The sequence below is a fragment of the uncultured Sphingomonas sp. genome (assembly GCF_913777625.1).
Lineage (GTDB): Bacteria > Pseudomonadota > Alphaproteobacteria > Sphingomonadales > Sphingomonadaceae > Sphingomonas.
In genome coordinates, this window is record NZ_CAJYTI010000001.1 from 111,648 (window position 1) to 198,622 (window position 86,975).

General features: G+C 67.5%; 88 protein-coding genes and 2 tRNA genes (1 of these 90 only partly in view). 46 read left to right on the top strand and 44 right to left on the bottom strand.

What is annotated here, in order from left to right; genetic code table 11:
- From cobS to QZ814_RS00570, 5 genes are all read left to right on the top strand, one after another.
- Positions 1–200, top strand: the end of a protein-coding gene (gene cobS, locus QZ814_RS00550; protein ID WP_294329074.1) for a cobaltochelatase subunit CobS. Its footprint begins 805 nt before the window's first position; only the last 200 of its 1,005 coding nucleotides appear in the window; its start codon lies off the left edge, out of view; the stop codon is at positions 198–200.
- 18 nt (positions 201–218) lie between these two features.
- Positions 219–782: a GNAT family N-acetyltransferase gene (locus QZ814_RS00555; RefSeq protein WP_294329076.1), complete on the top strand. Its 564-nt coding sequence runs from the start codon at positions 219–221 to the stop codon at positions 780–782.
- A gap of 277 nt (positions 783–1,059) precedes the next feature.
- A complete protein-coding gene (locus QZ814_RS00560) occupies positions 1,060–2,556 on the top strand; it encodes a porin (RefSeq protein ID WP_294329165.1) in 1,497 nt (498 codons plus the stop codon).
- 192 nt (positions 2,557–2,748) lie between these two features.
- A complete protein-coding gene (locus QZ814_RS00565; RefSeq protein ID WP_294329077.1) occupies positions 2,749–3,528 on the top strand; it encodes an SDR family oxidoreductase in 780 nt (259 codons plus the stop codon).
- 68 nt (positions 3,529–3,596) lie between these two features.
- Entirely contained in the window at positions 3,597–4,451 is an 855-nt protein-coding gene (locus tag QZ814_RS00570) for a PhzF family phenazine biosynthesis protein (protein WP_294329079.1), read from the top strand.
- Here the strand turns inward: QZ814_RS00570 and QZ814_RS00575 are convergent.
- The 3 genes from QZ814_RS00575 to QZ814_RS00585 all read right to left on the bottom strand — a co-directional run bounded on the left by QZ814_RS00575 (position 4,435) and on the right by QZ814_RS00585 (position 7,689).
- Positions 4,435–5,652 (bottom strand): cation:dicarboxylase symporter family transporter, encoded by a 1,218-nt coding sequence (locus QZ814_RS00575; RefSeq protein ID WP_294329080.1) that lies wholly within the window; start codon positions 5,650–5,652, stop codon positions 4,435–4,437. The two genes, QZ814_RS00570 and QZ814_RS00575, sit on opposite strands and share 17 nt — an antisense overlap.
- A gap of 79 nt (positions 5,653–5,731) precedes the next feature.
- Positions 5,732–6,646: a hypothetical protein gene (locus QZ814_RS00580; RefSeq protein WP_294329081.1), complete on the bottom strand. Its 915-nt coding sequence runs from the start codon at positions 6,644–6,646 to the stop codon at positions 5,732–5,734.
- On the bottom strand, positions 6,643–7,689 hold the full coding sequence (locus QZ814_RS00585; protein ID WP_294329083.1) for a glycosyltransferase: 1,047 nt from the start codon (positions 7,687–7,689) through the stop codon (positions 6,643–6,645). The genes QZ814_RS00580 and QZ814_RS00585 overlap by 4 nt, the downstream gene beginning before the upstream one ends.
- Here QZ814_RS00585 and QZ814_RS00590 point away from each other — a divergent pair.
- Positions 7,639–7,992 carry a hypothetical protein gene (locus tag QZ814_RS00590; protein ID WP_294329171.1) on the top strand — a complete coding sequence of 118 codons (354 nt, stop codon included), beginning with the start codon at positions 7,639–7,641 and terminating at the stop codon, positions 7,990–7,992. The genes QZ814_RS00585 and QZ814_RS00590 overlap by 51 nt on opposite strands.
- Before the next feature lie 70 nt (positions 7,993–8,062).
- On the opposite strand, the gene QZ814_RS00595 is transcribed toward QZ814_RS00590, so the two are convergent.
- Together QZ814_RS00595 and cpdR are read right to left on the bottom strand one after the other, a co-directional pair.
- Positions 8,063–8,137: transfer RNA gene (locus QZ814_RS00595), tRNA-Val, on the bottom strand.
- Positions 8,138–8,193: 56 nt separating this feature from the next.
- Positions 8,194–8,568, bottom strand: a complete 375-nt coding sequence (gene cpdR / locus QZ814_RS00600; protein ID WP_294329084.1) for a cell cycle two-component system response regulator CpdR — start codon at positions 8,566–8,568, stop codon at positions 8,194–8,196.
- Positions 8,569–8,682: 114 nt separating this feature from the next.
- Here cpdR and QZ814_RS00605 point away from each other — a divergent pair, with 114 nt between their 5' ends.
- Positions 8,683–9,528 carry an N-formylglutamate amidohydrolase gene (locus QZ814_RS00605; protein ID WP_294329085.1) on the top strand — a complete coding sequence of 282 codons (846 nt, stop codon included), beginning with the start codon at positions 8,683–8,685 and terminating at the stop codon, positions 9,526–9,528.
- Between the two features lie 370 nt (positions 9,529–9,898).
- On the opposite strand, the gene QZ814_RS00610 is transcribed toward QZ814_RS00605, so the two are convergent.
- Both QZ814_RS00610 and QZ814_RS00615 read right to left on the bottom strand, forming a co-directional pair.
- Positions 9,899–10,672, bottom strand: coding sequence for a SapC family protein (locus QZ814_RS00610; RefSeq protein WP_294329086.1), 774 nt, complete (start codon positions 10,670–10,672; stop codon positions 9,899–9,901).
- 53 nt (positions 10,673–10,725) lie between these two features.
- Positions 10,726–12,174: an FAD-binding oxidoreductase gene (locus QZ814_RS00615; RefSeq protein ID WP_294329087.1), complete on the bottom strand. Its 1,449-nt coding sequence runs from the start codon at positions 12,172–12,174 to the stop codon at positions 10,726–10,728.
- 51 nt (positions 12,175–12,225) lie between these two features.
- On the opposite strand from QZ814_RS00615, the gene QZ814_RS00620 reads away from it, so the two are divergent.
- The 4 genes from QZ814_RS00620 (at position 12,226) to QZ814_RS00635 (ending at position 16,765) form a co-directional block, all read left to right on the top strand.
- Complete coding sequence (locus QZ814_RS00620; protein WP_294329088.1) at positions 12,226–12,705, top strand: hypothetical protein; 480 nt, start codon at positions 12,226–12,228, stop codon at positions 12,703–12,705.
- Positions 12,706–12,785: 80 nt separating this feature from the next.
- Complete coding sequence (locus QZ814_RS00625; RefSeq protein ID WP_294329089.1) at positions 12,786–14,243, top strand: DEAD/DEAH box helicase; 1,458 nt, start codon at positions 12,786–12,788, stop codon at positions 14,241–14,243.
- 293 nt (positions 14,244–14,536) lie between these two features.
- A complete protein-coding gene (locus QZ814_RS00630; RefSeq protein ID WP_294329090.1) occupies positions 14,537–15,925 on the top strand; it encodes a hypothetical protein in 1,389 nt (462 codons plus the stop codon).
- Positions 15,926–15,940: 15 nt separating this feature from the next.
- On the top strand, positions 15,941–16,765 hold the full coding sequence (locus QZ814_RS00635) for an N-acetylmuramidase domain-containing protein (protein WP_294329091.1): 825 nt from the start codon (positions 15,941–15,943) through the stop codon (positions 16,763–16,765).
- 20 nt (positions 16,766–16,785) lie between these two features.
- Here QZ814_RS00635 and QZ814_RS00640 read toward each other — a convergent pair whose 3' ends face one another.
- Entirely contained in the window at positions 16,786–17,640 is an 855-nt protein-coding gene (locus QZ814_RS00640; RefSeq protein ID WP_294329092.1) for a metallophosphoesterase, read from the bottom strand.
- 14 nt (positions 17,641–17,654) lie between these two features.
- Positions 17,655–20,255 carry a TonB-dependent receptor gene (locus QZ814_RS00645; protein WP_365897852.1) on the bottom strand — a complete coding sequence of 867 codons (2,601 nt, stop codon included), beginning with the start codon at positions 20,253–20,255 and terminating at the stop codon, positions 17,655–17,657.
- A 210-nt stretch (positions 20,256–20,465) separates the two neighbouring features.
- Between QZ814_RS00645 and QZ814_RS00650 the strand changes: the two genes are divergently transcribed.
- Positions 20,466–21,494 (top strand): alpha/beta hydrolase, encoded by a 1,029-nt coding sequence (locus tag QZ814_RS00650; RefSeq protein ID WP_294329093.1) that lies wholly within the window; start codon positions 20,466–20,468, stop codon positions 21,492–21,494.
- Between the two features lie 48 nt (positions 21,495–21,542).
- On the opposite strand, the gene QZ814_RS00655 is transcribed toward QZ814_RS00650, so the two are convergent.
- The 7 genes from QZ814_RS00655 to QZ814_RS00685 all read right to left on the bottom strand — a co-directional run bounded on the left by QZ814_RS00655 (position 21,543) and on the right by QZ814_RS00685 (position 28,204).
- Positions 21,543–21,878: a hypothetical protein gene (locus QZ814_RS00655; protein ID WP_294329094.1), complete on the bottom strand. Its 336-nt coding sequence runs from the start codon at positions 21,876–21,878 to the stop codon at positions 21,543–21,545.
- 53 nt (positions 21,879–21,931) lie between these two features.
- Complete coding sequence (locus tag QZ814_RS00660; protein ID WP_294329167.1) at positions 21,932–23,521, bottom strand: sulfotransferase; 1,590 nt, start codon at positions 23,519–23,521, stop codon at positions 21,932–21,934.
- Positions 23,522–23,788: 267 nt separating this feature from the next.
- The gene (locus tag QZ814_RS00665; protein ID WP_294329095.1) at positions 23,789–24,427 is read right to left on the bottom strand and encodes a glutathione S-transferase family protein; all 639 of its coding nucleotides are present in this window, start codon (positions 24,425–24,427) and stop codon (positions 23,789–23,791) included.
- Between the two features lie 78 nt (positions 24,428–24,505).
- Positions 24,506–25,369: a dienelactone hydrolase family protein gene (locus QZ814_RS00670; RefSeq protein ID WP_294329096.1), complete on the bottom strand. Its 864-nt coding sequence runs from the start codon at positions 25,367–25,369 to the stop codon at positions 24,506–24,508.
- A gap of 140 nt (positions 25,370–25,509) precedes the next feature.
- Positions 25,510–26,160 (bottom strand): DUF1013 domain-containing protein, encoded by a 651-nt coding sequence (locus tag QZ814_RS00675; protein WP_294329168.1) that lies wholly within the window; start codon positions 26,158–26,160, stop codon positions 25,510–25,512.
- Positions 26,161–26,279: 119 nt separating this feature from the next.
- Positions 26,280–27,302: a glycosyltransferase family 1 protein gene (locus tag QZ814_RS00680; RefSeq protein ID WP_294329097.1), complete on the bottom strand. Its 1,023-nt coding sequence runs from the start codon at positions 27,300–27,302 to the stop codon at positions 26,280–26,282.
- 23 nt (positions 27,303–27,325) lie between these two features.
- Positions 27,326–28,204 (bottom strand): UDP-2,3-diacylglucosamine diphosphatase, encoded by an 879-nt coding sequence (locus QZ814_RS00685; RefSeq protein WP_294329098.1) that lies wholly within the window; start codon positions 28,202–28,204, stop codon positions 27,326–27,328.
- Between the two features lie 191 nt (positions 28,205–28,395).
- Here QZ814_RS00685 and QZ814_RS00690 point away from each other — a divergent pair, with 191 nt between their 5' ends.
- Complete coding sequence (locus QZ814_RS00690; protein WP_294329099.1) at positions 28,396–28,821, top strand: hypothetical protein; 426 nt, start codon at positions 28,396–28,398, stop codon at positions 28,819–28,821.
- Positions 28,822–28,854: 33 nt separating this feature from the next.
- A complete protein-coding gene (locus tag QZ814_RS00695) occupies positions 28,855–29,280 on the top strand; it encodes a hypothetical protein (RefSeq protein WP_294329100.1) in 426 nt (141 codons plus the stop codon).
- Between the two features lie 7 nt (positions 29,281–29,287).
- On the opposite strand, the gene QZ814_RS00700 is transcribed toward QZ814_RS00695, so the two are convergent.
- Complete coding sequence (locus QZ814_RS00700) at positions 29,288–30,298, bottom strand: NAD(P)H-quinone oxidoreductase (RefSeq protein ID WP_294329101.1); 1,011 nt, start codon at positions 30,296–30,298, stop codon at positions 29,288–29,290.
- 79 nt (positions 30,299–30,377) lie between these two features.
- Here QZ814_RS00700 and QZ814_RS00705 point away from each other — a divergent pair, with 79 nt between their 5' ends.
- Together QZ814_RS00705 and clpA are read left to right on the top strand one after the other, a co-directional pair.
- The gene (locus QZ814_RS00705; protein WP_294329102.1) at positions 30,378–30,575 is read left to right on the top strand and encodes a DUF1192 domain-containing protein; all 198 of its coding nucleotides are present in this window, start codon (positions 30,378–30,380) and stop codon (positions 30,573–30,575) included.
- A gap of 138 nt (positions 30,576–30,713) precedes the next feature.
- Positions 30,714–33,035, top strand: a complete 2,322-nt coding sequence (clpA, locus tag QZ814_RS00710; RefSeq protein ID WP_294329103.1) for an ATP-dependent Clp protease ATP-binding subunit ClpA — start codon at positions 30,714–30,716, stop codon at positions 33,033–33,035.
- 79 nt (positions 33,036–33,114) lie between these two features.
- On the opposite strand, the gene QZ814_RS00715 is transcribed toward clpA, so the two are convergent.
- The 3 genes from QZ814_RS00715 to galE form a co-directional block, all read right to left on the bottom strand.
- A complete protein-coding gene (locus QZ814_RS00715) occupies positions 33,115–33,444 on the bottom strand; it encodes a UrcA family protein (RefSeq protein ID WP_294329104.1) in 330 nt (109 codons plus the stop codon).
- A 240-nt stretch (positions 33,445–33,684) separates the two neighbouring features.
- A complete protein-coding gene (locus QZ814_RS00720) occupies positions 33,685–33,954 on the bottom strand; it encodes a hypothetical protein (RefSeq protein WP_294329105.1) in 270 nt (89 codons plus the stop codon).
- A gap of 71 nt (positions 33,955–34,025) precedes the next feature.
- The gene (galE, locus tag QZ814_RS00725) at positions 34,026–35,024 is read right to left on the bottom strand and encodes a UDP-glucose 4-epimerase GalE (protein WP_294329106.1); all 999 of its coding nucleotides are present in this window, start codon (positions 35,022–35,024) and stop codon (positions 34,026–34,028) included.
- Positions 35,025–35,092: 68 nt separating this feature from the next.
- On the opposite strand from galE, the gene msrA reads away from it, so the two are divergent.
- Positions 35,093–35,638, top strand: coding sequence for a peptide-methionine (S)-S-oxide reductase MsrA (msrA, locus tag QZ814_RS00730; protein WP_294329107.1), 546 nt, complete (start codon positions 35,093–35,095; stop codon positions 35,636–35,638).
- Positions 35,639–36,152: 514 nt separating this feature from the next.
- Here msrA and QZ814_RS00735 read toward each other — a convergent pair.
- On the bottom strand, positions 36,153–37,085 hold the full coding sequence (locus QZ814_RS00735; RefSeq protein WP_294329108.1) for an L-threonylcarbamoyladenylate synthase: 933 nt from the start codon (positions 37,083–37,085) through the stop codon (positions 36,153–36,155).
- Between the two features lie 48 nt (positions 37,086–37,133).
- Here QZ814_RS00735 and QZ814_RS00740 point away from each other — a divergent pair, with 48 nt between their 5' ends.
- Entirely contained in the window at positions 37,134–38,828 is a 1,695-nt protein-coding gene (locus QZ814_RS00740) for an acyl-CoA dehydrogenase (RefSeq protein ID WP_294329110.1), read from the top strand.
- Between the two features lie 67 nt (positions 38,829–38,895).
- Positions 38,896–39,327: an endonuclease domain-containing protein gene (locus QZ814_RS00745; protein WP_294329111.1), complete on the top strand. Its 432-nt coding sequence runs from the start codon at positions 38,896–38,898 to the stop codon at positions 39,325–39,327.
- A gap of 78 nt (positions 39,328–39,405) precedes the next feature.
- Here QZ814_RS00745 and QZ814_RS00750 read toward each other — a convergent pair whose 3' ends face one another.
- The 3 genes from QZ814_RS00750 to QZ814_RS00760 form a co-directional block, all read right to left on the bottom strand.
- Positions 39,406–40,629: a threonine synthase gene (locus tag QZ814_RS00750; RefSeq protein WP_294329112.1), complete on the bottom strand. Its 1,224-nt coding sequence runs from the start codon at positions 40,627–40,629 to the stop codon at positions 39,406–39,408.
- A gap of 93 nt (positions 40,630–40,722) precedes the next feature.
- Complete coding sequence (gene adhP / locus QZ814_RS00755) at positions 40,723–41,748, bottom strand: alcohol dehydrogenase AdhP (protein ID WP_294329113.1); 1,026 nt, start codon at positions 41,746–41,748, stop codon at positions 40,723–40,725.
- A gap of 18 nt (positions 41,749–41,766) precedes the next feature.
- Positions 41,767–43,287 carry an aldehyde dehydrogenase family protein gene (locus tag QZ814_RS00760; RefSeq protein WP_294329114.1) on the bottom strand — a complete coding sequence of 507 codons (1,521 nt, stop codon included), beginning with the start codon at positions 43,285–43,287 and terminating at the stop codon, positions 41,767–41,769.
- Positions 43,288–43,571: 284 nt separating this feature from the next.
- Here QZ814_RS00760 and QZ814_RS00765 point away from each other — a divergent pair, with 284 nt between their 5' ends.
- Positions 43,572–45,236 carry a hypothetical protein gene (locus QZ814_RS00765; protein ID WP_294329115.1) on the top strand — a complete coding sequence of 555 codons (1,665 nt, stop codon included), beginning with the start codon at positions 43,572–43,574 and terminating at the stop codon, positions 45,234–45,236.
- 12 nt (positions 45,237–45,248) lie between these two features.
- Here QZ814_RS00765 and QZ814_RS00770 read toward each other — a convergent pair whose 3' ends face one another.
- Genes QZ814_RS00770 through QZ814_RS00785 form a run of 4 tightly spaced genes read right to left on the bottom strand, consistent with a single transcriptional unit; the run spans position 45,249 to position 47,298 of the window.
- On the bottom strand, positions 45,249–45,470 hold the full coding sequence (locus tag QZ814_RS00770; protein WP_294329116.1) for a hypothetical protein: 222 nt from the start codon (positions 45,468–45,470) through the stop codon (positions 45,249–45,251).
- On the bottom strand, positions 45,467–46,312 hold the full coding sequence (lepB, locus tag QZ814_RS00775) for a signal peptidase I (protein ID WP_294329117.1): 846 nt from the start codon (positions 46,310–46,312) through the stop codon (positions 45,467–45,469). The genes QZ814_RS00770 and lepB overlap by 4 nt, the downstream gene beginning before the upstream one ends.
- A 4-nt stretch (positions 46,313–46,316) precedes the next feature.
- Positions 46,317–46,679, bottom strand: a complete 363-nt coding sequence (locus QZ814_RS00780; protein WP_294329118.1) for a GntR family transcriptional regulator — start codon at positions 46,677–46,679, stop codon at positions 46,317–46,319.
- Between the two features lie 37 nt (positions 46,680–46,716).
- Positions 46,717–47,298 carry a nitroreductase gene (locus tag QZ814_RS00785; RefSeq protein ID WP_294329119.1) on the bottom strand — a complete coding sequence of 194 codons (582 nt, stop codon included), beginning with the start codon at positions 47,296–47,298 and terminating at the stop codon, positions 46,717–46,719.
- A gap of 128 nt (positions 47,299–47,426) precedes the next feature.
- Here QZ814_RS00785 and QZ814_RS00790 point away from each other — a divergent pair, with 128 nt between their 5' ends.
- Positions 47,427–49,220 (top strand): peptide MFS transporter, encoded by a 1,794-nt coding sequence (locus QZ814_RS00790; protein ID WP_294329120.1) that lies wholly within the window; start codon positions 47,427–47,429, stop codon positions 49,218–49,220.
- Between the two features lie 97 nt (positions 49,221–49,317).
- Here the strand turns inward: QZ814_RS00790 and QZ814_RS00795 are convergent, their stop codons facing one another.
- The 3 genes from QZ814_RS00795 to acs form a co-directional block, all read right to left on the bottom strand.
- Entirely contained in the window at positions 49,318–49,455 is a 138-nt protein-coding gene (locus tag QZ814_RS00795) for a hypothetical protein (protein ID WP_294329121.1), read from the bottom strand.
- Between the two features lie 191 nt (positions 49,456–49,646).
- Positions 49,647–51,677, bottom strand: coding sequence for a M13 family metallopeptidase (locus tag QZ814_RS00800; protein ID WP_294329122.1), 2,031 nt, complete (start codon positions 51,675–51,677; stop codon positions 49,647–49,649).
- Positions 51,678–51,815: 138 nt separating this feature from the next.
- Positions 51,816–53,753 (bottom strand): acetate--CoA ligase, encoded by a 1,938-nt coding sequence (gene acs, locus QZ814_RS00805; RefSeq protein WP_294329123.1) that lies wholly within the window; start codon positions 53,751–53,753, stop codon positions 51,816–51,818.
- A 135-nt stretch (positions 53,754–53,888) separates the two neighbouring features.
- Between acs and QZ814_RS00810 the strand changes: the two genes are divergently transcribed.
- The 4 genes from QZ814_RS00810 to QZ814_RS00825 all read left to right on the top strand — a co-directional run bounded on the left by QZ814_RS00810 (position 53,889) and on the right by QZ814_RS00825 (position 58,778).
- Positions 53,889–55,370 carry an efflux transporter outer membrane subunit gene (locus tag QZ814_RS00810; RefSeq protein ID WP_294329125.1) on the top strand — a complete coding sequence of 494 codons (1,482 nt, stop codon included), beginning with the start codon at positions 53,889–53,891 and terminating at the stop codon, positions 55,368–55,370.
- The gene (locus QZ814_RS00815) at positions 55,360–56,685 is read left to right on the top strand and encodes an efflux RND transporter periplasmic adaptor subunit (protein ID WP_294329126.1); all 1,326 of its coding nucleotides are present in this window, start codon (positions 55,360–55,362) and stop codon (positions 56,683–56,685) included. The genes QZ814_RS00810 and QZ814_RS00815 overlap by 11 nt, the downstream gene beginning before the upstream one ends.
- Positions 56,685–57,398 carry an ABC transporter ATP-binding protein gene (locus QZ814_RS00820; protein WP_294329128.1) on the top strand — a complete coding sequence of 238 codons (714 nt, stop codon included), beginning with the start codon at positions 56,685–56,687 and terminating at the stop codon, positions 57,396–57,398. The genes QZ814_RS00815 and QZ814_RS00820 overlap by 1 nt, the downstream gene beginning before the upstream one ends.
- A gap of 180 nt (positions 57,399–57,578) precedes the next feature.
- Positions 57,579–58,778: an ABC transporter permease gene (locus QZ814_RS00825; protein WP_294329129.1), complete on the top strand. Its 1,200-nt coding sequence runs from the start codon at positions 57,579–57,581 to the stop codon at positions 58,776–58,778.
- On the opposite strand, the gene QZ814_RS00830 is transcribed toward QZ814_RS00825, so the two are convergent.
- Together QZ814_RS00830 and QZ814_RS00835 are read right to left on the bottom strand one after the other, a co-directional pair.
- A complete protein-coding gene (locus QZ814_RS00830; RefSeq protein ID WP_294329130.1) occupies positions 58,747–59,361 on the bottom strand; it encodes a nucleotidyltransferase family protein in 615 nt (204 codons plus the stop codon). The genes QZ814_RS00825 and QZ814_RS00830 overlap by 32 nt on opposite strands.
- Positions 59,348–60,259 (bottom strand): XdhC family protein, encoded by a 912-nt coding sequence (locus tag QZ814_RS00835; RefSeq protein ID WP_294329131.1) that lies wholly within the window; start codon positions 60,257–60,259, stop codon positions 59,348–59,350. Before QZ814_RS00835 ends, QZ814_RS00830 begins: the two co-directional genes overlap by 14 nt.
- Before the next feature lie 123 nt (positions 60,260–60,382).
- Here QZ814_RS00835 and QZ814_RS00840 point away from each other — a divergent pair, with 123 nt between their 5' ends.
- From QZ814_RS00840 to QZ814_RS00850, 3 genes are all read left to right on the top strand, one after another.
- On the top strand, positions 60,383–61,384 hold the full coding sequence (locus tag QZ814_RS00840; protein WP_294329170.1) for a glycerophosphodiester phosphodiesterase: 1,002 nt from the start codon (positions 60,383–60,385) through the stop codon (positions 61,382–61,384).
- A 10-nt stretch (positions 61,385–61,394) separates the two neighbouring features.
- The gene (locus QZ814_RS00845) at positions 61,395–61,619 is read left to right on the top strand and encodes a hypothetical protein (RefSeq protein WP_294329132.1); all 225 of its coding nucleotides are present in this window, start codon (positions 61,395–61,397) and stop codon (positions 61,617–61,619) included.
- A gap of 110 nt (positions 61,620–61,729) precedes the next feature.
- Positions 61,730–62,731, top strand: a complete 1,002-nt coding sequence (locus tag QZ814_RS00850) for a cytochrome D1 domain-containing protein (protein ID WP_294329133.1) — start codon at positions 61,730–61,732, stop codon at positions 62,729–62,731.
- A 51-nt stretch (positions 62,732–62,782) separates the two neighbouring features.
- Here QZ814_RS00850 and QZ814_RS00855 read toward each other — a convergent pair whose 3' ends face one another.
- Together QZ814_RS00855 and ykgO are read right to left on the bottom strand one after the other, a co-directional pair.
- Positions 62,783–63,403: an HAD family phosphatase gene (locus tag QZ814_RS00855; protein ID WP_294329134.1), complete on the bottom strand. Its 621-nt coding sequence runs from the start codon at positions 63,401–63,403 to the stop codon at positions 62,783–62,785.
- Positions 63,404–63,411: 8 nt separating this feature from the next.
- Positions 63,412–63,537 (bottom strand): type B 50S ribosomal protein L36, encoded by a 126-nt coding sequence (ykgO, locus tag QZ814_RS00860; protein WP_010543750.1) that lies wholly within the window; start codon positions 63,535–63,537, stop codon positions 63,412–63,414.
- A gap of 207 nt (positions 63,538–63,744) precedes the next feature.
- Between ykgO and QZ814_RS00865 the strand changes: the two genes are divergently transcribed.
- The 4 genes from QZ814_RS00865 (at position 63,745) to QZ814_RS00880 (ending at position 66,960) form a co-directional block, all read left to right on the top strand.
- Positions 63,745–64,356: a DUF4136 domain-containing protein gene (locus QZ814_RS00865; protein WP_365897865.1), complete on the top strand. Its 612-nt coding sequence runs from the start codon at positions 63,745–63,747 to the stop codon at positions 64,354–64,356.
- A complete protein-coding gene (locus tag QZ814_RS00870) occupies positions 64,353–65,471 on the top strand; it encodes a M14-type cytosolic carboxypeptidase (protein WP_294329136.1) in 1,119 nt (372 codons plus the stop codon). Before QZ814_RS00865 ends, QZ814_RS00870 begins: the two co-directional genes overlap by 4 nt.
- Positions 65,468–65,926, top strand: a complete 459-nt coding sequence (locus tag QZ814_RS00875; protein WP_294329137.1) for a GNAT family N-acetyltransferase — start codon at positions 65,468–65,470, stop codon at positions 65,924–65,926. Before QZ814_RS00870 ends, QZ814_RS00875 begins: the two co-directional genes overlap by 4 nt.
- A gap of 824 nt (positions 65,927–66,750) precedes the next feature.
- Complete coding sequence (locus QZ814_RS00880; RefSeq protein ID WP_294329138.1) at positions 66,751–66,960, top strand: hypothetical protein; 210 nt, start codon at positions 66,751–66,753, stop codon at positions 66,958–66,960.
- Positions 66,961–67,255: 295 nt separating this feature from the next.
- Here the strand turns inward: QZ814_RS00880 and QZ814_RS00885 are convergent, their stop codons facing one another.
- The 9 genes from QZ814_RS00885 to QZ814_RS00925 form a co-directional block, all read right to left on the bottom strand.
- Positions 67,256–67,663, bottom strand: a complete 408-nt coding sequence (locus QZ814_RS00885) for a GFA family protein (RefSeq protein WP_294329139.1) — start codon at positions 67,661–67,663, stop codon at positions 67,256–67,258.
- The gene (locus QZ814_RS00890) at positions 67,660–68,445 is read right to left on the bottom strand and encodes a PhzF family phenazine biosynthesis protein (RefSeq protein WP_294329140.1); all 786 of its coding nucleotides are present in this window, start codon (positions 68,443–68,445) and stop codon (positions 67,660–67,662) included. The genes QZ814_RS00885 and QZ814_RS00890 overlap by 4 nt, the downstream gene beginning before the upstream one ends.
- A gap of 48 nt (positions 68,446–68,493) precedes the next feature.
- Entirely contained in the window at positions 68,494–68,712 is a 219-nt protein-coding gene (locus QZ814_RS00895) for a hypothetical protein (protein WP_294329141.1), read from the bottom strand.
- Between the two features lie 96 nt (positions 68,713–68,808).
- Positions 68,809–69,426, bottom strand: coding sequence for a response regulator transcription factor (locus QZ814_RS00900; RefSeq protein ID WP_294329142.1), 618 nt, complete (start codon positions 69,424–69,426; stop codon positions 68,809–68,811).
- A complete protein-coding gene (locus tag QZ814_RS00905) occupies positions 69,423–71,192 on the bottom strand; it encodes a PAS domain S-box protein (RefSeq protein WP_294329143.1) in 1,770 nt (589 codons plus the stop codon). The genes QZ814_RS00900 and QZ814_RS00905 overlap by 4 nt, the downstream gene beginning before the upstream one ends.
- On the bottom strand, positions 71,189–71,551 hold the full coding sequence (locus tag QZ814_RS00910) for a response regulator (RefSeq protein ID WP_294329144.1): 363 nt from the start codon (positions 71,549–71,551) through the stop codon (positions 71,189–71,191). The genes QZ814_RS00905 and QZ814_RS00910 overlap by 4 nt, the downstream gene beginning before the upstream one ends.
- 134 nt (positions 71,552–71,685) lie before the next feature.
- Positions 71,686–72,330: a sulfite oxidase-like oxidoreductase gene (locus QZ814_RS00915; RefSeq protein ID WP_294329145.1), complete on the bottom strand. Its 645-nt coding sequence runs from the start codon at positions 72,328–72,330 to the stop codon at positions 71,686–71,688.
- A 15-nt stretch (positions 72,331–72,345) separates the two neighbouring features.
- Positions 72,346–73,722, bottom strand: coding sequence for an FAD-containing oxidoreductase (locus QZ814_RS00920; protein ID WP_294329146.1), 1,377 nt, complete (start codon positions 73,720–73,722; stop codon positions 72,346–72,348).
- Positions 73,719–74,180, bottom strand: coding sequence for a DUF4126 domain-containing protein (locus QZ814_RS00925; RefSeq protein ID WP_294329147.1), 462 nt, complete (start codon positions 74,178–74,180; stop codon positions 73,719–73,721). The genes QZ814_RS00920 and QZ814_RS00925 overlap by 4 nt, the downstream gene beginning before the upstream one ends.
- 164 nt (positions 74,181–74,344) lie before the next feature.
- Between QZ814_RS00925 and QZ814_RS00930 the strand changes: the two genes are divergently transcribed.
- The 14 genes from QZ814_RS00930 to QZ814_RS00995 form a co-directional block, all read left to right on the top strand.
- Entirely contained in the window at positions 74,345–75,457 is a 1,113-nt protein-coding gene (locus QZ814_RS00930) for an S-(hydroxymethyl)glutathione dehydrogenase/class III alcohol dehydrogenase (protein ID WP_294329149.1), read from the top strand.
- A 14-nt stretch (positions 75,458–75,471) separates the two neighbouring features.
- Positions 75,472–75,855: a VOC family protein gene (locus QZ814_RS00935; protein WP_294329150.1), complete on the top strand. Its 384-nt coding sequence runs from the start codon at positions 75,472–75,474 to the stop codon at positions 75,853–75,855.
- Between the two features lie 29 nt (positions 75,856–75,884).
- Positions 75,885–76,751 (top strand): formyltetrahydrofolate deformylase, encoded by an 867-nt coding sequence (gene purU / locus QZ814_RS00940; protein ID WP_294329152.1) that lies wholly within the window; start codon positions 75,885–75,887, stop codon positions 76,749–76,751.
- Positions 76,748–77,590: an S-formylglutathione hydrolase gene (fghA, locus tag QZ814_RS00945; protein ID WP_294329153.1), complete on the top strand. Its 843-nt coding sequence runs from the start codon at positions 76,748–76,750 to the stop codon at positions 77,588–77,590. Before purU ends, fghA begins: the two co-directional genes overlap by 4 nt.
- 64 nt (positions 77,591–77,654) lie before the next feature.
- Positions 77,655–78,578, top strand: a complete 924-nt coding sequence (locus QZ814_RS00950) for a TraB/GumN family protein (RefSeq protein ID WP_294329154.1) — start codon at positions 77,655–77,657, stop codon at positions 78,576–78,578.
- Positions 78,579–78,647: 69 nt separating this feature from the next.
- On the top strand, positions 78,648–79,133 hold the full coding sequence (locus tag QZ814_RS00955; RefSeq protein WP_294329155.1) for a DUF1440 domain-containing protein: 486 nt from the start codon (positions 78,648–78,650) through the stop codon (positions 79,131–79,133).
- A gap of 274 nt (positions 79,134–79,407) precedes the next feature.
- A complete protein-coding gene (locus QZ814_RS00960; RefSeq protein ID WP_294329157.1) occupies positions 79,408–81,597 on the top strand; it encodes a sodium-translocating pyrophosphatase in 2,190 nt (729 codons plus the stop codon).
- A gap of 162 nt (positions 81,598–81,759) precedes the next feature.
- Positions 81,760–81,978, top strand: coding sequence for a translation initiation factor IF-1 (gene infA / locus QZ814_RS00965; RefSeq protein ID WP_003049127.1), 219 nt, complete (start codon positions 81,760–81,762; stop codon positions 81,976–81,978).
- 13 nt (positions 81,979–81,991) lie between these two features.
- On the top strand, positions 81,992–82,561 hold the full coding sequence (locus tag QZ814_RS00970; RefSeq protein WP_294329158.1) for a nucleoside triphosphate pyrophosphatase: 570 nt from the start codon (positions 81,992–81,994) through the stop codon (positions 82,559–82,561).
- On the top strand, positions 82,554–83,504 hold the full coding sequence (locus tag QZ814_RS00975; RefSeq protein ID WP_294329160.1) for a ribonuclease: 951 nt from the start codon (positions 82,554–82,556) through the stop codon (positions 83,502–83,504). The genes QZ814_RS00970 and QZ814_RS00975 overlap by 8 nt, the downstream gene beginning before the upstream one ends.
- 5 nt (positions 83,505–83,509) lie before the next feature.
- Positions 83,510–83,692, top strand: coding sequence for a DNA gyrase inhibitor YacG (gene yacG / locus QZ814_RS00980; RefSeq protein ID WP_084584347.1), 183 nt, complete (start codon positions 83,510–83,512; stop codon positions 83,690–83,692).
- Positions 83,693–83,723: 31 nt separating this feature from the next.
- Positions 83,724–83,799: transfer RNA gene (locus QZ814_RS00985), tRNA-Phe, on the top strand.
- Positions 83,800–83,961: 162 nt separating this feature from the next.
- Positions 83,962–85,173 carry an integrase arm-type DNA-binding domain-containing protein gene (locus QZ814_RS00990; RefSeq protein WP_294329161.1) on the top strand — a complete coding sequence of 404 codons (1,212 nt, stop codon included), beginning with the start codon at positions 83,962–83,964 and terminating at the stop codon, positions 85,171–85,173.
- A 384-nt stretch (positions 85,174–85,557) separates the two neighbouring features.
- A partial coding sequence (locus tag QZ814_RS00995) for an ATP-binding protein (protein ID WP_294329162.1) occupies positions 85,558–86,975 on the top strand: 1,418 nt, incomplete at its 3' end.

Here is an 86,975-nt window from a genome sequence, read left to right on the forward strand (position 1 = left end):
ACGGCGACATCTCGACGGTGATGAGCCCGCGTACCGTGATCACCTGGGCGCAGAACGCGCTGATCTTCGGCGATGTCGGCTTCGCGTTCCGCCTGTCGTTCCTCAACAAATGCGACGATGCCGAGCGGGCACAGGTGGCCGAATATTACCAGCGCGTGTTCGGCAAGGACCTGCCGGAGAGCGTGGTCGGCCGGGCGTAACTTCGACCGCGCGCGTCGATGTCGGCCCTCACCCACCGCCTTGCGCAACCGGATGACCTGGAGGCACTGCGCACGGTGATGGGCCGGGCGATCGCCGAGCTGCAGCACGGCTTCCTGACCCCGGAACAGGTCGCCGCCAGCCACCGGGTGATGGGGCTCGACACCCAGCTGATCGCCGACCAGACCTATTTCCTCGTCGAGGACGCCGGGGGCACCATCGCCGGCTGCGGCGGCTGGTCGTTCCGCGCGACGCTCTATGGCGGCGATGCGAGCATCGTCGCGCGGGAGCCCCAGCGACTGGACCCGGCGAAAGACGCCGCCAAGATCCGCGCGATGTACACCAACCCGGACTTCACCCGCCGCGGCATCGGCCGTCGCGTGCTGGGCCTGTGCGAGGACGCCGCGCGCGCCGCCGGCTATGCCCGCGCCGAGATGATGGCGACCATGGCCGGCGTGCCGCTCTACGAAGCGTGCGGCTATCGGCAGGTGGAATCCATCTTGTCCGCCCCGATTGACGGCGTGCAGGTGCCGCTGGTGCGGATGGAGAAGGCGCTCTGCTCGCGGGACCGCGCCTCCCGATAAACACCTAGGGCGCCTCAAACGCACGCGTAATCATTTCCGCCGTACCGCCGTTGGACGTTTCAGCTTTAAACCGCAAAATCCTGCCGGCAAATGAAATTCTGTACTTTATAGTCAAGCGCTCGGCGTCTTCTGAAGAAGATATGGTGGCCACGTAGCACCTAAGCAGAAATACGTAACAACAGAATCTCGTTTCATCACCGGATCATACGACAACTGCCGTTCTATATTGAGACGGATTGCCTTTGGCGACACCGAATCAACAAACGGGGTTCTCATGATGAAGATGACGTTCCTGGCAGGTGCGGCGCTATCGTCGCTGCTAGTCGCCACGCCGGCACTGGCGCAGACCACGCCGAGCGACCAGGCGGAGCTGGTGAAACTGCTCAAGGCGCAGGCCGAGGAAATCGCCGCGCTGCGCGCCCGGCTCGACAAGATCGAAGGTGCCCAGGCTTCCACCCCGGTCGCGCATGCGGCGGCGGCGCCTGTCGACCAGGCGCGGCAGGTCAAGCGCACCAATGTCGCCAATGACGAGACGGTCGCCGACTCCTTCGCGCCCCAGCTTGCCCCCACAGACCTCGTCGATCAGAGCGTCGCCCAGGTCCGCGCTGCGGCGAACGCCTCCAACGTCACCACCGAATGGCGCGGCGGCCTGCCGATCTTCCGCTCGGCGGACGGCAAGTTCCTGTTCAAGATGCGCGGCCGTATCATCAACCACGTGAGCTCGACCTTCGGTTCGAACTATGACGCGCGCAACATCACCACGACCGGCGCCCGAGCGCTGCGTATCGGTATCGAAGGCGCGGTCGGCCCGCACTTCTTCTACCAGTTCGAAAACGACTTCGCCGACAACACCTCGGACGTGGGCACGATGTTCGTCGGCTGGCGCAACGACATCGGCAAGCTTTCCTACGACGTCCGCTTCGGCAACATGTTCAACGATCGCAGCTTCGAAGGCTCGGGCGGTTCGGACGCGCCGCCGTTCCTCGAGCGCAACGTCGTCGCCACCTCGATCATTCCGCAGCGCGGTTTCTACGGTATCGCGTTGATGCCCCGCCTCTTCTGGAAGACGGGCCACGCCTCGGTCACGATCAGCGGCGACAGCGTCGATGCCAGCCAGGCGATGAACGATAACCGCACCGTGCTCGGTCGCGTCCACTGGAACCCGATCAAGACCGATCGCGCGATCCTCCATGTCGGCCTGTGGGGCTTCGACGAGGCCCTGTCCTCGCGCAGCCCCGGCACGCTGACCCGCAACACCGTGATCGGTGGTCGCTTCAACGGCAATCTGCGCGTCCAGACCGGCACGCTCACCGGCGGCACCGGCACCACCGGCTACGGCGCCGAACTGGGCGGCTATGTCGGATCGCTGTGGGTGATGGGCGAAGCCGGCCAGCGCGTCGCCCGCCTCAATGGCGGTCGCCCGGACTTCGAGAGCAAGGCGTGGAGCCTCTCGACCGGCTTCTTCGTCACCGGCGACCTGCCGCCGTACAATCCGCGCCTCGGCACCTTCGCCCAGCCGCGCGTGCTGCGGCCGGTGTTCGATGGCGGCCCGGGCGCAATCGAACTGCTCGCCCGCTACGAGAGCATCGACTATTCGGGCATCCCGAACGCGACCAAGGGCACCGCGGCGACCGTGGGCACCAACTGGTATCTCGACAGCATCATCCGCCTCCAGCTCAACCTGATCAGCTGGAAGACCAACAACCGCGCCGGTTCCTTTACCGGCAAGGACAGCGGCCAGACGGTCAGTGCCGGCTTCGGCGTAACCTTCTGATCCTGCGTGCCGTCGGCCGCCGCCCTTCTCCCGGGGCGGCGGCCGGTTCGGCTTTTGCTTGTGTCCACGGCCGCTTGCGCCTAGCCTGACGCAGGTTCCGGGAGTTCTCGACATGGTCCAGCGTCACCGCTGAAGCGGTACCCCACAGCCCGCGGCACCTGCCGCGCCCTGGACTCTGGCTGCGAGAACACCATGCAACGCCTGAACAACAAAATCTGCGTCGTCACCGGCGCAGCACGCGGCATCGGCCGCGCCATCGCCGCGCGCTTCCATGCGGAAGGCGGTACCGTGATCCTCACCGATATCGATATCTCCGCCGGCACCGAGGCGGCCGACGCGATCGGCTGCCGTTTCGAGCGGCTCGACGTGGCCGACGAAGCGGATTGGGCGCGGCTGGCCGCCCGCGCGCCAGTCGCTGATGTGGTGGTCAACAATGCGGGTATCACCGGCTTCGAGCAGGGCATCGTGGCCCACGATCCCGAACACGCCGCGCTCGAGGACTGGCGCGCCGTTCACCGCGTGAACCTGGACGGCACCTTTCTCGGCTGCCGCTATGCGATCGGAGCGATGAAGGCGGCGGGGTCGGGGTCGATCATCAACCTGTCGTCGCGCTCCGGCATGGTCGGCATTCCGGGCGCGGCCGCCTATGCCGCGTCGAAGGCGGCGATCCGCAACCATAGCAAGACGGTAGCGCTCTACTGTGCGCAGCAGGGCTGGAGGATCCGCTGCAACAGCATCCACCCGGCCGCGATCCTCACCCCGATGTGGGAGCCGATGCTGGGCACCGGTCCGGATCGGGAGGCGCGCATGGCCGCCTTCGTCGCCGACACGCCGCTCCGCCGCTTCGGGATGCCGGAAGAAGTGGCGGCGGTCGCGACCATGCTCGCGTTGGACGAAGCCACCTATATCACCGGCGCCGAGCTGCAGGTGGATGGCGGGCTGCTCGCCGGATCGGCGGCGGCCCCGGGCTGAGGCTTGCCAGTCCGGGTCCGATCGGCGATCCCTGCCCGCGCCGCATCCGCGGCAGGGGAGATGCAGCCATGACGACGCCTTTCTCGCTGGTCGACGTATTCCATGACGGCCCGTTCACCGGCAACCCGCTGGCGGTGGTGCATGGCGGCGGCGATCTCGACACCGCGACGATGCAGGCGATCACCCGCTGGTTCAACCTGAGCGAGACGGTGTTTCTGCTGCCGCCGAGCGTCCCCGGCGCCGATTACCACGCGCGCATCTTCACGCTCGATCGGGAGTTGCCCTTTGCCGGCCATCCGACGCTGGGCGCGGCGCATGCCTGGCTGGCAGCGGGCGGGCGCACGGCAGGGGACCGGATCGTCCAGCAATGCGGCGCCGGGCTGATATCGATCCGGCAGGACGAGAACCGCCTCGCCTTCGCCGCGCCGCCGTTGCTGCGCAGCGGCCCGGTCGATGCCGACACCCGTGCGACGCTGGCGCGCGCGCTGCGCATCGATCCCGCCGCGATCGTCGATGCCGCTTGGGCGGATAACGGCCCCGGCTGGATTGCGGTGCTGCTCGACTCGGCCGAGGCGGTGCTGGCGGTGGAGCCGGTGCGCCATTGGGACGGGCGGATCGAGATCGGCCTGATCGGCGCGCATCCCGCGGGCGCTCCGGTCGCCTGGGAGATCCGCACGCTGTTCACCGATGCGTTCGGCGGGATCATCGAGGATCCGGTGACCGGCAGCTTCAACGCCGCCGTGGCGCAGTGGCTGTACGAAAGCGGCCGCGTGACCGAGGGCTATGTCGCAGCCCAAGGGACTCGCCTGGACCGCCGCGGCCGTATCTTCGTGGACTATGATGCCGGCGGCCAGGCCTGGATCGGTGGCCGCAGCCTGACGATCGCCGAGGGCGGCCTGCCGGGCCTCAACGCGATCGCCTGACCAGCCGCGCGACCAGCGTCGTCGCGGTCAGCTGGCCGGTGACGCTGGCGGTGGTGATGAACATGTCGGGGATCGCTGCGGTGGCGATGTAGAGGGGGATGATCGCCAGCGGGGCGCCGAGGATCTGCAGGCCCGGCGCCGTGCAGGCATAGATGATCGCCGCACCAGGCAGTCCCGGGGTGGCGATGCCGGCGATGACGGCCGTCATTCCCGCCAGCAGCCATTGCACGGGCGAGGCATGGACCCCGGCGGCATGCGCGGCGACGAAGATCTCGATCAGGCTCACCCCCGCGGTGGCCAGGCGGAAGGTGGAGATGGCGAGCGGCATCGTCGTACCGGCCACCTCCTGCGGCAGCTTGAGGGCGTTGAGCGCGACGTCCATCGATACCGGCGCGGTCGCCATCGACGAGCAGGTGCCCGCGGCGGTTGCCTGCGCGGGCACGATCGCCCGGGCAAAGCGGCCGAGCGGCATCGCCCGGACTAGCAGGACGAGGCCGTAGCAGAGCAGGATCGCGCACAGCGAGAACAGGATCTCCGCCCCCACCTCGCGCGCGAGCACCCCGGCGACGCTCGCCCCCGCCGCCTTGCCCGCCCCCAGCGAGAGCACGAAGATGCCGATCGGTGCAGGCAGCAGGATCCAGTCGACGATGCGCGTCATCGCCCGTGCGAGTTCGTCGACGATCCCTGCGAAACCATCGCCCTGCGTACGGGCCAGCGCTGCGCCGAGCAGCACGGCGAACACCACCAGCGGCAGCATCTGCCCGCTCGCCGCCGCGGCGATCGGATTCTCCGGCAGGATGGCGAGGATCTGGTCGGCGGTGCCGGGCAGTTGCGGGATCGCGGGCGCGCTGCCCAAAAGGCCGGCTAGTGGATTGGGCCCCAGCGGGAACAGCCGCAATACGGTCTCGACCACAGCCCAGGCTAGCAGCACCGCCAGCACCAGCATCGGCAGGAACACCGCGAAGCTCACCGCCAGCACCCGGCCGCCCTGGCCGTGCCGCACCGCGTTGATCACCCCGCTCACCACCAGTGCGAACACCAGCGGCACCAAGGTCATGCTCAGCGCGCGGATCCAGAAGGCGCCGATCGGCGCCACCGCATCGATCCAGGGGTTCAGGAAGGCGCCGGCCGGCCAGCGCGCGGAGAAGCCGAGTGCCACGCCCGCCAGCAATGCGCCGAGCACCGCGATCGTCTTGCCCATCCCGGCCCCCGAAAACTGATCGTCCCAGCATGGCGGGGGCCATGCCGGGACGCCAGCGTCTTTTTTTGCGAGATTGACCTCAGGCGAGGCGCTGCTTGGGGCGAACCACCACGTCCGCCAGCGCCGAGGCGCCGCCGACGACGACATGGGTCGCCAGCGTCAGCGTCGCAACGAACAGCACCGCACCGGCGAGCCCTGCCGAGTCGCCCAGCAGTGTGACAATCAGCGGCGCGAGCAGTGCCTCCCGCGCGGGCACGAAGGGCAGGCGCGACAGCATCATCTTGAGCGTCGCGACGAGGATCAGCGCCGCCACCGGCACCGCGGGGAGCAGCAGCTTCCACAGCAATGCGGTCAGCGCCAGGTTGATCAGGATGCGCGCGATCTGGATACCCAGCGTCACCGCCAGCTGGCGCGGCGGCAGCGCGAACACCATCCGGCGGAAGAAGAAGATCGCCAGCGACGACAGCACGATCGTCGCGGTGGAGATCAGCAGCGTGTTGAACAACGCGCCCTTGGCAAGGCCGTGGACCAGCGGCGCGTGGCATACCAGCATCGCCAGCGTCACCAGATTCCCCGCCAGCGCCGAGGTGACCGCCACGTCGCGCAGCGTCTCGAACGGGCGGCCGTCGGGCCCCAGCGTCCGACGCGCCCAGACATAGAGCTGCGCATCGCCCGAATAGCCGAGCACCACTTCGTTCGCCGCCTGCTTGCGCAGCAGCGCCGGAAAGGCCTCCGCGCCGATGCCCCAGATACGGCGCAGGATCAGCCAATCCATGAACGGCGCCAGCGCATAGGTGGCGGCGAAGCACAGCCAGAACAGCGGGCTGGTCGGCGTCTGGGTGAGGACGGTGAAGTCCAGCCCGTCGAGCTGGTAGAACACCGCGACCAGAATCGCCGCCGAAAAGGCGAGGCCGATGATCGCCATCAGCCGCTCGCGCGTCGTCGTCGACAGCGAAGCATAGGCGGTGCGGACCGCCGTCACGGGAGAAGTCATGCGTGGGCCTCTTGCTCCAGCCGGACCGGCTGGCGGGTGGTGCGCGCTGCTGCCGCTTCGGCGAACAATGCGAGATAATCCTGTGCCGAGCGCTCGATGGTGAAGCGCCGCAGCGAGGTGAGCAGCGCCTCCCGATCGGGCGCAGCGGTGGGCGCGGTGCGGATCGCCGCCGCCAGCAGCGCCGCGTCCTGCGGCACGATCGCGCCGAACCGCCCCTGGCCGAGCAGGCTGCGCAGGCCCGCACCGCAATCGGTGGAAACCACCGCCAGCCCCGCGGCCAGCGCCTCGATCACCACCGCCGGCACGCCCTCGTAGCGCGACGACATCAGCAGCACGTCATAGTCGACGAGCTTGGCCGGAGCATCGGCGACATGGCCGGCGAAGGTGACCCGATCGGCGATGCCAAGCGACGCCGCCAGCGTCTCCAGCGCGGCGCGCTCGAGCCCGTCGCCGAAGATCGTCAGCGTCTCGCCAGGCTGTACCGCCTGGGCGAAGGCGCGCAGCATCAGCGCGAAATGCTTTTGGGCGACCATCCGGCCGATCGCGACGAAACGACGCGGGCCGGCCAGGCGAGGTGCACGCGCTGGCACCAGCTGGGTCGCGCCGATCGCCGGATCGTGCACCACATGCCCCCGCGCCGCCATCACCGGCGGCAATTCGGGCGTCATCGATTCGTCCATCACCACCCAGCCGCGCGCGCATCGCGCCTGGATTCGCAGCCAGGCGCGCCAGAAGAAGCGACCGACGGGGTTGAGATCGCGGCGGGCGAGATCGTTGCTGACCTTCACGATGATCGGCGGGCAACGGCGGCCGAGCAGCAGCCGCATCGCGAAGGCGACGATCGTGTACGTGGAGCCGGCAACGAACAGCACGTCCGGGCGCAGCCGGCGGATCACCGCGGGCAGCGTGAGGATCATCCACAAGGTTTCCCAACCAGCCTGGCTGCGGCGCGGCTGGCGCGGCATCACATAGTCGATGTCACCGAATTCGTCGTGCATCGCGCCTTCGGCACGACCAAGAAAGAGCGGCGCATCTACGCCCATGGCGCGCCAATGCCGCACCAGACGCAGTGCAACCCGCTCGACGCCACCCGGATGGAAGCTGTGGAGAAAGGTGAGAACGCGAAGGCGTCCGTTGCTGCTGTTTGGCGACAATCGCTCGTCCTCTGTCATCGTTGCGACATCGTATCGCCAGTATGTACGCTTTTCTTGCGGAGCGGTAGCAAATCGCATCCAGGATGCGACAGAACGATCCGTCGATTGGCATACTACTTCGCGACGGAAGTGCACATCGATGAGACGACACCGGCCGCCTGCACCCACACCGATCGGCTAAAAATTTTTTAACGCGGCGGCCGCGGGCCGGAACCAAAATGCAAAAAGCCCGCCGAGCGAAGGTCGCCGGCGGGCTCTTAGATGGTGGGCGCGGCAAGGATTGAACTTGCGACCCCTGCGATGTCAACACAGTGCTCTACCACTGAGCTACGCGCCCGAAACTCGGGAAGCGCGCCTCTAGCGGGGGTCCGCCCCCCGCGCAAGCGCTAATTTTCAATTCTGGCCGACATTTTCGGATTCGAACATGCGATCGACCTCGAGCACCAGGTCGCGCAGGTGGAACGGCTTGGAAAGCACGCGCGCCTGCGGGACCTGCTTGCCGGCGCGCAGCGTCACCGCGGCGAAGCCGGTGATGAACATCACCCGCATCTCCGGCGCGATCTCGGCGGCCCGTTGGGCCAGCTCGATCCCGTCCATTTCGGGCATGACGATGTCGGTGAGCAGCAGGTCGAATCGCTCGGCCTCGAGCAGCGGCAGGGCCGCGGTGCCGCGATCGACGGCGCTGACCGCATAGCCCGATCGCTCGAGCGCGCGGCTGAGGTATTCGCGCATCACGCGGTCGTCCTCGGCCAGCAGAATCCGGATCATCTTTACCCCACTCGATACCAACCGGGCCGTTCTTATGAGCCAAGCCCTTAAGATTTTCCAGCACGGCGACGCCGCCGCGTTGCCCGCAAGGGTAGCGAGGCCTAGTCTGCCCCCGTGACTCGCAGCCCCAGCTTCGACCGATACGGCCCCGTGCCGCCCGAAAGCCCGGTGGTGCTCTCGGCCCCGCATGGCGGGCGGGACTATCCCCCGGGCCTGATCGCGGCGCTGCGGGTCCCGGCCGATGCCCTGCGCGCGCTGGAAGATCGCCATGTCGATTCGATCGCGCGCCAGGCCCGCCGCGAGGAGACTCTCTTCGTCGCCACCCGCGCCCGTGCCTGGATCGACCTCAACCGGGCCGAGCATGATCGCGATCCCCAGATCGACGCGGGCGCCCAGCTGCTCGGCCGCCCGCTTTCCACCAAGGTGCGCAGCGGGCTGGGACTGGTGCCGCGCCGAGTCGGCACGCTCGGCCAGCTCTGGCGCGGGCGTTTCGCGACGGAGGACATTGCGGCGCGCATCCAGGAGGATCATCGCCCGTACCATCTGGCGCTCGGCGAGGCGCTGGCGGCGGCGCGGGCGCGGTTCGGCGTGGCGGTACTGCTCGATGTACATTCGATGCCGCCGCTCGGCGCACCCGAAACTGCGCCGCGGCTGGTGATCGGCGACCGGTTCGGCCGGTCCGCCGCCGCGCGCTTCGGCGCCCGGGTGGAGGCGGTGGCGCAGCGGCACGGAGTCGCGACGGCAGCGAACACGCCCTATGCCGGCGGCCACATTCTGGAGCGGCATGGCGACCCGCGCCGCGGCGTGCACGCCCTGCAGCTGGAATTCGATCGCGCCTTCTATCTGGATGGGGATCTCGACGAACCCGGGCCCGGCGCCCCCGCCGCCATCGCCCTGCTTCGCGCGATCATCGACGCACTGGCCGACGAGGCCCTGCCGAACGCGCAGGCGGCCGAGTGACCCGCCCATAAAAAACCACCTCGTGGGATACCCACGAGGTGGCCAAGGTTCAGGGAGGAGACACACCCGAAGGCGTGTCGCACGGCGTCGCGAAAGGGGGGACACGAGCCGTACATTAGAAATATAGAGCAGCGGCGACCGACTTCAAGGCAACTCGCCGCACATATTCTTCGATTGGGCGGCGGCGCGAATTTCAGCCTGCGGAAGTGCGGCTAGGGACCGGCGGCCCGGCGGCCCGTGCACCTCGAGCCCCGCCTGGAGGCAGGAGTCGGGATGAAGGGAATTCAGACCGGAAATTGCCGGAATAAGACAATGCCCCACCTCCTCTCCTGAGGGGGTGGGGCTTGACCGGTTCTTTACGACGCGAGGCTCAGCCGACCAGCTGGACGTCGGGCTGCCAGCCGTTGCGGATCTGGCGGGCGAACAGCTCGCGCATCTGCGCCAGTGAGAAGAGGTGGGCGTAGATCAGCGGCAGCATGCCGTTCTGGACGATCTTGCGCAGCTGGTCGCCGCGCATCTCGTTCAGCTTGTTCTCGTCGACCATCATGAAGCCGCGATAGATGAAGGGCTGCGCGGCGCCGTCCGGCTGGATCGAGACTTCGCCGTCGATCAGCAGGCCCAGTTCCTTCAGTTCGCGCATGAACTGGCTGGTGCGGGCACCGGCCGTCTCGAACTGCTCGTTGAACTGCAGGATGTTCTTGGTGACTTCGCTCGGCTCGGTGCCGTCGAACAGCGCCTCGCCTTCGTCAAACTTGCCGACGACGTCCGACGTCGGGTCGAAGCATAGCGACAGCTCGTCGCTGTCCGGGCGCAGGCGGGCGAGCAGGAACGGATAACGGCGGATATAGGCCGGCACGTAGAAGTTCGGGTCGATCAGCTTGCCCTCGGCGTCGAAGAAGGTGTTCACCCCTTCGTTCAGGCCCATCAGCGCCAGCGGCACGGGATCCTCGCCCACCGAGAACACGATCGGCATGAAACGCTGCACCAGCGGGAATTCCTCGACGGTGACCGGCACGGCATGCTGGTTGGCGAGGAACGCCGCGCGGTCGGTCGAACGCGTACGGAAATCGGCATGGACCTGGCTCGAAAGCGGTTCGAGCTGGTTGTAGAACAAGGGAAGCGACTGCTGCGGCGCGCTGGCCATGAGGATCTCCTGAGAACTTTATTCGTCGAAATGCGTTTCAACCGCTGCGCGGTCTATTTGCTGGCGGTTGCCGGCGCAAGCGCGACAAGCTTTCCCGGGTTCAGAATCAGCTTGGGATCAAGCGCGGTCTTGATTGCGCGCAACGCGGCCATGCGTGACGGCGGCGACAGGCGCGCGAGTTCGTCGCGCTTCATCTGGCCGATGCCGTGCTCCGCCGAGATCGAGCCACCCGCCGCCACCACCATGTCGTGCACCAGCCGGGTGATCTGCGGCCCCTCTTCGGCATACCAGCGATCGCGATCCGCCCCCTTGGGCGCGCGGACATGGAAATGGACATTGCCGTCGCCGAGATGGCCATAGGCGATCGCGTGCGTGCCGGGGAAGCGCGCCTCGGCCTCCGCCCCGCCCTCGACCATGAAGCGCGGCATGTCTTCCACCGGCACCGAGATGTCGTGCTGCACGGCCGGGCCCGCGGCGCGCTCGGCCTCCGAGATGGAATGTCGGATCCGCCAGAAGCTCTCGGCCTGCGTCTCGCTCGCGGCGATCACCGCGTCCTCGGCGAGCCCCGCCTCGAACGCACCTGCCAGCATCCGCTCCAGCACCGCTACCGGAGCCTCGGCGCCCGCGTCGCTGGTCACCGCCTCGATCAGCACGTGCCAGCGATGGCTGCCGGCCAGCGGTACGCGGGTGCCCGGCACATGCTCCACCACCAGCGCCACGGTATCGTCGGGCATGATCTCGAAACTCTCGATCGTGTCGGTGGCAGCCTGCAGGCGGCGCAGCAAGGTGAGCGCCTTGGCCGGGCTGTCCAGCCCGACCCAGGCGACCGCTCGCGCCGCCGCCGCCGACACCAGCCGCAGCGTCGCGGCGGTGACGATACCCAGCGTGCCCTCGGCGCCGATCAGCAACTGGTTGAGGTCATAGCCGCGATTGTCCTTCTTCAGCGCCGACAACCCGTCATGCACCGAACCGTCGGGGAGCACGGCCTCGACGCCGGCGACCAGCGCGCGCATCGTCCCGAAGCGCAGCACCTGCACGCCGCCGGCATTGGTGGAGACAAGACCGCCGATCGTCGCGCTGCCCCGCGCGCCGAGATCGAGCGGGAAGCGGCGCCCCGCCGCCTCAGCCGCGTCGCGAAAGGTGGCGAGGATCACTCCTGCCTCGGCCACGGCGAGGTTCGCCTCCGCATCCATTCTGCGGATCGTGTTCATCCGGCGCGTGGAGAGCAGTAGCGCGGATCCATCCGCCGGCGGCACGGCGCCGCCGACCATGCCCGTGTTCCCGCCCTGCGGCACCAGCGGCTGGCCGAGATCGTGCGCCAGCGCGACCAGGGCACTGACTTCCTCGGTCGACGCAGGCGACAGAATCGCGGGAGCGGTGCCGTGATAGCGCCGACGCCAGTCGGTCAGCCACGGCTCGATGTCCTGCGGATCGGTGGTAACGGCCTTGGGGCCGAAGCGTTCGGCGGCAAAGGCCGTGATGCGAAGCTGGGCGGGAGTCATGATGCTTGCGCGATAGCATGGCCTGCGGCAGTTCATCCACCGTTCAAGCCGATGTTTCTACGGTCCATTCCCACGATGCCGAATCTGCCGATCGCTGCCGCTGGCCTGATGCTGGTGCTTGCCGTTTCCGCGGCGAGCCCGGCCGTATCTGCCGATCCTGCGCCGGAAGCGACCTACCAGCAGCACCTGACCATCCATGTACCGCGGATGACCGTCAGCAGCACCACCGTCATCGTCCGCCGCGAGGCGCCGGTGGCGCTGGTCGAGCGCAAGGCCAAGAGCTGCGTGGACGTCGACCGCATCCAGGGTTTCACCGTGAACGCGGGCGACAGCGTGGACCTGATCCTCGAGGATGGATCGCTGCTCCGCGCCAAGCTCGGCTCGGAATGTCCGGCGCTCGGCTTCTATTCCGGCGCTTATCTCAAGCCGACCAAGGACAGCCGCTTCTGCGCCGGTCGCGACGCGCTGCATTCGCGATCGGGACGAATTTGTCCCGTTCAGGCCTTCAAGAACCTCGTTCGCGCACGCTGAAGCTTGACTTTTGCGGTCGAATCCGCAAGCGCGATGCCTTCTGTTGCGGCGTAGCGAACGCCCTATTTCCGGACACATGCATGAGCTTTGCCGATCTCGGCCTTTCTGACGACCTCCTCCGCGCGGTGACCGACGCCGGCTATACCGAGCCGACTCCGATCCAGCGCCAGGCGATCCCGTCGGTGCTGATGGGCAAGGACCTCATCGGTATCGCCCAGACCGGCACCGGCAAGACCGCGGCCTTCGTGCTACCGATGATCGACGTGCTCGGCGAAGGGCGCACCCGCGCGCTGATGCCGCGCTCGCTGATCCTCGAGCCGACGCGCGAACTGGCGGCGCAGGTCGCCGAGAATTTCGAGAAGTACGGCGTCAACCACAAGCTCTCGATGGCGCTGCTGATCGGCGGCGTGCAGATGGGCGATCAGGTCAAGGCGCTGGAAAAGGGCGTCGACGTGCTCATCGCCACGCCCGGCCGCCTGATGGACCTCTATGGCCGCGGCAAGATCCTGCTCACCGGCTGCAGCCTGCTCGTGATCGACGAGGCGGACCGGATGCTCGACATGGGGTTCATCCCCGATATCGAGGAAATCTGCACCAAGCTGCCCAAGGTCCGGCAGACGCTGCTCTTCTCGGCGACGATGCCGCCGCCGATCAAGAAGCTGGCGGACCGGTTCCTCACCGACCCGAAGACGATCGAGGTGGCGCGCCCCGCCACCGCGAACATCAACATCACCCAGCGCATCGTCCAGGTGCCCGCCACCGCGCACGTAAAGCGGGACGTGCTGCGCCGCCTGCTGCAGCAGGATGAGGTCTCCACCGCGATCATCTTCTGCAACCGCAAGACGACCGTCCGCGACCTGAACAAGAGCCTGAAGAAGCATGGCTTCCGCTCGGCCGAGATTCACGGCGACATGGACCAGTCGGCCCGCATCGCCGAGCTCGACCGGTTCAAGAACGGCGACGTCAACATCCTCGTCGCCTCGGACGTCGCGGCGCGCGGCATCGACGTGAAGGGCGTGAGCCATGTCTTCAACTTCGACGCGCCCTGGCACCCGGACGATTATGTCCACCGCATCGGCCGCACCGGTCGCGGGGGCGCGACGGGCACGGCCTATACGCTGGTGACGCCGGAGGATGCCGAGAACATCGCCGAGATCGAGAAGCTGACCGGCCACAAGATCGAACGCGTTCCGAGCCCGGTCGCCATCGACGGTGCCGAAGATGCGCCCCCGCCGAAGCGCAGCCGGGGCGGCAAGCGCGAGGCCAAGAAGGCCGAGCCGCGCCGCGAGGAAACCGCCGTCGAGACGCCGGCCAAGCCCAAGTCCCGTCGCGCGGCTGCTCCGGCCCGTGAGGAAGCGACGCCTGCCCCAGCCCCGCGCGAGGAGCAGCGCAGCCGTCCGGCGCGGGTCGAGCGCCCGGTTCGTGACGAGCGTCCCGCCCGCGACGACCGTCGTCGCCGTCGCGACCAGGACGATGGTCCGGACGAAGGCTGGAACGGCCCGATCCCGGACTTCCTGAACTACACGATCGACGCCTGAGGCAATCGCGACGGCCTGCCGTCGCGGTTTTCCCGATAGCTCCCCTCCTTCGGCGTTCCGTCGGGGGCGAACATCCGCGCGCACCGGAACGGCATCGGCGGTACCCCGCACCGGCAAGATCTAGGCTGAGTCCGCCGCACGTCGGGACAGTCATCTCGCGTACCGCTCCAATTCTGAAGCTCGATCACTTTCGATTCGACTCCGAAATGCCAATACCATAACTTTCACTTGTCGAAATCTTCGGCCGGTACCGCAGTCTGCAGTTTATCATTCGGGCAGCAGGGGGGTGCCGGATGTTGAATTCCCAGATTCTGGAAGTCGCCATCGGCGTCGTGTTCGTGTTCCTGATCGCCAGCCTTCTGGCGACGGCCGTTCGCGAAATGCTGGAAGGCTTGCTGAAAACCCGCGCTATTCATTTGGAGCGCGGGATTCGCCAGTTGCTCAACGATCCCGACGGTACCGGCGCAACCAAGGCGATCTTCGACCATCCACAGCTCTACGGCTTGTTCGACGGCGTCTATGACCCCGCCAAGCTGACCGCGTTTCGCAAGCGGATCTTCCTGGTCGGCGGTCGCCGCCAGACCCGGACGCTGAAGAATGGGGCGGTCCAGACCAGCGACGCGAAGCGGCTGCCACTCTTCTCCAAATTTCCGTCCTATATCCCGTCGCGCAACTTCGCGCTGGCGCTGCTCGATCTGATCGGGGCGGGCGGCGGGGACCAGCGCGCCAGCGGCGGCGCCTTGATGGAAACGCTGCGTGCCAATGCGATGGCACTGCGCCCGGGCAAGGTGCGCGACGCGGTGCTGGTGGCGCTGTCGGAAGCGGGCAACGACTTCGACCGCGCCCGCACCAGCCTTGAGGCGTGGTTCGATTCGGGCATGGACCGGGTGAGCGGCTGGTACAAGCGCGAGAGCCAGGTGCTGCTGCTCTTGATCGGGCTGGCGACCGCGGTGGTGTTCAACATCGATGCGGTGCACCTCACCCGCGAGCTCGCTTCCAGCAATTCGGTGCGTCAGCAACTGCTGCTGCAGGCGACCGACGTGCAGGACAAGCTGGCCCGGCACCATGCCCCGACCGGGGACGTGCGGCTGGACGACGACGCGCTGGTCACCGCCAAGACCGGGCTCGGCGACCTGATCGGCTGGCAGCATCCCGGTCGCTGGGATTTCTCGTCCAACGGCATTCTCAACGGCTTCTATATTCTGCTCGGCTGGCTGATCACGGGGATCGCGATCTCGCTCGGCGCGCCTTTCTGGTTCGACATGCTCAACAAGGTCATGGTGATCCGCGCCACGGTGAAGCCCTATGAGAAAAGCCCGACCGAAGGCTCCGACGACCGTCGCGCGGCCGAACCGCCCGCCGAGCGGCTGGAACCGGCGGCGCCCAGAGCGGCGGCGCTGCGCACGCCGGCGATCACGCCGGTCCAGCCCGAGGGACCGATCCTCAGCCACATTCGCCTTGCGGTCGACCTCTCGAACGGCCCCGCACCGTTGCTCACCATCGACGGTGCGCCGCAGCAGGTGCCGGCGGACGGGTTCGTCGAATGCGCGCTGGAAGTGGGCGTGCCGCATCGGCTGCTGCTGACCGGGGCGGACGCCGAGGGCGTCGCCCGCAGCTGGCAGCAGACGATCACGCTCGGCGACGAGGACGATGTGCTGCCGATCAGCGCCACGCTGCAATAGGGGGAGCGAGGGGGCATGGACGATATTTTCACGGGCCGCGGCGCGCCGCTGACCCAGGCGGGTTTCGACACGGTGCACGCGCGGCTCGGAGGCGACGCCGCCTCCTTGTGGTCGCTGCTCAGCGTGGAGACGCGCGGCTTCGGCTTCCTGCCGGATCGACGCCCGAAGATCCTGTTCGAGCGTCACATCTTCGCCGCGCGCACCGGCGGCCGCTTCTCCGCCGGTTACCCCGATCTGAGCAACCCCAAGGCGGGCGGCTATTCCGGCGGCGCGGCGGAATATCAGCGGCTCAAGCGAGCGATGCTGCTCGATCGCCGCGCGGCACTCGACAGCGCCTCCTGGGGGCTGGGCCAGGTGATGGGCTTCAACGCCGCCAAGATCGGCTATCCCAGCGTCGATGCGATGGTCAGCGCCTTCGCCGACGGCGAGGACGCCCAGTTGCAGGGCTGTGCCGGCTTCCTCACGGCGAATGCGGCGCTGCACGATGCCTACAAGGCGCAGAAATGGGCGCGGGTGGCGTTTTTCTACAACGGCAATCAATATGCGAAGAACAAATATGACGTGAAGCTCGAAGCCGCCCATGCGCGCTTTGTGGCGGCGGGCCTGCCGAGCGTCGGCATCCGCGCGGTGCAGGCCTATCTCGCCTATCTCGGCTTCGATCCTCTGGGCATCGACGGGGAGCCCGGCAGCAACACGCTGCGCGCGCTCGGCCGCTTCCGCACGAGCTACACGCTGGCTGCCCCCGCGCTGCCCTCCGCCGTCAATCTGGGTCAGCCGGACAATGTGGATGGGCATGTCGCCTGCCTGAAGGCAGCATTCGAGGCGCGCTTCCCGGACTGACAGGCAGGATCAGGCGCAGGTCAGCGCCGCGCCGGGCCGAGCGTGACCAGCCACCAGTCCGGCGGCGCGCCGAGCCGCAGCGGCATGGTGCCGCTGCCGACGCCCGCCGTCACCACGATAGTTCGCGCGGGATCGTGCACCACGCCGCAGCGCAGGCGCGGCGTGTAGAGCAGCCGCCAATGCTCGTGCGGCGAATGCAGCAGCAACGGCCCCCAGCCGGGCAACACCACCTGCCCGCAATGCGTGTGCCCGGCGAGCAGCAGCGGCAATGCAGAGGGCAGCTTGGCAGCGAGATCGGGCGCATGGGTCAGCACCACGGGGATGCCGCCCATCCGCCGCCACGCCACGAGCGTGGCCGTCACATCGTCATGGCCCGAATAGCTGTCGTCCACGCCGAGCAACGCGATCGGCCCGCGCTTGGTTGCGGCGTTGGTCAGCACGGTGATGCCAGCCTTTGCCAGGGCTGCCCGGATCGCAGCCGGCGCGGTCCAGTGGTCATGGTTGCCGAGCACCGCGATCGCGCCCATCGGCGCCCGCAGTCCGGCAAGCGGCGCCGTCAGCCCCGCAGCACGCGCAGCGGCACCGGTCGCGTCATGCCCCACCACCATGTCGCCGGCGAGCAGCACCAGATTGGGATGCGCCGCATGGACCTGCGCGACGATGCGCCGCAGCCGCGCATCGTCCATGCTCCCGCCGCCCAGATGGATGTCGGAGAGCAGCGCCAGCCGGATCGGCGCCGCGCCCGCCGGCCAGCCGCGCACCGCCACGTCGAGGCGGCGCACGACCGGATCGCGCCACGCCTCACGGTAGCCGTACGCCACCGTCAGGCCGACCAGCCCCAGCAGTGCCGCGACAGCCCAGGCCCAGCGGCGCATGCCCCCGCGCGCGGCTAGAACTTGGCCCCCGCGCGGATGCCGATCGTTCGCGGCGCGATCGGCACGATATAGCTGCGGCTGCACGACCCGCATTCCTGGAAGCGCGAAAGCTGGCCGCGCTCGTCGGCGAGGTTGGTGACGAAGAGCTCGAGGTTGAACCGCTGGAAGTCGGCACCCACCGAGAGGCCCACCGTGGTGAACGCCTCCAGCCGCCCGAGCAGCTGCGCCGGATTGACGATCGCGCCGGTGCCGGTCTGGTAGATCGCCGTGCGGATATCCGAGGCGGCCGAGCTCTGGTGCGAGACCGTCGCCTGGCCATAGCCCTTCGCCGCGCCCACCGGCACCGTATAGCGCGCGGTGCCGCTCAGCTTGACCTGCGGGGTGATCGGCAGCCGCGATCCGCTTGGGGCCGAGATCAGATTGCCGTTGCCGGTATCCTTGCAGCTGTAGGTCGGATCGTCGAACAGGCAGAGATTCTTGGTGGTCTTGGCATCGGTGTAGCTGCCCGCGGCGGTCAGCGAGAGGCCGCCGCGGGTGAACGACGCGTCCGCCTCGACCCCGCGGATCCGCGCGTTCGGGCCGTTGTGGATCTCGGTGAAGCTGTTCGCGCCGAGGAAGGAGAATTGGAACTTGTCCCAATCCTGCTGATAGACCGCCGCGTTCAGCTTCAGCGCGCCACCGAAGAGGGTCGTCTTCGCGCCGACTTCATAATTGGTCAGGAAGTCGGCCTGGTAGGGCTGCACGTCGACGCGCCGGTTGATCCCGCCCGGGCGGAAGCCGCGCGAGACGGTGCCGTAGAGCAGCACGCCCCTGGTCGGCTTCCAGCTGAGATTGAAGCGATAGGTGCCGCCCTGCCCCTGCGCGCGCACCGGCAGCAGCCCGGCGCCGACCGCATAGGTGGCGAGGTTGGTGCAGGGCCCGCCCGCCACCGCCGCCGGCAGCAGCGTCGCCGCCTTGCCCGCCGCGATCGCGTTGCGCAGTCGCAGCCCGTCGGTGGTGAAGCACTGCGCCACGCCGGTGCGCGAACTGCCCGCGCCGTTATAGGGCGTGTCGGTGAAGCCGTTCCCAGGATTCCGGCCGAAGCCGAAAAAGCCGATCAGGGTATTGTCGTAGATATAGGCGCGGCCGCCCGCCGTGGCGGTGAGCGTGCTGGTCAGGTCGTAGCTGACTTCGCCGAACGCGGCATAGTCGCGGTCGACGCGGTGCTGCTGGGTGAGCCACAGCGTGCCCGGATGACCGTTGACCGAGAGGTTGTCGGCAAGGCCGGTCACCCGGTAATCCTGGTGGATGTCGTTCGACTGGCGCTGGTAGAACAGCCCGGCGACGATGCGCAGCCGCTCGTTGGACGGCGAGGCGACGCGCAGTTCCTGGCTGGTCTTCTTGAAATGGTCGGTCGCGACGATGCGCTGGCGCGCGTCGATCGGATTGCCGGCATTGTCCTTGAAGTAGAAATAGCCGGCGATGCCGCCCACCGAGGAATAGAGCGAGTCATAGGCCTCGGCATAATCGGTATAGTCGCTCGACTGGGTATCGCGGCGATCGAGATAGGCGCCGGCATAGGTGAGGTCCCAGTTCCCCACCTTGCCCTCGATCGTCAGCGCCGCCTGGATGAAGCGATCGCGGCGATATTCGGGGAAGAAGTGCTGAACCTGCAGGTCGCCGACCTTGGGATCATAGCCATAGGCGCCGTGGCTGCGCGTTTCCTGGTAGATCGCGTTGGGCGTGACGGTCCAATTGTCGTCAAGATCGACCTTCAGCGCGGCGCGGCCGCCCCAGATATCGGTCTCGTTATAGTCGTTCTTCACGAGCGTGCGGTTGTTTACCACCACGCCGCCCTTGCTGGCGGTGCACGACGTCGCCGCCGTCTCCGGCAGGAAGCTGCGGCAGCCGAACACATTGTCGATATAGCCGGCATCGTGCTGGTAGAATCCGACCAGGCGCAGCGCCGCCATGTCGTTGATCGGCAGGTTCAGCATGCCTTCCAGCTTGCCGCCGATGCCGCCCTTCTCCACCGAATTCAGCTCGGCATCGGCGCGGCCATAGGTGCCCTTGTGATCGGGCTGGTTGGTGATGATGCGGATCGTGCCGGCCTCGGACGAGGCGCCGTACAGCGTGCCCTGGGGACCGGACAGGCTCTCGATGCGAGCGATGTCATAGACATGCACGTCGAGATTGCCGCCGATCGTGGTGACCGGCTGCTCGTCCAGATACACGCCGACCGAGGGCAGCGATCCCGAATGGTTGCCGTCGCCGCCGGACGCCACGCCGCGCATGTAGACGACGTTGGTACCCGGGGTGCCGCCCAGTGCCTGGAACGAGACCGAGGGCAGCTGCTGCACATAGTCCTTGAAGTCGCTGATGTTCAGCTCGTCCAGCTTCTGGGTGCCAAGCGCCTGGATGCTGATGGGGACGTTCTGCAGGCTCTCGCTGCGCTTCTGCGCGGTGACGACGATCTCGTTGGGATCACTGCTGACCGGCGGGGCGGGCTCGGCCTGCTGCTGGGCCAATGCCGGGGCGGCGGCGAGCACCGTGGAAGCCAGCAAAATCGAACGTACGACGCACCGGTTGAGCGGCATGAACACCCCCTTGTTGTTGCGCCGCAGCGTCTTGCGCAACAGGTTTGCCGTCAAGCACCGGGCACGGCAGAGTACGGAAATGCGCAAGGATTGTTCAACCGCTGTGGCAATTCAGCAACGAAGCCGCGATCGGCGGCAAGGTTTGAGACGAAGAGTATCGAACCTGCGCAACAATCTCTTCCCCGCGCACGCGGACCGCGCCACGACAAGATCGTGCCGCACGGCTTGGCGGGAAAGGGAGGATCGACGATGCGACGGTGGGCAAGAAGGACGGGCACGCTGCTTGTCTCCATCCTGTCGGCAGCTGCGCCCGCCACGGCGCAGGTGGATCGCACCCCCTCGCCCGACCCGCAGCATCTCATCGACATCGGCCCATGGCAGCCCGACGGTGGCCTGCGGCAGATCCCGCTCTGGCCTGCGGGCACGGCGATCGCCCGGCCGGAGCTGGATGGCCCCGAGACCAGCGTGAAGGGCACTCGGCTGGTCGGTGGGCGGATCTGGCGGGCGATCCGCAATGTCTCGGTGCCGACCATGACGGTCTATCCTCCCAGGGGCGCCAACACCGGTGCCGCGATGCTGGTGCTCCCCGGCGGCGGCTATGAAGTGGTCGCGATCGACCTGGAAGGCAGCGAAATCTGCGACTGGGTGACGGCCCGCGGCATGACCTGCATCCTGCTCAAATATCGGGTACCCCAGCGCTGGCACCCGACCCGAAGCCGCGAACGCGCGCCCAAAGTGCAGCTGCCGCTGCAGGATGCCCAGCGCGCCATGGTGCTCGTTCGCCAGCAGGCCGCGACGCTGGGTATCGACCCCCACCGGATCGGCGTGATCGGCTTTTCCGCCGGCGGTCACCTGGCCGCCGCGATCAGCAATGCGGAAACGCGCAGCTACCCGGCCGTCGATGCCGCCGATGCCCTGCCCAGCCGGCCCGACTTCGCGGTGCTGCTCTATCCGGGCCATCTGCATGATTCGACCGGCGGCAGGACCAGCACCCGGCTCGCGCCTTGGCTGAAGGTGAGCCCCAAGGCGCCGCCGACCTTCCTGCTCCACAGCGTGGGCGACCCGACCGACAGCGTCTACCAGTCCTTCACCTATGCCATGGCGCTGGAACAGGCCAAGGTGCCGCTGGAGATGCACCTCTATGACGCCGGCGGCCATGCCTTCGGTCTGCGTCCCTCAGCGGCGGCGATTACCAGCAGCTGGCCCGGTCTGGTCGAGACCTGGCTGCACAGAATCAGGATGCTGGGAGCCGCGGCACCGCCGGATAGCGGGCGTTAGCGCGTCGACCTCTCCCCGGCCGCAGCGCAGGCGCGGCCAGGCAAGGCCTCACCGGAAACGCACGATGCCGGCCAGCCAAGACGCGGCTGCTGCCGGCACGGCCAGGACGCACAGGAAGAGGACGCCTACCGCGAGCAGGGGCCCGATTTCGCTGTTCACCAGCATCACCGGCAGTTGGGAGGCCGTGATGGCCACCCCCGCCATCCAACCACGCTTTCGGACCAGGAGACCGGCGCCCGCTGCCAGCGCGATCGAAAGCGGGTACCATGCATGCCAATAGGCGGGTGCGTCCCAAGGCTCGTTCACGGCGGCCAGGCGGCACACCACGGCCCAGTAGAGGCTGCCCGCACAAAGCAGCGCAAGGACCGTCGGAAGCAGCGCCATCCCTCTGGTCGGCCCCTGCCTTCGCGTGCCGGCCGGGTGCCTGGCGCCGCGCATCAGGATCCCGGAAACACCGGCACTGCCGGATAGGCGGTAAGCACCTCGCCCAACGCCGCCTTGAGCGGATCGAGCCAGGGTTCGAACGGCTTCCAGCCCTCCACGCCCTCGCGGAAGATCGGGCGGCGGACCTGTTCGGAGCTGGCGGTGCGCACCGCACGCTCGGTCTTGTAGAAGGCGAGGCAGGCGGGTTCAAAGTCCAGGCCGCAGGCGGCAAGCAGCGCGCGGACCTCCACCTCGGTATCGTCGACCATCGCTTCGTAGAAGACGCGGTGCACGCGGCCGGGGGCGACCGCATCGACATGCGCCATCAGCCGCACATAATCGGCATAATAGCGCCCCATGTCGTCCAGCGCATAGCTGAAGCCCTGGCCGCGGGCGAAATGCTGCTTGAAGTTGGAGAAGCAGCAGCCGAGCGGATGGCGGCGCGCATCGACGATCCTGGCGTTGGGCAGCGCCAGCAGGATGAGCGGCACATGCGCCCAGTTGTTGGGCAGCTTATCGATGAAGAAGGGGCGATCGGTGCGGCGCTGGATTCGGGTGCGGCGCAAATAGGTCTCACCCAGCGCGCGAAGCTGGTCGCCGGTCAGGTCGGCGAGGCCAGCCGGATAGCCGGCGATCTCGCGGGCGAGCACCGGCAGGTCGGCAAGCTCGGCGGTGCCTTCCACCTGGCCGTGGCTCGACAGGATCTGCTCGACCAGGGTCGATCCGGCGCGCGGCATGCCGAGGATGAAGATCGGGTCCGGCGCGGTGCAGCCCTGCCCCGCCCGGGCTGCCAACAGGTCCGGAGTCAGATGGGCTATATGCGCATCCACCAGCCGGGTCGTATCCTCGGCGGCATAGCGCAGCGACCGGCGGCGCAGGGCGTTGCCCGCGGCATAATGGGCGAAGGCTGGGGCGGCCTCGCCGCGGTCCTCCAGCGCCTTGCCGAGCGCGAAGTCGAGATGGAAGCGATCTTCCTCGGCAAGATCGGCGCCGGCGAGCGCGGCCTTCATCGCGGCGAGATCGGCGTCGTCGAAGCGGACGGTCTTGAGGTTCGCGAGGCTCCACCACGCCTCGCCCAATGCCGGCATCAGCGCGATCGACTGGCGGTAGGCGGCGACCGCGTCCGCCTGCCGGCCGACCGTCTTGAGCATATGGCCGTAGCTCATCCACACCCGCGGCTGGTTGGGCGCCTGTACGAGCACGTGCTCGTACAGCCCGATCGCGGCATCGAAGTCGCCGAGCCGCGCATTCGCGGCGGCCTGGAGATTGGTGTGGGTGGGGTTGTCCGGCTCGTCGGCGAGCACCTGGTCGAGCTCGGCGAGTGCCTCGACCGGACGATTCAGTCGATACAGCACGAGCGCGAGATTGGCGCGGGCGGGCGTAAATTGGGGCGCCAGTTCCACCGCGCGGCGCAGCAGCGACTCCGCGTCACGGTACCGGCCAATCCTGCCGGCGAGTTCGGCGAACATCCGGATCGCGGCGACGTCGAACGGGTCGTCCTTCAGGTGCGCACGCAGCAGCGGCTCGGCGACGTGCAACTGGTTGTCGTGCAGTGCCAGCGCCGCATCGATCAACCGGGGCGGATAGCGCCCTGCGGTCGCCATCCAGCTTTGCGGCGGGGCAAATTCGCGCGCCGGGATCGGCTCGCCCCCTGCGATTGCCCCGCTCATGCCGAACGGCTTCCGCATTTCCAATCCGTCCTTCCCGCGAAGGCGGGAATCCATTGGCGCTCGTGCCCCGGTTCTTTCCCCCAGCGCACCGACGAATGAATTCCCGCCTTCGCGGCAAGGACGGTGAAACTGGAAATTGCCTCGGCCTTTGTCATCACGTTCCCGCTCACCGCACAACCATCGGCGAGCGGGCCGTGGCGATCAAGCCGGTTCGGCCGCCTTTTGCAGCGCTTCCGCATCCACGTCGTCGAGCGCCCAGGCGCGCTTGTACGCCGCGCGGTCCTGCACCCGCTCGACATAGGCCAGGAAGGAGTCGCGGCCGGGCAGCATGCCGAAGCGGGTCAGCCAGCCGATCTGCGAACCGAGATAGACATCGGCAGCGGTGAAGCGTTCGCCGGTCGCGTAAGGCCGCGACGAGAGCAATCCGTCCAGCACCTCGACGACAAGGTCATAGGTGCCGTAGCCGAACATCCGGCTCTTGTCCTCGGCCGAAACGAAGGCGGCGGCCTTGTTGGTCGCGGCCTGCTCGACCGGCCCCGCCGCATAGAACAGCCAGCGATAATAATCGGCACGTTCCTCCGGGAGCGGCGCCAAACCGGCGTCCGGGAAGCTCTCGGCGAGATAGGCGCAGATCGCGGCGCATTCGGTGACGACCTTGCCGCCATGGACGATCGCCGGAACCTTCCCCATCGGGTTGATCGCGCGATAGGCCTCGCCCTTCATCGTCGAGGCATAGTCCAGCATCTCGACGCGGTAGGTCGCCCCCACTTCCTCGAGCATCCAGCGCACGATCCGGCCGCGCGACTGCGGGTTGGTATAGAGAATCAGCTGGTCCGTCATGGCCCCGTACCCCTGTTGCTCCCGACTCGATCCGTCGGGAACAAGAGGGGAACACGAAAGCGTCGTGCGGTCAACCGATCACAGGCTGGCGAAGGTCGCGAGCAGGCGATCCCAAGCGCGATCGGCCTGGGCGGCGTTGTAGACGCGGCTGTCCGGTGGGCACCAGCCGTGCATCGTGCCGGCATAGACTTCGATCTCGGCCGGCACCTTGGCGGCGGCGAAGGCGGTACGCAGCGCCTCCTTGTCGCCGGGGGCGCGCGCGTCGTCATTCTCGGCGATGGCGAACAGGTAGCGGCCCTGCAGCTGCGAGGCGAGCTTGTGCGGGCTGTCGGCATCGGCGGTCACCAGCGGCGCGCCGTGGAAGCTGCCACCGGCGCGGACCCTGCCCGGAAGCGCCGCGGCGGTGCGCACGACGAACGGCCCGCCCATGCAATAGCCGGTGCTGCCCATGCCGCGCTTGGCATCCACCTCCGGCTGGGCATCGAGGAAGGCGGCGAAGGTCTTGGCGTCGGCGGTGATCGCAGCCGGGGTCAGCGGCTCGCGCCACGGCATGATCATCGCGCGCACCTCGGGCTGGTCGAACGACTGGCCGGGCTTGAGGAACGGCGCCTTGGTCGAGCGGTAGAACTGGTTGACCGTCAGCACCGCATGGCCGGACTGGGCAAGCCGATCGGCCATCTGCCGGAAGGCTGGGCGCAGGCCCATAATGTCCGGCCATACCAGCACCGCCGGATGCTTGCCGCTGGTGGGCGCCACGAAATAGGCGTCGGCGGTGCCGTCCGCGGTCTTGATGGTGACGTCGCGGCCCTTGACGGCGGCGGCGTTGGCCGGGCTCGGCAGCATCACCATCATGCCGGTCGCAGCGGCGGCGGCGGTGAAGCCGCGGCGGGTGATTCCGCCCAGCACGCGGTCGTTGTCGGCTGCGGTATGCTCGTCACACATGGCGATCCTCCTCCTCGGGGTCCCCGCCCCGCCGCCGGTCTAGCCCAGCGCAACGCCGCCGCAAAGCTGCCCCGAGAAACAGAACGGGCCCCGGCGCAAGATGCGCCGAGGCCCGCTCCCATACGCCCGGGAAGGCGATCTCAGTGCTTGAACAGGCTCTCCGCCGTGTGCTCGATCGGGGCGCTCTCGGCCTCCTGCACATGGCTCGCCGCATAGCGTTCGGCGCGGAGCTGCTCGATCAGCGCCTCGCGGTCGCCCTCGAGGCGGGTGTCGGTCGGCGCCTCGATGCCGGCGGCCTTGGCCGCCTTGGCCACCAGCGCGTCCAGCTCGCGCTGCGAGCAGAGGCCGAGCGTCACCGGATCCTTCGGCACGATGTTGCCGATGTTCCAGTGGGTGCGGTCGCGGATCGCGGCGATGGTGGTGCGGGTGGTGCCGATCAGCTTGCCGATCGCGCCGTCCGAAACCTCGGGATGGTGGCGCAGGATCCAGGCGATGCCGTCCGGCTTGTCCTGGCGCTTCGAGACCGGCGTGTAGCGCGGGCCCTTGGTGCGGCGAACCTGCTCGGGGCCCTTCTGCATCTTGAGAACGTAGTTGGGGTCCTTCTGACCCTTTTCGATCTCGTCCATCGTCAGTTCGTGCGCGCGCACCGGATCGCGGCCGGTGAGCTTGGTCGCGGCGGTATCGTCAGCGATCGCCTGCACTTCGAGGATGTGGAGACCGCAGAACTCGGCAATCTGCTCGAACGACAGCGACGTGTTGTCGACCAGCCAGGAAGCGGTCGCGTGCGGCATCAGCGGCTGGGCCACGGTGGATCTCCGGAACTTGAAACAATAAGGGCCGCCCATCACGGGCGGCCACACATGGTCTTGATGTAGGGGAGCTTGCCCGCTTCGGCAAGCGTTTCCGCGATTCAGGCGGCGGCCTTCTCGCAGTCGATCGGCACCAGGGCGCTCAGGAACTGACGCGCGCTCGCCTCCCAGGTGAAGCTGCGGCCATAGGCGGCGCAGGCAGCGCGATCCAGCATGCGCGCCTTGTCGATCGCCACGCCCAGATCCTCGTCCATCACGCCGGTCTCGGGCGTCAGCACGTCGACCGGGCCGGTGACCGGATAGGCGGCGACCGGCGTGCCGCAGGCCAGCGCCTCGATCATCACCAGGCCGAAGGTATCGGTGCGGCTGGGGAAGACGAACACGTCCGCCGCGGCGTAAGCGGCGGCGAGGTCCGCGCCGAACTGCGCCCCGAGGAAGACCGCCGCCGGGTACTTCGCCTCCAGCATCGCCCGCGCGGGGCCGTCGCCCACCACCACCTTGGTGCCGGGGCGATCGACGCGGAGGAACGCCTCGAGATTCTTCTCGACCGCGACGCGACCCACATACAGCATCTTCGGCCCGGCCAATTCCGCCATGCGCGGATGGGGCGCTAGGTCCGGATGGAAGTTGCTCAGATCGACACCCCGCCCCCAGTGGCGGACCTGGGGCAGGCCGTGATCGACCAGCGACTGGCGGATCGAGGCGGTGGAGGCGAGAATCGTCGCGCTCGGCGTATGAAACCAGCGGATGTAGCGCCAGATCCATTCGGCCGGCACGCCCGAGCGTGCCGAGACATAATCCGGGAACTGGGTGTGATAGGCGGTGGTGAACGGCCGCTTCTGGCGCAGGCACCAGCGCCGCGCCGCGACGCAGAGCGGCCCCTCGGTCGCCAGATGGATCGCGTTGGGGGCGAAATCCTCCAGCATCGCGCCCACCGCCGCCACGCTGGTGATCGCGAGGCGGATTTCCGGATAGGTCGGGCAGGGCAGCGAGTAGAAGCGGTCCGGCGAGACGACCATCACCTGGTGGCCCTGGCTCTCCAGCACCCGCCGCACCGATTGGAGCGTGCGGACGACGCCGTTGACCTGGGGCTCCCAGGCATCGGTCACGATGGCGATACGCACGGTCTCGGTCCCCCCCGCCGCCGTCACGCCGCCGCCAGTCTGACCTCGGACTCCGGCTGCGACTCGCGCGCTGCCATCTCGTCGGCCCAGTGGAGAATTTCCATGGTGCCGTCGTACTGCTCCACCAGCGCGGTGCAACCCTCTACCCAATCGCCGTCGTTATAATAGGCGACACCGTCGATCGGGCGGATCTCGGCCTTGTGGATGTGCCCGGCGATCACGCCGTCGACGCCGCGGGCACCGGCTTCGCGCGCCACGATCTCTTCGAACTTGGAGATGAAGGACACCGCGTTCTTCACCTTCTGCTTGGCGTATTTGGAGAGCGACCAATAGGGCAGACCCATCCAGCGGCGCACCATGTTCAGCCAGCGGTTGAGCGTCATCATCATCTCGTACGCAGCGTCGCCCAGATGGGCGAGCCAGCGGTGCGACATGGTGATCGCGTCGAACTCGTCGCCGTGGAGCACCAGCAGGCGGCGGCCGTCGGCGGTGGTGTGAATCGCCTGGCGCTTGATCTTCACGCCGCCGAAATCCAGCCCGGTGAACTGGCGGAACATCTCGTCATGATTGCCGGGAATATAGACGATCTCGGTGCCGCGCTTCGCCCGCTTCAGTACGCGCCAGACGATGTCGTTGTGCGTCGCCGGCCAGTACAAGCGCTTCTTCATCGCCCAGCCGTCGATGATGTCGCCCACCAGGTACATGATGTCGCTGTCGACATGGTCGAGAAAATCGATCAGCATTTCCGCGTTGCAGCCGCGCGTGCCGAGATGCACGTCGGAAATCCAGATCGCGCGATACTTGCGCCGCGTGCCGATCGGCCGTTCCGGAATGGTGGGCGTCGCCGCATGAAAGTCCGCGAGCCCCGCGACATCGAACGAAAGCTTGGTGATCGTGGCCATGCCCGAGTTCCCGTGCAGCTATGCTGGTGCAGAGACTCGCCTATGGCGCGACATTGTTACAAATCGAATCGTTACGATTTCATGGGATTGTCATACAGGCGCCGCCGATCGGCCGCGAGAGAAGGAAGTAGCGCCCACGCCGCCCCAGGTCCGCGCCTGCCTCTACAATGCGGGGACGGGATGGACAAACCATGCAACGCCTTCGTGACATCGCAAGCGACATCTTGCGGACCATCGAGCACATCGCGCGCGAATGCGAGGCGCCCATCGACTTGCTGCTGATCGCCGATCTCCGGAAGAAAGTGGCGCTCGCGCACAGCCTGTTCTTCGCGCAGCAGGAGCAGCTGGTGCTCCAACCGCTACGGCAAAGCGGCGACCCGGCCCTTGCGGAGATCGCGCGATGCTCCGTCGAGCGCGATCTGGAGGGCCGCCGGATGGGCCTCGCACATTACCAGCGATGGCCCCTTGCCCGCGTTGCCGAAGACCCCGCCGGCTACCGTCGCGAGGTGCTGACCATGCTGCGCTGGATCGAAGCCCGCATCCTCTATGCCGAGCAGACGGCCTACCCGGCGCTGGCGCGACTTATTTCGTCCTCAAAACAAGCCGCAGGTCGCTGAACTCCGCCTAGAATGGCAGCAGGAAGGACCCTGATGCCAAACACGTCGCTCGTTAAAGCTACCCAAGACGTTCTTGCCGCGATCCACGCGCTCGCCGCCCTGGCCAAGACGAATACCGCCGCCGCCACGCTGGCCGCCGCCCGCAACCACGCCGATGAGGCACTACGCGCGCTGCACCTTGCCAAGGAAATCCTGCTGCTCGCCCCGCTGCGCGAGAGTGACGACCCCGTCCACCACGCCCTGGCGCGCCGCACCGTGCAGCAGGACCTCGAATGGCGCGAGCACCTGATCGCCCACCACGCCGCCTGGCCTATCAGGGCTCTCCGCGCCGATCCGCAGGGCTATCGGATCGCGGCGCAGCAGCTGTTCCGCATGGCGGAGCGCCGCATCGCCCATCAGGACCAGTTGCTGGAACCCATGGTGCGCGAGGCGATGACCGCGCACCGCCGCGCTGCCTGACCGCCCGTCAGGCGGGCTGGCCGGCAATCGTCAGCACGATCTTGCCGACATGCTCGCCTGCTTCCATCCGCCGGTGCGCCTCGGGCGCCTGGGCAAACGGATAGGTGCGATCGATCACCGGCTTGAGTTTGCCCTCGGCGACCAGCGGCCAGACGTGACGGCGGAGCTCGTCGGCAAGCAGCGACTTGAACTCCACCGAGCGCGGCCGAAGCGTCGAGCCGGTCAGCGTGAGGCGCCGGCGCATCACGTCCCACACCGGGATCCTCGCGGTCGCGCCGCCCTGCACGGCGATCGAGACGTGGCGACCATCCTCGGCCAGGCACTGGAGGTTGCGCGCGACATAGTCACCGCCGACCATGTCGATCACGATCTCGACGCCCTTGCCGCCGGTGAAGGCCTTCACCGCCTCGACGAAATCCTCCGTCTTGTAGTTGATCGCCAGATCGGCACCCAGGCTCCGCGCCGCCGCGCATTTCGCATCCGATCCGGCGGTAACCAGGATCGTCAGCCCGAACAGCTTGGCGAGCGCGATCGCCATGGTGCCGATGCCGCTGGTGCCGCCATGCACCAGCACCGTCTCGCCCGGCTGCGCCCAACCGCGATCGAACAGGTTCGACCAGACGGTGAACAGCGTCTCCGGCAGCGCGGCGGCCTCGACCATGCTCAGCCCCTCCGGGACCTCCAGGCACTGGCCCGCGGGTGCCACCGCATATTCGGCATAGGCCCCGCCGGCGATCAGCGCGCAGACCGGCTTGCCCAGCAGCGACTCGTCGACACCTTCGCCCAGCGCGACGACGGTGCCGGCAATCTCCATGCCGAGGATCGAGGGCGCGCCGGGCGGGGGCGGATATTTGCCCTGCCGCTGCAACACCTCGGGCCGGTTCACGCCGGCCGCCGCGACTCGCACCAGCAGTTCGCCCGCCCCAGGCTGGGGGACCGGCCGCTCGACAGGCACAAGTACTTCGGGGCCACCCGGCGCATCGGGATCGATGGCCAGCATCATCTGGGCTGCTGTCATTCGGTTCGTCGCTTTTTGACCCAAGGGGAACTCCGGGGCCTTATTGACATCGGCTTTCCTAGGGTCAACGTTTCGTCGCATGGACGCCGACGAAAATCTTCCCCGTCGATCCGACGATCTCGCAGGTCAGCTGGCACGCCAAGACCTCGATCCGTTTTCGGTTGCTGAACTGGAAGCGCGAATTCAGCTGCTCGAAACCGAAATCGTCCGATGTCGAGAAAAGATTCAACACGCCGTTCACCACCGCGCAAGCGCTGACGCTCTATTTAAGAAATGAGCGTCAAGGCACCGGAACTCGGGCGATATGCCACGATCCTCCGGTGCGGGGCCGCAGCGCTTGATGCGGGGCCTGCCACTCCCGACATAGGGGAAGACGGGCTCAGCACCCTATCGGCCCGACTGGAGTTGTATCCGAATGCCTAGTTTCGCCTCCGCTCTCGAAGCCACCCTCCACAAGGCGCTCGAGGCTGCGTCCTCGCGCCGGCACGAATATGCGACGCTCGAGCATCTCCTGCTCGCGCTGATCGACGACGAACATGCCTCGAAGGTAATGGGCGCGTGCGGGGTGGACCTGGGCGAGCTGAAGACCACCGTGGCGCACTATCTCGATACCGAGCTGGAAGCGCTGAAGGTGGACAACGCCACCGATCCCTCCCCCACCAGCGGGTTCCAGCGCGTCGTCCAGCGCGCGATCCTGCACGTCCAGTCCTCGGGCCGCGACGAAGTGACCGGCGCCAACGTGCTGGTTGCGCTGTTCAGCGAGCGCGAGAGCTACGCGGTCTATTTCCTGCAGCAGCAGGACATGAGCCGGCTCGATGCCGTCAGCTTCATCAGCCACGGCGTCGGCAAGGGCGGCACCACGCCCACCGAGACCAGCACCCCCAAGGGCGCTGCCGAGGAAGACAAGTCGAACAAGCAGGAGGCGAAGACGGGCAAGGGTGAGAGCGCGCTCAAGCAATTCACCGTCGACCTCAACGAGAAGGCCAAGATCGGCAAGGTCGATCCGCTGATCGGCCGCGCGGCCGAGGTCGACCGCACCGTCCAGATCCTGTGTCGGCGCAGCAAGAACAACCCGCTTTATGTGGGCGATCCGGGCGTCGGCAAGACCGCCATCGCCGAGGGCCTCGCGCGCAAGATCGTCGAGGGCGAAGTGCCCGACGTTCTGAAGGAAGCGGTGATCTACTCGCTCGACATGGGCGCGCTGCTCGCCGGCACCCGCTATCGCGGCGACTTCGAGGAGCGCCTGAAGCAGGTCGTCTCGGAGCTCGAGAAACTGCCGCACGCGGTGCTGTTCATCGACGAGATCCACACCGTGATCGGCGCGGGCGCCACCAGCGGCGGCGCGATGGATGCGTCGAACCTGCTCAAGCCGGCGCTGTCGGGTGGCTCGATCCGCTGCATCGGCTCGACCACCTACAAGGAATTCCGCAACCACTTCGAGAAGGACCGCGCGCTGCTCCGCCGCTTCCAGAAAATCGACGTCAACGAGCCGTCGGTCGAGGATACGGTGAAGATCCTCGCGGGCCTGCGCTCGGCGTTCGAGCAGCACCATTCGGTGAAGTACACGCCCGACGCGATCAAGTCGGCGGTGGAACTGTCGGCGCGCTACATCAACGACCGCAAGCTGCCCGACAAGGCGATCGACGTGATCGACGAGGTCGGCGCGATGCAGATGCTGGTGGCGCCGTCCAAGCGCAAGAAGGTCATCACCCCCAAGGAGATCGAGCAGGTCATCGCGACCATGGCGCGGATCCCGGCCAAGACCGTCTCGTCGGACGACACCCGCGTGCTCGCCAATATCGAGCAGGATCTGAAGCGCGTCGTGTTCGGCCAGGACAAGGCGATCGAAGTCCTGTCCTCGGCAATCAAGCTCAGCCGTGCGGGCCTGCGCGATCCGGACAAGCCGATCGGCAACTATCTGTTCTCGGGACCCACGGGCGTCGGCAAGACCGAGGTGGCGAAGCAGCTCGCGACGCTGCTCGGCATCCCGCTCCAGCGCTTCGACATGTCCGAGTACATGGAGCGCCACTCGGTCAGCCGGCTGATCGGTGCCCCTCCGGGCTATGTCGGCTATGACCAGGGCGGCCTGCTGACCGACGCGGTCGACCAGAACCCGCATTCGGTGCTGCTGCTCGACGAGATCGAAAAGGCGCATCCGGACCTGTTCAACATCCTGCTGCAGGTGATGGACAACGGCAAGCTGACCGACCACCACGGCAAGACCGTCGACTTCCGCAACACCATCCTCATCCTGACCACCAATGCCGGTGCGTCCGACATGGCGAAGGAAAGCGTGGGCTTCGGCGAACTGAGCCGCGAGGACGTGCAGGAAGAGGCCGTGAAGAATCTCTTCACCCCCGAATTCCGCAACCGTCTCGATGCGATCGTGCCGTTCGGCTATCTGCCGCCGGAGGTCGTCGCCCGCGTCGTCGACAAGTTCGTGCTGCAGCTCGAGCTGCAGCTCACCGATCGCGGCGTCCACATTCACCTGGACGAGGAAGCCAAGGCGTGGCTCACCAAGCGCGGCTATGACAAGCTGTACGGCGCGCGCCCGATGGGCCGCCTGATGCAGGAGAAGATCAAGCAGCCGCTCGCCGAGGAGCTGCTGTTCGGCAAGCTCGTCCATGGCGGCGAGGTGAGCGTGAAGCTGAAGGACAACGCCCTGGCCTTCGAGATCACGCCCGCGGCACCGAAGAAGCCCAAGAAGGGCACCAAGACGGAGCCTGCGGGCGCCTGACCCTTCGCGGCGTCGGAAACAACAATCGGCCCGGGAGAGCGCTCTCCCGGGCCGATTGCGTTTGACGGGGTACGATGTGTCAGCGGTTGGCGCTGGCGACCATTGCTCCCTGGTTCGCAGCGAGGATCGCGCGCTCGGCGTCCTTGCGGGCGTTGGCGAGCGCGATGCGACGGCAGTCGAGCTCGTCCGCGGTCGGCAGGATCATGCCGGTCATCGGATCGTAGCGGCAGACGCGATAGCTCGCCGACGCGATACGGCGCTGCAGGCGCGCACGGCCTTCGGCGGTAAGCAGTTCGGAAGGCGCATAGGCGATGCGAACGGTCTTGTCCTGACGGACCTGGATCCGGGCTTCGGCCGGAACCGTGGCGATCGTGCCAAGCATTGCGGCCATCACGATAAAAGTCTTCATGATTGGTCCTCCTGGGATGCGGTGTATTCGCGACCATGTCGCGACCGGTCTCCGCCGGCTGACTGCGCCACTACTCTCAAAATGGGTCACGCCCATGCAGAGCCCGTGACAATCCACCACATCCCGAATGACATAATTATGGCCGCTCGCTTCAATGCTGCGCCGCAGCATCTACAGGCGAAACAAAATTATAAAGTAGCAAACGCCCGATTCTTGCCGATCGTACGTGCCGGTCGAGGATCAGCGCTGCGGCCCGTCTACTCCGCGTGCGATCACGACCGGGGTGTCGCACTGCACGAAGCGCACCACCGGCCGATACCGGTTTGCCGGCGGCTCCTTGTCGAGGGAGCGCAAGGTAGGTGCCGGGGCCTCGCCCTCTCGAATGGACTGGCCGCGAGCGTTCTCGCATCGGGCCTCGCGATGCGCCGCCGGAGCGGCTGCTGCGCGTAGCGAAAGGACCTTCGGCGCGTCGTCGCCGGCGATCGAAAGCAACAGAACCATCCCCAACATGGCCGTCTCCCCAACCTCGTCCGCTTCCGGAGCGGACGGGCGGGAGACTAGCATGCCGGACGCAGCCTTGCCTATCGGCCCTTTTCGGCGAGCTTGCGCTCCCAGGCAAGCGCGTCGCGAACGATGCCGTTCAGATCGGCGTGCCGGGGCCGCCAGGGCAAGGCCGCGAGGATCGCGCTGTTGTCCGCCACCAGCGCGTCCGGATCACCGGCGCGGCGCCCCTCGAGCTTGCGCTCGATCGTCATGTTGGTCACCCGATCCACCGCATCGAGCACTTCCAGCACCGAGAAGCCACGGCCATAGCCGCAGTTCATCGTGTGGCTTTCCTCCGGTCGCGCGATCAGCAGGTCGAGCGCGTCGACATGCGCCGCAGCGAGATCGCTGACATGGATATAGTCGCGCACGCCGGTGCCGTCCGGGGTGGCGAAGTCGGTACCGAACACCGAGACGTGGCTGCGCTTGCCCGTGGCCGCCTCCACCGCAACCTTGATCAGGTGCGTCGCCCCTGCGGTCGACTGGCCGCTGCGCCCCTGCGGATCCGCACCGGCGACGTTGAAATAGCGCAGTGCGCAATAGTTGAGCGGGTGCGCCGCCGCCACGTCCTTCAGCATGATCTCGGTCATCAGCTTGGACATGCCGTACGGGTTGATCGGCGCCTTCGGGCTGTCCTCGCGGATCGGCACCTGCTCGGGGATGCCATAGGTGGCCGCGGTCGAGGAGAAGATGAAGTGGCGCACGCCCTCGGCCACCACCGCCTCGATCAGCGATCGGCTGGCGGCGGTGTTGTTGCGGTAATATTTGAGCGGATCGGTGACCGATTCCGGCACCACGACCGAACCGGCGAAATGCATCACCGCAGTCACGCCATGCGCCCGGATCGCGGCCCGCACCGCCGGGATGTCGTCGATATTGGCGACGACCAACTTCGCGCGCGGATCCACCGCCCAGTCGAACCCGGTGACCAGATTGTCGATCACGACCACCTGCCATCCGGCATCGAGCAGCGCCAGCACCGCATGGCTGCCGATATAGCCTGCCCCACCCGTCACCAGCACCGTACCGTCGCGCATCGATCGATCCCCTTTGTTCACCCGCTCCTCCACCCTATCTTGGCCCCACAAGCAAGGAGTTCCTCGACATGACCATCGAAACGGCAACGCTCGCCGGCGGTTGCTTCTGGTGCACGGAAGCCGTGTTCAACGACGTGATCGGCGTACAAGGCGTCGAAAGCGGCTATATCGGGGGGACCAAGGAAAACCCCACCTACAAGGAAGTGTGCAGCGGCAGCACCGGCCATGCCGAGGCGATCCGGGTGAGCTTCGACACCGACGTGGTGAGCTATGGCGAGATCCTCGACATCTTCCTCGCCACCCATGACCCGACCCAGCTCAACCGCCAGGGCAATGATATCGGCACCCAGTATCGCTCGGCGATCTTCCCGCATTCGGCCGAGCAGGAGCGCGAGGCGCTGGACGCGATCGAGCGCGCGCGGCCCGACTGGCCGCAGCCGATCGTCACCGCAATCGAGCCGCTCGGCCAGTGGTGGCCGGCCGAGGAATATCACCAAGAATATTGGCAGGGCGAAGGCCAGCGGAACCCCTATTGCCTGGCGGTGATCCCGCCCAAGCTCCGCAAGCTGCGCAAGAGCTTCGCCAACAAAGCGAAAGAGGGCGCAGCCGCATAAGGCCGCGCCCTCCCACGGGGGTAATCGAGACCGCGGCTGGCGTTTCCGCCGGCCGCGGATGTCGAAGAACGTCCTGCGTGCGGGGGCAGCACCAACGTTCCTCGGGTTCCGCACTCATGTGACAGACCCGCAAAGAAGCCGCATCGCCCGATAAGGGCAGCACCGCCAAAAAACGCGTCGGCCTGTCAGCCACCGTCACGCCCGTCTTTATGTTTGCGAGCTAACCGGCGGTCCGACCCTAGAAAATTGCCCGGCGCTGTAAAGAATTGATCGTATACATGATACCCAAATTGGGATGGGCGCCTCTCCCAAGGCAATCCGGAGGATCCTGTAATGATCGCGGGCAGACTTCTTGCCCAACATCGCAAGTGTAACGCGGTTCGCGTTCGACCCATGACCGCCGAGATCAGCGATAGCGACGAGGCAATTTTCGCTTCATCCTGGAAACCGGTGACAATAGCTTCGCAGGCGCAACAAGATCAGCCCCCGGAACTCGTTTCTTTCACGTAACATGTCAGCTGCGCGGATGGGCCGCCCGTGCGAGCCGGTCGCGAATGGCCCGGCCCAGCCCCTCCGTCGGCACCGGGGCGATGGCGATGCGCGGGCGATCGGAAGCGTCGCCACGATGCAGCGCGTCGAACAGCCGCGCCGCCGCCTCGCGCAGATCGCCGCTGGCGGACAGCGTGTCGTCGCCGGCGATCGCGCCGAAACCGATCAGCCATTCGTCGGCATCCGCGCCGGTCACGTCCAGCCGCACGGGCTTGGAAGGCGCATAATGGCTGGCAAGCTGGCCGGGCGCGGTGATCGCGCCGGGGGTCGCGCCTGCTCCATAGCCGGGCAGTTGCTCGGCGGTGATCGGGCCGGGGCGCAGGATCTGCCGGGTCGCCGGATCGACGATCGTGGACTCGATGCCGTCGGTCGTCGCGCCGTCGTCGATCACCAGCGGAATCCGCCCGGCAAGGCTCGCTGCGACATGCGCGGCGCGCGTCGGGCTGATCCCGCCGCTGGCATTGGCCGAGGGAGCGGCGAGCGGTCGCCCGCTTGCCCGGATCAGCCCCTGCATCGCGCGGTGATCCGGCATGCGCAGGGCGACGGTCGGAAGGCCGGCGGTGACGAGGCTCGCGACGGGCGCGTCCGCCGCCAGCGGCAGCACCATGGTGAGCGGCCCGGGCCAGAAGCGCGCGGCCAGCGCCCGCGCTTCGTCGTCGAAGCGTGCGATCGTCTCGGCCATCGCCATGTCCGCGACGTGCACGATCAGCGGGTTGAACGAAGGCCGTCCCTTGGCCGCGTAAATACCCGAGACGGCTACCGAATCGGTGGCATCGGCGGCGAGTCCATAGACGGTCTCGGTGGGCACCGCGACCGATTCGCCGCGCCGGATGAGCGCGGCGGCCTCGCCGAGCGCGGCCTCGCCGTAGGGTAAGATGCGCGGATTTGCTGGGGTCACCCGCAAGGCGCTATATTGCTGCGAAGAAGATCACAAGAGAGAGGCCTGATGTTCACCCCCGCCACCGCCGAGCAGCGTTTCGTGCTCGACCATATCGTCCGCCTGTCCGAAATCAGCGAAGAGGCCACGCCCGACCTGCTGGATGCGGTGCTGGAAGGCGCCGGCCAGTTCGCCGCGGGCGAATGGGCGCCGCTCGAACGGCTGGGCGACACCGAAGGGGCACGCTGGACCGAGCAGGGTGTGACGATGCCCGCGGGCTTCGCCGCCGCCTATCGCGCCTATGTCGAGGGCGGCTGGGGCACGATCGGCTCGCCTGCAGAGCATGGTGGCCAGGGGCTGCCGGTCAGCCTGTCGGTGGCGGTGCTGGAGACGCTGGGCACGGCCAACATGGGTTTCTGCCTGTGCCCGGTGCTCACCGTCGGCGCGGTCGAAGCGCTCCACCATCACGGCTCGCCCGAGCAGCAGGCGCTGTATCTGCCGAAGCTCGCCACCGGCGAATGGACCGGGACGATGAACCTCACCGAGCCGCAGGCGGGATCGGACGTGGGCGCGGTCAAGACCAAGGCCGAGCCGGCGGGCGACGGGAAGTGGAAGATCAAGGGCACCAAGATCTACATCTCGTTCGGCGACCATGACATGGCCGACAATATCGTCCATCTGGTGCTGGCGCGCACGCCGGGGGCGCCTGCAGGCACCAAGGGCCTGTCGCTGTTCCTGGTGCCGAAGTACCGGTTGAACGCCGATGGCACGCCGGGCTATTTCAACGACATCAAGGTCGTCTCGATCGAACACAAGATGGGCCTGCACGCCTCGCCCACCTGTGTCCTCAGCTTCGGCGACAACGATGATTGCATCGGCGAGCTGATCGGCCCCGAGCTGGGCGGCATCCGCGCGATGTTCACGATGATGAACAATGCGCGTCTGAACGTCGGTCTGCAGGGCGTGCAGGTCGCCGAGCGCGCCACCCAGCGGGCGGTCGCCTATGCCCGCGAGCGGGTGCAGGGGGTTCGCGGCGGCGCACCGACCGCGATCATCGAACATCCCGATGTGCGCCGCATGCTGCTGCGGATGAAGGCGCAGACCCAGGCCGCGCGCGCGCTGGTCTATTACGCCTTCGGCCAGCTCGATCGCGGCCGCGCCGGGGATGCGGAGGCCGACAAGCGCGTCGAGCTGCTCACCCCGCTCGCCAAGGCGCATGCCACCGACATCGGCAACGAGGTCGCGAGCCTCGGCCTGCAGGTCCATGGCGGCATGGGCTATATCGAGGAGACCGGCGCCGCCCAGCATTTCCGCGACGCCCGCATCACGCCGATCTACGAAGGCACCAACGGCATCCAGGCCGCCGACCTGGTCGGCCGCAAGCTGAGCATGGACAATGGCGCGACGCTGCTCGGCCTGCTGGCCGACATGCGCGCCGAGGCCGAGGATGCGGGGCTGCGGTCGCTGATCGATGCGTGCGAGGAGGTCGGCCGCAACCTGCTTGGCAGCGATACCGACGACCGGCTGGCGGCGAGCTACCCGTTCCTGACGATGCTGTCGGTGGCCGTGTGCGGCTGGCTGATGGAGAAGAGCGGGCGCCTGGTGGCACAGGGCGAGGGCGAGCCGGGCTTCGTCAAGATGAAGCAGGCAGCGGCGCGCTTCTATGTCGAGCAGATCGTCCCCGAAGCGCTCGGCCTGCGCGCGGCGGCGATGGCGAAGGCGGCGGTGCTGTACGCCGTGGAGGCGGAAGCGTTCGCGGCGTAAGAGGGGCGGAAAATCCTCCCCCGCCAGGGGGAGGTGCTGCCGTAGGCGGCGGAGGGGCAGGAAAGCGATGCGCTTGGGAGGTTCCAATCATAGCCGCCCCACCGCCAAGCGTCTCCGTGAGAAAATGACGCCACCAGAAATTGCCCTCTGGCTGGCGCTCCGCAAGAACGACGCGGGTCTCCGATTCCGCAAGCAACACCCGGCGGGCGCCTACATCCTCGACTTCTACTGCGCCCCGGCAATGCTCGCGATCGAAGTCGACGGCCAAGCGCATGCCTTCGGGGACCGGCCAGAGCGGGATGCCACCCGCGACGCGTGGCTGAAAGCCCAAGGCGTCCGGGTCCTCCGCTATACGGCCGCGGACGTACTGCGCCACACCGACAGCGCCGTCCGCCAGATCCTCGCGATCGCGATCGACCGAAGGGCCAAACTACAAGCCGCTCGCCGACCTCCCCCTCCGTCGCCTTCGGCGCCACCTCCCCCTGGCGGGGAAGGATAGAGGGGGCAACAATCCTCCCCAGCCAGGGGGAGGTGGCCCGCGCAGCGGGTCGGAGGGGGAGGTACGCGACGCACTCGCTTACAACGCCCCCAAATCCCCCACCGCATCCTTGTCCAGCCAGGTCCCCGCCTCGGGCATGGGATACTTCAACCCCGTCGCGCAGTTGAACAGCACCGTTCGCTCCTCCGGATCGACCAGCCCGTCGCGGATCGCCTGCCGGTACGCCGCCAGCGTCGCGCCGCCTTCGGGGCAGAGCAGCAGCCCGTCCTTGCGCGCGCAGTCGTCCACCGCCTGGAGGATCGCCGGGTCGCCCACCGCCAGCGCACGGCCGCCGGACTCGCGCACCGCGCGCAGGATCAGGAAGTCGCCTACCGCGCGCGGCACGCGGATGCCCGCCGCCACCGTCGCGGCGTTCTCCCAGCGCTCGGCATGCTCCTCGCCCGCCTCGAAGGCGCGGACGATCGGCGCGCAGCCCGAGGCCTGCACCGCGTACATGCGAGGGCGCTTCGATCCGATCCAGCCGAGCCGCTCCAGCTCGTCGAACGCCTTCCACATGCCGATCAGCCCGGTGCCGCCGCCGGTGGGGTAGAAGATGGCGTCGGGCAGCTCCCAGCCGAACTGGGCGGCGAGCTCCAGCCCCATCGTCTTCTTGCCCTCGATCCGGTACGGCTCCTTGAGCGTCGAGAAGTCGAACCAGCGCCCCTCGGCCGCCCCGCGCCCGACGATCGCGCCGCATTCGTCGATCTGGCCGTTGACCCGGTAGACGCGCGCGCCCTGCGCCGCGATCTCGCGTACGTTCACCTCCGGCGTCTCCTCGGGGCAGAGGATCACCGTCTCGATGCCGCAGCGCGCGGCATAGGCGGCGAGCGCCGCGCCGGCATTGCCGTTGGTCGGCATCGCGATGCGGGTGACGCCCAGCTCGCGCGCCATGGTCACCGCCATCACCAGCCCGCGCGCCTTGAACGAGCCCGTCGGCAGCCGCCCCTCGTCCTTGACGATCGCGCCCGGTCCGCCGGACTTGGGGATCTCGATCAGCGGCGTCTCGATCTCGCCCAGCGAAACGATGTTCTCCGCCCGCCGCACCGGCAGCAATTCGCGCCACCGCCACAGGTCGGTGGGCCGGGCCTCGATCGCATCGCGGTCCAGCGCCGCGCCGACACCGTGAAGGTCGTAGCGTACCAGCAGTGGCCGCCCGACGCGCGAGAGCCCATGCAGCTGGTCCGCCGCATAGGTCTCGCCTGTCATCGAGCATTCGAGATGGGTGACGAAGCTTGGCCGCTCGGCCCGGATATTGTCCTGCATGGGCGCCAGCTTAACGCAAGGCGGGGCCAGCGGAAGCCACCCCGCCCTACCAAATCGTCATTCGGCCGAAAGCCGGACGGGAGGTGGCGTTCGTCAGGCCATGTCGAGCACGATCCGCCCCTCGATCTCGCCCTTGCGCATCCGATCGAACACGCTGTTGACGTTCTCGAGGCGTTCGGTCGCCACCGTCGCATGAACCTTGCCCTGCCCGGCGAAATCGAGCGCCTCCTGCAGGTCCAGGCGGGTGCCGACGATCGAGCCGCGCACGGTAATGCCGTTCAGCACGGTGTCGAAGATCGAGAGCGGGAAGTCCCCCGGCGGCAAGCCGTTGAGCGATACCGTGCCGCCGCGCCCCACCATGCCCAGTGCCTGCTGGAATGCCTTGGTCGACACCGCCGTCACCAGGACGCCGCGCGCGCCGCCAACCGCCTTCCTGACGAACGCCGCCGGATCCTCGTGCAGCGCGTTCACCGTCAGCTCGGCGCCCAGCTTCTTCGCCAGCGCCAGCTTGGCGTCGTCGATATCGACGGCGATGACGTTGAGCCCCATCGCCTTGGCATATTGCACGGCCATGTGGCCGAGCCCGCCGATGCCCGAGATCGCCACCCAGTCGCCCGGCTTGGTATCGGTGACCTTCAGGCCCTTGTAGACGGTGACCCCTGCGCACAGTACCGGCGCGATCTCCACGAACCCGACATTGTCGGGCAGGATGCCGACATAATCGGGGTCCGCCAGCACATAGTCGGCAAAGCCGCCGTTCACCGAATAGCCGGTGTTCTGCTGGCTCTCGCAAAGCGTTTCCCAGCCGCCCAGGCAGTGCGGGCAATGGCCGCAGGCGCTGTAGAGCCAGGGCACCCCCACCCGGTCCCCTTCCTTCACATGGGTGACGCCCGCCCCCACCGCCGCAACATGGCCGACGCCCTCATGCCCAGGGATGAAGGGTGGCTTGGGGCGCACCGGCCAGTCGCCCTCGGCGGCGTGGAGATCGGTGTGGCACACGCCGCTGGCGGCGACCTTCACCAGGATCTGACCGGGGCCGACCTGCGGCACCGGCACTTCCTCGATAACCAGCGGCTGGCCGAATTCGCGAACGACGGCCGCTTTCATGGTCTTGAGCATGGGGTTCCTCTCAGGTTTTCAGAACAGGCCGCGCGCGGCGGTGTCGTAGCTCACCAGCAGGTTCTTGGTCTGCTGATAGTGATCGAGCATCATCTTGTGGGTCTCGCGGCCGAAGCCCGATTCCTTGTACCCGCCGAACGCCGCGTGCGCGGGATAGACATGGTAGCAGTTGGTCCAGACGCGTCCGGCCTCGATTGCGCGCCCGATCTCATAGGCACGGGTGCCGTTGCGGCTCCACACGCCGCCGCCCAGACCATAGGCGGTGTCGTTGGCGATCTCGATCGCCTCTTCCACGGTCTTGAACGTCGTGACGGAGAGGACGGGCCCGAAGATTTCTTCCTGGAAGATGCGCATCTTGTTGTGGCCGACGAATATGGTCGGCTCGACGAAATAGCCCTGGTCGAGGTCACCGCCCGGCAGCGCGCGCTTGCCGCCGGTCAGGCACCGTGCGCCTTCGCCCTTGCCGATATCGATATAGCCGAGGATCTTGTGGAGCTGCTCCTCGGAGGCCTGCGGGCCCATCTGTGTCGCGGGATCGAGCGGATCGCCGACCCGGATGGCGCCGACGCGCTGCACCGCGCGCTCCAGGAACTTGTCGACGATCGATTCCTGCACCAGGGCCCGGCTGGGACAGGTACAGACCTCGCCCTTGTTGAAGGCGAACAGCGCAAAGCCTTCCAGCGCCTTGTCGAGGAACGCATCGTCCTCCTGCATCACGTCGGCGAGGAAGATGTTGGGCGACTTGCCGCCCAGCTCCATCGTCTGCGGGATCAGATGCTCGGCGGCATATTGCATGATCTGGCGGCCGGTGGTGGTCTCGCCGGTGAAGCTCACCTTGCCGATGCGCGGATTGGCGGCGATCGCCCGGCCGACCGTGCTGCCGGGACCGGTGACGATGTTGACCACGCCCGGCGGCAGGATGTCGGCGGTCAGCTCGGCGAAGAGCAGCAGGCTGAGCGGAGTCTGCGAGGCGGGCTTGATCACGGTGCAATTGCCCGCCGCCAGCGCTGGCGCGATCTTCCACGCCGCCATCAGCAGCGGGAAGTTCCACGGGATGATCTGGCCGACCACGCCGATCGGTTCCTTGAAATGATAGGCGATGGTCTTTTCGTCGATCGTCGAGATCGTGCCTTCGGCTGCGCGGACGCAGCCGGCGAAATAGCGGAAATGGTCGATCGCCAGCGGCACGTCGGCGCCGCGCGTCTCGCGGATCGGCTTGCCGTTGTCCATCGTCTCGGCCAGCGCGAGCAGTTCCAGATTGGCCTCGAGCCGGTCGGCGACGCGGTTGAGGATCAGCGCCCGTTCCTGCGGCGAGGCCGCCGCCCAGCGCCGCCGCGCGGCATGGGCCGCGTCCAGCGCGGCCTCGACATCCGCCTCGGTCGACTGGGCGATTTCCGCCAGCGGCCGGGTATTGATCGGGCTGTGATCGGTAAACCAGCGGCTCTCGATGGGATCCACCCACCGGCCGCCGATGAAATTGCCGTAGCGGGCGGGCTGGTGCCCTTGCGTCCGCACGGTCTGGATCGCCTGTTCAAACATCGCTGTCCTCCATTCGATGCCCTGTCAAACGGAGGATGCGCCGGGACGCGACGAAGCCACACTGGGAGAGGTGCTTAGGGAAGATTCCTGATGGCGCGAGCGCCCATGTCGCGCCGATCGAGTCGCAGTCTCCCGCAAACGGACCGGTGCATCGGCGGGCACCGCCACAGCTTTTCGCCGCGGCGCACCGCTGGGTCCCGCCAAGCGACTATAGTGTAGCTATGGTAAACGCGGCAGGTGGCCGCACGCGTTCGTCTTCGGATGCGAGAGGAGGAGTTTCAGCCGTGACTATCGAACTCGCAGCGGCAATCGTGCGGCATCTCGGGCCCTGCCGGGTCGCGGTGGAGGCGCGCACGGTTCGGGGGCTGGCCGCCGAACTGGCGTTGCTCGGCTGCGATACCACGCCGGACTCCGCCGACGTCGTCGTCACGGAATCGGACGCGCTGTCCGCCGCCCTGCTTGCCCGTCATCCGGCAACCCGCGCGCTGGTCGTGCTGCCGCGGCAGGTGCAGGCGCAGGTGCTCGACGACGCGCTGTTCGCCGCAGGCTGGCGGCGGCTGCCCGGTGCGGTCGGCGTGTTGACGCTGCTGCATCTGGCCGGCGGCCAGGCGCCGCAGCCCAGCTTCTACGAGCGCGCCCCGGATGGCTATCGCGGTCTTCTGAACACCAACGGCCCCGAAGCGCTGGCCGCCCTCGGCCGCTGGACGCTTGCCGCGGAGCGCGTGCGCCCCGGCGACCATGTGCTGCTGTGCGGCCCGGATGCCGCGGACGGGCAGGTGCTTCTCGAGGCGTGCGCACGGGCCCGCACCGTCGAGGTGGATGCGCCCGCGGCCTCGCATGCGCCGCGCAGCTTCGACGTCATCGTCGCGCTCGATGCACCCGGAAGCTGGACGGACAATATCGGCCGCTATGCGCAGCTGCTCAAGCTTGACGGCCGGCTGGTTGCCGGCTGGTCGGAAAGCAACCCGCAAAAGCCTGCCGATTGGGCGCGCCTCCACCAGGGGCTGAGCGCCGACTATCTGGTCGAGAGCCAGTTCGTGCAGGCGCCCGGAGTCATCGTGCCGCAAGGCGTCCCCCAGGGCGAGGTGACCGGCCTCAGCTGGCGCATCGCGGTCGCCGCGAAGGGACCGCTGGGCGGCGAGGAAACGCGCGCGCGCTTCGTGCACCCTGCCTTCGGCGCGTCGCAAGCAACGCTCGCCGCCTTTGCCGAGGGCTATGACAATCCCTGGCTCTACCGCACGCTGGTACAGATGGGCGAGCGGCTCGCGGACGAAGACCTGCTGGTGCGCCTTGCCGAGCATGTCGCCTCGGAGGCACGGCCCGGCTCGGCCGACCAGGGCGCGGCGCTGGCGGTGCTCGGCTATCGCGTGCTGGAGGCCCGCGCGGCGGACGCAGTGCCGGTGCTGCTGGGCGCGTTCAACGAGTATTGGCAGCAGGGCGGCGATGCTCCGCATGTCGTCCGCTGGCGCGTATCGCTCGCCTTCCTGGCCGGACGGCTGGCGGAGATGCTCGGCGAGCGCGCCATCGCCAAGCACTGGTATGCACGCGCAGCGAGCGACGACTGGCAGCACTTCTCCACCATCCTCGCGACCAAGGCGATCGGCGCGGCCTTCTTCGTGGCGCGTATCCTGCTCGCCGAACAAGACGCGGATCTCGCCTGGAGCTGGTTCGAGCGCGGCGTCGAGATCACCCTGCAGGCGGCGGGACGTGATCATCGCCAGGAACTCGGCGACGGCGACGGGCTGCTGCCCTTCTACCTGCCGGAACTGGCCGAGGTGATCGACATGGGCTCGCAATGCGCCAATGCGCTTGCCAATCGCCACCTCTGGGCGCGCGACCCCGGCCTGTTCTGGCGCCAGGTCGACGTCAAGCGCTTCGGCATCGCCTCGTGGACGCTCGACGTGACCAAGGAGAATGAACGGTTGCGCAAGCAGCTCGGCCAGGCCTGACGCGGGACGGGCTCAGGCGCCGTCGTTGCCGGCTTCCGAACGCTGGTCGCGGCGCTTGTCGATCGTCTCCATGGCCTCGGCCCTGGCGGGATCGAACAGCGAACCGAAGGCCAGCCCGAGCAGCAGCATCGCTGCCCCCGCCTTGCCCCGGCTGTGCCGCCGGGCAAGCAGGACCAGCGCGGGGATCGACAGCAGGATCGCCACGGCGATCCCCCATTGCAGCAGGGCGCTCAATCGGCGTGCCTGGGCCGCAGCGAACCGGCGGTGCGATCCCATCGGATCGCGCTGACATAGGCGAGCGGGTTGAGCCACGAGCCTTCGCCGTCATAGCTGAGCGTACGGAATTCGGCGCGGCCCGCGATCGTCTCCAGCGGCACCGGCCCGCCCAGTCCCAGCTCGTCCGCGCCGAAGCGGCTGTCGGCCGACTGGTCGCGATTGTCGCCCATCAGGAACACATGACCGGCCGGAACCGTGATCGGCCCGTAAGTGTCGCCGGGGCTGACATAGCCGTTGGGCAGCGTGGTATCGCCCAGATCGATCACGTCATAGCTGGCGCCGTTCGGCAACGTCTCGCGATAGAGCGGCGGCTGGCAGTAGAGCTTGCCGTCCGGGCCCGGCTTGCGGAACGCGGCAAGCGGTCCCTCGTCGCAGGGAACGGCGGCGTCGACCGGGATCATCGCATGGCCGTCTGCCACGCGCGGCACCGGCTTGCCGTTGAGGATCACCACCCCGTGGCGGACCGCGATGGTGTCGCCCGGCAGGCCGATCACCCGCTTGATCAGATCCTCCCCGTCGCCGCGGCGCACGACGATAACGATGTCGCCGCGCGCGGGCGTGCCGCCGAACAGCCGGGTCCTGGCCATGTCGCGACCATGCACGATCAGCGAGGCCTGGGAGAAGCCATAGGGGAACTTGCTTGCCACCAGCCGATCGCCGGTACGCAAGGTGGGCATCATCGATCCCGAGGGAATGTAATAGGGCCGCGCCACCGCGCTCTGGAACAGGAAGAAGATCCCCAGCGTGGCGGCCCAGCCGCCCAGCGTGCGGAGCCAGCCCGGCTTGGGATCCTGCGCCATGGCGTCAGGCGATCTCGTGGCTGCCGTCGAGCAGCGCGTGCACGTCGAGGCCGAGCAGCGCGATATGGTCCTTCACCCGTGGCCAGAAGCCGGTGAGGAAGCGTTCGCGCTCCGCGGTGCGCAGCCGCTCGACCGCGCCAGCGACGACGAACATGCCGACGCCGCGGCGCACCTCGACATAGCCGTCGTCCTGGAAGCTCTGATAGGCCTTGGCGACCGTTAACGGGTTCGCGCCATGCTCGGCGGCGAGCGCGCGGACCGAGGGAAGCTGGTCCCCGGCGCGGTACTGGCCGCGCAGGATGGCCGCGGCGATGATGGCGCGCAGCTTGAGGTAGACCGGGCTGTCTTCGTGCTCCAGGGCTGTCATGCTGCCATAATACAGCAGACGACCCGAGAGTCCATAGTCAGGGATTCCACCGATGGACGATCCGGGACAGTTCGCCGCGCGGACGCTCCTCCAGCGGCCGCGCGGGCGTGCCGAGGAAGATGAAGCCTGCGATGCGCTGGCCTTCTCTGCCGAACAGGTCCCGCACCCCGGGGGAGTACGCGGGCCAGCCGGTCAGCCAGCCACCGGCAAAGCCCATCGCGTGGGCGGCGTGGAGCAGGTTCATGCAGGCGGCGCCCGCCGAAAGCTCCTGCTCCCAGAGGGGCACCTTGTGCGGCTGGACGGGGGCGGAGAGCACCACCACCAGCGCCGGTGCCTGGGTGGCGAATTGCGCTGCCGCCTCCTCGTCCCGTGCGGTTGCCTCGGGGTTCTCTGCGCGGAGGATCTCGACCAGCTTCAGCGCGAGCGCCGGCCGCGCCGCGTCCGGCACAATTACGAAGCGCCAGGGGGCGAGCTTGCCGTGATCGGGCGTGCGCGCCGCGATGGCCGCCATCTGGTCGAGCTGCTTGGGGCTCGGCCCGGGGGCGACCAGGTCGCGCGGCTTGCCCGAGCGGCGGGTCTGGAGGAGCGTGAGCGGCGTCGTGCGATCGTTGAAGGTCATGGGCACGCATCTAGGACGCCGTCCCGCCGCCGCCAAGCGGCACGACTTTACAGCAGCGATGCAGGCTCTAGTCTGCGCGCCCATGCACCGGGCCCCTGCGCCCGGCATCCAATTCCAAGGACACCTGCATGGTCGAAACACCCACTGCCGATTCCCCGGCAGAACCGGATATCACCCACGTAAACCCCGCGGACCAGAAGACCTGGTTCGGCCATCCCCGCCAGCTAGCGCGGCTGTTCTCCACCGAGATGTGGGAACGCTTCGGCTTCTACGGCATGCGGGCGCTGCTGACGCTGTATCTCACCCAGCATTTCCTGTTCGGCGATCGCGAGGCGACGGGCCTGTATGGCGGCTACACCGCGCTGGTCTACCTCACCCCGCTGGTGGGCGGCTATCTGGCGGACCAGTTCCTCGGCTCGAAGCGCGCGGTGAAGTTCGGCGCGATCCTGATGTCGATCGGCTATTTCGTGCTGTGCTTCGGCGGCCAGACCGCCACGCCCTACGCCAAGATCGACGGCCAGCGCTACGAAGTCTCGATCGAGAAGACCGCTGCCGGCGAACAGCGCTATGTGCTCGATTCCGGTCACAAGCAGCTGATCAAGGGCAATGACGATGGCTCGATCACGCTCAGCGAGAACGGCCGGACGGTCCGCACCATCGCCAAGGGCGGGTTCGAATCCGAGGCCGATCGCAGTCCCTTCTACGTGATGGTGATGCTGATCGCGCTGTCGATGGTCTCGGTCGGCAACGGCTTCTTCAAGCCGAACATCTCGACGATGGTCGGCGAGCTCTATCCGAACGGCGACACCCGGCGCGACGCGGGGTTCACCATCTTCTACATGGGCATCAATCTCGGCTCCACCCTGTCCCAGGCGCTGTGCCCGTGGCTGGCGGTGGCGGTCGGCTGGTGGGCGGGCTTCGGCCTTGCCGCGATCGGCATGCTGTTCTCCTGGGCACTGATCCAGCTGGACGGCGGCAAGCTGAACGGCATCGGCGAGCCTCCGGCCAAGGCGGCGACCGGCCGCCAGCAGATCCTGATCTATATCGGCGCGCTCTGCGTGATCCCGCTTTTCTACCTGCTCTACATCAACCTGATGGCGGCCGAGCCCGCGCCCGCCGGCTCGGGCCTGCTTGGCTACGTCGCTTCGCTATCGCTGATGGGCAAGCTGCTGTTCGGCACCTTCCTGATCGGCGTGCCGGCGATCCTCGTCTGGTCGTTCTTCGCCGGCGATCGCCGCGAGTTCCAGATGATGCTCGCCGCGATGGTGCTGATCGTGTTCAACGTCGTGTTCTGGACGCTGTTCGAGCAGGCGGGCTCCTCGCTCACCCTGTTCGCCGATCGCAATACCAACCTCTCGATCTTCGGCTGGTTCACCATGACCGCCGGGCAGACGCAGAGCTTCAACGCGCTGTTCATCGTGCTGCTCGCGCCGCTGATGTCGATGCTGTGGGGTGGCCTCGCCAAGCGCGGGCTCGAGCCGAGCATCCCGGTCAAGTTCGGCATCGCGCTGGTCGCCGTCGGTGGCGGCTTCCTGTTCCTGGTGTGGGGTGCCCATTGGGCCGATACCAGCTTCAAGGTATCGGTGTGGTGGCTGGCCGGCCTCTACTTCATCCACAGCTTCGCCGAGCTGTGCATCTCGCCGGTCGGCCTCAGCATGATCACCAAGCTGTCGATCGCACGGATCGTCGGCATGATGATGGGCGTGTGGTTCCTGTCGATCTCGGTGGCGCAGTATGTCGCGGGCGTGATCGCCCAGTTCGCCAGCGTCGAAACCGTCGGCGGCCAGGTGACCAACCTCAAGGTCAGCCTGGAGACCTATCTCGGCGTGTTCACGCTGATCTCGGAATGGGCGATCGGGCTTGGGCTTCTGTTGCTGTTGCTCAGCTGGCCGCTCAAGCGCTGGATGCACGGCGTCAAGTAAGCGCCGGCAGTATAGGGACGGGGCGCCGCGTACATTGGGGGAACTGCGGCGCCCCTGTCGTTCGCCCGAGGGGGGAGTGGGCGAACGAGTCTCGACGTCAGGCGGCGAGCGGCAGTACCGCGATCCCGTCCTGCTCATTGGCTGCGGCCAGCGCCGGCGCACCGGCCACGGCCGGCTGGGCCGCTTCGGCAGCCAGGCGACGATGGGCGAAATAGAGCGCGATCAGCGAAAACATGGGCAACCTCGGAAATCATCATTGCTGCAATGCAGCGTGCGCGGCGCATCTGGTTTCGCGTCGATGATTCCGCAACTGCAAAGCCGGTCCCCGGCGGTTGCGTGTCACGCAACTGACATGATTTCCCCTCCCAGAATGCAAAACGGCCCGGTGTTGCCACCGGGCCGTTTCCGTATCCTTACGGATGGCGCTTACCAAATATGGACGCGCTGCTCGGGCGGCAGATAGAGCTTGTCGCCCGGCTGGATGTTGAACGCCTTGTACCAGGCATCGACATTGCGGACGATCCCGTTGACGCGCGCGGTCGCCGGCGAGTGCGGGTCGGTGAGCAGCTGCTGGCGCTGCGCATCCTCGCGCACCTTCACCCGCCACGCCTGGGCATAAGCGAGGAAGAAGCGCTGGTCGCCGGTGAGCCCGTTGACCGGCCGCGCCGCGCCATGCTTGGCTTGGTACTTCTGATAGGCGCCGTACGCCGCCTCGACGCCGCCGAGGTCGCCGATATTCTCGCCGAGCGTCAGCCGCCCGTTGATCTTGGTGCCCGGCACCGGCTCGTAGGTGTCATACTGGCCGGCCAGCGCCTTGGTGCGCGCGGCGAAGTCTTCCTTGGCCTTGGGCGTCCACCAATTCTCGAACTTGCCGGTCGGGCCGAACATGCTGCCCTGGTCGTCGAAGCCATGGCCCATTTCGTGGCCGATCACCGCGCCGATCGCGCCATAATTGACCGCCGGATCGGCGTTCGGATCGAAGAAGGGCGGCTGCAGGATCGCGGCCGGGAAGGTGATCTGGTTCGACAACGGGTTGTAATAGGCGTTCACCGTCTGCGGGGTCATCGCCCACAGGCTGCGATCCACCGGCTTGGGGAAGCGCGAGAGCTGCAGCTGGTGCTGGAATTCGCCGGAGCGCATCACGTTGCCGAGCAGGTCATCCCGATTCACCGACAGCGAGGCATAATCGATATACTTCTCCGGGTGGCCGATGCGCGGCTCGAACGCGGCGAGCTTGGCAAGCGCCGCCTTGCGGGTGGCGTCATCCATCCAGGTCGAAGCCTCGATCCGCTCGCGATAGGAATCGCGCAGATTCTCGATCAGCTCGGCCATCTGCTTCTCCGCCTCGGGCGGATAATATTTGGCGACATAGGCCTTGCCGACCGCCTCGCCGAGGGCACCGTTGACCAGCTGCACACCGCGCTTCCAGCGCTCACGCTGCACCGGCACGCCGGAGAGCGTCTTCGAATAGAAGTCGAAGCGGGCCTGGTCGAACGCCTTGGGCAGGAAGGTCGCGTGATCGCTGACGAAGCGATAGGCGAGATAGTCCTTCCAGGTAGCGAGCGGCGTCTCGGCGAAGATCTTGCCCAGCGCGATCAGCGCGGTGTTCTGGGTCATCAGGATCTGCGGCGAGCTGTCGACGCCGGCGGTCTTCAGCATCAGCGCCCAGTCGAATTCGGGCGCCTTGGCCTTGAGGCCGGCAATCGTCTGAGGATCGTTGAGCTTGGCGATGTCGCGGCTCTGCTCGGGCGACCACTGGACCTTGGCCATCGCGGTTTCCAGTGCGACGATCGCATCGGCCTTGGCGGCTGCGTCGGGAATGCCCGCCAGTTCCTGGATCTGCTGCACATAGGCGCGATAGGCCTTGCGGAAATTGTCGAACTTCTCGCCCGGGTTCAGGAAATAGTCGCGCGGCATGCCCAGGCCGCCCTGGCCCACCGCCGCGGTGTATTTGGTCGGATCGGCGAGGCTCGGGCTGATCTCGATTTCGACGGGGCTCGCATAGCCCACGCTGGCGAACAGCACTTGCAACGCCGTCTTGTCCTGCACGCCCGCGATCTTGGCGAGATAGGGCTTGAGCGGCGCGGTGCCGCGCGCCTCGATGCCGGCGTCGTCCATCCAGCTGGCATAAAAGTCGCCGATCTGCTTGCCGCTCGCGCCATAGGCGGCGGGATTCTTCGCCATGTCGTCGAGCAGCGTGCGGACATTGGTCTCCGCCGCCAGCGCCAGATCGACGAACGGACCGGCCGAGGTGCGGTCGGCGGCGATCTGCGTCCGCTCCGACCAACCGCCATTGGCGAAGGTCCAGAAATCGTCGCCGGGCTTCACGCCGGCCTTCTGCGCAGTCAGGTCGACGCCGAAGCTGCCATATTTGGGCTTGGCCGTCTGGGCGAACGCAGGCGTGGAGGCGAGCAGCGCAGCAGCGCCCGCCAGCAACAAGGAACGATGCAATTTCATGATCTTAGGCTTCCCCACCACGGTGTGTATTAGCAATGTGTAACGCCGTGTTTCCGGGCCTGCAATGGAATTTTGTTACAAGCGATACTGCCCCTATGGGCATCCCTCCCCCCGCCAGAGCGGGAGGAGGGACCGAACTCATCCGACCCGGTTTGCAACCAGATCGTCGACCACCGAGGGGTCGGCGAGCGTCGAGGTATCGCCCAGGCTGCTGACGTCGCCCTCGGCGATCTTGCGCAGGATGCGGCGCATGATCTTGCCCGAGCGGGTCTTGGGCAGGCCCGGCGCGAACTGGATCGCATCGGGCGTCGCGATCGGGCCGATCTCGGTACGCACCCAGTCGCGCAGTTCCTTGCGCAGGCCTTCGCTCGATTCCTCGCCGGCGTTGAGCGTCACATAGGCATAGATGCCCTGCCCCTTGATGTCGTGCGGCATGCCGACCACGGCGGCCTCGGCCACCTTGTCGTGCAGCACCAGCGCGCTCTCCACCTCGGCGGTGCCCATGCGGTGGCCCGAGACGTTGATCACGTCGTCCACCCGGCCGGTGATCCAGTAATAGCCGTCAGCGTCGCGGCGGCAGCCGTCGCCGGTGAAATACTTCCCGCGATAGGTGGTGAAATAGGTCTGGAAGAAGCGCTCGTGATCCCCCCAGACGGTGCGCATCTGCCCCGGCCAGCTGCGCGCAATGACGAGATTGCCCTCGGTCGCGCCCTCGAGCAGCACACCGTCGCCGTCGACCAGCTGCGGCTCGATCCCGAAGAACGGCATCGAGGCCGAACCCGGTTTCAGCGCGGTAGCGCCGGGCAAGGGCGTGATCATGTGGCCGCCGGTCTCGGTCTGCCACCAGGTGTCGACGATCGGGCAGCGCCCCTCGCCCACCACGTCATGGTACCAGCGCCAGGCCTCCGGATTGATCGGCTCGCCGACCGAGCCGAGCAGCTTGAGTGACGTGCGGCTGGTCGCGGTGACGTAGGAATCGCCCTCCTTCATCAGCGCGCGGAGCGCCGTGGGGGCGGTGTAGAGGATCTCGACCTGGTGCCGGTCAACGATCTGCCACATGCGGCCGGCATCGGGCCAGGTCGGCACGCCTTCGAACATCAGTGTGGTACCGCCGTTCGCCAACGGGCCATAGACGATATAGCTGTGCCCGGTGACCCAGCCGATGTCGGCCGCGCACCAATAGACCTGCCCCGGCCGGTAGTCGAATACGGTCTCGTGGGTATAGGCCGCCCAGAGCAGATAGCCGCCGCTCGAATGGAGCACGCCCTTGGGCTTGCCGGTCGATCCCGAGGTGTAGAGGATGAACAGCGGATCCTCGGCATCCATCGGCTCGGCCGGGCAGTCGGCAGAGACCTTGGCGGCGGCCTCGTGATACCAGAGGTCGCGGCCGGGCTGCATCGGCACAGCGCCGCCGGTCGCCTTCACGACGATGACCTTCTCGAGCACCGGCGCGTGGCGTTGCGCGGCGTCGACATTGGCCTTCAAGGGCACGCGCTTGCCGCCGCGCCGACCCTCGTCGGCGGTGATGACGATGCGGCTGTCGCAATCGACGATGCGGCCGGCCAGTGCCTCGGGCGAGAAGCCGCCGAACACCACCGAATGCACCGCGCCGATCCGCGCGCAGGCGAGCAGCGCCACGGCTGCCTCGGGGATCATCGGCATGTAGACGGTGACGCGGTCGCCCTTCTGCACGCCTTGCGCCTTCAGCACATTGGCGAAGCGGCAGACCTCTTCGTAGAGCTCCAGATAGGTGATCCGGCGCGCGTCCTCGCTGGGGTCGTCCGGCTCCCACAGGATCGCGGTCTCGCCGCCGCGGCTCGCCAGATGGCGGTCGAGGCAGTTGGCGGCGACGTTGAGCTTGCCGTCGGCGAACCAGCGGATGCGGAAATCGGCCTCGTCGAACGACCAGTCCCCGGCCGTGGCCGGCGGCACGATCCAGTCGAGCCGCTTGGCCTGTTCGAGCCAGAAGCCGTCCGGATCGGACAGCGACTGGGCGTGGAGACGTTCATACGCTGCGGCGTCGACGCGGGCATGGCGCGCCCAGGCTTCCGGCACCGGATACAGATTCTCGCTCATCAAGACCCCTCCTGGTCGGCGGGCATCTAGAGGCGCAAGGGGCGGCTAGGCAAGGCATCCGCAGGCGCAACATCGTTACGGAATGAGAAGATTTTTTAGTGGATCAGGGGCAGCGTATCAGCAATATATAACGCTATGGCACGACCTGCGATTGCTCTGTTGCTCTGTGCGGCACTGCCGCTGGCAGCCTGTTCCACCGGTTCCGCCCACCCGCAACAGACCGCCGCGAACGTGGCGGTGCCCGATCGCTTCTCGGTCGATGGCGAGCAAAAGGCGCGCGAGGATCTGTCTCGCTGGTGGGACAGGTTCGACGATCCGATGCTCGGCCAGCTGATCGGCCAGGCACAGGCAGCAAATCTCGACCTCGCCCAGGCGGTCACCCGGCTGCGCCAGGCGCGCGAGTCGCTGATCCAGTCGCGCGCGGCGCTGCTGCCGTCGCTGAGCGGATCGGGCGGCTATTCGCGCAACGAGCCGCTGCGCGGCGGCAGCACCACCACCCAGCTGCCCGACGGGACGATCGTGTCCTTCTCGCAAGGCGGCACCAGCAACTTCTCGCTGGGGCTGGATGCCAGCTATCAGGTGGACCTGTTCGGCGGCGTGCGCAGCGGCATCCGCAGCGCGCGGGCCAATTACGAATCCGTCGCGTTCAACCGCGCCGCGGTGCTGCTCTCGGTCGAATCGGAGACGGCGCGCAACTATGTGCTCGCCCGGCTCGCCCAGGCGCAACTCGCCAATGCACGCGAGAGCCTGGCGATCCAGGACGAGAATCTCAGCATCGCCCAGTGGCGCGTGCAAGCGGGGCTCGTCTCCTCGCTCGATGCCGAACAGGCGCGATCGCAGCGTGCGCAGACTGCGGCGACGATCCCGCAGCTGGAGACCAGCTATGCCGGCTATGTCGCCCGGCTCGGCGTACTGACCGGCCAGGCGCCGGGCGCGCTGCGCAGCGCGCTGGAGGCGCCCAAGCCGATCCCGCGCGGCCCCGCCAGCGTCGCCGCGGGCATCCCCGCCGACGCGCTTCGTCAGCGGCCGGACGTGCGCGCGGCGGAGCGCAGCCTCGCTTCGGCCTCAGCGCAGATCGGCGTGTCCGAGGCCCAGCTCTATCCCAGCCTCAGCCTGGGTGGCAGCATCAGCAGCGGCAGCGCCTCGCTCACCTCGCTGCTCGACGTGATCAGCGGCCGCGCCTTCGCCAATGTCGCGCAGACGATCTTCGACGGCGGCCGGTTGCGCAGCCAGGTGCGCTCGGCCCGCGCCGGCGCCGACACCGCCTTCTATGCGTACAAATCAAGCGTGCTGAAGGCGCTGGAGGAGATCGAGAACGCGATCGTCGCGCTCCGTTCCGCCCAGCTGCGCGAGGCGGAGTTCCGCACCGCGCTGGAGGCCGCCAACAACCAGGCGCTGCTGGCACGCTTCCGCTATCGCTCGGGCCTTACCGATTTCACCACGCTCAACCAGTCCGAAAGCACGCTGCTTTCGGCCAAGAACGGCCTGTCCCAGGCCGAGTCCGAACAGGCGACCGCGCTGATCCAGCTCTACGCCGCGCTCGGCGGCGGCTGGGACGAAGCCGCGCCGATCCCGTCCCTCCCTCCAAAGACAGGCAGCGCCACCGATGGCCAGTGAACCTCAGGACCTCAACGCCTTTCTGGGCACGAAGCGTCGCCCCTGGTGGCGGCGGAACCTGCGCTGGATCGGGATCGCGCTGGTCGTGGTGGTGCTGGGCCTGCTCGTCTCGCGCTGCTTCGCGCCCAAGCCGCCGCCCAGCTACATCACCGTGCCGGCCGAAAAGGGCGCGCTGGCGGTGACCGTCTCCGCCACCGGTCGCCTGGCGCCGATCCGGCAGGTGACGGTCGGCTCCGAAATCTCGGGCCTCGTCCTCAAGGTGCTGGTCGACGTCAACGACCATGTCACCGAAGGCCAGGAGATCGCGATCATCGATCCGTCGCGGCTCGACGACACGATCACCCAGAGCCGCGCGACGCTGTCGGCCAACCAGGCGGCGGTCGCGCAGGCCAGGGCGACGGTGGACGAATCGACCGCGCAGCTGCGCCGCATGGAAGAGGTGAGCCGCCTGTCGGGCGGCAAGGTTCCCGCCAAGACCGAACTCGATACCGCCCGTGCGGCAGTCGCCCGCGCCGTCGCCAATCTCCGCTCGGCCGAGGCGAACGTCGTCTCCGCCCAGGCGTCGCTGTCGTCGAACCAGACCCAGCGCTTCAAGTCGATCATCCGCTCGCCGGTGAACGGCGTGGTGCTCGCCCGCCAGGTCGATGCCGGCCAGACCGTCGCCGCACAGTTCAGCACGCCGAACATGTTCGTGATCGCGCAGGACCTGACCCACATGAAGCTGGAAGTGGCGATCGACGAGGCCGATGTCGGCTCGGTGAAGGTGGGCCAGCCGGCAAGCTTCACGGTGGATGCCTTCCCGGGCCGCACCTTCCCGGCGCAGATCACCCGGGTCGACCTGGGTTCTAACCTGACCGCTTCGACCGCTACGAGCAGCAGCACGACGAGCAGCACCACCACGGCGAACCAGGTCGTCTCCTATGCCGCGGTGCTTTCGGTCGCCAATCCGGATCTCACCCTGCGTCCGGGCATGACCGCAACCGCCACGATCGGCGTCGAGAAGCTCGAGAACACGCTGCTGATCCCCAACGGCGCGCTCCGCTTTACGCCGGACGATGCGGGCGCCAAGTCCGGCGGCGGCATCCGTTTCGGTCCGCCGTCGCACGATCAGCAAAAGGCGATCGGCCGCGGCAGCAAGCAGACGGTCTATGTCGTCGGCAAGGACGGCAAGCCGGAGAAGGTGGAGGTCATCACCGGTCCCAGCGACGGCAGCCGCACTGCGGTGACCAGCACCAAGCTGACCCCCGGCATGAAGGTGATCGTCGGCGTCAAGGCCAACGGCCCGGCCAAGCCCGCCAAGGACGACCAGGACTGATGACCGAGCCGCTGATCCAGCTCCAAGGCATCACCAAGACGTTCGGCGAAGGGCCGACCGCATTCCAGGCGCTGAAGGGCGTCGATCTCGTGATCGAACCCGGCGCGTTCCTGGCGGTGATGGGGGCATCGGGCTCGGGCAAGTCGACGACGATGAACATCCTGGGCTGCCTCGATGTGCCGACCGGGGGCAGCTATCTGTTCCGCGGCGTACATGTCGAGCAGCTGGACCGCGACCAGCGCGCCTTTCTGCGCCGCCGCTATCTCGGCTTCGTGTTCCAGGGCTTCAACCTGCTCGCCCGCACGACCGCGCTGGAAAACGTCGAGCTGCCGCTGCTCTATCGCGGCGAGCATCGCAAGGCACGGCGCGAGGCGGCAATGGCCGCGCTGGAGCAGGTGGGGCTCGATCGTTGGGCGGATCATACGCCCTCGGAGCTATCCGGCGGCCAGCAGCAGCGCGTCGCGATCGCGCGCGCGATCGTGACCCAGCCCGACGTGCTGCTGGCGGACGAACCGACCGGCAATCTCGACAGCGAACGCTCGGTGGAAATCATGAAGCTGCTCCAGCGCCTGAACGCCGATCTCGGCATCACCGTGCTGATGGTCACCCACGAGCCCGACATGGCGGCGTTCGCCAAGACGATCGTGCATTTCAAGGACGGGCTGGTGGAGCGCACCGAAGTCCCCGCCGGCATGCAGGGGGATCGCATATGAAGCCAGGGGCCGGCGGATTTCGAAAAGCGATCGTCATTCCCGCGAAGGCGGGAATCCATTGCCCTGAGCGCCGGGGGAAAGAACCTCAGCATCAGCGCCAATGGATCCCCGCCTTCGCGGGGATGACCACCTATTTGGGCCAAATGCGATTGCCCTGTGCCGGCATGGGGGCCTGAGGCGATGCTGTTCACCACCCTCCTCCTGTCGCTCCGCGAAATCCGCCGCCACCTGCTGCGCTCGTTCCTGACGACGCTCGGCATCATCATCGGCGTCGCGGCGGTGATCACCATGGTGACGCTGGGCAACGGCGTCTCGGCGTCGGTCCAGGCCTCGATCAGCTCGCTCGGCAACAACACGCTCACCGTCTTCCCCAGCGGCGGCCGGCGCGGCGGCGGCAATGCGCCGCCCAGCTTCGAGAATGCCGATGTGCTGGCCATCCGCCAGCAGGTGAGCGGCGTCAGCGCGGTGGCACCCCAGGCCTCGTCCTCGGCGCTGGCGGTGCGCAACGCGCAGAACTGGACCGCCTCGGTCACCGGCACCAGCAACGACTATTTCGACGCGCAGAACCTCGAATTCGCCGGCGGCCGCCGCTTCACCGATGCCGAGCTGACCGCCGGCAAATCGGTCTGCGTGATCGGCGACACGATCCGCACCAACCTGTTCGCCAACGAGGATCCGGTGGGCGAGCGCTTCCGCCTCGGCACGGTCAGCTGCGAAGTGATCGGCGTGCTGAAGAAGCGCGACAATGCCGGGTTCAGCGATCCCAACTCCACCGTGGTGCTGCCGCTCAAGACCGTGCAGCGCCGCTTTGTCGGCAACCAGAACGTGCTGGCGATCCAGGTGGCGGTAGCGAAGGGCTATGACACCGCGACGGTCAAGCAGTCGCTGACTGGCCTGCTGCGCGAGCGCCGCCACATCGCGCCGGGCCAGCCCGACAATTTCGACATCTTCGACAGCGCCGAATTCGCCTCGACCATCCAGAACCAGACGCAGCAGCTCACCCTGTTCGTCGCCGCCATCGCCGCGGTGAGCCTGCTGGTGGGCGGCATCGGCATCATGAACATCATGCTGGTGTCGGTGACCGAACGCACCCGCGAGATCGGCATCCGCCTCGCCATCGGCGCGCTGGGCAAGGAGGTGCTGCTGCAGTTCCTCGTCGAGGCCGTCGCCCTCTCCTGCCTGGGCGGCATGATCGGGATGGTGCTCGCCTTCTTCGCCTCCTGGGGGCTGGCAACGCTGGCGACCCTGCCCTTCCAGTTCGACCTGTCGATCAACCTGATCAGCTTCGGCATCTCGGCGCTGATCGGGATCGTGTTCGGCTTCTTCCCTGCCCGGCGCGCCGCCGCGCTCAATCCGATCGACGCCTTGCGGCACGAATAGCCGCGGCAGCCTCGAGATTGCGCAGGTCTTCCAGGTCCTGCCGGGTATCGATGTCGACCAGTTCCTCGGGCCGGGTGATGACATGGTGGCCGCGCAGGATCAGCGAGCGCGCGCCGGCATCGCCCTCCAGCGCCCGCAGCTCGGCGAAATGGTCGCGTCCGATCAGCGCCGGCGGCATCGGCCGCACCCCGTCGCTGGAGGCGACCAGCGTCGCGCCATTGTCCGAGGCATCGAACAGCCGGTAGCAATGCGCGACGGTGACGCGCGGCATGTCGGCCAGCGCGATCAGCACTGCCTCCGCGCCAGCCTTCTCCGCCGCCTCCAGACCATAGCGCACCGAGCGTGCCTGGCCCTGCGACGAATCGGGGTTCTGGATCACCTGAAAGCCGCGCGACACGAAGTCGAGCGTCGTGTCCCACACCACGGCGATCCGGGCGAGGAACGGGATCCGCTCCAGTGCGGTCACGACATGCAAGGCCAGCGGCTGGCCCAGATAATCCTCGGTCAGCTTGTCGCCATCGGCGAAGCGGTCGGAACGACCCGCGGCAAGCAGGACGAGGGCGGTCTTTTCAGGCGTCAGCATGGAAGGTCTTCACCATGGCGGCAGCGATGGACAGGGCGATCTCGGACGGACCGATCGCGCCGATCGAAAGCCCCGCCGGCCCCTCGATCCGCGCGAGATCCTGAGGCGAGACGCCTGCCGCGGCCAGACGTTCCAACCGCGCCGCATGGCTGCGCCGCGAGCCCAGCGCCGCGACATAGCCGGTGGGATGGGCGAGCGCCGCAATCAGCGCGGCATCGTCGATCTTGGGGTCGTGGCTGAGCGTCACCACCGCCGTGACGGGATCGGGCCTGCGCGCGGTCACCGCCTCGTCCGGCCAGCGATCGTCGAGCACCACGCCGGGGAAGCGTTCTGCGGTGAGGAAGCGCCCGCGCGGATCGATTACCGTCGTCGCGATGCCGAGTTCGCGGGCAAGCCCGGCCAGCGCCTGGGCGATCTGCACCGCGCCGACGATCAGCAGCCGCCGCGGCGGATCGTAGCGGTTGACGAAGCCACCGGCCCCGATCGCGCTTTGTCCGGTGGCGAGGTCCGTCCCGACCTCCAGCGGCCGCCCCTCGGCGCGCGCGGCTCGGATCGCGTCGAACAGCTCGGGCGGGAAGCCCGTCGCCGATACCGGCTGCACCAGCACCGCGATCTGCCCGCCGCACGGCAAGCCCACTTCCCAGGCGGCGGCGTCGGCGACGCCATAGTCCTTCACCACCGCAGGCGCGCCGGCGATCACCTCGGCGGCGGTCTGCAGGATGTCGGTCTCGACACAGCCGCCCGAGACCGAACCCTCGAACCGGCCGTCCTCGTGCACCAGCAAATGGCTGCCGCGCGGGCGCGGCGCGGAACCCCAGGTCGTCACCACCGTCGCCAGCGCCATCCTCGCGCCGCGCCAGGCTTCGGCCGCTGCCAGCACGCTATCGTTGTCGGCCACTTGTCTCGCTCCCGTCACATCCGCTGCCTAACCGCCTAGCCGAAGGAGAGTTTCGTGACGAGATCGATGCTTTTGGCGATGGCCCTGCTGGCGCCCGCCGCCGCTTTCGGACAGGATCGTGCGATGCAGAAGCCCATGCCCCGCATCGTCGTCATCGGCCACCGCGGCGCCAGCGGCGAACGCCCCGAGCACACGCTGCTTTCCTATCAGCGGGCGATCGACACCGGCGCCGATTTCATCGAGCCCGATCTGGTCCCGACCAAGGATGGCGAGCTGGTCGCCCGGCACGAGAACAACATCACCGACACCACCGACGTGGCGGCGCATCCCGAATTCGCCGCGCGCAAGACCACCAAGACGATCGACAGCCAGACGCTCACCGGCTGGTTCACCGAGGATTTCACGCTTGCCGAGCTGAAGACGCTGCGCGCCAAGGAGCGGCTGCCCAAGATCCGTGCCGGCAACACCGCCTTTGACGGCCAGGCGACGATCCCGACGCTCGACGAGATCATCGCGCTGGCGAAGACGGAATCGGCGCGGCTCCACCGCACGATCGGCATCTATCCCGAGACCAAGCACCCGAGCTATTTCGCCGCGATCGGCTTGCCGCTCGAGGCGCGGCTGGTCGCCAAGCTCAAGGCCGCCGGCTGGGACCGCGCCGATGCGCCGGTGTTCATCCAGTCGTTCGAGGTCAACAACCTCAAGCAGCTCCACACCATGACCAAGGTGCCGCTGATCCAGCTGATGGCCGGCAGCGAAGGCCCGGCCGATCATGCGGTTGCCAGCTACAAGGACATGGCGACGCCGGAAGGGCTGAAGGCAGTGGCGACATATGCGTACGGCATCGGCCCGGAGCTGACGCAGATCATCGCCACCGACGGCACGCCCTCCACCCTGGTCGCCGATGCCCATGCGGCGGGGCTGAAGCTCCACCCCTGGACCTTCCGCGCCGAGAATTTCTTCCTGATGCCCGCCTACCGCACCGGCACCGATCCGGCGGCGCATGGCCGGCTGGCGGACGAGATCGCCGCGTTCCTGAAGGCGGGGATCGACGGCTTCTTCACCGATTTCCCTTCCATCGGCGTGCCGGCTCGGGATAGCTACCTGAAGGCCAACGACAAGTAAGGGTTCCCCGATGCGCATCCTCCCCGTTCTGCTCGTGCTGCCGCTGCTGGCGGGGGGATGCGTGGTGAAGACCGCGGTGAACGTCGCCACGCTGCCGGTGAAGGCGGGCGCCAAGGCAGTCGACTGGACCACCACCAGCCAGGACGAGGCCGACCGCAACCGCGGCCGCAAGATGCGCAAGCACGAAAAGGAATGCCGCAAGCATCCCGAGCGCTGCCAGGACGAGCAGCGCTAGGCCACGGCCCGTCCCGAGCGGGTCAGATTTGATCCCTTGCGCCGCGAGCGCCCCCGAGATTTATGGGGCCCCACATCACATCGGGGGATTTCGGGTTGCGCACCTTTCTGATGACGGCAATTCTCGCGGCATCCGGCACGGGCGCGGTACCGCAGCGGCAGGCGGCGCCCGCGCCGCGCGCCACGCTTCTGGTCGTCAACCAGAAGGACGCGACCCTCAGCATTGTCGATCCCGAGACCAAGCAGGTCGTCGCGAAGATCGACCAGGGCACCAGCAACCGGGTCCATGCCCATGAAGTCGCGGTGTCCCGCGATGGCCGCTCTGCCTTCCTGCCGATCTACAGCGATGTCGCGCTCGGCAAGCCGGGGATCGACGGCCACCAGATGCTGGCGGTCGATCTTCCCAGCAGGCTGATCGCCTGGACCCTCGATTTCGGCAGCGGCGTGCGGCCACACCTGCCGGTCGTCGATCCGGTATCGGGGCTACTCTACGTCACCACCGAGCGGAAGAACGCCGTGACGGTGATCGATCCGGCCCGGCGCCGCATCCTCGGCACCATCCCCACCGGCGCCGAGCAATCGCACATGCTGGCGCTCTCGCACGACGGGCGCTTCGGCTACACCGCCAATGTCGCGCCCGGCTCGGTGTCGGTGCTCGACCTGAAGCGGCGCAAGACGCTGGCGGTTATCCCCGTCGCAGGCGGCGTGCAGCGAATCGCCGTCTCGACGGATGACCGCTGGCTGTTCACCGCGGACACGCAGCAGAACCGGCTCGCCGTGATCGATGCCCGCAAGCATCTGGTCGACCATTGGATCACCCTGCCCGGCATGGGCTATGGTGCCGCCGCGATGCGGGACGGGCGGCATCTGCTCGTCGCGCTACCCTTGGCGGATCAGGTCGCGGTGATCGACCTGGTGCAGGGCAAGGTCGTCCGCACGATTGCCGTGGGCACGCTGCCCCAGGAAATCCTCATCCGTCCGGACGGCCGCACTGCCTATGTCTCCTGCGGCAGGAACGATACAGTGACGGTGCTCGACCTCGATCGCTGGGAAGCAAGCGCCACCATCGCCACCGGCCCGGCGCCCGACGGCCTGGCCTGGGCGGGACGCTGACGCGGCAGCGCCGGTCCGATCGCTATCGTAGGAAAGGTTCGGCGCCGGCGCTCAGCCGCCGAGCACGCCCAGCCGCACCAGCTCGGCGCGGAACGCCGCCGCGCCGGTGAACACGACGCCGTGGATGCCCTGCGCCCGCGCCGTTTCGACATTCGCCGGCAGATCGTCGACGAACACCGCATCCGGCCCCTGCAGTCCGAATCGCTCCAGAGCGAGCGTGTAGATGGCGGGATCGGGCTTGGTCAGCTTCTCGTCGCCCGAAACGACGATGCCCTGGAAACGGCCGAACAGCCATTCGACCTGCGGCATCCAGTCGCGCCAGAACTCGCCCGAGAAGTTGGTGATCGCGTACAGCGGCACGCCCGCCGAATCGAGCTCCTCGATCAGCGTGACCATGTCCGGGAAGGCCGGCCCCAGCTGCTCGGCGAATCGCGGTCCCCAGAGCGCGATCTTGTCGGCATGCTCCGGATACAGCGCGCTCAGCTCCGCCGAGGTCTCGGCGAAGGGGCGGCCAGCGTCATGCTGGAAGTGCCATTCCTTGGTCGCGACCTGCGACAGAAACGCATCGAGCGCCTGCTCGCTGTCGAACAGGCGCTCGTATACGAGTCGCGGTTCCCAAGGGAAAAGAACGTTGCCGACGTCGAAGATGACGGCGTGCGGCGCGGTTCCCACGTGGGCGATCAGCCCTGGCGTGCCTTGAAACGCTTCTGCGTCTTGTTGATCACGTAGATCCGGCCACGGCGGCGGATCACGCGGTTGTCGCGGTGCCGCCCCTTGAGCGACTTCAATGAATTCACGATCTTCATGACCGATTCGCTTCTCAAATTATCTGGAATGCCGGAAAGAGGGGCTCGCCTATAAGCGCGGCGCCAGGAAGTCAAGGCCGGCCGTACCGATGCGCCCGATCCGCGGCACCGAACGTTCCATCCCCGGGCGCGACCGCCAAATCCGCTCGACCGGCAGCCGTTCGGCAGCGTAGACCGGGTACGCCCACGAAACAGGAGTGCGTGTTCGTGAATCCGTATCTGCGTCTTGCCCTGCTTGCCACCCTGCCCGCGCTGGCGGCCGGCTGCACCACCACCGGCGTCCACACGCCGATCGACGTTACCCGCTATCATCTCGGCCAGCCGCTCGAGCGCACCACCGTCAGCGTGGTGCCGATGACCGGCGCGATGGACGTGACGCCCGAGTTCCGCGCCTATGCCGATGCGGTGCAGGCGGAGCTGAACAAGCTCGGCTATGTCCCCGCCACCAGCGAGCGCCCGGCCGGCTATATCGCCTCGGTGTCGTTCACCCGTGCCTCGCGCGGCGTGATCCAGGATCGCCCGCCCGTATCGGTGGGTCTCGGCGGCAGCAGCTTCGGCGGCAGCCGCGGCGGCGGCGTCGGCCTGGGCGGCGGCATTTCCTTCGGCATCGGCAAGCGCAAGCAGCAGGAAATCCTCGTCTCGCAGCTCTGGGTCCAGCTCCGCCGCCGCGCCGGCGAGAACGTGATCTGGGAAGGCCGCGCCGAGACGACGGGCGTCGGCATCAAGGACAATCAGCCCGCCGCCACCGCCCAGCGCCTCGCCGCTGCGCTGTTCAAGGACTTCCCCGGCGAGTCCGGCATCACTACGACGGTAAAATGAGCATCCAGATCAGCGCCGCGTTCGACAGCGGCAACATCCGCGTGGTCGCCATCGAGGGCGACCGGGTCGACTGCGAGATCGTCCTCGATCACCAGTCGGACTTCTTCCAGTGGTTCCACTTCCGCGTCGCCGGCGCCAAGGGGCGGACGCTGACCTTCCGCATCCTCAATGCGGCGAGCTCGGCCTATCCGTTCGGCTGGCCGGGCTACAAGGCGCGCTGGTCGGCGGACCGCGAATCGTGGCGGATGACCGACACCGACTATGCCGGCGGCATCCTCAGCTTCACCCACCATTTCCAGACCGACATCGCCTGGTTCGCCTATTTCGCGCCCTATTCGATGGAGCGGCACCACGACCTGGTCAGCCGAATCGCGCTGGCCGAGGGCGTGACCCACCGCCAGCTGGGCGAAACGCTGGACGGCCAGCCGATCGACTGCTTGGTCGTGGGCGAAGGCCCCAAGCAGGTCTGGCTCTATGCCCGCCAGCATCCGGGCGAGAGCATGGCCGAATGGTGGATGGAAGGCGCGCTGGAATTCCTCACCGACGAGGACAATGCGGTGGCGCAGGCACTCCGCAGCAAGGCGACCTTCCACTGCGTGCCCAACATGAACCCGGACGGCTCGCGCCGCGGCCATCTGCGCACCAATGCGGCGGGGGTGAACCTCAACCGCGAATGGCACACCCCGACGCCGGAGCGCAGCCCGGAAGTGCTGGCGGTGCGCAACCGGATGGACGAGACCGGCGTGCACTTCGCGATGGACGTGCACGGCGACGAGGCGATCCCGGCCAATTTCCTCGCTGGCTTCGAGGGCATTCCCAGCTGGACCGACGCCCTGGGCGAGAAATTCTATGAATTCGGCCGCCGGCTGGCTGCGCACACGCCCGATTTCCAGACCGAGCTCGGCTATGACAAGGCGCCCCCGGGCAAGGCCAACCTGTCGATGTCGACCAACCAGCTCGCCGAGCGGTTCGGCGCAGTGTCGATGACGCTGGAAATGCCGTTCAAGGACCATGACGCCAATGCCGACCCCGAGTTCGGCTGGTCGCCGATCCGCAGCAAGCTGCTCGCCCATGCCTGCCTGGAAACGCTGGCAGGGATGATCGACACGCTGTGATCGCGATCCGGGAAGGCGGGCTGGACGATGTGCGGGTGCAGGACCTCCTGCGCCTGCACGCCTCGGGCATGCTCGCCAACTCACCGGCGGAGAGCTGCCATTTCCTCGACCTATCCGGCCTTCAGACGGCGGACGTCACCTTCTGGAGCGCCTGGGAGGGCGAGGACGCGATCGGCATGGGCGCGCTGAAGCTGCTCGACGCGACGCATGGCGAGGTGAAGTCGATGCGGACGGCCCCGGCGCACCTCGGCCGGGGCGTCGGCGCGGCTATGCTGGCGCATATCCTGTCCGTCGCCCGGGCGCGCGGACTGGCGCGGCTGAGCCTGGAGACCGGCACCGCGCCGGCCTTCGAGCCGGCGATCCGGCTCTACACCCGCTACGGATTCCTCCCCTGCCCGCCCTTCGGCGACTATCGCGAGGATCCGCACAGCCGCTTCCTGACGCTGGCACTGTAGGCGCGGGCCGACGCCCGAAGTTTAGGAAGTTTAGGCGTTCGCGCGTTTCGAGCGGTCGCGCGACGGGCCGTCGAGGGCGTGCGAAGTTTAGGAAGTTTAGGCACGGACACTGCGGCGCGCACGTCGCATCGACGGCGCAGGCAAAGGCTAGCTCGCCCGTCGCGTCGCGCGCGCGACGATGGTTTCGAACGAGATCAAAGAGCGGCCGCCAGACGGCGATGGAATACGGAACATATAAGGAACATTGCTTCGCTCGCAAGGCGACGGCTGCTCTCGATGCGGCGGACAGTGGTTGTCGCCAATGTCCGACGTTGGTGGGAAATAGACAGGCAGGTTTCGGGAAAGCGCGTTCCCGTTATCTGGGCTTGGCCGATGGATGACTCGGCAGCCGCAGCGAAACCACTCAAGCCGCGGCAGCTGTCATCTACCCTGCCCTTCGAAGTGAGCCGAGCCCCGCCACCACAACGAGCGCAGCAACAGCATCGCAAATCAGCCATATTGGTACAGGACCGAGACCGGCATCAGCGAAGAACTGGCCGGGGTACGCTCCAAATCCGAAAGGTACAAAGATTAAGAGCACTGCAGCCACTGCAGTGACCATGACAATATACAGCCGCCACCATTTCGTCATTCCAGCACCTCGTTTTTTGGCATAACGCGGTGGGCGAATGTCTGCAACTGGGCCGGAGCCGCCATTGCGGAAATTGGTGGGAAGCTACCGTTGATTGCTTCGGCGATCAGTGTATTATGAAAGCATGTCACGCAAAAGCTTCCTGCGGCCTCTTTTTTGGGATGCTTCCCGCGATCGGCCGCAAAACAAGTGGATGATCAATCTCGCCGTCATGCTTGTGATGACACCTATATTGCTTATCTTCCCTATCACCACCCAGTTCTTTCTGCGTCCGCTCTGGATGTTTGATGACTGGGATGCCTTCGCCCTTTTCGCCATGTTCTATGGTGCACCTTGGTTCCTCGCCGGGTGTCTGATTTATGCAGCTGCGAACGTTGGCGAGCCGGTTGAACCGGGAGCATAGTCCGACTTGTTACGGCGGCTCTTGGGCGGCAACTGCCCCACCACCGCGCCGCAAGGTAAAAGAGCGAAACTGCTGCGACGGCGCCGCCGACAACGCACGCCCAGAAGAAGATCGGTTCGCTCGCACGGGTGATGCCGTCGCCGTCCGCCGATGCGGCTCCAAGGATCACGCTGCGCCCCGTGGCAATCAGGGCGACGCATCCAACGAGCAGGGGGGCGATCGTCATCCTTCCTCCTAGTAGAGCCTCGCGACATCACAGGCCATTGCGGGCGGCAGTCCCGGGCTTGCGCGCGCCCTATGCCGAACGCCCAGACACGCGCGGGCCCGGCCATTCGGCACGGGGCGATTCCCCCACCAGGGCCATGCCCACGCCCTCGGTCGCCCGTACCGGCAACGCCGAAGCGTCGAAGCCGTCCAGGCAGAAAAGGTTGATGCCGTAATGGTCCGGCTGGACGCGCTTGCGGTGGAACACATAGATGCCGCAGCGGCGGCAGAAATGATGCTTCGCGCGCATCGTGTTCCATTGATAGGTGGCGAGCAGTTCCTCGCCTGCCTCGATCCGCAGCGCCGCTTCCGGCACCTTCACCATCACCGCGTTGCGCTTGACGCAGAGCGAGCAGTCGCAGGTCGTCACTTCCTTGGGTTCATGGGCGATGGTGAAGCGCACGCCGCCGCAGTGGCAGGAGCCGGAATGGACCGTCACCACCGCGCCACGCCCTCGAGATAGAAGAGGCAGGCGCCCTCCAGATCGACGCGGTCGCCGCGCAGGCGGCACCACATCTCGCCGCCACGCGGGGAGGCCTGACAGGCATGCAACTCGGTCTTGCCCAGCCGCTCGGCCCAAAAGGGTGCCAGTGCGCAATGCGCGCCGCCGGTCACCGGGTCTTCGGGAATGCCCTTGGCCGGCGCGAAATAGCGGCTGACGCAGTCATGGTCGCCCTCGCCTGCCGCCGTGACGATCAGGCCGGCGGCGGGCAGCCGCGCGATCGCGGCAAGGTCCGGAGCGAGCCGGCGGACCGCCTCGGCGGAGCCAAGGCGGGCGAGAAAGTTGAAGCCGTCCCACACGACCTCCTCGGGCACGGCGCCGATGGCGTCAGCGAGCCCCGTCGGCGTCTCGGCCGGCACGCAGCGGCGCACCGGAAAGTCCATGACATAGCCGATGTCGGAGCGGCCTACGGTAAGCGGGCCGCTGGCCGAGTGGAACACCACCTGCTCCCGCGCCGGTTCGATCCGTTCCAGCACCACCGCGGCACTGGCAAGCGTGGCATGGCCGCACAGCGGCACCTCTACCGCAGGGGTAAACCAGCGGATGCGATAGTCCTCGCCCTGCGGCACGAGAAAGGCCGTCTCGGCCAGATTATTCTCGGCCGCGAGTGCCTGACAGAGTTCCGTGGAAGGATCGCTGTCGAACAGCATCACGGCAGCCGGATTGCCCGCAAAGCGCTGGCTGGTGAACGAGGCGAGCTGAAAAAGGCGTGCTTCCATGCCGGCCAGGCTAACAGGCAAGCGGTTACGCGGCCAGCACCGCCGCCCTCAAGCGAACAGGGACAGCGTCCCGCTTTCCAGCGCTTCCGGGATCGACAGCCGCTCGCCGGGATCGCGCAGGTGAGTGGTGGGCTCCGGCACGAGGTTCCACGGCGTCACCACCGCGTCGCACCAGGCGGTGAACAGGCCCGAAGACCAGGCCCGGATGCTCTCTTCCGCCTCGGGCAGCATGCCCATAGCGAGGGTGGATTCCGCTTGAATCGTCATCGTTCCCGCTCCCTGTCAGCGTGTTCGATCCCGCACTCCCCCGAGTCCCGTTCCTTATACGCCAAAAGCGCCGGGAATGCACGGTACTGCAATCGTTTAGCCTGCGCCCATGCCCGCCGCGAACGCGATTCTCAGCGCTTCGGAAAGGCTCTTGGCGCCGAGCTTGGCCATCACATTGGCCCGGTGCACTTCCACCGTGCGGGCCGAGATGCCGAGATCATAGGCGATGGTCTTGTTCGGATAGCCCTGCGCGAGCCCTTCCAGCACCTCGCGCTCGCGCACGGTGAGCGCGCCGAGCAGCGTCTCGGCATCGGCGGCGCGGGCCTTGACGTCCTCGGCCGCTTCCAGCCGCTCGAAGCCGCGATGGATCGCATCGATCAGCGCGGTGCCCGACATCGGCTTTTCGAGGAAGTCGACCGCGCCGGCCTTCATCGCCCGCACCGCCAGCGAGACGTCGCCGTGACCGGTCAGCACGATCACCGGCAGCGCGATGCCGCGGGCATGGAGTTCCTGCTGCACCTCCAGCCCGTCCATCTCCGGCATGCGGATGTCGAGCAGCACGCAGCCCGGCTCGACATGCCGCGCTTCCTTGAGGAACGCGACGCCCGAGGGCCAGGTCTGCACCGCGAAGCCCTGGGTCTTGAGCATGAAGCTCGCCGAACGGCGGACACCATCCTCGTCGTCGACGATATGGACGAGGCGCTTGTCGGTCACGGACTATTTCCTTCTTCTACATGGACGAGGGTGAAGTGGAAGGCGCTGCCGCCGCCCTCGCGCGGCTCCAGCCAGATGCGACCGCCATTGGCCTCGACGATGGTGCGGCAGATCGAAAGGCCGAGCCCCATGCCGTCCGCCTTGGTGCTGTGGAAGGCGCGGAACAGGTCCTCGGCGACCGCGGGCGCCACGCCGGGGCCGGTATCCGCCACCGTCACCCGCACGAAGCCGGGCGTGTCACGCCGGCTGGAGACGGTCAGCCGCCGCTCGGGCACCTCGGCCATCGCCTCGATCGCGTTGCGCATCAGGTTGATCAGCACCTGCTGGATCTGGATGCGATCGACCAGCACCGGGCCTGCGGCGGGATCGAACCGGAACTCCGCCACCACGCCCGTCTCGCGCGCGCCGATCAGCGCCAGCTTGCACGCCTCGTCGACGAGATCGGGGATGTGCTCGACACTCTTCTCCACCTCGCCGCGCGCGACGAACTCGCGCAGGCGCCGCACGATCGTGCCCGCACGCAGCGCCTCCTGTGCGGTGTCGTCCAGCGACTCGCGGATCATCGGCAGGTCTTGCGGATCGTTCGCGTCGATCAGGTTGGCGATGCCGCGCACATAGTTGACCACCGCGGTGATCGGCTGGTTGAGCTCGTGCGCCAGCGTCGAGGCCATGGTGCCCATCGCGCTGACCCGCGCGGCATGGATCAGGCCGGAGCGCAGTTCCTCGATCCGCTGCTCGGCGCGCTGCTTGTCGCTCAAGTCGCGGATGAAGCCGGTGAAGACCCGCTCGCCCTCGGTGATCGCCTCGCCTACCGACAGCTCGATCGGGAAGGTGGTGCCGTCGCGCCGCTTGGCGGTGACGGTGCGGCCGGTGCCGATGATCCGCCGCTCGCCGGTTTCGAGATAGTGGCGGATATAGCCATCGTGCCGGCGCCCCTCCCCCATCGGCATCAGCAGGCTGATATTGGCGCCGACCACCTCGTCCTCGGCATAGCCGAACATCCGCTCGGCGGCGGCGCTGAACGAGACGATGTTGCCGCGCTCGTCGATGATCACCATCGCGTCGAGCACGGTGGCGAGGATCGAGCGGAGATGGTTGGCGGCGGCGGTCGCCTGGCGCTCGCTGGCGCGCTGCTCGGTGATGTCGCGGATCACCTTGCCGAAGCCGCGCAGCCGCCCGTCGGGGCCACGCAAGGGCGTGATCAGCACCTGCGCCAGAAACTCGCTGCCGTCCTTGCGCAGCCGCCAGTCTTCCTCCTCCAGCTTGCCGTCGCGCAAGGCCGCATCGAGATCCGCGCGCGGCTTGCCCGCGGCGACGGCGGCGGGCGGGTAGAACAACGCCATGTCGCGGCCCAGCACTTCGGCCTCGCGCCAGCCCTTCAGCCGCTCCGCGCCCTCGTTCCAGAAGGACACGCGGCCCTTGGGATCGACGGTGTAGATCGCGTAGCCGACGGCGCCGTCGATCAGCAGGTTGAGCTCGGCGGCCAGTTCGTCGGCGCGATCGGCACGCCTGCGGGCATCGGCCTCCTCGGCGCGCAGCCGGCGGCGCAGCGCGCGGCTGTACGCCGCCAGCAGCAGGATCGCCGCCGCCCAGGCGAGCAGCACGCCCACCAGCACATAGCGCTCGCCGCGTGACACCAGGGGCGCGAGCGCGAGCCCCGAGACCAGCAGCAGGAGCGTCGCCAGCGCTTCCGGAATGCGCCGCCGCAGCCGCTCCGCCACCGTCACCGGCGCGGGCATGTCGAACTGCGGGAGCGGGAAGTTCATCGCGCCAGCGCGCCGAGCAGCTCAAGCCGCCCGACCGGCTTCTTCACGACATGCGCGAAGCCGGCGGCGCGGGCCGCGTCATCGAGTTCGGCATGGCTCTGCCCGAGCAGGATCGCACGCCCCCGCCAGCCGCGCAGGGCGAGCTGGCGCAGCAGGTGGATCGCATCGCCATCGACCAGCTCGCGCGCGATCAGCAGGGTGCGGATCTGGTCGAGCGTCGCCTCCTCCATCGCCGCCGCGGCGGAGGCGAAGGCGCGCACCTCCATCCCGCAGCCCTGCAGCAACAACTGGACCGCGCGCCGCGATTCGTCCTGCGAATCGACCAGCAGCACCCGCTCGCGGGGCGCCCGGCTCGGCATGGGGACGCCCTCCTTCATGCGGCGGCTCCGGGCGACGCGAGAGGGGGGACGAGGCAGACGCTAATACGCATGCCGCCAAATTATGGGCTTCGTATCTGCAGCGGCATGCGGATTGGTACGTATTGCCGCGCGGTTCAGCGCGAATAGCGCTCCTCCGACCAGGGGTCGCCGCGCAGGTGATAGCCGTTCACCTCCCAGAAGCCCGGGCGATCGCGGCCGATCACCTCGATGCGCGAAATCCACTTCGCGCTCTTCCAGAAATAGAGATGCGGCACCACCAGCCGCGCCGGGCCGCCATGGTCGCGGTGGAGCGGCTTGCCTTCCCAGCGATGCGCGATCAGCGCCTCGGGCGCGGCGAAATCGGCGAGCAGCAGGTTGGTGGTGTAGCCGTCATAGCCGTGGAGCATCACCGCCTCGGCCTCCGCGCGCGGCTCCACCATCTCCAGCAGCCGCGCGGTGGCGACGCCCGCCCAGCGATTGTCGTAGCGCGACCAGCTGGTGACGCAGTGGATGTCGCTCGTCCGCTCGTCCGTGGCGAGCGCCTCGAAGGCCGGCCAGTCGAGCGTCAGCGGCCGGGCGACCATGCCGTCGATGGTCAGCCGCCAGCGCTCGGGCCGCACCTCGGGCTGGCGGCCGAGATCGAGCACCGGCCAGTTGGTGACGAGATGCTGGCCCGGCGGCAGCCGCTCGGCTTCGGGGCGCGCGGTGCGGCCGGTGAGGAACTTGCCCGCCTCGGCCCAGGCGCGCTTGGAGCGGGTGAGCTTGCTGTCCTCGTCCATTCGGCGGCTCCCTCGTCAGGCCGGCTTCCGCTCGCCGGCGATGGTCGGCAATAGCTCGGAGACGGTCGGGTGGATATGCACGGCATGCGCCAGGTCGGTGGCGGTGCCCTGCTTCACCATCAGATCGAGCACGCCGTGGATCGCCTCGTCGCCGCTGGTGCCGAGGATCGCGCCGCCGAGGATGCGCCCCGTGTCCGCATCGCTGACCAGCTTCATGAAGCCGAGCGTCTCGTCCTTCTCCACCGCGCGGCCGACCCGCGTCATCGGGCGCTTGCCGACCTCGATGCGGTGCCCCGCCTTCTTCGCTTCCGCCTCGCCCATGCCGACGCGGCCGAGCGGGGGGTCGATATAGAGCGCATAGGCGGGGATGCGGTCGGTCACCTTGCGGTCGGCGCCGTCGAGCAGATTGTCCGCGACGATCTCGAAATCGTTGTACGCGGTGTGGGTGAACGCGCCGCGGCCGTTACAGTCGCCCATTGCCCAGATGCCGTCGACGTTGGTGCGCAGCCGGTCGTCTACCTGGACATAGCCGCGCGCGTCGGTTTGCACGCCGGCCGCATCGAGCCCGAGATCGTCGGTGTTGGGCGTGCGTCCCACCGCGAGCAGGACATGACTGCCCAGCACCTCGGGGCTGCCCTCATGGCAGTCGACGCCGACCAGCACGTCCTCGCCCTGGCGTGCGAAGCGGATGCACTCCGCACCGGTGCGGATCGCGATGCCTTCGGCTTCCAGGATCTCGCGGACCGCCGCCGAGATGTCGGGATCCTCGCGGCCGATCAGGCTGGGGCCCTTCTCGACGATCGTCACCTCGGCGCCGAAACGGCGGAACATCTGGCCGAACTCCAGCCCGATATAGCTGCCGCCGACCACCACCAGATGGCGCGGCACCGCGTCCAGCTTCAGGATCGTGCTGTTGGTGAGGAACGGCACCTCCTCGACGCCGGGCATGTCCGGCACCAGTGCGCGGCCGCCGACGTTGAGGAAGATGCGATCGGCCTCCAGCACCTCGTCGCCGACGCGTATCCGGCGGGGTGATTCGAAGCGGGCCTGGCCGAAGAACAGCGTGCAGTTCGCCATGCCGTCGATCCATTGGCGGAGCGACGCGCGCGAGTCGGCGGAGACCTTGTCGGCCCGCGCGCGCACCCTGGCGAAATCGATCCCCACCTCGCCGCCGATGGTCACGCCGAAATCGGCGGCGCGCCGGGCCATGTGCGCGGCAGTGGCGCTGGCGACCCAGGTCTTGGTCGGCTTGCAGCCGGTGTTGACGCAGGTGCCGCCGAGCAGATGCCGCTCGACCAGCGCCACCGACATGCCCGCATCGCTCAGCCGCCCGGCAAGCGGTGTCCCCGCCTGCCCTGCACCGATCACGATTGCGTCGAAGGTGCGGCTCACAGCGATGTTACCGTGACGGCAGCGATGCCGATCGCCGCGAGATCCTCGACCAACGCGGCCGGCAGATCGGCGCCGAACGCCCGGCACAGCGCCATCCGCGCCGCATAGCCGCCGAGGGTGCCGATCACCGCCCCCAACAGCGCGGCGGAAATGGTGAACGCCATCGCGCTCGCGGCCAGCCCGATCGCGGCGCCGCACATCGCGCCCGAAACCAGCCGCCCGATGAACCCCGGCGGCGACTTGCGGCTGGGCGTCGTCGGCAGCTTGTCCGCGACATATTCGCCGATCGCCAGCAGCGTGAAGATCCACGGCGTGCCCCACCAGCCCATCCAGCCGAGCCAGGTGCCGCCCAGCGGCAGCCAGCCGGCATAGGCCGCCCAGGCGATCGCCATCGGCGCGGTCATGGTGCGCATACCGGCGACGATGCCGATCAGCAGCGCGAGAATCAGGGGCGGCATCGACAGGTCTCCCTTAAGCGCGACCATAGCAGCGCCTTTCCGCGCGCCAACGCAACTGGACTTGGGTATGATCCCGTCGCCAACGAAACGAACCGCGCCGGGTTGCAACGCGCCACCGATTGAAGGATCAGGCGGGCCAACCAAGCCCATCAGGAGAACCGGCCATGAAGACCCGCGCCGCCGTCGCCTTCGAAGCGAAGAAGCCGCTGGAGATCGTCGAACTCGATCTGGAAGGGCCCAAGCCCGGCGAAGTTCTGGTCGAGATCATGGCCACCGGCCTCTGCCACACCGATGCCTACACGCTGGACGGCCTCGATTCCGAAGGCCTGTTCCCCTCGGTGCTCGGCCATGAAGGCGCGGGCATCGTCCGCGAGGTGGGCGCCGGCGTCACCAGCGTGGAGCCCGGCGACCATGTCATCCCGCTCTACACGCCCGAATGCCGCCAGTGTAAGTCGTGCCTGTCGGGCAAGACCAACCTGTGCACCGCCATCCGCGCCACCCAGGGCAAGGGCCTGATGCCCGACGGCACCACCCGCTTCAGCTACAAGGGGCAGCCGATCTTCCATTACATGGGCTGCTCGACCTTCTCGAACTTCACCGTGCTGCCCGAAATCGCGGTGGCGAAGATCCGCGAGGACGCGCCGTTCCAGACCAGCTGCTATATCGGCTGCGGCGTCACCACCGGCGTCGGCGCGGTGGTCAACACCGCCAAGGTGCAGGTGGGCGAGACGGTCGTGGTGTTCGGGCTGGGCGGGATCGGCCTCAACGTGATCCAGGGTGCGCGCCTCGCGGGCGCCGGCCAGATCATCGGCATCGACGTGAATCCGGACCGCGAGGCATGGGGCCGCAAGTTCGGCATGACCCACTTCCTCAACACCAAGGGCATGTCGCGCGAGGCGATCGTCGCCAAGGTGGTCGAGATGACCGACGGCGGCGCCGACTACAGCTTCGACGCGACCGGCAACACCGAGGTGATGCGCACCGCGCTCGAATGCTGCCATCGCGGCTGGGGCGAATCGATCATCATCGGCGTGGCCGAGGCAGGCAAGGAAATCAGCACCCGCCCGTTCCAGCTGGTCACCGGCCGCGTCTGGAAGGGCACCGCGTTCGGCGGCGCCAAGGGCCGGACCGACGTGCCGAAGATCGTCGACTGGTACATGAACGGCAAGATCGCGATCGACCCGATGATCACCCATGTGCTGACGCTGGAAGAGATCAACAAGGGCTTCGACCTGATGCATGCGGGTGAGAGCATCCGCAGCGTCGTGGTGTATTGAGAGGAGAAACCGCCATGTTCAGCCACGTGATGCTGGGCGCCAACGACCTCACGGCGTCCAAGGCCTTTTACGATGCCGCGCTCGGCGCGCTCGGGATCCCGCCGGGCCAGGGCGACCCGAAGAAGCGGATCCTCTATGCCCATGACGGCGGCCGCTTCATGCTGACCAAGCCGATCGACGGCGCACCGGCGTGCCACGCCAATGGCGGCACGATCGGTTTCCGTGCGGCGAGCCCCGAGCTGGCCGACGCCTGGCACGCCGCAGGCCTGGCGCATGGCGGCACCGCGATCGAAGACCCGCCCGGCTGGCGCGAGAGCCCGTTCGGCGCGCTCTATCTCGCCTATCTGCGCGATCCGGCGGGCAACAAGGTGTGCGCGGTGCACCGCAAACCCGCCTGATCCCAGCGATTCACACCAGGGGGAATGGCATGGTCGGCACATCGGAAAGCTGGATCCTCACGCTCACCTGCGCCGATCGCGTCGGTATCGTGGCGGGGGTGAGCGGGTTCCTCGCGGAGCGCGACGGGTTCATCCTGGACAGCCAGCAATATGCCGATCTGGAGACGGGGCGCTTCTTCCTGCGCCTCGTCTTCCAGGCGGGCGGCCCCCGCTTCCCCGATGGCGAGGCGCTGCGGGCGGACTTTGCCCCGATCGCCGAACGGCTGGGGCTGGACTGGTCGCTCACCCCCCGCACCGCACGGCCGCGCATGGTGGTGGCGGTGTCCAAGGGCTCGCACTGCCTCGCCGACCTGCTCCACCGCCGGGCGAGCAATGCGCTCGCGGCGGACATCGTCGCCGTCGTCTCCAACCATGCGACCTTGCGCGGGCTCGCCGAATGGCACGGCGTGCCGTTCCACCACCTGCCGGTCGGCGCCGCCAATCGCGCCGAGCAGGAGGCGGCGATCCTCGCGCGGATGGCCGAGGCCCGCGCCGACTATCTGGTGCTCGCGCGCTACATGCAGGTGCTCTCGCCCGCGCTGACCGAAGCGCTGGCCGGGCGGTGCATCAACATCCATCACAGCTTCCTGCCCGGCTTCAAGGGCGCGCAGCCCTATCACCGGGCGCACGCCCGCGGCGTCAAGCTGATCGGCGCGACCGCGCATTTCGTCACCTCGGACCTCGACGAGGGGCCGATCCTCGAACAGGCGGTGGAGCGCGTCGATCACCGGGCGACGGTGGACGACCTGATCCGCATCGGCCGCGACATCGAAGCCCAGGTCCTCGCCCGCGCCGTGCACGCGGTGGGCGAGCATCGGGTATTTCTCAACCAGGGCAAGACGGTGGTATTTCAATGAGCCTCGAGACGGTTTCCACGAACAAGGCGTTCGGCGGCATGCAGGGCGTGTATCGCCACGCCTCCACCGCGACCGGCACGCCGATGACCTTCTCGGTCTATGTGCCGCCGCATGCCGACGGCGCGACGCTGCCGGTGCTCTGGTATCTCTCGGGCCTCACCTGCAGCCACGCCAACGTCACCGAGAAGGGCGAATATCGCCGCGCCTGTGCCGAAGCAGGCATGATCTTCGTGGCGCCCGATACGAGCCCGCGCGGCGACGACGTGATCGACGTGCCCGACTATGATTTCGGCAAGGGCGCGGGCTTCTATGTCGATGCGACCCAGACGCCCTGGGCCGAGCATTTCCGCATGCGCACCTATGTCGAGGAGGAGCTGCCCGCGCTGATCGCCCAGCACTTCCCGATGGCGGACATGGGCGCGCAAGGGATCACCGGCCATTCGATGGGCGGGCACGGCGCGCTGACCATCGCTTTGCGCAATCCGGAGCGCTTCCGCAGCGTCTCCGCCTTCGCGCCGATCGTCGCGCCGAGCCAGGTGCCCTGGGGACAGAAGGCGCTGACCGGCTATCTCGGCGACGATGCCGCCGCATGGCGCGCGCACGACGCGGTCGCGCTGATCGAGGACGGCGCGCGCGTGGCGGAGCTGCTGGTGGACCAGGGCGACGCCGATGCATTCCTTGCCGAACAGCTTCGCCCGCAATTGCTCGCCGATGCCTGCGCCGCGGCGGGGATCCCGCTCACGCTCCGGCTCCAGCCGGGCTATGACCACAGCTATTATTTCGTCTCGACCTTCCTCGCCGAGCATGTCGCCTGGCATGCGGCGCGGCTGAAAGCGTGATATAGAGATAGAACACCGGCACGGCGCGGGGCCGTGCCGGCGCCACTCTGGGGAGTTTTCCGGCGTGAAATTAAAGTCGTTGTTCGCCGCCGCCGCCGCGCCCCTGGCGCTGCTGTTCAGTCCGTTCGCCTTCGGCCAGGCCGCGCCGGCGGCGGCGGCGCCCGCGGTGCAGAGCCGCCCGGCCGATCCGGCGCTGTGGGTGGTCAAGGATGCGGACACCACCATCTATCTGTTCGGCACCGTCCATGTGCTCAAGCCCGGCCTCAGCTGGTTCGATTCGGCGGTGAAGGCCGCGTTCGACAAGAGCGACACGCTGGTGCTGGAACTGGTCGAGCCCGATCCCGCGGCGATGCAGGGGCTGCTGGTGAAGATGGCGCTGGCGCCCGCGGGCTCGAAGCCGATCGCCGAGCAGCTTCCCGCCGACAAGCGCGACGCTTATCTGAAGGCGATGGCCGATATCGGCGTGCCGCCGGCGGCGTTCGATGCGCTCCAGCCTTGGGTGGCGGGGATCACGCTCAGCGTCGCGGGGCTGCCCAAGCTCGGCTATGATCCGGCCAGCGGCGCCGAGAAGGTGCTGACTGCCGCCGCCAAGGATTCGGCCAAGCCGGTGATCGGGCTGGAGACCGCCGAACAGCAGCTCGGCTATTTCGCCGGCATGCCGAACGCGCTGCAGATCGCCTTTCTCGGCTCGGCGGTGGACGACTATCCCAAGCTCGGCAGCGAACTCGGCAAGATGATCGACCAATGGGCCGCGGGCGACCCCGAGGCGCTGGGCGCGACGATGAACGAAGGCATGCGCGACACGCCCGAGCTCGCCAAGATCCTGCTGACCGATCGCAATGCGCGCTGGGCGAAATGGATCGAGGAACGGCTCAAAACGCCGGGAACGGTGTTCTTGGCAGTGGGCGCCGGCCATCTGGCGGGTGCCGACAGTGTCCAGGCGTTCCTCGCCAGGGATCGGGTGAAGGCGGAACGCGTCCGCTACTGATCGATCTCGGCGGGGCGCGTCATCCCACGGTGCGGCGCCCCGCCGCATCCCCATCTGGAGCAGCGTTGCATGGCATCGAATCCCCGTCCCCTGATCGGCCTTCTCGCGGGCGTTACCGCCGGGCTGGTCGCCTCCGCGGCGATGGCCGCCTTCCAGAACCAGGCGAGCAAGCTCGTCCCCAAGGAGGACCAGAGCGACGGCGATCCCGCGACGGTGAAGGCGGCGGACGTGGTGGTGGAAGCCGCCACCGGCGAGAAGGTGCCGGAGCCCTATCGCGAGGCCTCGGGCCAGGCGGTGCACTATATCGTCGGCGGCGTGCTGGGCGGGATCTATGGGCTGATCACCGAATATCGGCCGGAAGCGGCGTCGGGCTTCGGCGGGGCCTATGGCGTGGTGACCTCGGCGCTGCTCGACGAGGGCGCGGTGCCGGCGCTGGGCCTGGGCAGCGGCCCGAGCGAGACGCCAGCGTCGATCCATGCCTACGGCGCGGCCTCGCACCTCGTCTACGGCATGGTGCTGGAAGGCGTGCGCCGGATCATCGCCGGCGCGCGGTAAGCCTCAGCAGCTCGGATACCAACCGAACAACCGTCATCCCCGCGAAGGCGGGGATCCATTGGGGTCACCGGATCGGCTCTAGCCGCAAACGCACCGGCGAATGGATCCCCGCCTCCGCGGGGACGACGGTGGTTAGGGGAAACGTTCTCCCCTTCCCTTCCACCCCAACCGCCTTGCGCGAACCCCTTATTGCTATACCCTCCCGCCTCGCGGACGAGACTGGACACACCCGGCGCGCGCCGCGACCCGCAATAGCAGGGGAGGATGTCACTCTATGACGATCGTCTATTTCGCCATCGTCTGCGGCCTGATCGCCGTGGCCTATGGGTTCATCACCAGCCAGCAGGTGCTGCGCGCACCGGCCGGCAACGCCAAGATGCAGGATATCGCCGCCGCGATCCAGGAAGGCGCCAAGGCCTATCTGACGCGGCAATATACCGCCATCGCCGTGGTCGGCGTCGTGGTGGGTGTCGTGCTGTTCCTCACGCTGGGGTTGATCCCCACCATCGGCTTCCTGATCGGCGCGATCCTGTCCGGCGTGGCCGGGTTCGTCGGCATGAACATCTCGGTGCGCGCCAATGTGCGCACCGCCGAGGCGGCACGCGGCAGCCTGCAGGGCGGGCTCACCCTCGCCTTCCGCTCGGGTGCGATCACCGGCATGCTGGTGGCGGGCCTGGGCCTGCTCTCGATCGCCGTGCTGTTCTGGTATCTGGTGGACATGGCGCACCACGCGCCGGGCGATCGCATCGTCGTGCTCACCCTCTCGACCCTCGCCTTCGGTGCCTCGCTGATCTCGATCTTCGCGCGATTGGGCGGCGGCATCTTCACCAAGGCGGCCGACGTCGGCGCCGATCTGGTCGGCAAGGTGGAGGCAGGCATTCCCGAGGACGACCCCCGCAACCCCGCCGTGATCGCCGACAATGTCGGCGACAATGTCGGCGACTGCGCCGGCATGGCCGCCGATCTGTTCGAGACCTATGTGGTGACGCTGGGCCTCACCATGGTCACCATCGCGCTGCTGCTGCGCGGCGTCGACGCGGCGCTGCTCACCCGGCTGATGGCGCTGCCGCTGCTGGTCGGCGGCGTGTGCATCATCACCTCGATCCTCGGCACCTACATGGTGCGCCTGGGCGCCAACCAGTCGATCATGGGCGCGCTCTACAAGGGCTTCTGGACCACCGTGGTCCTGTCGGTCCCGGCGATCTACGGCGTCACCTATTATGTGCTGGGCGGCCGGATGCAGGAGTCGATCGCCGCGCTCGGCGAGCCTTCGGCGCTGCTCGACGGCAACACGCTGTCGGCCGATGCCGTGGCGGCCGCGGCGGCGATGCCCACCGTCACCGGCATGGGGCTGTTCTGGTGCATGATGATCGGTCTGGTCGTCACCGGGCTGCTCGTGTGGATCACCGAATATTATACCGGCACCAATTTCCGCCCGGTCAAATCCATCGCCAAGGCCTCGGTCACTGGCCATGGCACCAACGTCATCCAGGGCCTCGCGATCAGCCTCGAATCGACCGCGCTGCCGACGCTGGTGATCGTCGTCGCGGTGATCGCGACCTATCAGATCGCGGGCATCCTCGGCGTGGCCTTCGCTGCCACCGCGCTGCTGGCGCTGGCCGGCATGGTGGTCGCGCTCGACGCCTATGGTCCGGTGACCGACAATGCCGGCGGCATCGCCGAGATGGCGGGTCTGCCCGACGAGGTCCGCCACAAGACCGACGCGCTCGACGCGGTGGGCAACACCACCAAGGCGGTGACCAAGGGCTATGCGATCGGCTCGGCCGCCCTGGCGGCGCTGGTGCTGTTCGGCGCCTACACCACCGACCTCGACCATTATCACGACGCGCTGGGGCTGACCGGGCCGGTCAATTTCTCGCTCTCCAACCCGTACATCATCGTCGGCCTGCTGCTCGGCGCGCTGCTCCCCTATCTGTTCGGCGCGTTCGGCATGACCGCGGTCGGCCGCGCGGCGGGATCGGTGGTGGAGGACGTCCGCGCGCAGTTCCGCGACAATCCGGGCATCATGGCGGGCACCAGCCGGCCCAACTATGCCCGCACCGTCGACATCGTCACCAAGGCGGCGATCCGCGAGATGATCATCCCCTCGCTGCTGCCGGTGCTGAGCCCGATTGTCGTCTATTTCCTGATCGCCGCGGTGGCGGGCAAGGAACAGGGCTTCGCCACGGTCGGCGCGATGCTGCTCGGCGTGATCGTCTCGGGGCTGTTCGTCGCCATCTCGATGACCAGCGGCGGCGGCGCCTGGGACAATGCGAAGAAATATATCGAGGACGGCAATTACGGCGGCAAGGGCAGCGATGCCCACAAGGCCGCGGTGACCGGTGACACGGTGGGCGACCCGTACAAGGATACGGCGGGGCCGGCGGTCAATCCGATGATCAAGATCACCAATATCGTGGCGCTGCTGCTGCTAGCGGCGCTGGCCGCCGGCGGCACGCACTGACCTGAAGATCCTCCCCGGCACGGGGAGGATCTTGTGCGCTCACCAGCCACCCCCCACATCCCACACGAAGATGCGCGCCCATCCCGCGCCGCCTTCCCTTTTTCCTTCCAGCGCGGTAAGGGCGACGCACTTTTACGCGCGCTAATCCCTGAGAGGCATTTTTTGGCCAAAGAAGAACTGCTTGAAATGCGTGGACAGGTTGTGGAGCTTCTCCCCAACGCCATGTTCCGCGTCCGGCTCGAGAACGACCATGAGATTCTCGGCCACACCGCCGGCAAGATGCGCAAGAACCGCATCCGCGTGCTGGTCGGCGACGAGGTGCTCGTCGAGCTGACCCCGTACGACCTGACCAAGGGCCGCATCACCTACCGCTTCAAGTAAGCGGGTGCCGCCCATGCGGCTCGTGCTCGCTTCCACTTCGCCGCGACGGCTCGATCTGCTCACCCGGATCGGCGCCGCGCCCGATCGCGTTGCCGCCCCGGACGTGGACGAGGATGTCCGCCCCGGCGAGCTGCCGCGACCCTATGTGCTGCGCGTCGCCACCGCCAAGGCGCATGCGGTGACGCGTGCCCCGGACGAGATCGTCCTCGCCGGCGACACCACGATCGCCGTCGGCCGCCGCATCCTCGGCAAGCCCGCGGACGAGGCCGATCTGCGCCGGATGCTGGCACTGCTCTCCGGCCGCCGCCACCATTGCCTCTCCGCGCTCTGCGTGATCGGCGCCGACGGCCGGGCACGCACCCGCGTCTCCGACACCGTCGTTGCCTTCAAGCGCCTGAGCGACGCCGATATCGACTGGTATGTCGCCAGCGGCGAAGGCATGGGCAAGGCGGGCGGCTATGCCATCCAGGGCAAGGCCGAGGCGTTCGTGCGCTTCCTCTCCGGCAGCCATTCGGGCGTGGTCGGCCTGCCGGTATTCGAGGCGCGCGCGCTGCTGGCCGGCGCCGGCTATTCCCTTGGCTGAGTGGCTGTACGAGGCGGGGATCGGCGAGAACCGCGCCGCCCTCGTTTCGCGCGGGGTGATCTGGCAGGCCCGGATCGAGCTGGCGGGCACCGGCCCCCAGGTCGGCGCGATCTGCGCGGCACGGCTCGCGGACAAGTCCACCGGCAAGGTGACGCTCGATCAGGGCGGCGACGCGCTGTGCGATCCGCTGCCCAAGGGCATCACGCAAGGCGCGCCGCTGCGCGTGAAGATCGTCCGCGAGGCGATCCCCGAACCCGGCCGCGCCAAGCTTCCCAAGGCCGTCCCCGCGCCGCCTGAGGCCCCCTTAGGCGACGGCCCCGACCTGCTCGCCCGCATCACCGCCAGCGACCATCCGGTGCGCCTGCTGCGCCCGCACGAGGCCGACGCGCTGGAGGAGGCCGGCTGGTCCGAACTGCTCGACGAGGCCTATGCCGGCGAGATCGCCTTCCCCGGCGGCGCGCTGCGCATGAGCCCCACGCCCGCCATGACCCTGTTCGATGTCGACGGCGCCGGCCCGCTGGAATCGCTTTCGATCGCCGCAGCCCATGCCGTGGCGCGCGCGGTCGAGCGATTCGGCATCGGCGGCTCGATCGGCATCGATTTTCCGACGCTGAGCAGCAAGAGCGCCCGCAACGCGGTCGCCGAGGCGATCGACGCGGCGCTACCCCAGCCCTTCGAGCGCACCGCGGTGAACGGCTTCGGCTTCCTCCAGATCGTCCGCCGCCGCACCCGCCCCTCGCTGCCGGAGCTGCTCCACGCCGATCCGGTCGGCGCCGCCACCCGGGCCGAGCTGCGCCGGCTGGAACGCCTTCCCCCGCCGGTGCCGGCCACCCATATGGTGGATGCCCGAATCGCCCGCCGCCTGGCGCGCGAGCCCGACTGGACCGAGACGCTCGCCCGCCGCATGGGCGGCACGGTCCGGTTCGTGACCCCCAAGGAGTGACCCGCATGCCCCGCGACGCCTGCCCGATCTGCGGCAAGCCCACCGCCGCCGACTTCAAGCCCTTCTGCAGCCGCGGCTGCAAGGATCGCGACCTGCTGCAATGGCTGGGCGAGGGCTATCGCGTGCCCGGCGAGCCGGCGCAAACAAATGTGCAATCGGGGCTGGACAGCCACGAATTCCCCGATTAACAGGCGCGCTCCCCGGCGGTTCCGCCGGTGTGCCCGGGTAGCTCAGTTGGTAGAGCATGCGACTGAAAATCGCAGTGTCGGCGGTTCGACTCCGTCCCCGGGCACCATCCACCTCTCCGCACAGATCCAAGAACGTCCAAAAATTCGCAGTTTTGCGCGGTTTTTGACGGTATCTGATCCGCCCAAATCCGGGTCGGTCCATTGGAACCCGCGGCACCTGACGGTATATTTGACGGTATCAGCACTGCGCCAGCGGAGGAGATACCGTCATGCTCACCGATGCAGCCGTCCGTCGAATCAAACCGCGGGACAAAGCGTTCAAGACTCAGGACATGCACGGCATGTACCTCCTCGTTCAGCCTGGCGGTGGTCGGTACTGGCGATGGGACTATCGTCATGACGGCAAACGCGGCACCGTCGCCCTAGGCGTTTACCCGGACGTGTCCCTCAAGGAAGCGCGTGAGCGCCGAGAGAATGCCCGGAAACTGCTCGAAAAGGGCATCAACCCCTCCTCTTACGGCAAGCTGACTCGCGGCGTCGGCAGCATTTCGGCCGGAGACACGTTCGCCACCGTCGCGGACGAATGGCTGAAGAAGATCGAAGCCGAGGGGCGAGCGGCGAAGACCCTCGAGAAGCTGCGGTGGCTGATCGGGTTCGCCAACCCGCTGATCGGCCCTCGGCCGATCGGCGACATCAGCGCGCCCGAGCTGCTCACCGTATTGAGGACTGTAGAGGTCCGAGGCCGCTACGAGACGGCACGACGCCTTCGCAGCACCTGCAGCAGCGTCATTCGCTACGCGATCGCCACCGGACGGGCGCAGAGAGATGTGACCGCCGATCTTCAGGGCGCCCTGATCACGCCCAAGGTCAAGCATCATGCCGCAATCATCGAGCCCAACAAGGTCGGCGCGCTCTTGCGCGCCATAGAGGGGTACGAGGGGCAGCCATCGATTGCCTTGGCGCTTCGGATCGCCCCACACGTCTTTGTGCGTCCGGGCGAACTGCGCGCTGCTGAGTGGGCAGAGTTCGACCTTTCAGCGAAGGTCTGGACCATTCCCGGCGAGAAGATGAAGATGGGTCGCCCGCATCGGGTCCCCCTCTCCAAGCAGGTGCTTGCGCTCCTTGCGGAACTTCGAGAAATGAGCGGCAGGTCGAAACTTCTGTTCCCAAGCGTCCGGTCAGACGCTCGCCCCATCTCCGACAACACCATCAATGCCGCCCTACGCCGGCTGGGGTACGACAAGACGCAGATGACGGGCCACGGCTTCCGCGCGATGGCCAGCAGCCTCCTCAATGAGAGCAGGAAGTGGCACCCGGATGCGATCGAGCGGCAGCTCGCGCACGTGGAGAACAATGACGTCCGCCGCGCATATCTCCGCGGCGAGCATTGGGACGAGCGCGTTCGGATGATGCAATACTGGTCAGATTATCTGGACAGCTTGAAAGCCAACGGCAACGCCAGAAGGGCGAAACCCGCCTAGCCATTCGCGGAGGTGAGACGGCTACATTGCTCCGAAGGCAGAGGCCACAGGTTCGAATCCTGCCGGGTGCGCCATTTTTCAATGGCTTAGCTGGATCAGCAGCAAACTTGTCGAATTTCGTCAAATATACTTCGCCGGACGCTTGTGGTTGCGGGCAGTCCGAATCCTCGCGATTACGGTTGGAACGCTCTCAGGATCGACTTCGGCGAGAGGTGCCAGCCTAAGCGCTCCCCAAAAGCCAGCGGAAGCTGCGCGCCAGCCGGCTCTAGGATCAAATGCGATCAGCCGGTCGTTCCATTGCCTGATGCGCCACGCTCAAGCGTGGCATGCGGCTAATCGGACGTTCTTTCCCACCGAAACGAAATTGCCCAACGCCCGTAGACAATGAGCGCCTATTTCAGCCATTTTGTACCGATGATCGACACAGACCTCACTGGCACCGTCTTTGAAGTTGACGGCAGCTGGTACATCCGTCTCGTAGGAGCAGGAGGGACACTCCTACCGCTTCAGTGTAACGAGGAGGTTCGCAATAACCTCGCGTCTGGTCGCTTGATACGGGTGACGAAGGGATACGTCGCTCGAGATCAGAATGGCCTCGGGGTGGCCTGCATTGCTCAAGCCGTAGATGTGGTCAGCGCCGACAATGAGGAGGGGCAGGGCAGTAGTGCAGATGCGTCATTGCCTCCGCGTGCACGAGAAATCATCGACGAATTAAAGAAAGCTAACCCCGACTGGCGGATCATCGAAGCCGCCAGTCGGGCTGCGGTCGACGACGATCCCGATGCTATCCGCTTCTCCGTCGACGCCGCGCACATCCAGCGGCTGGGCGAGCAGCTAGTGAGCAAGCAGGAAACCGCGCTCTCCGAGCTGATCAAGAATGCCTATGACGCAGACGCAACCCGGGTGACTCTCACATTCACGGGCCACGCCCAGGCAGGCGGCGTTCTACGCATCGAAGACAATGGTACTGGCATGACCGAGGCGATCATCCGGTCGTCCTGGATGCGGATTTCGACCAACCTGAAGGAGGACCAGCCACATTCGCCGGTGTTTGGACGAACGCGGGCCGGCCGCAAGGGCATTGGGCGGTTTTCGGTGCAGCGCCTCGGACAGCGCCTCGACTTCACATCCAAGCCTGCTGGCGAACCCGTTGGTTACCGGGTCCGGTTCGATTGGGACGAAGCATTCCGGCCTGGTGTCGCGCTGTCCGATGTTTTCAGCCGGATCGAGCGCTTCAACAAAGACCCGAACGATCAGGGCACGACGCTGGAAATTGTTGACCTGCGCGACGCGTGGTCGCCCGCCGCGATCGAGCGGGTTTGGAAGGCGGTGGTTCTGTTGCAAGCCCCCTTCCCCCTAGCGGCGGTCGCCCCGGCCGTAATAACCGCACCCCATGGTGTATCTGCGGACCCTGGCTTCCACGTCGTCATCAACGACGTCACCCAGGCGCGTCAGACCGAGCTCTTCTCGATCGAACGTTCGTTTCTGGACAAAGCCACCGCCACGATCGAAGCCGGCGTGGACGAGGATGGCAAAGGTTTTGTCCGTCTGCGATCGACCAAGCTCGACATCGATGAGCGCGATGATTGCCCTACCCGTTATCTGGCCACAGGGGCGTTCAGTCTGGAGTGTCGCTACTTCATCTTCGAAACATCGCTGCTCGGCGGGATGTCCCATGGTCTGCCTTGGAAAATCCGGTCCATTTCTGAAGAGAGCCCGCGAGGGTATCTGGAATGGAGAATGGCATGGGACGTCAGCGGTTTACGCCGGAGCAGATCATCGCGAAGCTGCGTGAGGTTGAT

Bases quoted from the DNA above. Each gene is read 5' to 3' on its own strand.
- QZ814_RS00555 (WP_294329076.1), top strand. From the start codon at position 219: ATGTCGGCCCTCACCCACCGCCTTGCGCAACCGGATGACCTGGAGGCA.
- QZ814_RS00560 (WP_294329165.1), top strand. From the start codon at position 1,060: ATGAAGATGACGTTCCTGGCAGGTGCGGCGCTATCGTCGCTGCTAGTC.
- QZ814_RS00565 (WP_294329077.1), top strand. From the start codon at position 2,749: ATGCAACGCCTGAACAACAAAATCTGCGTCGTCACCGGCGCAGCACGC.
- QZ814_RS00570 (WP_294329079.1), top strand. From the start codon at position 3,597: ATGACGACGCCTTTCTCGCTGGTCGACGTATTCCATGACGGCCCGTTC.
- QZ814_RS00575 (WP_294329080.1), bottom strand. From the start codon at position 5,652: ATGGGCAAGACGATCGCGGTGCTCGGCGCATTGCTGGCGGGCGTGGCA.
- QZ814_RS00580 (WP_294329081.1), bottom strand. From the start codon at position 6,646: ATGACTTCTCCCGTGACGGCGGTCCGCACCGCCTATGCTTCGCTGTCG.
- QZ814_RS00585 (WP_294329083.1), bottom strand. From the start codon at position 7,689: ATGGGCGTAGATGCGCCGCTCTTTCTTGGTCGTGCCGAAGGCGCGATG.
- cpdR (WP_294329084.1), bottom strand. From the start codon at position 8,568: ATGATCCGGATTCTGCTGGCCGAGGACGACCGCGTGATGCGCGAATAC.
- QZ814_RS00610 (WP_294329086.1), bottom strand. From the start codon at position 10,672: ATGGCCAGCGCGCCGCAGCAGTCGCTTCCCTTGTTCTACAACCAGCTC.
- QZ814_RS00615 (WP_294329087.1), bottom strand. From the start codon at position 12,174: ATGACTCCCGCCCAGCTTCGCATCACGGCCTTTGCCGCCGAACGCTTC.
- QZ814_RS00620 (WP_294329088.1), top strand. From the start codon at position 12,226: ATGTTTCTACGGTCCATTCCCACGATGCCGAATCTGCCGATCGCTGCC.
- QZ814_RS00625 (WP_294329089.1), top strand. From the start codon at position 12,786: ATGAGCTTTGCCGATCTCGGCCTTTCTGACGACCTCCTCCGCGCGGTG.
- QZ814_RS00630 (WP_294329090.1), top strand. From the start codon at position 14,537: ATGTTGAATTCCCAGATTCTGGAAGTCGCCATCGGCGTCGTGTTCGTG.
- QZ814_RS00635 (WP_294329091.1), top strand. From the start codon at position 15,941: ATGGACGATATTTTCACGGGCCGCGGCGCGCCGCTGACCCAGGCGGGT.
- QZ814_RS00640 (WP_294329092.1), bottom strand. From the start codon at position 17,640: ATGCGCCGCTGGGCCTGGGCTGTCGCGGCACTGCTGGGGCTGGTCGGC.
- QZ814_RS00650 (WP_294329093.1), top strand. From the start codon at position 20,466: ATGCGACGGTGGGCAAGAAGGACGGGCACGCTGCTTGTCTCCATCCTG.
- QZ814_RS00655 (WP_294329094.1), bottom strand. From the start codon at position 21,878: ATGGCGCTGCTTCCGACGGTCCTTGCGCTGCTTTGTGCGGGCAGCCTC.
- QZ814_RS00660 (WP_294329167.1), bottom strand. From the start codon at position 23,521: ATGGCGACCGCAGGGCGCTATCCGCCCCGGTTGATCGATGCGGCGCTG.
- QZ814_RS00665 (WP_294329095.1), bottom strand. From the start codon at position 24,427: ATGACGGACCAGCTGATTCTCTATACCAACCCGCAGTCGCGCGGCCGG.
- QZ814_RS00670 (WP_294329096.1), bottom strand. From the start codon at position 25,369: ATGTGTGACGAGCATACCGCAGCCGACAACGACCGCGTGCTGGGCGGA.
- QZ814_RS00675 (WP_294329168.1), bottom strand. From the start codon at position 26,160: ATGCCGCACGCGACCGCTTCCTGGCTGGTCGACAACACGTCGCTGTCG.
- QZ814_RS00685 (WP_294329098.1), bottom strand. From the start codon at position 28,204: ATGGCCACGATCACCAAGCTTTCGTTCGATGTCGCGGGGCTCGCGGAC.
- QZ814_RS00690 (WP_294329099.1), top strand. From the start codon at position 28,396: ATGCAACGCCTTCGTGACATCGCAAGCGACATCTTGCGGACCATCGAG.
- QZ814_RS00695 (WP_294329100.1), top strand. From the start codon at position 28,855: ATGCCAAACACGTCGCTCGTTAAAGCTACCCAAGACGTTCTTGCCGCG.
- QZ814_RS00700 (WP_294329101.1), bottom strand. From the start codon at position 30,298: ATGACAGCAGCCCAGATGATGCTGGCCATCGATCCCGATGCGCCGGGT.
- QZ814_RS00705 (WP_294329102.1), top strand. From the start codon at position 30,378: ATGGACGCCGACGAAAATCTTCCCCGTCGATCCGACGATCTCGCAGGT.
- clpA (WP_294329103.1), top strand. From the start codon at position 30,714: ATGCCTAGTTTCGCCTCCGCTCTCGAAGCCACCCTCCACAAGGCGCTC.
- QZ814_RS00715 (WP_294329104.1), bottom strand. From the start codon at position 33,444: ATGAAGACTTTTATCGTGATGGCCGCAATGCTTGGCACGATCGCCACG.
- QZ814_RS00720 (WP_294329105.1), bottom strand. From the start codon at position 33,954: ATGTTGGGGATGGTTCTGTTGCTTTCGATCGCCGGCGACGACGCGCCG.
- galE (WP_294329106.1), bottom strand. From the start codon at position 35,024: ATGCGCGACGGTACGGTGCTGGTGACGGGTGGGGCAGGCTATATCGGC.
- msrA (WP_294329107.1), top strand. From the start codon at position 35,093: ATGACCATCGAAACGGCAACGCTCGCCGGCGGTTGCTTCTGGTGCACG.
- QZ814_RS00740 (WP_294329110.1), top strand. From the start codon at position 37,134: ATGTTCACCCCCGCCACCGCCGAGCAGCGTTTCGTGCTCGACCATATC.
- QZ814_RS00745 (WP_294329111.1), top strand. From the start codon at position 38,896: ATGCGCTTGGGAGGTTCCAATCATAGCCGCCCCACCGCCAAGCGTCTC.
- QZ814_RS00750 (WP_294329112.1), bottom strand. From the start codon at position 40,629: ATGCAGGACAATATCCGGGCCGAGCGGCCAAGCTTCGTCACCCATCTC.
- adhP (WP_294329113.1), bottom strand. From the start codon at position 41,748: ATGCTCAAGACCATGAAAGCGGCCGTCGTTCGCGAATTCGGCCAGCCG.
- QZ814_RS00760 (WP_294329114.1), bottom strand. From the start codon at position 43,287: ATGTTTGAACAGGCGATCCAGACCGTGCGGACGCAAGGGCACCAGCCC.
- lepB (WP_294329117.1), bottom strand. From the start codon at position 46,312: ATGGCGCAGGATCCCAAGCCGGGCTGGCTCCGCACGCTGGGCGGCTGG.
- QZ814_RS00780 (WP_294329118.1), bottom strand. From the start codon at position 46,679: ATGACAGCCCTGGAGCACGAAGACAGCCCGGTCTACCTCAAGCTGCGC.
- QZ814_RS00785 (WP_294329119.1), bottom strand. From the start codon at position 47,298: ATGACCTTCAACGATCGCACGACGCCGCTCACGCTCCTCCAGACCCGC.
- QZ814_RS00790 (WP_294329120.1), top strand. From the start codon at position 47,427: ATGGTCGAAACACCCACTGCCGATTCCCCGGCAGAACCGGATATCACC.
- QZ814_RS00795 (WP_294329121.1), bottom strand. From the start codon at position 49,455: ATGTTTTCGCTGATCGCGCTCTATTTCGCCCATCGTCGCCTGGCTGCC.
- QZ814_RS00800 (WP_294329122.1), bottom strand. From the start codon at position 51,677: ATGAAATTGCATCGTTCCTTGTTGCTGGCGGGCGCTGCTGCGCTGCTC.
- acs (WP_294329123.1), bottom strand. From the start codon at position 53,753: ATGAGCGAGAATCTGTATCCGGTGCCGGAAGCCTGGGCGCGCCATGCC.
- QZ814_RS00810 (WP_294329125.1), top strand. From the start codon at position 53,889: ATGGCACGACCTGCGATTGCTCTGTTGCTCTGTGCGGCACTGCCGCTG.
- QZ814_RS00815 (WP_294329126.1), top strand. From the start codon at position 55,360: ATGGCCAGTGAACCTCAGGACCTCAACGCCTTTCTGGGCACGAAGCGT.
- QZ814_RS00820 (WP_294329128.1), top strand. From the start codon at position 56,685: ATGACCGAGCCGCTGATCCAGCTCCAAGGCATCACCAAGACGTTCGGC.
- QZ814_RS00825 (WP_294329129.1), top strand. From the start codon at position 57,579: ATGCTGTTCACCACCCTCCTCCTGTCGCTCCGCGAAATCCGCCGCCAC.
- QZ814_RS00830 (WP_294329130.1), bottom strand. From the start codon at position 59,361: ATGCTGACGCCTGAAAAGACCGCCCTCGTCCTGCTTGCCGCGGGTCGT.
- QZ814_RS00840 (WP_294329170.1), top strand. From the start codon at position 60,383: ATGCAGAAGCCCATGCCCCGCATCGTCGTCATCGGCCACCGCGGCGCC.
- QZ814_RS00845 (WP_294329132.1), top strand. From the start codon at position 61,395: ATGCGCATCCTCCCCGTTCTGCTCGTGCTGCCGCTGCTGGCGGGGGGA.
- QZ814_RS00850 (WP_294329133.1), top strand. From the start codon at position 61,730: ATGACGGCAATTCTCGCGGCATCCGGCACGGGCGCGGTACCGCAGCGG.
- ykgO (WP_010543750.1), bottom strand. From the start codon at position 63,537: ATGAAGATCGTGAATTCATTGAAGTCGCTCAAGGGGCGGCACCGCGAC.
- QZ814_RS00870 (WP_294329136.1), top strand. From the start codon at position 64,353: ATGAGCATCCAGATCAGCGCCGCGTTCGACAGCGGCAACATCCGCGTG.
- QZ814_RS00880 (WP_294329138.1), top strand. From the start codon at position 66,751: ATGATCAATCTCGCCGTCATGCTTGTGATGACACCTATATTGCTTATC.
- QZ814_RS00890 (WP_294329140.1), bottom strand. From the start codon at position 68,445: ATGGAAGCACGCCTTTTTCAGCTCGCCTCGTTCACCAGCCAGCGCTTT.
- QZ814_RS00895 (WP_294329141.1), bottom strand. From the start codon at position 68,712: ATGACGATTCAAGCGGAATCCACCCTCGCTATGGGCATGCTGCCCGAG.
- QZ814_RS00905 (WP_294329143.1), bottom strand. From the start codon at position 71,192: ATGAACTTCCCGCTCCCGCAGTTCGACATGCCCGCGCCGGTGACGGTG.
- QZ814_RS00910 (WP_294329144.1), bottom strand. From the start codon at position 71,551: ATGCCGAGCCGGGCGCCCCGCGAGCGGGTGCTGCTGGTCGATTCGCAG.
- QZ814_RS00915 (WP_294329145.1), bottom strand. From the start codon at position 72,330: ATGGACGAGGACAGCAAGCTCACCCGCTCCAAGCGCGCCTGGGCCGAG.
- QZ814_RS00925 (WP_294329147.1), bottom strand. From the start codon at position 74,180: ATGCCGCCCCTGATTCTCGCGCTGCTGATCGGCATCGTCGCCGGTATG.
- QZ814_RS00930 (WP_294329149.1), top strand. From the start codon at position 74,345: ATGAAGACCCGCGCCGCCGTCGCCTTCGAAGCGAAGAAGCCGCTGGAG.
- QZ814_RS00935 (WP_294329150.1), top strand. From the start codon at position 75,472: ATGTTCAGCCACGTGATGCTGGGCGCCAACGACCTCACGGCGTCCAAG.
- purU (WP_294329152.1), top strand. From the start codon at position 75,885: ATGGTCGGCACATCGGAAAGCTGGATCCTCACGCTCACCTGCGCCGAT.
- fghA (WP_294329153.1), top strand. From the start codon at position 76,748: ATGAGCCTCGAGACGGTTTCCACGAACAAGGCGTTCGGCGGCATGCAG.
- QZ814_RS00955 (WP_294329155.1), top strand. From the start codon at position 78,648: ATGGCATCGAATCCCCGTCCCCTGATCGGCCTTCTCGCGGGCGTTACC.
- QZ814_RS00960 (WP_294329157.1), top strand. From the start codon at position 79,408: ATGACGATCGTCTATTTCGCCATCGTCTGCGGCCTGATCGCCGTGGCC.
- QZ814_RS00970 (WP_294329158.1), top strand. From the start codon at position 81,992: ATGCGGCTCGTGCTCGCTTCCACTTCGCCGCGACGGCTCGATCTGCTC.
- yacG (WP_084584347.1), top strand. From the start codon at position 83,510: ATGCCCCGCGACGCCTGCCCGATCTGCGGCAAGCCCACCGCCGCCGAC.
- QZ814_RS00990 (WP_294329161.1), top strand. From the start codon at position 83,962: ATGCTCACCGATGCAGCCGTCCGTCGAATCAAACCGCGGGACAAAGCG.